This is a genomic window from Nocardioides sp. YIM B13467 (genome assembly GCF_042788075.1).
Lineage (GTDB): Bacteria > Actinomycetota > Actinomycetes > Propionibacteriales > Nocardioidaceae > Nocardioides.
On record NZ_JBHZPJ010000046.1, the window covers coordinates 1,869,763 to 1,983,097 of the forward strand.

A 113,335-nucleotide genomic window follows, 5' to 3' on the forward strand; every position below is an offset into this window, starting at 1 on the left:
GGTCATGAAGTGGTTGGTGCCGAGGATTCCCTCGCCACCGTCGTCGTTGACCGGAGCCAGGCCCGGGGAGCCGGGCACCGCCTCGGTCAGCTCGGCTCCGACGAACCGGGCCCAGGTGTCCGTGCCACCACCCTCGGCCAGCGGGATCATCATCTCGACGGTCTCACCCGAGTAGTCGCCGTCGGCCGTCGAGGCGGCCGGGTTCAGGAAGTCCCCACCCAGGACGGAGACGCCCACCGCCAACGCGGTGAAGCCGGCGAGGACAGCGCCGGCGAGCCGCGGGGACGGCGCGGGCCGTTCCGGCGGATCCTGGGAAGGACCGACGTCCTCTTTCGCTTTCGTCGTCAGGTCCTCTTCGTCGAGGTGCTGGGTCATGAGTTCCTCCAAATGAAGCGAGCCCCACACGGATGTCCCGTGTCAAGGGGGCGAACGGTTAAGCCGAGACCGAGGGCAGGAGCGGAGGCTCCGGCAACACCACGGACCCTTGGGCGAGACGGCGGTAGGTGCGTACGACACCGACGACAGGGACCCCGTCGTGCTGCTCCACGAAAGTGCTGACCGGTCCCGCCGGGGTGCCGAGCCGCAGACCCGTGGCGGGCCGGTCCGAGACGACGAGGTCGTTGACGATCGTCCCCGGGGCATCGGCGGCCAGGGTCAGCGCGACCGATCCGGTCACCGGCACTGCCGGATGGAAGCGCCCCATCGACAGCATGCGCACGGTCAGGGCGGTGCCCTCCTCGCTCGCCGGATCGGGAGCGGAGACGAGCGCGAGCTTCGGTACGGCCCGAGCAACAGCCTCCGGGCTCTCCGCGAGCCCCATCAGGACGCCGGCCTCACGACGGACCGCGTCGAGGCGGTCGAGCAGACCGGGGACGCGGTCGAGGTCAGCGATGTCCTCGTTGCCCCGCACCCCGAAGTCCGCGGCGCGGGCCGCGACGACCGGAGCACCCGCGTCGACGAGCGTGACCGTCACGCCACCCACGGCGTCCGACAGGACGTCGCGCTGGCGGCCGGTCGGAAAGAGGCGTCCGGTGCTCCGGCCCGCCGGGTCGACGAAACCCATCCGCACCGGCGCACCCAGGAAGGGAACGCCCGGGATGGACTCGGACGCAGCCTCGTCGAGCACGCCCCCAGGAGTGGGCACGCGCTGAACGATGAGCTGGTCGGTGTTGGTGTTGAGGACCCGGACAGCCGTCTCCGGCGCCTCGGTCCGCACCCATCCTTCGCGAATCGCGAACGACGCGACCACCGCCGAGCAGTTGCCACAGTTGCTCCCCCAGTCGACCTTGGCCTCCTCGATGCCGACCTGGGCGAACGTGTACTCCACATCCACCCCGGACGTCGCCGAGGGCGCGAGGATGACCGCCTTGCTCGTGGTGGACGTACCGCCACCGACGCCATCGACCTGGCGATGGTCAGGGCTGCCGTAGATCCGCAGCAGCACCTCGTCGACGGACAAGTCCGGGACCTGCAGGTCGTCGCGACGGAAGACCCAGCACTTGCTGGTGCCACCCCGCATCCAAGTCGCGGCGATCTCGCGCATATTGCCTCCTGGGCCGAGTCGTCCGGGCGTTCCGGACGCACTCAGACTGGAGCCGGGTGACGTGTAGCACAATCACGAATCTGAACACGACCATGAAGCAGAACTGCACGCTCAATGGACGCGTCCGCTTCGATCTCCGGATGACGGGCTCCTGAAGCACTGCTGCACGCCCCTTCATGGCCATGTAGCACGACTTCATGCAGACTGGGGCCGTGCTCGACATCAAACGGCTCCAGATCCTGTTGGCGATCGTGGAGGAAGGGTCAGTGACCAGCGCGGCCGCCGCGCTGGGCTACACACCGTCGGCGATCTCGCAGCAGCTGCTGAGGCTCGAGCGCGAGGCCGGGCAGCCGCTCCTCGACCGCCATGCCCGGGGCATGACGCCGACGGACGCCGGCCTCGTGCTCGCCACACATGCACGCAAGGTCCTGCGCCAGCTGGCTGCCGCCGAGTCGGACCTCGCCGACATCGCCGGCGTACGCCGCGGCAGCGTCACCCTGGGAACCTTCCCCACCATCGGCAGCTCGTTCCTGCCCCTGGCCGTCCGCCGATACCGCGAGCTCTACCCCAACATCGCGCTGACCATCCACAGCGGCCGCGAGGACGATCTCGTGCGGATGCTCGAGGAGGGCAAGGTCGCCATGTCGCTGCTGTGGGACTACGCATGGGAGCGGGTCGACAACGACGAGCTGGTGCTGACCGAGCTCTTCACCGACCCCACCGTGCTCCTCGTCGGCGCCACCCACCGCCTCGCCCGGCGGCGTACGGTCCGGATGGCCGAGCTCGCCGACGAGCCCTGGATCATCCGCGCGGGTGGACACCCGGTGGTCGAGGTGCTGCAGCGGAGCGCCGTCGCAGCCGGGTTCACGCCGGCCATCGCCTTCCAGGCCAACGACTACCAGGAGGCCCAGGCCATGGTCAGCGTCGGACTGGGCATCGCGCTCGCCCCCAGAACGGCAACCGTCAACCAGCATCCCGACGTACGGGTCATCTCCCTGGGCGACTCCGCACCGCCTCGCCGCGTGCTCGTCGCACACCGGACAGGCCGAGTCCGGAGCGCGGCCGAGCTCGCCCTGCACGACGTGCTCGTGGAGACCTCGTCGACCTACTCCTGATCAGCCACCCAGGGGCCGCAGACCGATCTCGGTCAGTCGCCGACCCCGGCGGCGCAGCAGATCCTGGAAGGCGGCGGCGAGGGTCGACGGACGGCGGTCGAGCCAGCAGGCACCGATGTGCCGCACCGCCTCGGGGTTCGTCAACGGCACCTCGACGCAGCCCGCGGCACCGTGCGGGTCGCGGGCTCCAGCCTCTTCGGTTGGCTCGGCGGCCTCGCCTTCGCGGCCGGCTGGACCGGCACCGCGAGCATGGTCATCGCGATCACCCTCATCGCGTTCGCCGCCGCCCGCACGCTCCTGCCCCAGAGGCAGGGTCCAGATTCAGAAAGAGCCGTGGTGGACGCAGAGGGACTCGAACCCCCGACATCCTCCTTGTAAGTCAGATGCCGGAAGCGGTGCCCTTCTCCCCCACCCTTACACCCACTGACTTTTCGTCATGGATGTTCATGGCCTATCGGGGCCGTTTCGAGTGCTCTGGGGACACCACGGGGGCATCGCTGGAGTCCGTATCGCGGGGGCGGAGCGTCACCCATTCCGGCACCTGGCCCCCTCGGCGGGGGTTCGGGGGCTTGCCCCTGACGTACAAGACGCTACCCCGGTTCGACTCGTCGAGGGCTGGAGAGCGTACGCCGCTACGGCTGCCCCCGCCCTCGTCATCAGCCGAAGAACTGGCCTGGGATGGAGGTGCGCTCGCCTACTTGACTCGTCGGAGCTGGTGGCGGATGAGAACCAGGATCAGGACGAGTGCGACCGCCAGGCCAGCAAGGAGGGTGGCTGCGACGACGAGGCCGAGCAGCCATTCGGCCACGGGTGGCAACAATGGCGATGTCTCGTTCATGGGCGGAACGGTAGCGGCTCGGTGAGGTCGAGGTTGCGGTAACGGATGATCGTGTCGGGCAGCTGGTCCGGCTGGAGAGTGAGCGCTTGGTCTACGGACTGGGCGCTCTTCTTCATTTGCGCGGCACGTAGGGGGACCGGCCGCCAGGCCGCACGCCCCCGGAGGCCGCGCTCGCGGCCGGAGGCCGCCTTGAGTCAGCAGAGAAAGTTCTCACGAAACCGGTCGGATGAGTCTGGGATCCGTCTGGCGATGGCGCGACAGGCCTCCGTCACCTGATCTGCCGCCCTTGGACCGCTCTCTGCGCGGCATTTGCGGGCGCGTCCTGCTCGACTACTCGTCGACGCACGAGTCTGGATCGTCGAATTGGTTCGTCTCCCGCTCACGGTGCGGTCCCACGTACGTGCGGTAGCCGACGAGCCAATCGGTGGACTTCCATTCGATGGTGCGGTGCGCGGACTCGAGATTGCCCACGCAGAAGTGGAGTCGGCCGCCCAACAGAACCAGGCCTCGCCGCCAAAGCAAGACCGGCAGAAAGTCGGGGAGGTGACTACGAGTCACCCATCGTGGTGCGACCCTGCGACCGTTTTCGGTCCTCACGACGCGCCACCAGCCCATATGCACAGTTTGGCACGGAGGAACGATCCGCAGGGTGGTTCCTCGCGGAGTGGTTAGGGGCGTCGCAGATCAGTTGTCCAGAGGTCGGTGAAGTCACTTTATGAGCTGGACCTGACGCTCGCACGCGTCATGAACTTCAACCTCGATCTCCGCCAGGCGCCGACCCCACCCACCCGCCACCTCGTCCTCGAGGCCGTAGAGCGCACCGAGCGGTTCGTTACGGAACTCGCGCCCGTAGTCGTTCTGCTCGAACACACCGGTAACTGCTGTAAGAACCCATCGCCAGCCTGCCTTGCCGTCGAGGTGCAGGCGTGCAATGTGGTCGAACGCAAGGCGCGCCGCCGCGCCGGCCTTGCTGATGGGTTCGACGCCCGCATCAGCCAGGGCGTCCAGGAGGAGGTCATGCACCTCTCGAATGTCACTGGAGTCCAGAGAAGCGAGCGCGACGATCCCTTCTCCGTCCTGGCCTTGCGCCAGCCAGTACGCCGCCCACATCGGAACGAGCTCTGTCCGTAGCGTCCCGAGGGCTTCCCAAGCACCGACCAGCGCTGGCGATGGGACGTCCTCTGGATTGGTGGCCACGCGTCCAGACTGGCTGATTCACCGCGCCCACGCCATCGGATTTGGCGGCGTCCGCGGACTCCAGGCGGTATCCACTCAAACCACGTGGAGTGCGTGGCTACCTGTCGCGGATCACGTGTCGGAGATCTGTCGGGTCATCACCTGACGGGTCAGACGACAGCACAGATGCGGACGACTGCGCTCTCACGACGCCGCAGTCTCGCGCTCCAACGGATGGGCTCTCGACTCATACGGAGGCGACGACGGGTCGCCCTACAGCCGAGATCGGCGGGAAGACGTCTGGCGCTTCTTCTGTCACCCACCAGTACTCCAGCACTGACAGCCGGCCGTCGTCCACGAACAGGAGGACACCACCGTCGTATCCATCACCGTCGACCACCGCCTGCACTGGCGTCCGGCCGACCACCTGAGCTCTAGGCAGGCTTTCGTCGATGACCAAACCGACGACCGTGTGCTCGCCCTCAGCGCTCGCAGACAGCGCCTGCTTCCTCAGCACGTCAACACCAGGGAAGTCGACGGACAAAAGCAGATCCAGGATGGCACGCTCGCGAGCGGCAAGAGGTCGAGGCACAGCAGGCATGGTTGCACGGACCGCACACAGCCGGGAGGTCGCCAACCGTGTCCTACAACCTCTGGGACTCGGCCAAGCGACTCGGGGGCATCCTGGGGCATCTGAGCCCGATGAGGAGACCGGAGAGGATCAGGGCGATGACGAAACAGGGTCCTGACCTGGCGAAACAAGGTGGTGGACGCAGAGGGACTCGAACCCCCGACATCCTCCTTGTAAGGGAGGCGCTCTACCAACTGAGCTATGCGTCCGAAGCGCCCCAAGAGTACGCGATCAGGGGCGGGCCCGACGAACCGGGCCGTAAATGGAAGTTGAGCCGCTGACGTCTCGGGTCATCAGCGGCTCAACAACTCAAGGTTAGATCCCACCCAGGGCATAGGAAAAGCGATGTAACCAGCCTGTTAACGGACCTTTGATGACCCGTAAACTACTTCGTCACACCGCCGCGTGGAGCTGCCGGAGGTGCTTGTCGAGGTCGCGGCCGTCGGCGTTGTCGTTGTGCACGGCCCACCGCACCATGCCCGACTTGTCGATGATGTAGGAGGAGCGGAGCGGGGCGCCGGTGCGCTCGTTGAAGACGTCGTAGGCCTTGGTGACCTCGCCGTGGGGCCAGAAGTCGGAGAGCACCGGGAAGTTGAGCCGGTCGGTGTCGGCGAACTGCCGAATCGCGTAGACCGGGTCGCACGAGATCGCCAGGACCTCGGTGTCGAAGGTGACGAATTCGTCGAGCCGGTCACGCAGGCCGCTCATCTCACCTGTGCACACGCCGGAGAAGGCGAAAGGGAAGAAGAAGATCGCCACCGCCTTCTTGCCGTGGAAGTCCGAGAGGGTGACGTCGGCACCGAACTGGTCGCGCAACGTGAAGTCCGGAGCCGGACCACCGATCTCAAGTCCACTCACTGCCCTGCCGCCCTCTCGCCGTTCGATCCCGCCGCCTCGATGTCCCAGTTGGCCAGCTCGCGCCGAAGCACCTTGCCGGTCGCGTTGCGCGGCAGAGCGTCGGTCACGACGATCTCGCGCGGCACCTTGAAGCGAGCCAGATTCTCCTTGACCCAGTCCTTCAACGCCGCATCGACGTCGCCCTCGGCGCCAGGAGCCAGGACCACGAACCCGCGCAGCCGCTTGCCGAAGTCGGCGTCGTCGACCCCGACACAGGCAGCGTCGGCGACGAGCGGGTGGCGGATGAGGCAGTCCTCGACCTCCTGCGGGAAGACGTTCTCGCCGCCGGAGACGATCATGTCGTCGTCGCGGCCCTCGACGTAGAGCCGGCCGTCGGGCCCGAACCGCCCGACGTCGCCGGTCGCCATCAGGCCGTCGACGACCTCCTTGCCGCCGCCGCTGGTGTAGCCCTCGAAGAGGAGCCCGTTGCCGACGAAGATCCGGCCGGCCTCACCATCGGGCACCGGGACGCCGTCGCCATCGAGGATCTTCATCTGTGTGCCCCATGGAATCTTGCCGGCCGACGTCGGCGCCTCCCGCAGGTCGACGGGGTCGGCGATCGAGGCGTAGGAGACCTCGGTCGAGCCGTAGATGTTGTAGAGGCTGTCGCCGAACCGGTCCATCCACTCCAGCGCGAGATCGCCGGGCAGCGCCGAGCCGGAGGACGCGACGGCCTTCAGCCGGGAGGCGATCCCCTCCAGGTCGTACGCAGCCAGCGTCTCCTCCGGCAGCGACAGGATCCGCTGCATCATGACCGGGATGACCACGAACGAGTCGGCTCGGGTCTCCGCGAGGGTCGCCAGCGCATCCTCCGGGTCGAACCGGCGGCGCAGGATCATCGTGGTGCCGAGCAGCTCGGCGAAGAGCAGGTGGGCGATCCCCCAGGTGTGGAAGAGCGGCGCGGCGATGAAGCAGCGCCAGCCGTCCTTCATCGGCATCCGCGACATCAGCGCGATCGCCGCGTCGACCCCGGCCTCCTGACGCGGCGCCGACTTGGGCGCTCCCGTCGTGCCGGAGGTGAGGATCACGATCCGCCCGTGCCGCTTCGGCGGCTGCACCGGCCGGGCGTCTCCGGAGACCAACGACTCGAGCGTCTCGCCAGGATCCGAGGAGTCGACCCACGCGACCAGCCTCGCGGCCGAGGTCGTCGAGGACAGCAGCCCGGTGAACTCCTCGTCGTGGATGATCAGGGCGGGCTTGTCCCGCTCCAGCACCCCGACCAGCTGCGGACCGGCGAAGGCGGTGTTGAGGTAGAGCGCGTCGGCGCCCAGCTTCGCGACCGCCAAGGTGGCGTCGACGAACCCGCGGTGGTTGCGGCACATGATCGCGACCCCGTCGCCCTCACCGACCCCCCGGGCCGCCAGGGCCCGGGCGATCGCGTTGGAGCGGCGGTCGAGGTCGGCGTACGTCAGCGACCCCAGCTCGTCGATGAGCGCGGTGCGCCGCGGGTAGCGGTGGGCGAGGCCGATGAAACCTCCGGCCGGCCCGGTGCCCCAGCGCGCCAGCGCCAGACCGGTCCGCGCGAGCCCGAGAGGGTTGACCGGCCGGACGATGCCGGAGCCGGCCAGGATCTTCGCCGCGGATCCGGCGGTGCGTGCCTTGGCAGCCGTAGTCGAGAACACCGTTGGGAGTCTAGCCACGCCCACGCTAGGTCTCCTGCGGGTGTCCAGCGATCCCGAGAGTCGCGGCCATCAGACAGGAGTCTTCGGCGCCAGCAGACGCGTCGCGGCCCAGTCCTTGCTCACAGATGCGGTGGTGGTCTGGGACAGTCCGGCGATCGGCGCGGCCTCGGCGATGTCGGCCGGGTCGACCGCACCAGGGCGACCAACCTTCGGCGTCAGCAACCAGATGACCCCACCCCCGACGAGGTCGGTCAGCGCATCGACGAGACCGTCGACGAGGTCACCGTCGTCATCTCGCCACCACAGCAGCACGGCGTCCACCACGTTGCCGTAGTCGCTGTCGACCAGGTCCGCGTCGACGGAATCTTCGATGGCGACCCGCAGCTCGTCATCAGTATCGTTGTCCCAGCCCAGTTCCTGGATGACCATGCCGGACTTGAGGCCCAGCCGGTCCGCAGGCCCTGTGGCTGCGGTCGAGCTCACGTGTCTTTCCTCCAAAGGCTTGATGTCCACGCCGCTTGCATGAACTTGGTTGGTGGTAGTCCAGCGGAGAACGCTGGTCCACGCAACCCCACCCGCCTGTCATTCGCTAGATAACGGCGTGTCGGAGGCCTTTCAGGCCCTCGGATCGAGCAGATGGAGCAGTACGTTGCGATCCTGCGCCGTCCCTGCCGACGGGTGCTCGGCGAGGCGCACCTTCGGTCCCTGCCAGTCGTTGGCGGACAGCTCACGAGACAGTGAGGCGAGGTGGCCGACCTCCTCGATCGAGCCGCTCCAGCGGGCGGGACCGGCGTGGTCGAGCATCGTGGTCGCGATCGTGAGCACGTCCCCGTCGGAGATGAGCTCGACGATCCGGCCCTGCTGCGGCCAGTCGATCAGGGACGGAGCGGTGACCTCCCACCACGAGCCGCGAGGCCTCACCGACGTACGATGCGTGTGCCCGTTGAGCCAGAGCACAGCGCTCTCATGGCGTGAGACGGTCTGCTCGATCTCGTCGCTGAGCACCCGGCGGTTGCCGCCGGCGCCGCTCATGTCGTTGACCAGCGAGGCCACGTCGTGGTGGCTGGCGATCACCGCGAGCCGCTCGTCGTAATCCGTGGAGGCGAGCACGGCGTCGAGCCACTCCAGCTGCTCGGCGTCGATCGATCCCTGGAAGCCGCCGGCCGGGTTGACCGTGTCGAGGACGACGAAGGTGACCTCGTCGTTGACGTCGTAGCGGTAGTAGGGCTTGCCGCCTGCCTTGAAGCCGTGGCCCGGGGGCTTCGCCTCGTCGTGCACGTGGGAGTCGACGAACTCCTGCAGCGTCGTCTGCCGGCGACGCCGGTCGGGGGTCACCTCGTACGGCTCGAGCTCGGCCAGCATCCCGAGCGCCACCGGGTCACCGGAGATCAGCCCGGCGATGAGCTTCGCCTTGGCCTCATCGGTCCAGTGCTCGGGCATGGCGATCGCCTTCAGGTCGCCGACCGCGATCTCGCCGATGGCGGAGCTGTCAGGCACGGTGCCCTGCAGCAGCCCGTCGTGGTTGCCGTTGACGGCCAGCCAGGGCACCTCCAGCCCGGGTGAGTCGATTGCGCGGCGCACAGCCTTCAGCAATCCGGGGACGAGCGGGAAGCCGTGGTCGCCCCGGCGCATGTCGTACGTCTCGCCCTGGGGGTGCCAGAAGCGCTTGTCCGGCAGAGTGGCGACGCCTTCGTAGTGCAGCATGTCGCCGGAGTCGGGGGTCAGCCGGCCGCCGTCGAGCAGGGTCAGATACCAGTCGAGCTCGTTGTACTGCCCGTTGTCGGTGTTGTCGCCGGTCGCGATCGCCAGGTCGAGCGGGCCACCGCCGATGGGACCCTCGGTGATCTCGTTGACCGCCTCGACCATCGCCGCGCCGACCTGGGCGGTCAGCAGCTCCTGGGCCCGGTACGTCCCGATCTCGTCGATCAGCTCACGGGTCGCGGTGTCGGGGTCCATGAGCCGGTCCAGGACCTCGACCCGAGCCGGCGACTGGTGGTCGCAGATGTGCATGTCGGACAGGTGCGCGACCGTCAGCACCGGGTCACCCAGATCCTCGGGCCTCCGCGCCAGATCGGTGCGCGAGATGTGGCGCTCCTGCGGTCCTTCGGCCAGACGTACGTAGTTGCCCTTCCGGCCGCCCGCGACAATCCGCCCGCTCTCGCTCGTGACACCCATCTAAGCCGCCTCTTCTCCCTCACGACCGGCCGCCGCGGTTCGTGGGCGAACGATACTCCCAGGCGCCAGGTCTCCGCGGTCCCGACCGGGTAGAGAATGGCCGCGTGATCGACCGGGCGGAACTAGATCGAGTGGAACAGCTGCGATCCCAGATGCTCCGTGCCTTTCCTTCGGTTGCGCCTTTGGCCGCTCATCACGCCGTCGACCTGGTTCCACCAGCCGAGTTCTCGTCCCCTGGCCTGATCCAAGAGACCAACAACGCCGAGTGGCCTGAGGTCACGTTTCACGGCGAGCATCTCGAGATTCCGAACCGGATCTACAACGCCTTTCCTGCAGGCACTCTCGAGCGCCTCACACCGCCGAGTCGAGCGGCTGCGGGCTGCATCTACACCCGGCACCACGACGGACGAACTCGACAGCGCGCGCTCGGCCTCGCATTGAGCGCGGATATGGACTGGTGCGCGCCCTTCGTCGTGCAACTGCTCGGCGAGTACGTCGTCGAGATCTGCATCGACGTCGAGGAGTTTTTGACTGACGGCGCGATGACCTATCCGAACGTGGCTCGCGGGCTCCAGCACTTCGCTGAGTCCAACCCGGCTTTCATGGCGCTCACACGAGCGCGCGCGACGAGCTACTGGTCGGAGTATTACCGGGCCGACTTCCCCCACATCAACACGTATCCCGCGATCCGTGCGCTCGACCAGATCAGGCGGCGAGCGTGAGTGGTGGGTCGATGTCGCTGCTGACGTCGATGGTGCCGGTTGGGCTGACGACGTACTCGTAACCGTGGGGCTGCGCCATCGGTAGGTGCCTTGTCGGATCCGGTGGTAGCGCCAGCCGTGGTGGGTCTTCATCCGATGGTGTTGTCGGCACAGCGGGGTGAGGTTGTGGCTGCTGGTCGGACCGCCGTCGGCGTACGCGGCGCGATGGTCGAGGTCGCAGCGCTCGGCGCGGGCTTGGCAGAAGGGGAAGGAGCACTTCTGGTGGATCAGCGCGGCCTGACGCCGCTGCCGGACGGTCGGGACATAGCCGGCTGCCTCGATGTCTTCGGCCAGGTCGACCACGATGATCGGCCTGACGACCGTGCCGGGGGTCGTGGCCCACTGCTCGAGGCGTTCGATGCTGACCAGGCCACGCGTGTTTCCGAGGCTCACCAGGCCGGTCCCGGCGAGTTCCCGCGTGTCGGTGTGGATGACCAGCTCGACGACCCGAGCAGCTCCGGGGACGCCGTCGAGGGAACCTGAGTTGTAGGTCCGCCCCAACACCCCGAGCGCCGCGGCCCGCCGTACGTCCAGGCTTGCATCGGCGTAGCCGTCCTGGCCGAGGAGACCGTGCGCGATCGCGGCAATGGCCTGCTCCAGATCCAGCGCGTCCGCAGCGTCGAGGACCCCATCGACATAACCCAGCGCCAGGACCGCTTGCCCTTGTTCGGCACCTGTGCCGACGAACGGGACGGTCTCGTTGATGGTGATGGTGACCGAGCGATGTTCAACCGCGTCGGCTTCGGCGATCGCAGCGGCGAGGTCGGGTTCGAACAGCGCGGCCGCCTGAGTGACCGCACGCTCCAGCTGGACCGGGCCCATCTTGTGGGCATGAGGACCGACCTGCTTGTCCACCCAAGCTGCGACCTCGGCATCGAGGTTCCGGGTCAGGTCCGCGATCCGTCGGGCGCGCCACGCCAACAGCGAACCGTCCAGGATCCGCGCCCAGACATGCTTGAGCCGGTAGCGCAGCTCGACCGCGTCCCCGAGGAACCTCTTGCCCGCTTGGCTCGACCGACCCAACGCAGCCGCGAGCTCCACCGCCGCAGCCTCTGACACCAGCGGCGCCCCGGGGCCGGCCAGGGGCAGCATCCGGTCCCCGAACGTGTCGCCATCCAGCCGCGCAGACTCCTCCACAGAGTCGACGGAATGCAGCGCCGCGAACCTGGCGGCAGCGATCAACACATTCCGATCAGCCTGCTCCGCGACCGCACGAGACGTACGCACTGCATCCAGCAGACTGCTGGCCGTGTCGCCCGGGTCGAGGAGTGCTTCCATGACCCAGATTTTACCAGAACGCAGCACCCCTGAGAACCATATTTCCGCAGGTCAGATGGCATATTGACGCCACATTCAGACTCTGGATTGGCGCGGATACGCCAGCCGACACGAAGAGGTCCGGCCCAAGCCGACGAACGCCGGCACCCAACCCAGACCCACGCCCGACAGGGCCTGCCGCCGACCCGATAGTCAGCCATCTTTTCGACCCTCCCGAAAGGGTCGGCGGCCAAGAATGCGGCAGCGAAGACACGCCAACCCCTGCAGGAACTCAGCCGGTATAGACGGTCGCCTTGCCGTACAGGTTGCGGGTGACGGTCGAGAGGTAGGCACTCGCGTCGGCAGAGCCCAGGTTGTAGGTGTTGAAGACGCCGTAGCCCTGGGAGACGGTGCGGGAGGCGAGGCTGGCGGCGGTCGAGGAGGAGGTGCCCTGGATGTTGATGGCCGCGGGCGCCAGCGAAGGCTTGCCGAGGCCGGGGACGTCGGGGACGCCCCAGGTGCCGTAGTAGGGGTTCCAGGCGTAGTCGAGCAGGTCACCGGCGTTGACCCCGCCGTAGGAGAGCCGCTCGGCGGTGGGGCCGATGAAGTAGAGCGTGATCAGCTTGTCGGGAATCCGCGAGCGCAGTGCCTCGAGGAGGTAGACGAAGGAGAAGTCGTTGGGCTGGCCGGTACCGTTGGCGCCGTAGTTGGACCACTCGTCGTCGAAGTCGATCCCGTCGAGCCCGTAGCGGTTGACCACGTCGGCGAGCTGGTCGGCGAACGCCTCGGCGGCGGCGCGGTCGGGGAAGTTGGCGAACCCGGCGCCCTGGTGGTTGCCGAGCACCGAGAGCAGGATCTTGATGCCCTTGGCCTGGGCCGGGCGGATGTGCACGTCGGCGGCGTCGAGCTGCGCCTGCACCTGCGGGTTGTTGTAGAGGTAGGCCCGCTGGCCGTCGTAGTTGATGTTGGCGGCGAAGATCAGGCCGATGTCGAAGACGTTGCCGCCTCCGGCGAGCTCGTACTTGGCGACGTTGCCGATGCTGTAGTTGTTGACCTCGACATAACCGGTCATCAGGGTCGGCGACGCGAGCGGCCGTGCCGCGCCGGCCGACGAAGCCACGCCGAGGCCGGTGGCAGCGAGGCCGGCCGCTCCGGCACCCAGGAGCATGCGTCTGCGTGAGATGTGGGGAACTGACATGGTCGATCTCTCCTTTAGTTGCGGTGGAACCTCAGGGTGCGGACCTCGAAGGCACCGAGACTGAGCGCGACGACACCGCCGTCAGCGCTCACCTCCGCGATCGGGTCCTCCACGAGCGAGATCTCTTCGACCCGCCCGAACCTCTCTCCGACGCGCAGCTCCCCCTGCGTACGCGCGCCGGTGGACTCATAGACACGCACGACCAGGTCGCCGGAGCGGTCGGCGGCGAGCTTCACGCTCGAGACCACCAGACCCTCGCCGGAGACGGTCACCAGCGGCTCGACCGCCCGTGCTCCGCTGACGTGGCGCGCGGGCGTGTTGAGCGCGGCGCCCGCCTCGGTCGCGGACACCACGTCGGCACCGATGACCAGGCCGTAGCGGTGGGTCTGCACGCCCTGGTCGGTCTCCGGGTCGGGGAAGCGTGGCGCCCGCAGCAGCGAGAGCCGCACCTCCGTGGTCATCGCCGAAGGACGCGTGACGTCGAAGCCGTACGTCGAGTCGTTGACCAGCGCGACCCCGAAGCCGGGCTCCTCGGCCAGCACCCAGCGGTGCATCGAGGTCTCGAACTTCGCCGCCTCCCAGGAGGTGTTGGTGTGCGTCGGGCGGCGGTGGTAGCCGAACTGGGTCTCGGCGAGCGTCTGCTCTGCCTTGACGTCGAGCGGGAAGGCGACCTTGAGGAACTTCTCGGTCTCGTGCCACTCGGTGCTCTGCGAGATGTCGAGCACACGCGAGCCGGGAGCGAGCGAGAGCACCTGCGTGGTCGAGGAGTCGGCAGAGATGGGCCGCTCGATGACCAGCCCATCGGCCGTCACCGAGATCGAGGTGACCTCGCGCAGGTCGGTGACCCGGTTGCGGTAGAACCGGTCCACGTCCCAGGCGTCCCACATGTTCGGGAAGTCCTGGTGGAGCTGGAGCAGGTTGGCCTCGGCCCCGGCCGGGATCGCCTCGCGCCCGGTCGCCAGATCGAGCGCCGAGGTGATCAGCCCCTCGGCGGAGACGGTGACCTGGACGATGCCGTTGTCCAAGACGTACGTCCCGTCCTGCTCGACCACGGAGACTGCCGCCACGGGGTCGGCCGCCGTGACCGCACCCGAGCGCCCATCGGCACGCAGGGCGACCGTGCCCTCGCCGGCGAGCGCGGTGAGGGCACGATCGACCAGGGCCGTGGCGGCCTCGGCGACCCGGGCATATTGGGCAGCAGCCTCGCGGTGGACCCAGGCGATCGAGGTGCCGGGCAGGATGTCGTGGAACTGTTGCAGCAGGATCTGCTGCCACAGCGCGTCCAGCTCGTCGTAGGGGTAGTCCGCGAGACCGCGTACAGCGGCGGTGGCCGACCACAGCTCGGCCTCGACCAGCAGGTGCTCGCAGCGCCGATTGCCCTGCTTGGTGAGGTGCTGGGAGGTGAGGGTGGCGCGGTGGAGCTCGAGGTAGAGCTCGCCGACCCACACCGGCGGCTCGGCGAGCTCCTCACGAGCCTCGGCGAAGAAGTCGTCGGGGTGACGCCACGACACCTGGGCAGACCCCTCCAGATCACGGAGCCGGCGGGCCTTGCCGGCCATCTCGCGGGTGGTTCCGCCACCACCGTCGCCCCAGCCGACCGGGGCGATCGACCCGGTGGCGAGCCGGTTCTCGCGGAACTGGCGCGAGGCCTTGGCGACCTCCTCGCCGGAGAGCCGGGAGTTGTAGGTGTCCATCGGCGGGAAGTGGCTCAGGATGCGGGATCCGTCGATGCCCTCCCACTCGAAGGTGTGGTGGGGGAACTTGTTGACCTGGTTCCAGGAGATCTTCTGGGTGAAGAACCACTCGAAGCCGGCCCGCTTCATCAGCTGCGGCAGGGCCGGCGAGTAGCCGAAGGAGTCCGGCAGCCAGACGCCACGGCAGCGGATCCCGAACTCGGACTCGAAGAAGCGCTGGCCGTAGAGGAACTGCCGCACCAGCGACTCCCCCGACGGCATCGTGGTGTCGGACTCGACCCACATGCCGCCGAGCGGGATGAACCGCCCCTCGGCGACCGCGGCCTTGACCTTGGCGTAGACCTCGGGGCGGTGCTCCTTGAGCCAGGCGTACTGCTGGGCGCTCGACATCCCGTAGCGGAAGTCGGGGTCCTCGCCGAGCAGCTCGGTCATCGAGGAGGTGGTGCGGGCGACCTTGCGGATCGTCTCGCGCACCGGCCACAGCCAGGCCGAGTCGATGTGGGCGTGGCCGATCGCGGCGATCTGATGGGCCGAGTCGTGCGAGGTCGCCTCGAGGACCCCAGTGAGAGCCGAGCGGGCCGTTGCCGCCGTCTCCGCGATGCGCTGCAGGTCGACCCGGTCGAGGGCGTGGTCGATGGCCTGCAGGATGCGGAACTTGCGCGGCCCCTCGGGCAGCTCGACCTGCAGCTCGTGGAGCGTCTCCAGGTCGAGGCAGAGCTCGAAGACGTCCTTCTCGAAGACGGCCAGCTCGATCCGTCGCGTCGTGTAGAGCCTCTTGGGCGAGGAGGTCTGGATGTCGCCTTCCTGGGTGGGCAGGAAGGGGTGGTAGTCGAGCAGCACCGGGTTGGCCGCGGCCTCCAGGAAGAGCTCGATCTCCTCGCCGCCGGTCGCCTCCTCGGCCACCAGCACCCACTGGTTGCGCGGGTTGAGGCTCTTGACCGGCTCGCCGGCGGGTGTGTAGACCAGCCCCTCGCACTGGAAGCCGGGCATGTTGACGTCGAAGCCGAGGTCGCAGACCAGTTCCACCCGCCTGCCGGCCCACTCCGCGGGCACGGTCCCGGTGATCCGGAACCAGGTCGTCCCCCACGCGGGACCCCAGTCGGTGCCGACCTCCACCGTCTCGTACGCCAGGGCCAGCCCTTCCGCTGGAGCGATCGGCTCCCCCGGCAGCTCGTGCCACTCGACGCTCACGGGCGCCGCAGTGGTGTGGACCGCCGGCCACAGGCGCTCCTTGAGAACCCGGCTCACCCGGCCTTCGGTGAGGTGTACGTCGTCGTGCATCAGTGCTCGTCCTGTCTGTTCTCGAGGTCGTCTTCGATGAGCTCCAGCTGCGTGAGCACGCAGTCGGACAACGCGGTGAACCGTACGGCGCCCGCCACGACCGGGTCGCCGCGCCGGACCCGGAAAACTCGGGTCTGACCAGCCCAGACGTACGTCTCAGAAACCCGCTCCTCGCGGGCCGCAGTGGCGCCGCCAGCGTCGAGGTAGTCCAGCGTCCAGGCCAGGTCGCCCGGCTCGGCGGAGGTCACGGTGTAGAGGGAGAGCCGCCGCTCGCCGACGAGCGGGACCTCCACCTGCTCCCCCGCCCTCAGCGCGATCGTGGTCTCGCCGGTGTCGTCGGTCAGCGAGGCCGGAACCACGACGGTCGCGTCGGTCACCGGCAGTCCGGGCGCGATCCGCGAGGCCGACGGCGGCCGGGAGTCCTGGGCCCAGCCGCACGGCACCTCGGAGAGCTCGATGACCAGGTGTGCACCGCCGACCAGGCGGGCGTGCGGGATCGAGATCTCGTCCCAGGGCTCGCCGTCGAGCGTCACCGAGCGGATGTGACCACCACTCCCGACCGCCTCGATCACGATCTTCTTGCCTGCGGCGGGTCGCAGCACCGTCCGCCGCACCGACGGCGGCACGATCACGTAGGAGCCCGAGCCTGGCACCAGCGGATAGAGGCCGATGGTGGCGAAGACGTACCAGGCCGACATCTCGCCGTTGTCCTCGTCACCGGGATAGCCCTGGCCGAGGTCGGAGCCGACGAAGAGGCGGCCGAGGCACTCGCGGACGATCCGGTGGGCGTCGTCGTGGCGCCCGGCGAACATGTACATGAACGGGATGTGGTGGGCCGGCTGGTTGGAGAGGCCGAGCATCCCCATGCGTACGTCCCGGGCCTCGGTCATCTCGTGGATCGCGAACCCGTAGTGGCCCGACAGCGATGCGGCGCCGGTCTCGGGACGCGCGAAGAAGTCGTCCAGCTTCGCGCCGAGCGCGTCCTCGCCGCCGTGGAGTGCGGCCAGCCCGGCGCCGTCGTGGGGTGCGGTGAACGCGGTCCCCCAGGCGTTGGTCTCGGTGTAGTCGTGACCCCACTCGTCGGGGTCGAAGTGGTCCCGCCAGCCTCCGGAGGGCGTACGCCCGACGAAGAACCCGCGAGAGGTGTCGAAGACGTTGCGGTAGCCCAGCGCCCGGCGCGCGAAGTAGATCTCCTCGGCGGCCAGGTCCTCATCGGCCCGGTCCTCGTTCAGGACACGGGCCAGGCGGGAGATGCCCCAGTCGTTGATCGCGTTGTCGAGCGTCCAGGACATGCCCTCGTGGGTCTCGGTGTCCACGTATCCGCAGAAGATCGCGCGCCGCAGCCCTTTGCGCCCGACCCGTACGTCGTCGGCCGGCACGGTCGCGTTCTTCAGCGCCGAGGCGTAGGCGGCCTCCAGGTCGATCCCGGGCACGCCCCGCAGCGCCAGGTCGGCGAGGACCGTGTCGAAGGTGGTGCCGGTCATGCAGTCCTCGGCGGCCGGAGCGCTCCAGCGCGGCGTCCAGCCGCGGTCGCGGAAGTGCTCCACGAAGCCCTCCGCCAGCTCGCCGGCGCCGGCCGGGTCGAGCAGCGCGAGCAGCGGCCAGGCGGTGCGATAGGTGTCCCAGAAGCCGTGGGTGACCGTCATCGGCGCGTGCCTGACCGTGGTCAGGTCGTAGGGCGAGGTGTGCGCGTGACCAGGCCCCTCGCCGTAGCGGTTCGGGTAGAGGAAGAGCCGGTAGAGGCCGGAGCGGATCGAGACCAGCTGGTCCTCGCTCGCCCCCTCGACCTCGACGGTCGCCAGCGCCTGCTCCCACGCGGCACGGGCAGTCGCAGCCATCTCGTCGAAGCTCCCGGCGGCGTCCAGGTTGGCCGCCGCCTGCTCGTCGCTGACGGTCGAGATCCCGAGACGTACGTCGACGGTCCCCGCCCCGTTCAGCGCGATGTGGCCGCGGAGCCGGCCCCCGCCCAGGCGCAGCTGGGAGGTGCCCTCGACGCGGAGGTGGATGTGCTGGGCGGGCTTGCCCTCGCGGCCGTCGAGGAGGGCGCGGACGCTCAGGCCCTCCCTGCCGTTCTCGCAGGTCAGCGAGCGGATCTCGCCATGGTGGTCGAGCACCAGCGAGCGGGCCCCCGTGAACCGCATCCCGAGCGCGAAGTCGCCGGGGACGAGCTCGGCGGTGACGCCACCGTCGAGCGCGACCTCGTAGCGGTGCGGCCCAGCCTCCTCGTCGGCATGGTCGAACCCCAGCGCTCGCGCGCGCCGGTCGTCGTCGGGATCGACGAGCGGGCTCGGCATCACCCCAAAGACCCCGTGGTCACCCATCCACGGGCTCGGGAGGTGCGAGGTCGCGAACGCCTCGATCGCGGGCCGGTTCGGCCCACCCGCCGTCTCGCGGTTGTGCGCGTGCCAGGCGTAGGGCCAGTTGCCCGCGGCAGCGTTCGTCATCGGCAGCCCGAAGACGCCGCCGTGCGGCAGCCCGACCAGTGGCGCGTTGTTCCCGCGCGAGAACCGGTCGCTGGAGTGCGTTCCCCGGCGGATGTCGACCTGATCGAGCGGCTCCGCCGGGAGCGGGCGGACGGGGCGTACGCCGACGTCGTCGACCCACACCCGCAGCGGCACCTCAGCGGCACGGGCAACGATCCGGAGCCGCTCGATCCGGCGCCCGGCCAGCCCGGTCAGCGCCACCCGGCGCAGGTTCCACTGGTCCACCCAAGCCCGCCGCCCCTCCCCCTGTGCGGCCGGGGTCAGCGCCTGCCCGTACTGGTCGACCAGCCCGACCTCGCTGAGCCGCCGCCCGTCGTCGAGCACCCCGTCCACACAGACGCACGTCGAATCCCACCGCCGCTCATCGGTCGATGCCGACTCCGGGAAGACCACGAAGCGCAGCTCGTCCCCGTCGGCCACCTCGATCGGTGCCGCCAGCGGAAACTCAGCCTCGACATCGCTGTCCCCGGGCGCCACCTCGAGAACCCAGGCGTCCTCCGACGAGTAGCCCACCCCGGCTCGGGCGGCAACGGGATCCCGAGGACCCTTCACGCCACTCCCCCACCGCTGGTCGCAAGGGCCGCCCCGGCGAAGCTCGCGCCCGTGGGGAGCAGGGGCAGGATCACCGTCTGATAGGCGTGATAGACGTCCGGCTTGCCCGGCCAGACGGTGGCCGAGGGCTGGTTGTGGGCGTCGAGCTCGTGGTGCCATGAACCACCCTCGCGGTCGACCAGATGCTCCTCGCAGTAGGCCCACCAGCGGCGTACGTTCGCGAGCGCATCGGCGGAGCCGGTGTCGCGGAAGAGGGTCCAGGCCGCGGCGACCGCCTCTGCGGCGACCCAGTGCATCCGCTCGCGCACGACGGGCTTGTCGGCGAAGTCGGTCGTGTAGACGAAACCAGGAGCTCCGTCGACCGACCACCCGCGCGAGGTCGCCGCGGCGAGGAGCGACTGCGCGTCCTCGAGCAGCCATGAAGGAGCCTCCGCCCCGAGCAGGGTGCGCGCGTGCAGCGCCAGCCGCGCCCACTCGAGGAGGTGCCCGATGGTGACGCCGTACGGCCGGAACGGGTGCCCCGGCTCGTCGACGTTGTAGTCCAGCCGCACCGCCCAGGCCGAGTCGAAGTGCTCCGGCAGCCGCCAGTCGTGCTCGCGGGCGAAGCCGTGCACTACCCGCTCCAGGATCCGCAGCGCGCGATCGAGCCAGACCCGGCGCCCGGTGACCTCGGCGACCGCGAGGAACGCCTCGACGGCGTGCATGTTGGCGTTCACGCCGCGGTAGCCGTCCAAGGTGGCCCAGTCGGCGCTCCAGACGTCGAGGATCATGCCGTCGTCCTCGCGCCAGAACCGCTCCTCCATCACGCTCAGCGCGTCGTCGAGCAGCGCCTCCGCGCCGGGGTGGCCGGCGGCGTACGCGGTGGTGGCGGCGAGCACGACGAAGGCGTGGGCGTAACCCTCCTTCACGGTGCTCATCACCTCGCCGGTCTCCGGCGAGACCACGGAGTGCCAGCCGCCGTTGTCGCCGTCGTGGAGCAGCCCGGTCAGCGCGGCGATCCCGTGGTCGACGTACGCAGCGGCCGAGGCGTCACCGCGCAGCCGCGCGAGCCCGAAGACGTGCGTCATCCGGCAGGTGATCCAGGTCTCGACGGGCCGCTCGGGAGAGAGCCGGCCGTGTTCGTCGAGCCACCCGAAGCCGCCGCCGTCATGACGGGAGGCCCGGGCGAATGACAGCAGGCGCGAAGCCTCCTCCTCGAAGCGGGCGATCTCGGCGGTGGTCAGTTGCAGGTCGGTCATCCCTTGATGGCCCCTTCCTCGACCCCGCGGAAGAAGTAGCGCTGCAGCACCGCGAAGACGATCACGATCGGGACGAACGAGATCATCGTGCCTGCCGCGATCAGGCGGGGGTTGTTGGTGAATGTGCCCGACAGATACTGCAGGCCGACGGTCAGCGTGAGGTTCTCCGGGTCGGTCAGCACGATCAGCGGCCACAGGAAGTCGTCCCAGGCCCCGATGAACGCGAAGATCGAGATGACGCTGAGCATGCCGCGTACGCCGGGGAGGTTGACGTGGATCAGCCGCTGCCAGGCGTTGGCGCCGTCCACCTTGGCGGCCATCTCGAGCTCGTCGGGGATCGCGGTGAACGCCGCCCGCATCAGCAGGACGTTGATCATCCCGATCATGCCCGGCAGCGCGACGCCGAGCAGAGTGTCGGTGAGCCCGAGCGAGCGGACGGTGACGTACTGGGCGATGATCGTCGCCTCGCCCGGCAGGATCAGAGTGGCCAGCAGCGCACCGAGCACGAGCCGGCTCCCGCGGAAGCGCAGCTTGGCCAGCGCGTAGCCCGCCATGGTGGCGCCGATGACGTTGCCGCCCACGACCAGGATCGCGACGATGAGCGAGTTCATCGCGTAGTCGACGACCGGGACGACCTCGGCGACCTTGGTGTAGTTGGCGAACGTCGGGTCCTCCGGGATGAACCGCGGGGTCGAGGTGTAGATGTTCTCGTCGATCCCCTTCAGCGACGTCGACAGCTGCCAGAGGAACGGCAGGACCGTGATGACGAGCACCACCGCCAGCAGCACGTAGCGCAGCACGACCTCGCCCGCGGACATCCGGTGGAAGGCGTACGCCTTCTGCTTCTCTTTCCTGGCCATCAGCCGTCCTTCCGGTTGAGACGGACCAGCAGCACCATCGGCACCAGGGTGAGGACGAAGAGCAGCAGGCTCAGCGCGGAGGCGTAGCCGAGGTGGCCCGTGAAGCCGGTGGAGTACATCTGGATCAGCATCACCACCGAGCTGACCCGGCCTCCCGGTCCGCCGGTGCCGCCGGTCATCACGTAGAGCTCGGAGAAGACCCGCAGCGAGGAGACCGTGATCAAGATGGTGATCAGCAGCATCGTGCCGCGTACGCCGGGGACCGTGATGCTCCAGAACCGGCGCACCGGGCCGGCACCGTCGACGGCGGCGGCCTCGTGCAGCTCCTTGCCGACGTTCCCGAGCGCGGAGAGGTAGATGATCATGTAGTAGCCCAGGCCCTTCCAGACCGTCAGGCTGATCGCGCTGAACAGCAGCAGCCAGCGGTCGGTGAGGAACGGCAGCGGCTCCTGGACCACCTTGAGCGCCTGCAGGATCGCGTTGATGGCGCCGCGGTCGTCCAGCATCCAGTTCCAGATCAGCGCGACGACCACCGCCGAGGCGACCACCGGGGTGTAGAACGCCACCCGGAAGAAGGTCAGGCCGGGCAGCTTCTTCTCCACCAGCACCGCCAGCAGCAGCGGCAGCAGGGTGAGCAGAGGTACGCAGACCAGCATGTAGAGGACCGAGTTGGTCAGGGCGTAGACGAGCTGGTCGTCATCGAGCATCCGCTCGAAGTTGGCGAGCCCGACGAAGTCTCCTCCGCCGAGCGGCTTCTTGTTCGTGAAGGCCATGTAGACCGTGTTCAACGCCGGATAGAGGTTGAACACGCACAGCCACAGGGTCGCGGGCGCGACGAGCAACCAGGGCGTGAACCACTTGTGTTCACGCACCCGGCCGCTCATCCCGGTGGAGTCGGTCACTGGGGAGTCCGTCACTGCGCCAGCAGCTTGTTGCACTCCTCGACGGCGTTGTCGAGGGCTTCCTGCGGCGTCGCGTCACCGCTGATGGCGAGGCCGATCTGCTGGTCGATGATGGTCGACATCGCCGGCGAGACCTTCGGGTTGTTCGGGATGGCGGTGGTCAGGGTCTTCAAACCGGTGACCTTCGCCTTGGCGGCGACGGAGCCGTCGTCCTCGGTGAAGTAGGGGTCCTCCTGCGAGGCGACGGTGCTCGGGTAGACACCGGGGGCCAGCTTGGCGAACTCGCGCTGGTTGTCGGGGTTGGTCACGAACTGGGCCAGCGCGTTCGCGGCGGCGAGGTTCTTGCTGTTGGCGTTGACCGAGAGACCCTGGACGTAGAGCGGGCCGTCGCCGAAGGCCGGCGAGATCTCGGTGCCCTTCGCGAGCGCCGGGTTGGCCTCCTCGAGGCCGGAGATGTTGGAGCTGCCGGTCGTCCAGGCGGCCTTCTCCTGGTTGTAGAGCTCCGCGTTGCCCTGGAAGGTGTCGGTCAGGATGTCCTTCGGCAGCAGCCCCTCGGCATAGGCGTCGGCGTACTTCTGGACGAGCTCGACGGCCTCGGGGGTGTTGAAGGTGAGCTCGGTGCCGTCCTCGTTGAAGATCGGTACGTCGGCCTGCTGCAGGTCGTTGAGCCCGGGCTTGCGGGTCATCAGGTAGACCTTGCCGCCGGACTTCTCCTTGAGCGTCCTGGCCTGCTCGATCAGCGAGTCGAGGTCGGTGGGGAGGCTGGCGGGGTCGAGCCCGTTCTCGGCCAACATGTCCTTGTTCCAGTAGTTCACATCGGTGCCGAGGTACCACGGGTAGCCGTAGGTGCCGTCGAGGCCGTCGTACTGGTAGCCCTGCAGGCCACCTTCGACGAACGTCCCCTCCAGGTCGACGTCGGTCTTCTCGAGGTCGAGGAGCTGGTCCTGCTGGGCGAGCGGAAGAGCGAAGTCCGGCGGCAGGTTGGTCACGTCGGGAAGGTCGCCGGAGGACGCCTGGGTGAGCACCTTCTGGTCGTAGCCGTCGCCGGGCTGGTCGAGCCAGGTGACCTCGACACCCGGGTTCTCCTTCTCGAAGTCGGCGATCACGCCTTCGACGTAGTCGGTGAACTTGGGCTTCAGCGCCCAGGTCTGGATCGAGACCTTGCCCTCGATCTTGCCCTCGAGGTCACCGGCGGACGGCTCGTCGCCGGCCCCGCAACCCGTCATCGCAGTGATGCCCATGGCCAACCCAGCGGCGACCCCCACCAACCGGCGTACGCTCATTTCTGGCTCCTTGCTGAAAGCTTTTGATAAAGCGGTTAAGTTCGGGCCGTACTATTCACCGAACGAGGTGTGCCGTCAAGGCATCCGTGTGAGGGGCGCCACAATCGCCTCCGGCCTCGTCCCAGGAAGGACATGTCGATGGCACGACCCACGATCGCGGACATCGCAGAGCGCGCCGGCGTCTCCAAGGGCGCGGTCTCGTTCGCGCTCAACGGACGGCCGGGAGTCAGCGAGGAGACCCGGCGGCGCATCCTCGCCGTCGCCGACGAGATGAACTGGCGCCCCCATCGCGCGGCCAGGTCTCTCGGCAACGCGCGCGCCGGAGCGGTCGGCCTGATCCTGTCCCGCCCCGCACGTACGCTCGGCCTCGAGCCGTTCTTCGGCCAGATCGTCTCCGGCCTGCAGGCCGGCCTGGCCGAGGACGGCACCGCGCTGCAGCTGCTCGTGGTCGAGGACCCGGAGGCCGAGATGTCCGCCTACCGCAGCTGGACCGCCGAGAGGCGGGTCGACGGCTTCCTGCTCCTCGACCCGCTCATCGACGACCCCCGCTTCGCGGCGTTGGAGGCCCTCGAAGTCCCGGTGATGGTGCTCGGCGGGCCGCTCGAAGACACGTCGCTGAGCTTCACCTGGGCCGACGACAGCGAGGCCATGCACGAGGCGGTCGACTACCTCGCCGCGCTCGGCCACCGCCACGTCGTCCACGTCGCCGGCATGCCGCAGTTCCTGCACACCAAGCGCCGGATGGACGTGCTCACCGAGGCCAAGGAACGCCACGAGCTGGCCGAGGTCGTCTCGATCCCCACCGACTACAGCGACTCCGAGGGGGCGGTCATCACCCGCCGGGTGCTGTCGCGGCGGGATCGGCCGACCGCGATCGTCTACGACAGCGATGTGATGGCCGTGGCCGGCCTCGGCGTCGCCCTCGAGATGGGCGTGCGGGTGCCGCAGGACCTCTCCATCCTCTCCTTCGACGACTCGCTGCTGGCGCGGCTCACCCACCCCTCGCTGACCGCGCTGACCCGCGACACCCAGGGATGGGCCACCGAGGCCGCCCGCGGGCTGCTCCGGCTGATCGCCGACCCGACCCTCACCGTCCGCCATCAGTCGAGCACCCCGGTGCTCGTCCCGCGGGAGAGCACGGCTCCGCCCGCCGGACACTGATTGCCCGGTTTACTTAAACGGTTTATATTGCGCGGGTGCCAGCTCTCCCGACGCCCTCAGCCCCTGCCCCGTTGCGCTTCGGCGCCAACCACGTGCCCTCATCCGGCTGGTTCTACTCCTGGCTCGACTTCGACGCCGACGAGATCGCCCGCGACTTCGACGACCTCGCGGGTCTCGGCCTCGACCACGTACGCATCTTCCCGGTCTGGCCCTGGATCCAGCCCAACCGCTCGCTGATCCGGTCCGCGGCGCTCGACGACGTGCTCACCACCATCGACCTGGCCGCCGCCCGCGGGCTCGACGTCTGCGTCGACCTGATCCAGGGCCACCTGTCCAGCTTCGACTTCCTGCCCTCGTGGGTGCTCACCCACCACCAGCGATCGCTCTTCAGCCACCCCGAGGTGCGCGAGGGTCTGCGCACCTACGTCGACGTACTCGCCGGTGCGGTCGCCACCCGGGACAACGTCTTCGCGCTGACCCTCGGCAACGAGGTCAACAACCTGTGGCCGTCGAACCCGACCACCATCGCCGAGTCCCGCTCCTGGGCGCGGGAGCTCCTCGAGACCGCACGCAAGGCCGCTCCCGGCCTGCTCTGTCTCCACTCGCTCTTCGACGACGCCTTCTACGCACCCGACCACCCCTTCGGGCCCGCCGACGTCACCACGCTCGGCGACCTCAGCACCGTGCACTCCTGGGTCTTCAACGGCGTCGGCGCGATCGACGCGCCCCTGGGTCCGGCCACACTCACGCATGCCGACTACCTGGTCGAGCTTGCCGCTGCGTACGCCGCCGAGCCCGGGCGCCCGGTCTGGCTTCAGGAGATCGGCGCTCCCCTGCCGGAGATCGGCCCCGACAGCGTGCGCGAGTTCGTCACCGGCACCGTCGGCCACGTCGTCCAGAACCCGGCCCTGTACGGCATCACCTGGTGGTGCTCCCACGACCTGGACCGATCGCTGGTCGACTTCCCCGAGCGTGAGTACGACCTCGGTCTCTTCACCGTCGACCACCGGCGCAAGCCCGTCGCCGAGGCGCTGGCGGAGGCGATCGCCGAGCACAGCGGCCCTCGCCCCACACCCACGCCACGACGGCAGCTCGAGTGCCCCGTCGACCTGATCCGCGAACCCGAGCGCCGCGCCGAGGTCGCCCCCGGCAGCGACTTCCACCGCGCCTGGGTCGCCGCCCGGGTCGACGGGCCGATCGAGATCGTCGCGCCGACCCGCTCCCGCTGACCTCAGCCACCATCCCCGCGTCGAGCTCGTCGAGACCCCTCGTCCGGCGACGCTCGAGCCCTGGCGCGACCCCTTGACACGACGCGTGATGTTGATCACACTCTAGTCACTTCCAGTGTCGAACCGGTTCGAAAGTCAGGTAGCGAGTTGGCCACCATCCAAGACGTAGCGCGGCACGCGGGCGTCTCGCGGAGCACCGTCTCCTACGCCCTCTCCGGCAAGCGCACGATCTCGACCGAGACGCGGGAGCGGATCGAGCAGGCCATCCGCGAGCTCGGCTTCACGCCGAACGCCGGCGCACGCGCGCTGGCCACCTCGCAGACGATGGTGCTCGGACTGCTGCTGCAGTTCCACGAGGACGAGTTCGCGCCGGCCATGCTGCAGTACGTCCTGCCGATCTCCATGCGGGCCCGCGAGCTCGGCTACGACATCCTGATGGTGACCGACCCCGACGGCCCCTCCGCGATCCACCGGATCGCGGACTCCGGCATGGTCGACGGCATCGTCCTCCTCGACGTCACCGCCGAGGACCCGCGCCTCGAGGCGCTGAGGGCGGTCCGCAAGCCCGGGGTCCTGCTCGGTCTCGCCCGCGACACCGCCGGCCTGGACTTCGTCGACCTCGACTTCGGCGAGGCGGCCAGGATGCTCGTCGACCATCTGCACGAACGCGATCACCGCGAGCTGATCCTGATCGCGCCGCCGCACCACGTGGTCGAGCGCGGCGGGACCTATGCCTGGCGGTTCCGCGACGCGGCCGTCGAGCGCGCGGCGCGACACGGCATCCAGATCCACTGCTACCACGGCGAGTCGCGCCAGCCCGCGATCGGCGAGTCCGTCAACCGCATCCTCGACGCGCACCCGACCGCGACCGGCCTGATCGTGCACAACGACGCGACGGTCGCCGCGTTGCCCTCGATCCTGAGCGAACGCGGGGTGCGAGTCCCGGAGGACCTCAGCGTGGTGAGCCTCTACTCGCGTGACTTCGGCGAGGAGTTCTCGCTCCCCTATACAGCCGTGGACTCGGCCGCGGACGAGCTCGGGCGCCAGGCGGTCTCCCGGCTGATCGGCCGGGTCACCGACCCGGTCGCGGCCGGACCGCCGATCGTCCGGTTCGTCACCCCGGTGCTCCGCGACCGCGGCAGCACCAGCTGACCCACCGCCGGGATCGTACGGAGCGCCTCGTCGCGCCCGCTGTCGAACCGGTTCAACAACCCACGCAATGATGCGAGAGGACACGAGATGAACAGCACCCCCACCCCAGGCCGCCCCCACGGTCGTACGGTCGCCCTCCTCAGCGCGGCCGCGCTCACCATGTCTCTGGCGGCGTGCGGCTCCTCGGAAGAGTCGGGCAAGGTCACCGAGATCGGGTTCTGGGACCCCTACCCGCAGTACGACGACAGCTCGGACTGGGCCCAGTACGTCAAGTCGTGCGCACCGGAGGGCACCACCATCAAGCGCACCGCCGCCCCGAACACCGACCTGATCAACAACCTGACGACGGCCGTCCGCGAGGACAACGCACCCAACGTGGTGTTCCTCGACAACCCGGCGATGCCCGAGGCCTCTGCCTCCGGCCTGCTGGCCCCCATCGACGAGGTCGGCCTCGAGGCGACCGACGCCGATGCCAACCTCGCCGGCCCCGGCACCGTCGACGGCGAGACGTACGGGGTCCCCGTCGGCGCCAACACCCTCGGCCTCTACTACAACGAGAAGGTCCTCGCCGACGCCGGCGTCGACCCGGCGAGCATCACCGACTGGGCGAGCCTGAACGCCGCGCTGGCGAAGGTGACCGGAGCCGGCCACAAGGGCATCACGTTCGCGGGCGTCCCCGGCGAGGAGGGCACCTTCCAGTTCCTGCCCTGGTTCTGGGGATCCGGCGCCGACCTGTCCGACATCGGCTCGGCCGACGCCGTCGAGGCGGGCCAGCTCGTCTCGGACTGGATCGGTAAGGGGTACACCCCCAAGTCAGCCGTCACCGACAACCAGTCCGCGTCCTGGGACCTGTTCCTCACCGGCGAGTACGCGTTCGCCGAGAACGGCTCGTGGTTCGCCCAGGCGGCGACCGAGCAGAAGTTCCCCATCAAGATGATGCCCATCCCGAGCCAGGACGGCGGCGCGGCGCCGGTGCCGACCGGCGGCGAGTTCGGCGTGGTGCCGCTGCACAAGGAGAACAGCGACGCCCACTACGCCGCCGCCAAGGAAGTGCTCGACTGCCTGCTCGGCTCGACGACGCAGGTCGAGACGGACGACATGCTCGGCTACTTCACCGCCGCCGAATCCACTCGCGAGCAGCAGATCGCCGCCACGGAGCACTACCAGCCGTGGGCGGATGCCATCTCCAGCGCCCAGGGCCGGACGACCGACCTCGGCACCGGCTACCTCGCGACCTCGGCCGCGCTGTCGAAGGCCGAGCAGGCCGCGCTCAACGCCGCCGGTGACGCCGACCAGGTCAAGGAAGCGTTCGAGACCGCGGCTCAGGAAGCCAAGGGCAACTGAGCCGCGACCGGACCCTGGAGAACGGATGAAACAGTGACCAGGAATCCCACAGTCTCGACGCTGGAGCGCCGGACGGCACCGGAGACGGTGCCGGCCTCGGCGCCCCCTCCCCGGCGCCGACACCACCGGCGCCGTTGGGCCGGGGTGGCGTTCGTCGCGCCGCTGGTGACGTACCTCGTGGTCTTCTACGCCTATCCGCTGGCCGAGAACGTGTCGATGAGCCTGCACCGCTTCACCCGGGCGACGTACGTCACCGGCGAGGCGCCCTTCGCCGGGACCGACATCTACCGTGAGGTGCTCACCGCGCCACAGTTCTGGCCGATCGTGCAGCAGACCGCGATCTTCGTGGTCGGCTCGCTGGTCTTCCAGTACGTCATCGGGCTGGCGCTCGCGACGTACTTCCACCGCCACTTCCCGCTGTCGGTGCTCCTGCGTGGGCTCTTCCTGGTCCCGTGGCTGCTCCCGATCATCGTCTCGGCGACGACGTGGCAGTGGATGATGGACGCGGACTCGGGCATCGTCAACCGGTTCCTCGGAGCTTTCGGCATCGACTCCATCTGGTGGCTGAGCGCCGACAACTCGCTGTGGGCCGTGATGATCGCGAACATCTGGCTCGGGATCCCGTTCAACCTGGTCATCCTCTACTCCGGGCTGCAGAACATCTCGGCCGAGCTCTACGAGGCGGCCGCTCTCGACGGCGCCGGCCCGTGGCGCCGGTTCTGGTCGATCACGTTCCCGCTGCTGCGGCCCGTCAGCGCGATCACCTTGCTGCTCGGCTTCGTCTACACCCTCAAGGTCGTCGACATCATCTGGATCATGACCGCCGGCGCCGGTTCGTCCCAGACGCTGGCGACCTGGGCGTACGGGATGGCCTTCGGGAAGGGCACCTCGGCAGTCATCGAGTACTCCCAGGCGTCCGTCGTCGGCACGATCCTGCTGCTCGTCGCCCTGGTCATGGGCCTCGTCTATCTCGCCGTGCAGCGCAAGGAGGAGGCCTGACATGCGCACCTCGACACCGGCCACGCCGTCCACACGGACCGCCTCGGCCTGGGTGAAGACCGGCATCGGCCTCGTCCTCACCGCACTGATGCTGTTCCCGCTCTACTGGATGGTCAACGTCTCGCTGACCCAGCGCGACGCCATCCGCAGCGGCGGTCTGTTCCCGAAGGCGTTCACCCTCGACCACTACCAGGTGGTGCTCCAGGACCAGCTGCCCTATCTCGGCACGAGCCTGATCATCGGTATCGGGACGGTCGCGCTCACGCTGCTGGTCTCGGCCCCGGCCGGCTACGCGATGTCGTCGCTGTTCGTCCCGGGCCGACGAGTGCTCAACTTCTGCCTCATCGTGGCGCAGATGGTCCCGGGCGTCGTGATGGCGCTGGGCTTCTACACCGTCTACACCGACCTCGGGATCCTCGACACCGTCCCAGGCCTGATCGTCGCCGACTCCACGATCGCGATCCCGTTCGGAGTCATGCTGTTCTCCGCGTTCATGGCGGGCATCCCGCGGGACCTCCTCCACGCCGCGGCCATCGACGGCGCGAGCCACTGGAAGACCTTCACCCAGGTCGTCCTGCCGATCTCGCGCAACTCGGCGGTGACCGTCTCGCTGTTCGCCTTCCTGTGGGCGTGGTCGGACTTCATCTTCGCCTCCACCCTCAACCGCGAGGGCGGTTCGCTGCGCCCGATCACGATGGGGCTCTACGACTACATCGGCTCCCAGAACCAGGAGTGGGGCCCGCTGATGGCGACCGCCGTCGTCGCCTCGATCCCCACCGCCATCCTGCTCGTCGTCGCCCAGCGGTACGTCGCCGCCGGGGTGACGGCGGGCGCCGTCAAGGACTGAAGGACACCACGCATGCCGCTGCACGACACCTCGACCGAGGCCGCCTTCGACGTTCGGGAGATCCCGTTCTCCCGGCGCGGCTCCTGGCTCGACCTCTCCCCCGTGGTCGCCCTGCACACCCGCACCGACGCGATCCACCTCGTCTCCCACCGCAACGGGTTCCACGGCGTGCTCGCGCTGCGACCGGAGCGCGACGGCCGGCCGGTCGAGACGACCTGGTCCGCGGACCCTGCGGTCCTGACCTGGTCGCGGGAGGACGGCCGGATCGAGGCGGCCTTCGCCGGCCCGGACGCCGTACGCCTCCGCGGCTCCGGCCTCGCGCTGCGGCTCGGCGATGCCGCTGCCGGGCTCACCCCGTTCACCGGGACCTATCTGTTCACCGACCCGAGCGACGGTGCCGTCGTCTTCACCAGCTACGAGACCGGCCACCGCTACCGCGTCATCATGCTCCGCGGGGCGAACTCGGTCGAAGGCTCCGAGGCCCTCGGCCAGGCGACGAGGTCGATCCTGCTCGGAAGCGACGGCGGCGACTGGGAGGCCGAGGTTCGCGAGGCGACCTCGCAGCAGACGGTGCCAGCCGAGACAGCGACCTTCGAGGAGGTCGTCGCGGACTCGGCAGCAGACTTCGCCAGCTACCTAGACGACCTCGCCCCGTGGCGTGACGAGCGCACCCCGGCGGCGGCGCTGGCGGCGTACGTCCTGTGGTCGGCGACCGTCGCCCCGAGCGGTCTGCTGGGCCGGGAGTCGGTGCTGATGTCCAAGCACTGGATGGACAAGCTGTGGAGCTGGGACCACTGCTTCAACGCGATGGCGCTCGCACCCGGCCGTCCGGACGCCGCGCTCGACCAGTTCCTCGCGCCGTTCGACCACCAGGACGACCGCGGCGCGCTGCCCGACTCCGTGACGCACACCGAGGTCCTCTACAACTACGTGAAGCCGCCGATCCACGGCTGGGCTCTGGGCCGGCTGCGCGCGACCTCGGCCCGGGCCTTCGACACCGACGAGCTCGAGCGCATCCACGACGGCCTGGTCCGATGGAGCCGGTTCTGGATCGACTCCAGGCGACGGCCGGGCCACGACCTGCCCTACTACCAGCACGGCAACGACAGCGGGTGGGACAACTCCACCACGTTCGACCTCGACCGGGTCATCGAGTCACCAGACCTCGCCGCGTTCCTCGCGGTCCAGCTAGAGGTCCTCGCCGACCTCGCCGACGAGCTCGGCCACCCTTCGGCCGGCTGGCGCAAGGTCGGCGACGAGCTCGTCCGTACGCTGATCGACGAGCTCTGGACGGGAACCGAGTTCGTCGCCGTGGGCGCGCTCTCGGGGCGCCGTAGCACCGGAACCAGCCTGCTCAACCTGCTGCCGCTGGTGCTCGGCGACCGGCTCCCGTCCGACATCCGTACGACGATGGCGGACCGGCTCGGCGATCACCTGACCGACTACGGACCTGCCACCGAGCCGGTCTCCTCGCCCCACTACCAGGACGACGGCTACTGGCGGGGCCCGATCTGGGCGCCGTCGACCGCGCTCATCGAGGACGGCCTGCGCCGAAGCGGGTTCACGGCCGTCGCCGACGTCGTCAGCGAGCGGTTCAGGGCGCTGTGCGAGAAGTCCGGCTTCGCCGAGAACTTCGACGCCCGCACCGGCGCGGGGCTGCGTGACCGCGCCTACACCTGGACCGCCGCGGTCTACCTCCTCTTCGCCGCCGATCACGTTCGGCGGTCATGACCCCACAACAGAAGGAGCTACCGATGAGATCACCCTTCACGTCCACACCACCCAGGACGGCCACCGCCGCCGCGGCAGCCGCGGTCGCCGCCGTTGCGCTGGCCGCACCCGGGGTGGTCCCACGCGCCGGTGCCGCCGAGGTCACCGTGCCCGACCCCGTCGTCCACTACGCCTTCGACGACGACCCGGCCACCGGAACGGTCGCCGACGACTCCGGCAACGGGCTCGACGGCACCTTGGTGAACGGCGGCACCGCCGATACCGTCCCCGGAGACGGCGGCGGCCAGGCGCTGCACCTGCCCGGCGGGCCGTCCTCGTCGGACGGCGCCTACGTCACCCTCCCCAAGGGCGTCCTGGAGGGACGCACCGACCTCACCGTCACCGCGCGGGTGAGCTGGGACGGCGGTGGCGGCTCCTGGCAGCGGATCCTCGACCTGGGCAAGGACACCAGCCGCTATCTGTTCCTGACGCCGTCGAACGGGTCGGTGCTGCGTACGGCGACCGTGGCGGGGACCGGCGCCGAGGCGACCAACTCGGGCTATGCCCCGCTCCCCGAGAAGTCCTGGCACACCGTCGCCGTCACCCTGGACACCGAGACGGACCTGCTCACCACCTACCTCGATGGCGCAGCCGTCGCGGCTGCCACCACGAAGATCACCGCCTCCGACCTCGTCGAGGGCGCGTCCACGAGCGGGTTCCTCGGCAGGTCGATGTTCCCCGCCGACAACCTGTTCGGCGGCTCGCTCGATGACGTGACTTTCTACGGGGCCGCACTCACCCCGGAGCAGCTCGTCCAAGCCACCGGAGCCACCCCTCCCACGATCGTCGAGCCGGCACAGACTTCCTTCGACGTCTACACCCACGTCGGAACGGAGCCGGACCTGCCGGCCTCGGTGCGGGCCTCGTTCAGTGACGGCTACGACCGCGACGTACCGATCACCTGGGACGAGGTGGATCCGGCGAAGTACGCGGACCGGGGCAGGTTCACGGTGAGCGGCACCGCCTCCGGGCGATCGGTCTCGGCCGAGGTGACCGTTCGCTACGAGAACCAGGTCGACATCGACCTGGCCAAGCCCACCGGCGACGTCATGGGAGGCGCGTCCGGGACGCTCTACGGGGTCTACGGCAAGGACCTCCCCTCGAGCAACCTGATCGACGGGATCAACCTGCGTACGGTGTCGACCAAGGCCCAGGACGGTCCGCAGCACCCGGGTGCGGACGCCCTCGAGGTGCTCGAGCCGCTTGTCGACGGCTCCGGCGGCGACGTCTACATCTACATGACCGACATCTACCGCGGGTTCCCCTACCAGTGGCCGGGCGACACCCCGCAGGCCAAGCTGGACGACTTCAAGGCCAAGATCAGGACCCAGGTCGAGCAGGTCAAGGCACTGCCGGAGAAGTACCGCAGCCACGTCGTCTTCGTGCCGTTCAACGAGCCCGAGGGCAACATGTTCGGCACCGGCGCGTGGAGCTACAACAAGGTCAGCTGGCTCGACGACCCGCAGCACTACTTCAAGGCCTGGGACGAGGTCCACGCCCTCATCAGGAGCGAGCTCCCCGACGCCCGGATCGCCGGCCCGAACACGAGCATCCTCTATGGCCAGGTGCAGGGCTTCATGAAGCACGCGCTCGCCAACGACACGATGCCGGACGTGATCACCTGGCACGAGCTCAGCAACCCGGCCTCGATCCGGACCAACGTGGCCAGGTTCCGCGGCTGGGAGGACACGATCTACCAGGGCACCCCGTACGCGGGGAAGCATCTGCCGATCAACATCAACGAGTACGCCTTCAACTACCACACGTCCGTTCCGGGCCAGATGATCCAGTGGGTCTCGGCGCTCGAGGACAGCAAGGTCGACGGCGACATCGCCTACTGGAACATCGATGGGAACCTGTCCGACTCCGCCGTCGAGGCCAACAAGGCCAACGGGCAGTGGTGGCTGCTGAACGCCTACAGCCAGATGACCGGGCAGACGGTCAAGCTCACCCCGCCCCGTCCGAACGAAAGCTACACGCTGCAGGGCGTCGCGACCCTCGATCGCGATCGGCGACGGGCAGAGGCGATCATCGGGGGCGCCGACGGGGAGTCGTACGTCGGCTTCGAAGGGGTCGACCCGACGACGTTCGGGTCCAGCGTTCATGTCGCCATCAAGGAGATCGGCTGGTCGGGTCAGCTCGGCGACAACACCGGGCCGGCCGAGGTCGCGGAGATGAAGGTCCCGGTCAGTGACGGCGGTGTCGGGTTCTGGTTCGGCAAGGACGGCGTCCCCGCCCTCTCGGCAGAGTCCGCCTACCAGATCATCGTGACCCCCGGCGCCAACGCGACCGCGGAGGCAGTGCCGCCGCAGCAGTGGCGGGCGACGTACGAGGCCGAGGACGCCGCTCACTCGGGCTCGGGCTACTCCCGCAACGGCCCCGAGGGCAGCCCGTCCAACCTGGGCGGCTTCTACACCTCCGGCTCCTACAACGTCGGCGGCATCCGCACCGACTCGAACGTGAAGCTCGACTTCGCCGTGGACGTGCCGAAAGACGGGACCTACGACCTGAGCGTGTTCGCGAACTCTCTGAACACCTACAGCCTGGTCAAGGACCAGGGTCCGACCAACGCCTTCATCACGGTCGACGGCAAGCAGGAGCAGGAGATCCACCTGCCGCTCGGCTACAAGTGGGTGGTGTGGGACCACGCCGACACCACGGTCGACCTGACCGCCGGGAAGCACACGATCTCGATCGCGGCCCGGAGCCTCGATGGCACCGAGGGCACTCGCGGCGACGCGATCATCGACAAGATCGACCTCTCCTTGTCGAACCCGGCCGCTACGCAACGCACCTACGAGGGTGAGGACGCGACGCTCACCGGCGGGGCTCGGGCCGACTACTCGAAGGCCGGGGTGTCCGGGTCCGGCGCCGCAGACCTCGCCCGGGGTACCGCGACGTTCTGGGTCTACTCCCCCGACGACGGCGAGCACCGCCTCCGGTTCGACGCCCTCGGGTCCGGGCGCGTCCGGCTGGCGCTGAACGGACAGAACCTCGGGGTCGTAGCTCGGTCGGTGTCGCGTGACGTGTTCCTCTCCGGTGGCATCAACAAGATCACCCTGACCGCGGAGCAGGGCAGGCTGCTGGTCGACCGGCTCCGTGTCGGTCCGTCGGCGGGCGCGCTGAAATCGGTGACCACCCAGGCCGAGGACGGGGCCCTCGAGGGCTCGGCGAAGGTCGCGTCCTACCCGCTCGCCGACGGCGGCAAGGCGGTCACCGGTGTCGGTGGCGACCCGGGCAACGGCAACGCGCTGACGCTGGCGACCACGGCACCTCGGGCCGGGACGTACGCGATCACGGTGCGCTACTCCAACGGGGAGCAGTCGCCGGCGTCGCACTACAACCCGGACCCGCTGGCCCGGCACGCCGACGTCAGCGTCAACGGCGGCGAGGCCCGCCGGGTCTGGTTCCCGCACAGCTTCCACGACAACGGCTTCTGGACGTTGACGTTCTACGCAGAGCTGAAGGCAGGCGAGAACACGCTGTCCTTCCGCTCCGAGGAGCTGCCGGACTGGAACGGTGAGACCTACATCTCCGACCGCTACCCGGAGCTGGGCCTTCGGTCACCGTGGGCCCCGAACCTCGACCGGATGACGGTGACGCCGCTGGCCGCGGACTGAGTACGCCGCGGCCGCCCTCGCCGGGCGGCCGCGGCTCCGTCTCAGTGAGCTGCGTGCGCGACCTGGCGGTCGGCAGCCTGGCTGCGCTTCCACGTACGGAAGCTGTCCTCGTTGTTCCCGCGGCGCCAGTAGCCGGAGATCGACAGGTCGCCGCGCGGCACCCCACGATCGCGCAGCAGGTAGGGACGGATCCGCTGCATCGTGACCTCGGCCTCGCCGTGCACGAAGGCGTGCACCCGACCGAGCAGCCAGGGCAGTTCGCGGACGACGACCTCCAGGGGCGGGTCGACGGTGGCGTCCAGCCAGCGCACCTCGACCCCGGCCGGCGCGTCGACCTGCTGGAGGTGCTCCGCGGAGGGCACCTCGATCACCGCATAGCCGACCGCGTCGGCCGGCAGCGCAGCCAGCGCCGCCCGGATCGCAGGCAGACCGGACTCGTCACCGACGAGCAGGTGCCAGTCCGCGGCCGGGTCCGGAGCGTACGTCCCACCCGGCCCACGCACGGTGAGCACGTCACCAGGACCGGCCGTCGCCGCCCACCGGCCGGCGACGCCCTCGTCGCCGTGGTGCACGAAGTCGATGGCCAGGGTGCCCTCGGCGACCGAGGGGTCCAGCGCCGTGTAGGTGCGGCATACGGTCGAGCCGTCGCCGACCGGGATCTCCAGACGCACGAACCGGTCGGTGCACACGCTGCCCTCGAACGCGGAGAGGTCCTCGGCGCGGAGATGGACGCGGGTCATCCCAGCACTGAGACGCCGGGTCGAGGTGACCACGACCCTCGTCTCCGGCTTTGTCTCCGGCTTCACCGCGCGAAACATGAGGGGAGCCTAACCTAAATTCCGAGAAATGCGGATGATGGCCCGCGCACTGCCCTAGAGTTGCGCCGTGCTCTACTCCGCCGGGTTCGAGTTCGAGTATGCCCTGGTGACGGAGTCACCCGACGTAGGCGCGGGCTCGTTTCGCGACATGGGCATCTTCCATGACTTCGTGGATCTCGACTTCGACACCCTCCAACGCGCGCTTGCCGACGGCTCCGGCACCACCGACGAGGACCTCGTCCGCGGTGACCTGGGGATCAAGAGCGGCTACTGGTACCTCGAGGGCGACGAGCGGTTCGACGCCGACGGCACCTTCACGACGATGCTGGTCAAGGGGGTGGAGATCCGCACCCCGGTCTGCTCGAGCACCACCGAGGCCGCCGACCGACTGATCGATCTGCAGGACGACATCTCCAAGCGCCTCGCTCCCATCGGCCTGCACCTGGGCGTCGTCGGCTTCAACCCGGTCCGTGAGGCGTACGTCCTCGACCCCCCGCTCAACGAGTGGGAGCAGACGATGCGGGCCGAGCATCGTGAGTACGACCACGCCGAGGTCTCCAACCTGAGCTACGGCCCCGACATCAACCTCTCCTTCCCCGGGTTCTCCGCGGAACAGGTCGTCGAGGTGACCCGCCGGCTGACCCACTACAGCCCCTTCATGGTGCCGTTCAGCTTCAGCTCGCCCTTCCACGCCGGCCGGGCGTGGCACGGCCCCAGCAAGCGCACCTACGAGCGCACCTGGCGACGCGTGGCGGCGCGCTGCTTCGTCGAACCGCCCGTCGGCGCCGAGCCCACCATGGTCCACCCGCCGCGGATCCCGCGCGAGGAGGGACGCATCGAGTTCAAGGCCTACGACGCCTTCCTCTCCCGGGACCTTCTGCTCGCCGGCGCGGCGCTGACGCTCGGTGTCTGCCTCGCCGACGACCTGCCTGGACTTGCCGACCAACCCAGCCGTGACCTGCACCAACGCTCCGCGACCGACGCGTTCGCCGACCCCGAGATCGCCGCCGGTGCCGGCGAGGTGCTCGCGTCCGCCCGCCGAGCGCTCGCCGACATGCCGGAGGCGGGCCATCTCGACTGTCTGGACCAGTTGCTGAGCGCGGGGCGCACCCCAGCCGATAGCCTTCTGGACGAATATTCGCGCACAGGCCTGATGTACCTCCCGGAAGGACTTCGTTGACTGATCTCCCCGCCGACCTGACCGCTGACCAACTCATGACTCAGCCCGCAGAGGCCGACGTGGCGATCTGTGGAGCAGGCCCGATCGGCGCTGCGACAGCCACCTTCCTGGCCCGGCCCGGCCTGCGCGTGGTCCTCATCGACCACGACCCCGCCGACGACCCCGCCCATGTCGCGACCTACCGCTATTCGGGCGGCAGCATCCGGTGGACGTGGCCCGATCCGGTCAAGCGCGAGATGACGACCCAGACCGAGCAGTTCATCCGCGGCGCGGCCGGCGCGGAGCTGGACATGATCGAGAACACCTACCACCTGCTGCACACCGGCGAGCACATCCCCGCGCTCAACGTCTCCGCGACCGGGCTCGTCGGGCTGCTCCGCGACCAGGCGCAGGAAGCGGGAGCGACGTTGGTCGACGCGCTCGTCACCGGCGTACGCCCTGACGGCAGCGGTCATGTGGTCGAGACCTCGCGCGGCGCGATCCGCGCCCGCCGGGTCCTGGGCGCTATGGGCGCGGCGAACGCCTCGGTGTTCCCGCAGACCAGCGCCGAGGCCGAGAAGCGCCAGCTGTTCGTGCTGGACCTCCCGGTTCCCCCCGAACGGGAGCAGCTTCCCCACACGATCGTGCCGATCGGCGACGGCTTCGGCTACGTCTTCGTGAAGCTCATCGACGGCCAGCTGCGCGTCGTCGTCGGGCAGGAGGACATCGTCGAGGACGAGGACACCTCGGGCCCCGTCGACCACTGGAAGGAGATCCTCGACAGCGGGCTCGCCACGACGCTCCCCTGGCTCAGTGATGCCCGCGTCGACGACATCCTCTGGGGCGTCGACACCGCACAGAAGACGCTGGTGATCGACGAGCCCAGCCCAGGCGTCCTCGTCGCCAACTGCGGCAGCGCCATCCGCTCCGCGGCCTGGCTGGGACGTACGCTCGCCGAGCGCCTGGCCGCGTAGGGCGTCTCCACGACCGCCGTCAGGAGCGTTGCCACGGGATGGCCTCTATCCGCTCCATATGCGCCTCGCCCCACTCGCCGAGCGAGAACAGGATCAGCCGTCGGTCGCAGCGGCCTGGGACATGTTCGGCCGACTTCCCGAGCTCGAGGCGCTGCTCGTGTGACGCGGTCTTCCCCTCAGCGTCGGATTCGGCGATCCACGGCGATCCAGTTCGTCTCCCAGGTCGTCCCGCCGTCGGCCGAGAACGCCTGCTCGAACCTCGCTTCGTCCTGGCCCACGCGGACGATGAGGAACCGCACCTTGATCGGACGCCCGCCGAGCTGGTCGTCGCCGTAGAACTCGCCGACGCCGTCGCGGAAGCTGCCGTACACCGCTGGGGTGAGCAGACCGTCGCGCATATTCACGAAGGTCAGGCTCCACCGCTGCGCCTGCGGTTCGTACAGTCTCAGATTGAGCCCGTCGATCCGGCCGGCCGGCCCCGACGCCGCGAGCTCGACGACATTGGCCCGCCGATCCGAGAGCGGACGCACGGTGCTGGTCCCGGTGAACTGGAGCCATTCGTCCGGGGACTCCGAGAGCGGGTCGGCGAGTACTTGCACGGTGGAGCGCCAGGTACCGATCTCCCAGTCGAAGTCCCGTTGGCCGTCGGCGATCGTCGATGACGCGAGAGATGGTGAGGCGTCGCGCGATGCCGCCGTCGCGAACAGCAGGGCGGCAGAAAGGGCTACCGTCAGGATTCGTCGGTATGGAATGGTCATACTTCGACTATCGGGCGGAGCAGAACCATGAACAAGAAGGCACCTACAGGTAACCCCTCTCGTCCCAACCCACTGCCGGGGTGCCCGATGGCTGCAGCGTTCACCGCGATCGGCGGCAAGTGGAAGCTCACCCTGATCTACTGGCTCGCCCACGGAGAGTCCCACTTCGCCGGCCTCCGCCGCCGAGCGGCGCCCATCACTCCCAAGGTGCTGGCCGAACAGCTACGCGAGCTCGAAGCCGACGGGCTCGTCGAACGTGTGGCGACCGGACCGGTTCCTGCGCCCGTCATCTACCGGCTCACTCCCTACGGGGCTACGGTCCTCCCCGTCGTCGAAGGGGTCAGGGTATGGGGTGAGGCTCACCTGCGTCGCACCGAGAGCACTGTCGCACCGGACACGGCGATGAGCTGCGCCGACATGATCGGGTAGTCACCGTCACGGCACGATCACTCGCGGCTCAGCTCCTGCACTAGCCGTCCAGCTCGGCGCGGGTGGGCGGGTTGGCACCAGCACGCGAGACGGTGACCGCCGCCGCCCGGACGCCATGGGCGAGCACCTCTCGACGGTCGCGCCCGAAGTCGTCCCAGAGCGCGTCGACAAGGCCCGCGGAGAAGGTGTCGCCGGCACCGATGGTGTCCACGACCGTCACCTTCTCGGCCTCGACGTCGATCCGCTCGGACGCGGTGATCCAGCTGGCGCCGTCGCCGCCGCGGGTCACCGCGACCGCACCGGCACCGAGCTCGAGCAGCCGCGCGGCCGCCTTGTCGAGCCCGGCCCCGGGGTAGAGCGTCTCCAGGTCCTCGTCGCTCGCCTTGACCACATCGGCGTACGCCGCCGCCCGCTCGATCCGCGAGACGACCTCCTGGCCGGTTCCGGTCAGCGTGGGCCGCATGTTGATGTCGTAGAGGACCCGGACGGAGTCGGGGAGCCCGTCGAGCAGCGCGAAGACCGTCTCGGCACCGGGCGAGAGCACCGGCGCGAGCGAGCCGACATGGACGAACCGCGGCGTCCCCACCGCGATCTCGCCGAGCTTCCACTCCAGGTCGAAGACGTACGTCGCCGACCCGTCGGCCGTGATGGTGGCCTGCGCGGTCGAGGTGCGGGCCAGCACGTGCGGGTCGCATGCCATCCGGACCCCGGAGTCGGCCAGGTGGGCGGCCAACGCCTGCCCCCGGGCGTCATCGGCGAAGGAGGCCGCGTAGCGCACCGGACGGCCGAGCCGGCCCAGCGCGACCGCGACGTTGGCGCCGCTCCCACCGGGATGGTCCTGGGTCACGCCGTCGGCGGTCGTGACCACGTCGACCAGTGCTTCACCTACCACCAAAACGTCAGCAGCGGCATTGTCACGATCCAGGCTAGTCACGGGCGGCAGATTAGCAACTCGGCGTACGAACGAATTTTCGGGGTTGACCAGCAGAAACCTCCTACTGTCCAGTAACCCACCGCGGATGGGCACCCGCTCTCGACCGCGTGCGACCATTGAGGATGTGACCGAAGAATCCACCGAGACGACTGGTGGTCCGCAGGGCCCGACCCCCGCCCAGCCGACCGTAATCCACGAGGGTCTACCGACCCAGCTTCCGGACATCGATCCCGAAGAGACCAGTGAGTGGCTCGGCTCGTTCGACGCGATGCTCGAGTCGAGCGGACGCGAGCGAGCCCGCTACATGATGCTGCGTCTGCTGGAGCGAGCCCGAGAGAAGTCCGTCGGCGTCCCCGCACTGCGCAGCACCGACTACATCAACACCATCCCCTCCGACCGCGAGCCGTGGTTCCCGGGCGATGAGGACATCGAGCGACGCATCCGGGCCTTCATCCGCTGGAACGCCGCCGTCATGGTCTCCTCCGCCAACCGCAAGGGCCTCGAGGTGGGCGGCCACATCGCCACCTACCAGTCCTCCGCGAGCCTCTACGAGGTCGGCTTCAACCACTTCTTCCGCGGCAAGGACCACCCCGGTGGCGGCGACCAGGTCTTCATCCAGGGCCACGCCTCCCCCGGCATCTACGCGCGTGCGTTCCTCGAGGGCCGGCTCAACGAGGAGCAGCTCTTCCGCTTCCGCCAGGAGGTTCAGCACGGCGTCGGCCAGGGCATCTCGTCCTACCCGCACCCGCGTCTCATGCCCGACTTCTGGGAGTTCCCGACGGTCTCGATGGGCCTGACCGGGATCAACTCGATCTACCAGGCGCGGTTCAACCGCTACCTGCAGAACCGCGGCGTCAAGGACACCTCCGACCAGCGCGTTTGGGCCTTCCTCGGCGACGGCGAGATGGGTGAGCCCGAATCGCTCGGCGCCATCCGGGTCGCCGCCCGCGAGGAGCTCGACAACCTGGTCTGGGTGATCAACTGCAACCTGCAGCAGCTCGACGGCCCGGTGACCGGCAACGGCAAGGTCATCCAGGAGCTGGAGTCCAACTTCCGCGGCGCCGGCTGGAACGTCATCAAGGTCATCTGGGGCCGCGAGTGGGACCAGCTGCTCGCCAAGGACGTCGACGGCGCCCTGGTCAACAAGATGAACTCCACCCCCGACGGCCAGTTCCAGACCTACTCGGTCGAGACCGGTGCCTACGTCCGGGAGAACTTCTTCGGCTCCGACCCGCGCCTGCGCAAGATGGTCGAGCAGATGAGCGACGAGCAGATCCGCAAGCTCCCCCGCGGCGGCCACGACTACCGGAAGGTCTACGCGGCCTTCGACGCGGCCACCAAGACCGTCGGGCAGCCGACCGTCATCCTCGCCCACACCATCAAGGGCTGGACGATCGACGCTCTGGAGGGCAAGAACGCCACCCACCAGATGAAGAAGCTGACCATGGCGGACCTGAAGAAGTTCCGCGACCGTCTGCTCCTGCCGATCTCCGACAAGGAGCTCGAGGCGACCTACGAGCAGACCGGTGCGGCGCCGTTCTTCAACCCGGGTCCGGAGTCGGCCGAGATCGAATACATGATGGAACGCCGCAAGCAGCTCGGCGGTCCGCTCCCCCAGCGCCGGGTCGAGTTCAAGCCGCTCACCCTGCCGGGCGAGAAGGTCTACGCCGAGCTCAAGCAGGGCTCCGGCAAGAACAAGATCGCCTCCACCATGGCCACCGTCCGACTCCTCAAGGACTGGATGCGCGATCCGGAGATCGGCAAGCGCATCGTCCCGATCGCACCCGACGAGTACCGCACCTTCGGCATGGACGCGATGTTCCCGAGTGCGAAGGTCTACAACCCGGGTGGCCAGCAGTACGAGAGTGTCGACCGGAAGTTGTTGCTCTCCTACAAGGAGTCCGCGCAGGGCCAGATGCTGCACGAGGGCATCTCGGAGGCGGGGGCGATGGCCTCGGCGACCGCTGCCGGCACGGCGTACGCCACCCACGGCGAGCCGATGATCCCGTTCTACATCTTCTACTCGATGTTCGGGTTCCAGCGCACCGGCGACTCGATCTGGGCGATGGCCGACATGATGGGCCGCGGCTTCCTCGTCGGCGCCACCGCCGGTCGCACCACGCTGACCGGTGAGGGTCTCCAGCACGCCGACGGTCACTCCCCGCTGCTGGCGGCGACGAACCCGGCGGTCGTCCACTACGACCCCGCGTTCGCCTACGAGGTCTCGCACATCATGCAGAGCGGCCTCGAGCGGATGTACGGCTCGACCGAGGAGCACCCGAACGGCGAGGACGTCATCTTCTACCTGACCGTCTACAACGAGCCGGTCAGCCAGCCCAAGGAGCCCGACAACGTCGACCTCGAGGGCATCCTGAAGGGCATCCACCAGGTCTCGACCGCCGAGGGAGACGGCCCCAAGGTCCGCCTGCTGGCCTCCGGCGTCGGCTTCCCGTGGGTCGAGGAGGCTGCCCGCATCCTCGAGGAGGACTGGGGTGTCAAGGCCGACACCTGGTCGGTCACCTCGTGGAACGAGCTCGCCCGCGACGCCATCGAGGCCGAGCAGTGGAGCCTCAACAACCCCGGTGAGACCCCGCGCACGCCGTACGTCACCGAGAAGCTCTCGGCGTCCAACGGCCCCGTCGTCGCGGTCTCCGACTACATGCGGGCCGTCCCGCTGCAGATCGCCCGCTGGGTGCCTGACGACTACCGCGTCCTCGGTGCTGACGGGTTCGGCTTCGCCGACACCCGCCCGGCCGCGCGTCGCTTCTTCCAGATCGACGCCCAGTCCGTCGTCGTCCAGGCCCTCCAGGCGCTGGCCGAGGCCGGCGAGATCGACGCCGCGTTGGTGAAGAAGGCCTTCGACACCTACCGCATCGACGACCCGACGTCGACGAAGGGCATCATGCAGGAGGGCGGAGACGCCTGAGCGTCTGTCCGTCAGGTCGGGGGCTCGGAGCGACTGTTCCGGGCCCCCAGCCGCATCTCCAGGTGGAAGGATCAGCAGTGTGACCAATCAGGCGACCCTCGATACGCGACGGCGGACGGCAACGGCGCTGCGGCGCGCGACCGGCCGGCTGGCGACGGCCGCCACGTCGCGGATGGACGACGCGATGCCGTGGTTCAAGGACCTCTCCGCGAAGAACCGCTCCCTCGTCGGCCTGATCGTCCAGGCAGGCATCAAGGAGTTCGTCGGCTGGTACGGCGGTGGCGCCTCCGCCGACACCGCCAAGCCCGACCTGGCCGCGTCGATGTTCGGCGTGGCGCCTCGCGCGCNTCAGCGCACGCCAGTTGTTGTCCTCGAAGCAGGTCGCCGCCTCCGGGCGGGTGTGCTCGTGGCGGAACCCGAGGGCGTGACCGAGCTCGTGCGCGAGGATGTCACCCGGCTCCCAGTTGCCCGACGAGAAGATCGAGTCGTCGATGAGCACGTTGCGCGAGCGCTTCGAGGTCGAGGGGAAGAACGCCCGCGCGATGTACTGCGAGGTGCTGACCGGCTCGACCGAGAAGAGCACGTTGGAGTTGCGGGTGTTGCACGAGCCGTCCTGGGCGGGGACGTAGGTGAACTCGACCGCCGAGCTCGCCGCCTCCCACAGGCCCGCGCCCTGCTCCATCGCGGTGACGATGCCGGCCTTGTTGGTGCCGAACTTGTTCGAGACGCAGTAGGTCAGGTTGAGCGCCTGCGAGGCCGACCACTTGTCGTCCCTGCCGCTGACGGTGTTGACGATGAGGCCGTCCTCGGGGACGTGCTTCGGCGCCGAGACCATCGACTCGTAGAACTTGTGCAGGTCACCCTGGTTGGAAACGACCTCGTCGCCGTTGACGACGTACTGACCGTCGAAGTCGACGTACGTGGACGCCTCGAACTCCTTGTAGCTCGGTGCCTCTTGGGCGAATGCGGGAACCATCGACGCAGTCAGCGCCGCGGCACCCGCAGCCGCGGCGATCATCATGGGAATACGAACTCGCATAGCTCTTCCTCCTGAGATTTGTGAACGGCCGCCGGCGATAGACGCCGGCGGCCACAGGAGATTCAAGCGTTGGGCCTAGTGATGGGCTATAGAAACTTCGGTCAAATTCCCGTTGAACAGGCAAAACTTTCGAGACGATTTCCTGTGTTTGCCATCGGGAGCGTCACGGAGCGGGCCAGATCACCTTGTCGTCGTCGTCGACGACGGCCTCGGCGAAGGACGTGTCGAACCAGGAGGCTGCCTGCTCGGGCGTGACCTTCTGACCTGCGTACGCCGTCACGACCCCGGCCAGCGCGGCGACGTTGTCGGGGTCGACCGAGCCGAACCTGCCCGGGAGCGGGTTGTCGGCCGCGACCTTCACCTCGGTGCGCCAGATGGCGGTCTCGTGCTTCTCGTCGGACTCGGCGCCGGCCAGGTCGTGCTGGTAGCCGATGCACTCCTCGACGTGGTCGGCGGCGGCGCAGTAGGTGTAGGCCTTGAAGACGGCCCGCAGGAAGTCCTCGACGGCCGTGGGGTGCTTCTCGGCCCAGGCGGGGTTGACGGAGTAGGCGCCGAGAGAACCGGGCACGTCGAAGTCGGTCGGCTCCCAGACCGTCACGTCCTCACCCGCCTCCTTCAGCTGGTTGGGCTCGTTGGAGACGAACCCGACCAGCGCGTCGACCTGACCTCGCGGCAGCACGCCGGGGTCGTAGCCGACCTTGACCTGCTTCACCAACGCCTGGTCGACGCCGGCCTCGGCGAGCATCGCCTGCACGCCGACCGGCACCCAGCCCTTGTGGCCGAGGGTCTTGCCCTCGAGCTGCTTCAGGTCGGTGATCTTGGTGCCGGTCATCAGCACGTCGAGACCCGCGTTGGAGTAGGACGAGACGCCGAGCACCTTCAGGCCGCTCGCGTTGGAGGTCATGATGTCCTGCTCGGAGAGCGGCCCGACCTGCACCTTCCCGGCGGCGATCAGCTTGGCGTTCTGGGAGACGTCGCCCGAGCCCGGCTGGAGCTCGACGTCGAGGCAGAGGTCGTCGAAGTAGCCGAGCTGATCTGCGGCGATGGCCTCCATGATCGAGGCCGACGCCTGCCAGTAGTAGCCCGACATGTAGGTGATCTTGCCGGCCTTCTCGTTCTGCTCGCAGCGCTCGGCCGAGACCGCGCTCCCCTGCTCGCCGGCGGAGTTCTGTGCGGACCCGCAGGCGGTCAGCGCACCGAGCAGGACGACCGCCGACGTGAGGGCAGCGGCGATCGGACGTACGCGAGACATGAAGGGCTCCTTCAACTCAGTCAGGACTCGTGCCAGTGGAGCACTCGACGCTCGGCGAGCGTCACGAGCCAGAACAGCAACGACCCGAGCGCCGCGAGGACGAAGATCGCTGCCCACACCGTAGCCAGTCTGTTCTGCGAGCTGGCCACCTGTATCACGCTGCCGAGGCCGTCCGCCGACCCCGCGGCGGAGAGCTCCGCCACGACGGCGCCGATCATCGACAGCGGGAAGACGATCCGCAGGGACGCGAAGACGTACGGCAGCGAGGCCGGCACCCGCAGGTGGCGTAGCACCTCCAGCCGGCTCGCGGCCACGGTGCGGTAGACCTGCAGCACCGGCGAGGGCACCGCCCGCAGCCCGGTCGCCACGTTGATCAGGATCGGGAAGAAGCAGACCAGCGCGGTCAGGACGACCTTCGGCCCCATCCCGAACCCGAGCGCGACCACGAGCAGCGGCGCGATCGCCACCAGCGGCGTCACCGAGAGCACGACGGCCACCGGCATCACCGCGCGCCGCACCACCGCGATCTCGCTCACGACTACGGCGAGAGCGAAGGCGGCGACGAAGCCGATTCCGAGCCCCACCAGCGCCTCGCTGAGCGTGACCAGGGTGTTGGTCAGGAAGTAGCCGGGGTCCTCGCTCAGCACGCTCGCGATGTCGCCGAGCGGCGCGAACAGGTAGGGCATCCGCCGCGCACCCAGCTCCCAGGCGAGCCCGAGCACCACGACGAGGAGGACGAACGGGAGCCAGTAGCGCGGGCGGAGCAGCCGCGTACGGCGGCGCAGGCGGCGCGCGGCGAGCTGCTCGGGGGTGGGAACGACCAGATGTGGCCGCTGCCGAGGGGCCGGCTGCGTACCTGAGTCCAGGGTCACGAGACGACCTCTCCGTGGCTGAAGGCGTCCCTCAGGCTGCCCCGGAGGGCGAGCTCGTAGGCGTGGAACTCCGGCGAGGTGAGGAGCTCCTGGTGGCGCGGGCGGGGCAGGTCGATGTCGATGACGTCGGTGATCCGGCCCGGTCGCGGGGCCATCACCACGACCTTGTCGGACAACCTGACCGCCTCGGAGATCGAGTGGGTGACGAAGACGACCGTCGCGCGGGTCTGCTCCCACAGCTCCAGCAGCTGCTCCTGGAGTGCCTCCCGGGTGAACTCGTCGAGCGCACCGAAGGGCTCGTCGAGAAGGAGTACGTCGGGGCGCAGCCCGAAGGCGCGTACGATCGCGGTCCGCTGCTTCATGCCGCCCGACAGCTCGGCGGGGAGCTTGTGGAGCGACTCCCCCAGGCCGACCTCGCGCAGCATCGCCTCGAGGTCGGGGCGGCCACGGTCGCTACGGCGGTTGACCTTGTGGGGCAGGGTGACGTTGCCGAGCACGCTCAGCCAGGGCAGCAGCGCCGGAGACTGCGGCACGAACCCGAAGGCCTTCGCCTCGGCCGCCTCCTTCGGGGTCAGACCGCACACGGTGATCTTCCCGGCGTCGGCCGACTCCTGCCCGCTGATCAGCCGCAACAGCGTCGACTTGCCGCAGCCCGAGGGCCCGATGATGCTCACGAACGTGCCGGGCTCGATGGTCAGGTCGATGTCGTCGAGGGCGATCAGCTCGGCGAGATCTGCCTGCTCGTAGAGACGACGGACCCCGTGCATCTCGATCGTCGCGCTGCCCACGCCTCAAACGGTAGTCCAATACGTCTTCTGGATAGTCTGACGGGCGTGCGTATCGCCACCTGGAACATCAACTCCATCCGCTCCCGCATCGACCGCGTCGAGGCCTTCGTCGAGCGACACTCGATCGACGTGCTCGCCCTGCAGGAGACCAAGGCCAAGCCCGACCAGATCCCGACGATGGGTCTGGAGGCCCGCGGCTACGAGGTCGCCTCGGTCGGCTACGACCAGTGGAACGGCGTCGCGCTGATCTCCCGGGTCGGGCTCAGCGACATCCAGGTCGGGTTCGAGGGGATGCCGTCGTTCAAGGACGTCGCCGAGGCGCGTGCGCTCACCGCGACCTGTGGCGGCGTGCGGGTGACCTCGGTCTACGTCCCCAACGGCCGCAAGCCGGACGATCCCCACTACGCCTACAAGCTGGAGTGGCTCGCGGCCCTGCAGAAGGCCTCGCAGGCCTGGCACGACGGACCCTCGGCGATGGTCGGCGACTGGAACGTCTGCCCCTTCGACGAGGACTGCTTCGACCCCAAGCAGTTCGTCGGCAAGACCCACCTCACCCCCGCCGAGCGCGACGCCTTCTTCGCCATCGAGAAGGACTTCAAGGACGTCGTACGCCCCTTCGTGCCCGGTCCCGAGGCCTACACCTACTTCGACTACTACCGGCAGCGCTTCGAGCGCAACCGCGGCCTGCGCATCGACTTCGTCCTCGGCTCCCCGTCGTTCGCCTCGCGGGTGACGGGCGCGTTCGTCGATCTCGACGAGCGCAACCCCGCCATCGGCACCGGCTCCCCCTCCGACCACGCTCCGGTGATCGTCGATCTCGCCGACTGACGACGATGCCGTGAAACGGGAGCGCCGGGGAACGGCCTGGTCCCGCGGCACGGTGTGCGCGGTCCTCCTTCTCGTCACCGCCGGCGCGATCCTCTTCCGCGCCCACCTCCCATCGGCGTTCGGGATCGGCAGCCTCGTGGAGACGTTCCTGCCGTGGCTCGGTGCGGTCGCGGTGCTGCTCCTGCTCGTCGGGCTGGCGCGACGCTCGGCCACCGCGGTCGTCGCGTTCATCGTGCCCGCCGTTGCCTGGGGCTGGACGTTTCATCCGAAGCTCTCCGACGTTCCCGTTTCGCGCCGCGACCTGGTCGTCGTCCAGCACAACGTGAGCGACACCAACACGGACATCACCGGCACCGTCCGCGAGATACTCGCTGCCTCGCCCGACATCGTGACGCTGAACGAGGTGGTTCCCGAGCGGGTCGACGACTACAGCCGGGCGTTCGGAGATGTCCTCCCGCACCACGAGACGTACGGCACCGTCGGGGTCTGGTCGGCGCAACCCCTGGAGAACGCGACGCCTCTCGATCTGCGTCCGGCGGGCGTGGACGCGTCGTGGAGACGTGGGCTGCGTGTCGAGACCAGGCCGGCCGACGACGCCCCCGTCATCGCGGTCTATGCGGTGCACCTGCCCTCGATCCGGCTGGGCGTCCGCGGCCTGGATGTCACGGCGCGCAACGGAAGCATCGCGCTTCTCGCCGAGGCCTTGCGGGCCGACGACGCCGATGTCGTGATCGTCTCCGGCGACTTCAACGCAGACGCGGGTGACCGCGCGCTACGTCCGGTCATCTCCCAGGTCAGCGAACCGCAGCACCGCTTCGGGTTCACCTTCCCGGCAGCTCTCCCGGCCATCCGCATCGACCACGTCTTCGCGCGTGGCGCCGAGGTCGAGGACGTACGACCGTTGGACCGGACCGGGAGCGATCACCTTCCCGTGGTCGCGCTACTTCGGTGGCAGTGACTCGGCAGTGGCGACGCTGCGCTCGACCCAGGCGGCGAGCGCGTCGCCGCTGAGCAGGTCGGCGGCGACGTTGACGTAGCCGGACATCGTCCGAGCACCCATGATCATCGGCTCGGCGCCTGCCTCGAGGGCGGCCTCGTAGGCCGACTTGCCGGTGCGCACGAGCAGGTCGTCGGCGCCGACCGCGCACGCCATGTTGCCGTTCACCATGAACGCCAGCCCACCGAACATCTTCACCTCGGTGGTGCCGGCGGGCATCAGGTCCCGGACGCGTTCGGCCAGCTCGACGTTGTGGGCCATGCCTCCATGGAACCACGAACGACCGGCCGTGCCCATCCGAACAAATTGTCGGTGGTCCCTGCGAGGATCGATGTCATGGAGATCTGGATCCTCGTGCTCGGACTGATGATCGGTCTTGCCCTGGGCGTCGTGCTCGGGGTGCTGTGGGCACGCGCCCGGAGCGTGGGGACCGTCGCGGCGGGGATGGTGGACCAGGCCGAGGTGATGCAGGGGCTCGACCGGCTCAGCGACCAGATGCAGCATCTCGACCGGGAGCGGGCCCGCTGGCAGGGGCAGTTCGAGACGGAGGTCGGGCGGCTCCAGACCGAGACTCGGTCGCTGTCGACCGCGCTGCGGAAGCCCCAGGTCAGAGGGCGCTGGGGCGAGATGCACCTGCGCCGCGCGGTGGAGCTCGCCGGCCTGGTGGACAAGTGCGACTTCTCCGAGCAGGTCCATCTCGAGGACGGGCGGCTGCGACCCGACCTGGTGGTGCACCTGTCCGGCAACAAGGAGCTGGTCGTCGACTCCAAGGTCCCCCTGGACGCCTACCTCGACGCCGCGGCGGCGGACAACGAGGACGACTACCGAGCTCACCTGCGCAGACACACCGCCCAGCTGCGTACGCATGTGGACCAGCTGGCCTCGAAGTCCTACTGGCGCTTCCTGGAGGAGTCGCCCGAGTTCGTCGTGCTCTTCGTCCCGGCGGAGTCGTTCCTCTCGGCGGCGCTGGAGACCGAGCCCGGCCTGATCGAGTACGCCGCGGAGCGCCGGGTCGTGCTGGCCTCACCGACGACGCTGATCGCGCTGCTGCGCACGGTGGCGCACGGATGGTCCCACGAGGCACTCGCCGAACAGGCCCGGGAGATCCACCGGCTCGGCCGTGACCTGCACCAGCGCCTGTCCACGATGTCCGGCCACTTGGACGGGATCGGGCGCTCCCTCAACACTGCGGTGACCCGCTACAACCAGGCGATCGGATCTCTCGACAACCGGGTCCTGGTGGCCGCCCGTCGTTTCAATGAATTATCGGTAACCGATGATGAACTCGAGACGCCGCGTCCGGTGGAGATACGCGCTGTGGAGCGGCTCAGCAGCGTAAGGGAGGATGATCGGCGCGCCGCCGAGAATGACGGTGTGCCGGGCCCTACCGTGGGTTCGGATACACAGGCTGCATACGAGAGATCGTGACCCCATGAGTCAGCGCACCATCTGGGAGGAAGGACGCGAGTCCGGCCGCCATGTTGTCGCGCTCGGATCCGCCACTTCGCTGACGGTCACCTTCGTCGATCTGCTCATCGACGACCAGATCGGCCTGCTCTTCGACTTCACCTTCGTGGCGATCGCGCTGACGCTCGCGCTGATCGTCAGACCCAGCGACTTCTTCGTGGTCGGCGTGCTCCCGCCGCTGATCATGCTCGGCATCTTCATCCTGCTCGCCGCGACCCAGCCGGGGTCGATCGCCGACGCCGGGGACGGCTTCGTCCAAGCCGTGGTCAGCGGCCTCGGACACCACGCGATCAGCCTTTTCATCGGCTACGCCCTGTGCCTGGGCTGCCTGGTGATGCGCCGCCGGGTTCTGAAACAGCGCACCGAGACCCGCGACGAGGTCGAGCGCGAACGCGCCCTGGCCTCCTGATCAGTCCAGCGCCAGGAACCCGGAGACGTCGCCGGCACCCTCACGGATGACCTCGGGCTCGCCGTCGGACCAGTCGATGACCGTGGTCGGCTCGGCCGGGGTCTCTCCGGCCTCGATCACGATGTCGACCTGGTGGTCGAGCGCCTCCTTGACGTTCCATCCGAAGACCTCCGGCTCGGTCTCGCCGGGCAGGATCAGCGTGGAGGACAGCAGCGGCTCACCGAGCTCCTCGAGCAGCGCCTGCACGACGGCGTGCTCGGGGATGCGTACGCCGACGGTCTTCTTCTTCGGGTGCATCAGCCGTCGCGGCACCTCAGGGGTCGCCGGGAGGATGAACGTGTAGGGCCCCGGCGTCGCGTGCTTGATCGCCCGGAAGGCGCTGTTGTCGACGTGAACCATCGTGCCGAGCTGCGCGAAGTCCTTGCAGATCAACGTGAAGTGGTGGCGGTCGTCGAGACCACGGATCCGCAGGATCCGGTCGCGGCCCTCCTTGTTGCCGATCCGCGAACCGAGCGCGTAGCCGGAGTCGGTCGGATACGCGATCAGCTGGTCGTCACGCAGGGCATCGACGACCTGGCTGATCAGACGGGGCTGCGGGTTGTCAGGGTGTACGTCGAGAAATCGGGCCACCCCTCGACCCTAACGCCCATCACCAGGAAGGGATCAACCCCTCGCGGCAGCCGCTTTCAGGTCCTTGCGGAGTTCCGTGGGCAGCGCGAAGATCAGCGACTCCTCGGCGCTCTTGTGGGCCTTGGCATCGGGGAAGCCACGGTCCTTGAGGAACTCGACGACACCCTCGACCAGCTTCTCGGGCACGCTGGCCCCGGAGGTGACCGAGACGCTGCGTACGCCGTCGAGCCAGGACTCGTCGATCTCGCTGGCGTCGTCGACGCGGTAGGCGGCCTTGGCGCCGGCCTCGAGAGCGACCTCGACCAGGCGAACCGAGTTGGAGGAGTTGCCGGAGCCGACGACGATGACCAGGTCGCTGGACCCGCCGATCTCCTTGACCGCCTGCTGGCGGTTCTGGGTGGCGTAGCAGATGTCGTCGCTGGGCGGGTCGAGCAGCTCGGGGAACTTCGCCCGGAGCGCGGCGACCGTCTCCATGGTCTCGTCGACCGAGAGGGTGGTCTGGGAGAGCCAGACGACCTTGGAGGGGTCGGCCACCTCGAGGCCGGGTACGTCACCGGGCCCCTCGACGAGCGTGGTCGCCTCCGGCGCCTCGCCCATGGTGCCCTCGACCTCCTCGTGACCGGCGTGGCCGATCAGCAGGATGCTGTAGCCCTCGCGCGCGAACCGCTTGGCCTCCAGGTGGACCTTGGTGACCAGCGGGCAGGTCGCGTCGATCGTCTTCAGCTCACGCACGGCGGCGTCGGCGTGGACCGCCGGGGAGACGCCGTGGGCGGAGAAGACGACGGTCGCGCCCGAGGGCACCTCGTCGAGCTCGTTGACGAAGATCGCGCCGCGGTTGCGCAGGTCGTCGACGACGTGCTTGTTGTGCACGATCTCCTTGCGCACGTAGACCGGTGCGCCGTAGAGGTCCAGCGCCTCCTCGACGGTGATCACGGCCCGGTCCACCCCGGCGCAATAGCCGCGCGGCTCCGCGAGGAGGACAGCCTTCTCGTCGTCGGAGATCAGGCGTGGGGTGCCGAGGTCGATGCTCATGGGACCAGTCTAGAGACCGTGGCGTGACACCTCTAATGTCGGTGGCCCGCTCTAGGGTTGGCGGCATGGCCCTCGACACCTCCCCCGAGTCGCCCGCCCCGGTGCGGCAGATCGCGAACGCGATCGGCGGCTGGATCGACAAGCTCGGTGCGGTCTGGGTGGAGGGGCAGGTGGCCCAGCTGAGCCGGCGGCCGGGGATGCAGACCGTCTTCCTGACCCTGCGCGACTCGGTGGCCGACATCTCGGTGCCGGTGACGTGCACGCGGTTCCTCCTCGACAGCCTGAATCCGCCGCTGGTCGAGGGCGCCTCGGTGATCATCCATGCGAAGCCGTCCTACTACGCCAACCGCGGCACCCTGTCGCTGCAGGCCCGCGACATCCGTCCGGTCGGGCTCGGTGAGCTGCTCGCCCGGCTCGAGCAACGCCGGCAGCTGCTGGCCGCGGAGGGGCTGTTCGCTGCCGAGCTGAAGCGCCCGCTCCCCTTCCTCCCGACCAAGGTCGGGCTGCTCACCGCGGCGAACTCCGCGGCCGAGCGCGATGTGCTCGAGAACGCGAGGCGACGGTGGCCGCAGGTGCGGTTCGAGGTGGCGTACGCCGCGATGCAGGGTGCGCGCAGCGCTGCCGACGTCGTCGAGAAGCTGCAGCGACTCGACCGCGACCCCGAGGTCGACGTGATCGTCATCGCCCGCGGGGGCGGCTCGGTCGAGGACCTGCTGCCGTTCTCCGACGAGCACCTGATCCGTGCGGTGCACGCCGCGCGCACCCCGGTCGTCTCCGCGATCGGCCACGAGCCCGACTCGCCGCTGCTGGACCTTGCTGCTGACGTACGTGCCTCGACGCCGACCGACGCTGCCAAGCTCGTCGTACCCGACGTGGTCGAGGAGCAGCGGATCGTCGCGACCGGACGCGACCGGCTCCGCGGCGGGATCGCCGCACTGATCCACCGCGAGCAGACGCTCCTGGACGCGTTGCGCTCGCGGCCGGTGCTTGCCGACCCGCGCTCCCTGATCGACGCCCGGCGCGACGAGGTCACCTCGTTGCGCGACCGTGCCCGCCGCACCGTCGGGCACGCCCTCGATCGGGCCGCCGACGACATCGGCCACCATCGCGCCCGCGCTCGCGCGCTCTCTCCCCTGGAGACGCTGAGACGGGGGTACGCCGTCGCCCAGGGTTCCGACGGACACGTCCTCACCAGCGTCGCCGACGCCGCCGAGGGCGCCGCAGTCAGCATCCGCCTCGCCGACGGCCGCCTGACAACCACCATCACCTCGATCGAGAAGACTGACAGCAAGGATGGCACCGATGACTGACGACAACAGCGACCTGTCCTACGAGCAGGCCCGCGAGGAGCTGGTCGAGGTCGTCCGCAAGCTCGAGGCCGGCGGCATCACGCTCGAGGAGTCCCTGGCCCTGTGGGAGCGCGGCGAGAAGCTGGCCACGCTGTGCCAGGAGTGGCTCGACGGTGCCCGGAAGAAGATCGACGCCGCCATCGCCGAAGACTGACGAGACGTCGCTCCCGTCGCCCGAGACGTCACTCCCGCTGGCCGAGTTGTCACGGCGCTGCCACCTCGGCCGACGTATGTGACGCCTCGGCCGACGCGGGTGACGTCTCGCTACTTCAGGGGCTCGGTGGTGATGAGGGCGAGGTAGTCGCGTACGTCGCCGTCCTTGGGGCCCCAGAGCATCAGGGTCTGGCCGTCGACCTCTGCGGAGTAGCCGGTGTCGCCGCCGGAGTCGGACCATTCGGTCCAGGTGTCGGCGACGTCGGTGTCGATGCTGACCTCGTCGCCCTTCTTGGCCTGGGTGTCGACGTTCTTCTGAGCCAGCGCCTGCGCCGAGCGGGTCGAGAGCTCCAGGCCGACGTAGGAGGTCTCCCCCTTGACGAACGACATGGTCCACGCCGGCTCGCCACCGCCCTGGTAGGACGGGTCGGTGTTGGCGTACCAGCCCGAGGGCAGCTCGCGCGGGTAGACGACGTCGAGGTCGGCGACCTGGGCGCTGCGTACGGCCTCGGCCCAGTCGGCCTTGTAGGTCTCGTTGGCACCGCTGACCTCGCGTTCGAGGTTGCCGCGCCACTGCACGATCAGCACGATCGGGACGACGAGGACGAGCAGGAAGATCATCGACCCGATCAGGGCACCGAAGGTGCGTGGGTAGCTGCGCGCCGGGGTCTCCGGCTGCTCGCTCGCCGGCTCATTCGACGGCTGGGCGGGCTGCTGCTGATCGGTGTCGCTCACGCCCTCCATGGTCCCACTCGGTCGATGTTCCCTCGAATCGTGGTCGCGACAAGCTCGACCACCGCGTCCGAGCGTCCCGCAGATGAGGACATTTCGCGCATGATCACGCCGCAGATGCGATACTCCCCCCGTGACCGCCTACCGCATCGCCGAAGCTGCCGGCCTCCTCGGCGTCAGCGACGACACCCTGCGCCGCTGGATCGACGCGGGACGGATCGAGGCGAGCACGGAGAACGGCCGGGCGGTCATCGACGGCGTCGCCCTGGCCGAGCTGGCCTCGGAGCTGGCTGATGCCCCCGATCCGGACCGGGCGAAGGCGGTCAGCGCCCGCAACCGGATGCTCGGGATCGTCACCAAGACCACCCTGGACACCGTGATGGCCCAGGTGGAGATGGTCTGCGGGCCCTACCGGATCGTCTCGCTGATGAGCGCCGAGGCCGCCGTCGAGCTGGGTCTCGAGCCCGGCGTCAGCGCGGTCGCATCCATCAAGTCAACCAACGTCGTCGTGGAGCGCCCATGATCATGAACCGTGGAATCGGTGCCGCCGTCGCGGTGGCGACCGCCCTCGCGCTCGCCGGCTGCGGGAGCTCGAGCGAGGGGTCGGAGGACCGCGAGCTGACCGTCTTCGCGGCGGCCTCGCTGACCGACACGTTCACCGACCTGGCCGAGCAGTTCGAGAAGGACCACCCCGGCGTGAAGGTGACCACCAGCTTCGGCGGCTCCTCCGACCTGGTGGCCCAGATCGAGGACGGCGCTCCGGCGGACGTCTTCGCCTCGGCCGACACCAAGAACATGGACAAGCTCGGAGACCTGGCCGCCGATCCGCAGGACTTCGCCGCCAACACGCTGGAGATCGCCACGCCACCGGGCAACCCGGCCGAGATCACCGGCTTCCAGGATCTCGCCAAGGCCGGGACCAAGGTCGTCGTCTGCGCGGCCCAGGTCCCCTGCGGCAACGCGACCGCTCAGATGGAGGCGGAGACCGGCGTCGACATCGAGCCGGTCAGCGAGGAGCAGTCGGTCAGCGACGTACTCGCCAAGGTCACCTCCGGTGACGCCGATGCCGGGGTCGTGTACGTCACCGACGTGACCGCCGCCGGCGACACCGTGACGGGCGTCGAGTTCGAGGAGTCCGACCAGGTCGTGAACACCTATCCGATCAGCACCATCGACGGCTCCGACGACGCCGACCTCGCGCAGGAGTTCGTCGACCTGGTGCTGAGCGAGACCGGACAGAAGGTCCTGACCGATGCCGGCTTCAGCCAGCCCTGATCTTCTCGGGACCGCCAGGCGGACGGACCGGCAGAGGGGGGCCGGTCCGTCCGTCGGTATGCCACGCTGGCTGTGGTTCCCGGCGGCCTTGGCGGCGGCGTTCATCATCGTTCCGCTCGCCGCGATCATCCTCCGCGTCGATCTGGCGAGCTTCCCGGCGCTGATCACCTCGCCGTCCGCGCTGGAGGCGCTCTGGCTCAGCCTGCGCACCGCGGTGGCGAGCACCGCGCTGTGCATCCTCCTCGGCGTACCTCTGTCCACCGTCCTCGCCCGCACCAGCTTCCGAGGTCAGGGGCTGGTGCGTTCGCTGGTGCTCCTTCCGCTCGTGCTGCCCCCGGTCGTCAGCGGGCTGGCGCTGCTCTACACCTTTGGCCGCCGCGGGCTGCTGGGACAGTCGCTGGACCTGGTCGGCATCCAGATCCCGTTCACCACGCTCGCCGTGGTGATGGCACAGACGTTCGTCGCACTGCCGTTCCTGGTGATCAGCCTCGAGGGCGCCCTGCGCACCAGCGGCACCCGCTACGAGGCGGTGGCGGCCACGCTGGGGGCCCGCCCGACCACGGTCTTCCGGCGCGTCACCCTCCCGCTTGTCGGCCCCGGCCTGCTCTCCGGATCGGTCCTGGCCTTCGCTCGCTGCCTGGGCGAGTTCGGCGCCACGATCACCTTCGCCGGCAACCTCCCCGGCGTGACCAGCACGATGCCGCTGCAGGTCTACCTGCTCCGCGTCGACGACCCCGACGCGGCGGTCGCGCTCTCGCTGGTGCTGGTCGTCGTCGCGGTCGCCGTGATCGGCTTCGCCCGTCACGGGAGGGCCGTATGAGCGAGCTCCACCTCCGGGCGGTGATCGCCCAGCGCGGCATCGACGTCACCCTCGACGTGGCCGCCGGCGAGACGGTCGCGCTCACCGGACCCAACGGCGCCGGGAAGTCGAGCATCCTCGGCGTGATCGCCGGACTCCTGCGTCCCGACGAAGGAGAGGTACGCCTCGGCGACCGCATCCTCGACAGCACTCCCCCGCACGCCCGCGGGATCGCGCTCCTCGCTCAGGACCCGTTGCTCTTCCCACACCTGTCGGTGCTGGCCAACGTCGCCTTCGCGCCCCGGGCCCGTGGCGTACGCCGCCGCCAGGCCAACGAGCTCGCCACCCGCCACCTCACCGAGGTCGGCGCCGAGATGCTCGCCGGGCGCAGACCGATGGAGATCTCCGGCGGTCAGGCCCAACGCGTAGCGGTGGCCCGAGCCCTCGCGGCCGACCCCGAGCTGCTCCTGCTCGACGAGCCGATGGCCTCGCTCGACGTCGACGTACGTCCTGCGCTGCGACAGACACTGCGTACCGCCCTCGAGGACAGGACCGCGATCATCGTCACCCACGACGCTGCTGACGCCCGCGTGCTCGCCGACCGGGTGGTGGTGATCGAGCACGGTCACATCGTCGAGGACGGCCCCACCGAGCAGGTTCTGAACGACCCGCAGTCGGGTTTTGCTGTGAGGCTTGTCTCTGGATCGATCAAGTGACACCGTGGCCCCTCCACCGCGCCCGGCGGATAGATTGACCCCTATGAACGACACCCAGCCGCTCGGCGTCGCCCCCACCGCTCCTGACCGCAACCTGGCCCTGGAGCTCGTGCGCGTGACGGAGGCGGCTGCGATGGCCGCGGCCCGCTGGGTGGGGCGTGGTGACAAGAACGGCGCCGACGGTGTCGCGGTCAACGCCATGCGCACGATGATCTCCACGGTCGCCATGAACGGCACCGTCGTGATCGGCGAGGGCGAGAAGGACAACGCCCCGATGCTCTACAACGGCGAGAGCGTCGGCGACGGCACCGGCCCCGACTGCGACGTCGCGGTCGACCCGATCGACGGCACCACCCTGACCGCCAAGGGCATGAGCAACGCCGTCGCGGTGATGGCGGTCGCCCCGCGCGGCAGCATGTACGACCCCAGCGCCGTCTTCTACATGGAGAAGCTGGTCACCGGCCCCGAGGCCGCCGACGTCGTCGACATCCGCCTGCCCGTCGCCGAGAACATCGCCGCGGTGGCCAAGGCGAAGGACACCAAGGCCTCCGACATCACCGTGATCGTGCTCGACCGGCCGCGCCACGACAAGCTGGTCGACGAGATCCGCGAGACCGGCGCCCGGATCAAGTTCATCGTCGACGGCGACGTCGCCGGTGCGATCTCGGCCGCCCGCGCCGGCTCCGGCGCCGATCTGCTGATGGGCATCGGCGGCACTCCCGAGGGCATCGTCGCCGCGTGCGCGATGAAGGCGCTCGGCGGCACCATCCAGGGCCGGCTGTGGCCCAAGGACGACGAGGAGCGCCAGCGCGCCCTCGACGCCGGCCACAACCTCGACCCCGACTTCGTGCTCCACACCGACGACCTGGTCACCGGCGACGACTGCTTCTTCGTCGCCACCGGCATCACCGACGGCGACCTGATGCGGGGCGTGCAGTACCTCCCCCACGGCGCCATCGTCACCGACTCCCTGGTGATGCGCAGCCGCTCGGGCACGATCCGCAAGGTCACCTCGGAGCACCAGCTCGCCAAGCTCCAGGCTTACAGCGCGATCGACTTCTGATCCTCGCCCGGCGCTTGCGCCGGACCACATGCGCGGCAAGGACCTCCTGGTCCTTGCCGCGCTTCTCGTTGTGCTGCTCATCGCCGAAGCGACCGTCCGCGGCGCCATTTTGTTGCTATCTTGTGGTTCGACACGAGCATCAATGAGCGTCTCAGGTGTATGTCACTCGGGGAGGCATCAACGTGACGGACCCATTCTTCGCCGCGCTGCGCGAGCGTCGTCCGGACGTCGACATCGTCATCCTGCCTCCGGCAGACCCTCCCGAGCCCTTACCCGATGCAACGGCTGCTGAGCTGAGCCGGTCGGCGCAGATGGTGGACGCCACCGTCACAGCCATCGCAGCACGCATGCCAGAGCAGACCTCGGACGGACCGAGGTGGGAGGCGTACAACAGCGAGAACGTACGCCGCTGGGCCCAGCTCGAGGCTCGAGCAGCGGACGGCGACGCGATCCTGGCCGGCCTCGATCAGGCGTTCCGAGACGCGAGGTGGCACTCGACGGTCGCGGTGAAGGCGTTCCATCGATGGACCGCTTCACGAGCGGATGTCCAGATCGTCGGCACCTGGTCCGAAAGCCATCACGGACTCGTCGTGACCGTGACCGGCCGGACCCTCCGGCCCCCTGCGAACGTGCGGGAGGCGCTGGTATGACGCTGCACGTCGAACCCGCCAAGGTCCAGTCCACGGCTGCCGCGTGGGATACGGAGAATCTCCATCTCACCGCTGCGGCGAAGCAGATCCACGATGTCGGCGCAGGTGGTTTCACACCGAGCGTGGCCAGCCTGGTCGGTCAGTTCATCGAGGCGTGGCAGGCGATCGCGACGAAGTCAGCCCGCTCCGCCGAGTCCCAGGCCGACGGGCTGAGGAGCACCGCGATCGGCATCCTCGAGGCCGACGCGGAGACCGACATCAACGCGTCCTTGGTGCTGAGCAGCATCAGGGAGATCCGGTGAGCATCACCGTCTCCCTGCCCCCGAGACCGAGCGAGACGCCCGAGTTCACCGCGGACGGCCAGAAGGTGCAGGAGATCGGGTCCACGCTGCGTACCTCATCATCGATCTTCGACGACCACGGCTCGTTCGTCGGCGGAAAGGCCAAGGACTCCGGCCTTCTCGACGGCCAGGCGGCCGCCGCGTACGCGCAGGCGCTCAGCCCCATCGGCACGCACGCCGATGCCTGCTCGCTGGCGCTGCGCGCCGCGGCCAACGCCGTCCTGGGCCATGGCAACGACCTGGTCGACCTCAAGCGGCGTCATCAGGATCTGAAGGGCGAACGAGAGCGCCTGGCCCGCCAGGTCGACGAGCTCACCGCCCGAGCGAACCCGCTGCCCACCGACGAGGCCGAGCTGCGGATCCTCAAGTCGGACTGCGACCGCTGCACCGACCAGGTCGAGACGTACGAGTCCGACCTGGTGAAGTGGGCCGAGGACCTCGAGGCCAGCGAGGAGAAGGTCGCGGCCGCGCTCCGCGGTGCGATGACCGAGCGGCAGGTCGATCAGAAGTACGCCGGCGTCGCCGATCCCGCTGACACCGCCAGGGACTCGATGCCGTCCGGCAAGGACCCCGAGGCGGTCAAGGCGTGGTGGGACGGCCTCACCGAGGAGCAACGAGCGGGCATGACTGCCGCGTACCCCGAGATCGTGGGGAACACCGACGGCATCCCGGCGGCCGACCGCAATGACGCGAACACGATCTCGCTCGACCGCGACCTTGCCGAGCTCGGCGCCATCCCGGAGGACCACCGCACCGAGGACGAGCAGACCCGCTACGACAACGCGAAGGCCGCAGATGTCGCGCGTGACAAGATCGAGAGGTCCAAGGACCCGATGACGAACGAGAGCTACGACGCCCAGGTCTACATCTATGACCCGATGGCGTTTGGCGGCGACGGGCGTGTCGCGATGGCGGTCGGCGACCTCGACACGGCGAGCAATGTATCGGTCAGTGTGCCGGGCTTGACCACCGACATGGAGTCGTCCCAGTCGAATGCCGAGGATGTGATCAACCTCCATCAGGCAGCTTCGTTCGAAGGTGGCACCAGCACAGCCACCATGTTCTGGATCGGCTATGACGCGCCCAGCGGAGCCGACTCGGCAGGCGTCGCAGCCGAGGGCATGGCTACCGCCGGCGGAGAACGTCTCGCCGACACCCTCGACGGCCTCAACGCCATGCGTTCCGACGACTTCCACCTCACCGCGATCGGCCACAGCTACGCCTCCACCACCGTTGCCCACGCCATGACCGACGGCCGCCCTGACGTCGACGACGTCGTCCTGCTGGGCAGCCCCGGAGCCGGTGACGACGCCGACTCCGCCGACGACCTGGGCGTCGGCTCGGGACATGTCTTCGTCGGCACGAACAGCGAAGACCTCGTCGGCCGGCTGGGGCAGACGGGATGGGTCAGCCCCGCTGCTCTGGGCGCGGGTGTGCTCACCGGCCCCCTCGGTGGCGCCGTCGCCCAGCTGGCCGGCGCCGGCCTCGGCCACAACCCGGCCGAGGACGACTTCGGTGCCGTACGCTTTCAGGCCGAGAGCACCAGCAGGGGGTCGATCCCCAACATCGACGACCACGTCAAGTACTACGACCACGACTCGGAGTCACTCGCCAACATGGCCCACATCGTCAACGGCCAGTACGACGACGTGGTGCGCGCCGGACAGGTGCACGACCCGTGGTACCGCGACCCGGTCGACCCCGAGAGCGACCGCAGCCCGACCAGCCCGGACACGGACGGCCAATGACGGCTCGGGCCCTCGCCGCCGTGATGGCGACACTGACGATCCTGCTTACCGGAGGGTGTGGCGGAGTGAGCGACAAGACCTACGCCGAGCTCGAACAACAGCGAGACGACGTACTCACGTGGGCACGCGAGCTGTCGGCCGCTGCCTCGACGACACTTGCCACGTCCCCCAAGGACGCAACGGAGGCGTACGACGGCGTGGATCAGAAGGGGCTTTCGGACAAGTACAAGTCGTACAAGTACGACGTCCAAGCCGACTTCGTCACGGAGCAACAGGACCCGCTCAACGCGCTGCGCGACGAGCTCGAGGAGTTCAGCCCAACGTTCAGTGGGAACTCGCTGCGGCTTTCGCACGGTGACCTGACCGCCCACTTCCAGACCTACCCGAATGCCCCCGGGGCGGTCGGCCTCGTCGTTCAGGGGCCACCGATCGAGATCGATCAGGAAGACATGAGCGACTGGGAAGGCTTCGTCGTCGGTGAACCGGTCGACCTGCAATGACGACCCGGTAAAGTTTGCGCATGACCACCGCCGCCGAGCCGACCGAGTCCACCGCTTTCCTCCCCGGAGGGGTCGAGCTGGCGTACGACACGTTCGGCAGTCCCAGCGCTGATCCGCTGCTGCTGATCATGGGTCTCGGCGGCCCGATGACCTGGTGGAACACCGAGCTGTGCGAGCAGCTGGCTCAGGCCGGGTTCTACGTGGTGCGTTACGACAACCGCGACATCGGCCACTCCTCGCCGCATCCGTCCGACGAGCGGATCACGCTCGCGCGGCTGGCGCGGGCGTTCGCGGGGCTACCGACGCCGGCGCCGTACGCGATGGACGACCTCGCCGACGACGCCGCCGCGCTGCTGACCCATCTCGGCATCGACTCCGCGCACGTGTGGGGCGTGTCGATGGGCGGGATGATCGCCCAGACCCTCGCCATCCGCCACCCCGACCGGGTGCGCTCGGTCTGCTCGACGATGTCCACCACCGGCCGCCGCGGCGTCGGCTTCCAGCACCCGACCCTGCTGCCCGCGCTGGTCATCAAGAAGCCCGGCCTGGAGGGCTACATCGAACGCCAGATCAAGGGCGGCCTCCAGATCGGCTCCCCCGGCTTTCCCGAGCCCGAGGACGAGGTACGCCGGCGGGCGATCGACACCTGGAACCGCGGCGTCAGCGGGCCGGCCGTCGCACGGCAGATGCTCGCCGTCCTCACCCAGCCCGACCGCACCGAGGACCTCGGGCGCGTCAGGGTCCCGTTCAGCGTGATCCACGGCCTGACCGACAAGATGGTCCACGTCTCCGGCGGCCGGGCGACCGCCGCGGCCGTCCCCGGCTCGGAGATCACCCTGTTCAAGGGCATGGGCCACGACCTGCCCCGACCACTGTGGCCGGCCTTCATCAAGGTCGTACGCCGCACCGCTGACCGAGCCTCCGACCGCACCGTCACCGCGTAGCGGATGCGCGCCACGGTCCCCGAGGGCGAGTCTGGCTCGATGCTGGCGAGGGCGCTCGCGGACGTCGCCGAGCCCATCGAGGACGAGGCGGTGACCGCGAAGCTCCTCGACGCCGCCGCGGAGCAGTTCCGCCAGATCGGGATCAGGCGGACCACCATGGAGGAGGTCGCGAACCGCGCCGGGGTCGCCCGGATCACGGTCTACCGCCGCTTCGCCAACAAGGACGCGCTCGTCGAGCAGGTCGTACGCCGCGAGTTCCGGCGCTACTTCGACCAGTTCGTCCTCGACATCGCCGATGCCGCCGACGCCGCCGAACGCGTGGAGATCGGCTTCGCCAGCGCGATGCGGGCGATCCGCGGCAACCCGCTGATCGGTGGCCTGCTCACCGTCGAGACCGACTCGCTGGTGCACTCGATCGTCGGCGACGGCGGCCGCACCGTGGCCACGATCGCGCGCTTCGTCGCCGGCCAGCTGCGCCGCGAGCAGCGGGCCGGCAACGTACCTGCCGAGGTCGAGGTCGACCTCGTCGCCGAGCTGATGGTCCGCACCTCGACCTCGTTCCTGGTCACCCCGAGCGAGGTCGTCGACATCGACGACGAGGCGCAGCTGCGCGCGCTCGCGCGGCTGTTCCTGGTGCCGCTGATCGACCCCCGGCAGCCGCCCGAAATAACCTTCGGCCTGGCCCCGGAGATACCGTGAGACCATGCACGACCACGGCTCCCTGCCCCCGCTCGGTTGGTCCGAGTTCTTCACCACCTGGAGTCTCCAGCCCGGCTGGCTGCTCGCCGTGGTCATCCTCGCCGCGGGCTATCTCACGCTCCGCAACGCCGCCGGCCCGGCCTCCACGGTCAAGGGCTGGCGGGTGGCGTCTTTCCTGACCGGGCTCGGTCTGATGTACGTCGTCGTCGCCTCGGCCATCAACGGCTACGCGATGGCGCTGGCCTGGATGCACATGGTGCTCCACCTGACGCTGATCATGATCGTGCCCACGCTCCTGGTGCTCGGGCACCCGCTCACCGTCATCGCCGAGACCGGCCCCCGGGCCGAGCGGGCGATGCGCTCGCTCCCGGTCACCATCCTGGTCCACCCGATCACCGGCACCCTGCTCTACTCGGTGGTCATCATCGGCACTCACCTGTCCGGGTTCATGGACTCGATGGCGCAGAGCAGGCCGCTGATGGTCGGCGAGCAGGTGCTCTATGTCGTCGCCGGCTTCCTCTTCCTCACCGGCGCGATCGGCGAGGAGAAGGTACGCCCCGACCTGCCCTACCTGGGCCGGATCGCGCTCCTCGTCGTCGGCATGGTGCCCGACACGATCGTCGGGATCGTGATGCTGCAGACCGAGCGCGACCTCTACCCGGTCTACTCCGGCGCCCGGCCCGAGTGGGCGCTCGACGCGGTCAAGGACATCCAGACCGCCGGGGGCCTGATGTGGGCCGGCGGCGACGGCGGCATGATGCTGCTCGCCATCGGCCTGGTCATCGCCGTCGTCTCCTCACCCCAGCGCCGGGTCAAGATGACCGGCCGCTTCCTCGATGGCGTACGCAGCAGCCGGCTCGCCGAGGAGAGCGCCCGGGGCCTTGCCATCAATGGGGCGGAGGGCCCCGCCGAGCCGGGATCCGTGGATCCCGACAGCGACGAGGCCCTCGATGCCTACAACGCGATGCTGGCTCGGATGAACCAGCAGCACTGAGTGCGTCGGTTGGCGGTCAGTTGACGCGCAGGCCCGACTCGGTGTCGAAGACGTGGACGTCCTCGGGGTCGGTGGTGACGTAGATCGTGTCGCCCTTGCTGACGTGGTCCTTGGAGGAGACCCGGACGATCAGGGTCGAGGGAACACCCTCGACGTCGCTGGTGCCGTAGACGTAGGAGTCGGAGCCGAGCTCCTCGACCACGGTCACCTGCACCGGCAGCCCGCCCTGGCCCTCGCCGATGACCCGGAAGCTCTCCGGGCGCACGCCGATGGTGATCTGCGTGGGCATGTCGGTGGCGCCGACGGGGACGACGTACTCCCCGATCTTGGCGCCGCCGTCGGCGGCGGTGGCCTTGATGAGGTTCATCTGCGGCGAGCCGATGAAGCCGGCGACGAAGAGGTTGACCGGCTTGCGGTAGAGCTCGAGCGGGGTGGCGACCTGCTGCAGCTCACCGTTGTTCATCACCGCGACGCGGTCGCCCATCGTCATCGCCTCGACCTGGTCGTGGGTGACGTAGACCGTGGTGATGCCGAGGTCGGCCTGGAGCTTGGCGATGTCGGTGCGGGTCTGCACGCGCATCTTGGCGTCGAGGTTGGAGAGCGGCTCGTCCATGCAGAAGACCTGCGGCTGGCGGACGATCGCACGGCCCATGGCGACGCGCTGGCGCTGACCACCGGAGAGCGCCTTCGGCTTGCGGTCGAGGTAGTCGGTCAGGCCCAGGGTCTTGGCGGCGTCGGCGACGAGCTTGTCACGCTCGGCCTTCGGGACCTTGGCCATCTTCAGCGAGAACGCCATGTTCTCGGCGACGCTCATGTGCGGGTAGAGCGCGTAGTTCTGGAAGACCATCGCGATGTCGCGGTCCTTGGGCGCCACGTTGGTGACCTCGCGGTCGCCGATCTTGATGGCGCCCGAGTTGACCTCCTCCAGCCCGGCGAGCATGCGCAGGGTAGTGGTCTTGCCGCATCCGGACGGACCGACGAGCACCATGAACTCGCCGTCCTGGATCTCGAGGTCGATGCCCTTGACCGCGGGCTCGTTCGCGCCCGCGTACCAACGCTGCGCCTTCTCGAAGGTAACTGTTGCCATGATTCCGTTGTCTCCTTCACCGGCAGGTACGTGCCGGACGATCCGTTGTGAAGTGACCGAGGACACATTTCCTCGGCGGAGACACCATAGCCCAGATCAGTTATCAGCGCGTCAAAGCCCGGCACACAGCTGGTGCGCAACCCTCGTAGGCGTTCAATCTGCGCATCAGGTCACGGGCGTACGGCTTCGCGTGGTCCTCGGCGAAGACGTTGCGGTCCTCCCACGGTCGGTCGTAGCGGTAGAGCTCGTAGGCGTAGTCGGTGCCCTTCCAGGACTTGTCCAGGTCGAACCGGACCAGCAGCCCCTGCGAGCCACGCACCGCGATATAGGACGGGATGATGTCGATCGTGCCACCCGAGCCCTTGTCGAGGTCGACCTCGCCGGGATGCGACTTGGCGTAGGTGTGCTCGAAGAAGGCGTATCGCCCGCCCGGCAGTCGCGGCCGGCTCAAGGTCTCCGCGAACGAGCTCCCGGAGACGTAGGACGGGGTCGGAGCGCCGGCGATGTCGAGGAACGTCGGCGCGAGGTCGATGTTGTTGACGAACTGGCTGCGCTTGCCGGGCACCACGTCAGGGCCGACGACGACCAGGGGGACGCGGGTGTCGGAGTCGTACGGAGCACCCTTGCCCCCGTTGAGCTGGTGCTGGCCCAGGTGGAAGCCGTTGTCGGAGGTCAGCACGGTGTAGGTGTCCTCGCCGGCGGCCTCACGGACCTGGGCGATCATCCGGTCGATCGACTGCACCATCCGGGCGCGGTCGCGGTACTGGCTCAGCGCGGTCTGGTCACTCAGCGAGACCTTGTTGGTGCGCCAGGCAGGGGCCTGCGACGTACGTCCCCCGCGGCCGAGGTAGGTGGGCGCGTTGTCCCAGCGGTCGTCGCCGTAGCCGACCAGGTCCTTCAGCGTCAGGTCGGCGCACTCGACCCGGCCGCAGTTGCCGCCCGCGGGGTCGCCGGAGGGCGCCTGATCGGCGAACGCGGGCGGGAACCAGGTGTCCAGGCCCGGGTAGTGGTGGCCGAGGCGGGAGTGGGGCCCGTAGGCGGCGATCTCGAGGAAGTAGGGCTCCTCGTCGTCGCGGTGCTCCCGGATGAAGTCCAGGGCGTAGTCACGGGTGACGTTGGTGGCGTACCCGGCGTCCTTGACGGCCGGTCCGGCGGAGGTCGGCGGCCGCGGGTGGTTGCGCAGCTGCACCGCGCCGTTGCCGTCGAGGAAGGTGCTCTGGTAGCCCCAGCCGCCGTAGGCGCCGCCGAGGAGTGCGTTCCAGGAGTCCCAGCCGGGCACCTTGGGCGGCGGGACGCGCTTGCCGTCGGAGCCGATGGTGGCCTCGTAGGCGTTGATGTACTTCCCCACGAACCCGGTCGTGTAGCCGGCCTCCTGGAGCCCGATGCTGAACTGCTTCTCGACGTTGCCGTAGCGCTGGAACGCCGACCATCCGCCGACCGGGTGCTCCGGGTCGTTCTGGGTGTTGGTGAGCACCTTGGTGTGGTGCGGGGTCTGCCCGGTCAGCAGCGCCGCGCGCGAGGGGCAGCAGAGCGAGTCGATGACGAATGAGTTCTGGTACGTCGCGCCCTCGGCCGCCATCCTGGTCGCCTCCGGCATCGTGCGGAGCAGCTCCAGGGAGAAGTCGTCCATCAGGATCAGGACCATGTTGGGACGCTCGTCGGTCGTCGCGGCCAGCGCCGCCGCGTCCTCGACCGGCGCGGCCGACGGGTCGGCGGCGGCAGAGCCGGCGGCCACCGTCTTCGGGCCGAGGACCAGGAGTCCGGCGATCAGGGCCACGACGGCCAGGAGTGCGGCGCCCAGCAGTGCGCTCCACTTCGACTTCATCCCGAGACTCCTTTGTCTAGTATTTGACTGCACTATATCTGGTTCAAGCGAGGTTAGTGCCCGTTTCCAGGCACGACAAAACGGGTCCGCAGAGCGGACCCGAAGGGGCGTGCACAGCCCCGAGGTGTTGCTCAGTGCAGCTCGTGCGGCGGCGGCATCTTCAGATGCCTGGAGCCCTTCGCTTCCTTCAGCGGCTTGCGGATGACGGTGACGCCACCCATCAGCGCCAGGCCCTTGACCCGCAGCACCGGACCGCCGGTCGGCTCGATCCCGCGCGGACCGACGTAGCCGCCCATGATCCCGACTCCCTGCATCACGACCTGGACATCGGGGCCGACGGTGATGTTGACCCCGCCCATGATCGCGTTGGCGTAGATCACGGTCTCCTGCGCTGAGAACTGCGCCTGGCGCATGTCGAGCTCGGCGCCGCCCATCAGGGCGATCACGTTGCCGGTCGCCGGCACCGTCCACACGCCGCGCCGGTCGACGCCGCTCATGATCGCGACGTAGAGCTGGCTCTCGATCGGATTGGCTGCGAAGACGGCGGTGCTGTTCGCGGCGGCAGGCTTGGACACCGAAACCGGCGGCGCCGGGGTGCCCGCGGCCGGGAGGTCGACGGTGATCGGGATCAGGTCGGCGTACGTCTTGGCCTTGAAGGTCGCCTCGAGGCGGTCGTCGAGCTCGTCGATCTCCAGGCGGCCCTCGCCTGCGGCCTCGCGCAGGATGTCGGCCACCTTGTGGCGGTCGGCATCGCTGATCCGCAGATTCGGATCAGGATTCTGGCCGCGAAATGGCTCGGGGGTCGTTCCCATGGGGCGAATGGTAGTGGGGGTCTCGCAGGCGTGCCTCAACAATCCCCCCGATGGCATTCACTCGAGACCGAGGTGTTGCCTCAGTGTGCGCTTCGGGCCGCGCGGACCACGGCGCTTGACGGTCACGTCGCCGAGCACCGCGAGGCCCCGCACCCGCACGACCGGGGAGTCCGCGGTGAGCGCCTCGGGCACCTTCGCGGACGGCTCGTTGAACTCCCCCAGCACGCCGTTGCCCTCTACGATCACGTGCACGTTCGGTGGGACGGTGACCTTCACGCTGCCCAGGACGGAGGTCGCGTTGATGACCACCTCACGGGCTGAGTAGTGCGCCTCACGCAGGTCGATGTTGGCGTCGCCCAGCACCGCGTTGACCGAGAACTGCTCGGGAACCACCCACACGCCCTTGCGCTCGACGTTGCTCAGGAACGCGCTGGCGCTGTCGCTCGCCGCGCCCTCGCCGTAGACGACGGGCACCGGGCGGGCGGCCGGCGCCGCGGGCATCACCGGCGCCTGCCCCGCAACCGGCAGGTCCTGCGTGATCGGCTCCAGGTCGGCGTACGTCTTGGCCTTGTAGGTCTCCTCGAGCCGCTCCTCGAGCTCGTCGATGTCCAGGCGGCCCTCGCCGGCAGCCTCGCGCAGGATGTCGGCAACCGCGTGGCGGTCGGCATCGCTGACGCGCAGGTCGGCTCGGCGGGGCTGGCCGGGGTGCGGTTCAGGGAGTCCCATGGTCCTGAATGCTATCGGCGTACGTGTCGCCCGTCTCTCAGGTTCAACCCTGAGGCTGGGTACTGACCGATTGGTGCGTACCCCAGTAAATAGTGGGTACTCCCGCAGCCCGGCGACGTCCTCCAGCATGGATGACGTGTCAGAAACCAATCGAAACTCGATCCCCTCGACCGACGTCAGCGTGCTCGGCCTCGGCGCGATGGGCACCGCGCTGGCCACCGCGTTGCTCGACGCCGGCCGCTCCGTGACCGTCTGGAACCGCACCCCTGGCCGCGCCAAGGACCTGGTGGCCCGCGGCGCCGGTGCCGCGGACTCGGTCCCCGCGGCGGTGCTGGCGAGCCCCGTGGTCATCGCCTGCCTGCTCGATCACTCCTCCGTCGAGGAGACCCTCGGCCTGGCCGCCGGCGAGCTGCGCGGCCGCACCCTGGTCAACGTCACGACCACGACACCCAACGAGGCCCGTGCGCTCGCCTCCTGGGCGGTCGAGCACGGCATCGACTACCTCGACGGCGCCATCATGGCCGTGCCCGCGATGATCGGGTCCCGCGCGGGTCAGATCTTCTACAGCGGCTCGCGGGCGGCGTACGACGCCCTCCTGCCGACGCTCGACGTCTGGGCCACGAGCGAGTTCCACGGCGAGGACGCCGGCCGGGCGTCGCTGGTGGACCTGGCGATGCTGTCGGGGATGTACCAGATGTTCACGGGCTTCTTCCACGGTGCCGCGATGGCCGCCACCATCGGGATGAGCGCAGCGGACTTCGCCGCTCGGCAGGCTCCCTTCCTCGCCGCCATGACCGAGGAGCTCGCCGGCTACGCGAAGGTCATCGACGGCGGCGACTACACCGTCGCGGGCCAGCAGAGCCTGGAGTTCTCCGACCTCTCGCACATCGTGCGTGCCAGCGAGGAGCAAGGGATCGATCCCGCCCCGATCGCCGCCGTCCAGGCGCTGATCAGCAGACAGATCGAAGCGGGGTACGGCTCGGAGGGGCTCCCCAGGGTCGTCGAGAGCCTGCGCGCCGACGGGTAGCTGCCGCGACAGTGCCCGGGCCCGGCGACGGAGCCAGGGCACTGTCGCGTCGGGTCAGTCGGCGAGCGGGAGGTAGACACGGCTCCCTGCGGCCGCGAACTCCTTCGACTTCTCCAGCATCCCCGCCTCGATCTCCTCGGGGGACGCGCCGTTCTCGCCACCGAAGCGGTCGCGTACGTCCTGGCTGATCTTCATCGAGCAGAACTTCGGGCCACACATGGAGCAGAAGTGGGCGGTCTTGGCGTTCTCGGCCGGCAGGGTCTCGTCGTGGAAGCTCTCCGCGGTGACCGGGTCGAGCGAGAGCGCGAACTGGTCGCGCCAGCGGAACTCGAAGCGAGCCTTGGAGAGCGCATCGTCGTGATCGCGGGCGCCGGGGTGGCCCTTGGCGATGTCGGCGGCGTGAGCGGCGAGCTTGTAGGTGATCACGCCCGTCTTCACGTCGTCCCTGTCCGGCAGGCCGAGGTGCTCCTTGGGGGTGACGTAGCAGAGCATCGCGGTGCCGTGCATGGCGATCGTGGCCGCGCCGATGGCGCTGGTGATGTGGTCGTAGCCGGGCGCGATGTCGGTGGCGAGCGGACCGAGCGTGTAGAACGGCGCGCCGTGGCACCACTCCTGCTGCAGGTCGACGTTCTCCTTCACCAGGTTGAGCGGGACGTGGCCGGGGCCCTCGACCATGACCTGTACGTCGTGCTCCCAGGCCCTCTCGGTCAGCTCGGCCAGCGTCCGCAGCTCGCTGAGCTGGGCCTCGTCGTTGGCGTCGGCCGTGGAGCCAGGGCGGAGGCCGTCGCCGAGGGAGAAGGCGACGTCGTACTGCTTGAAGATCTCGCAGAGCTCGTCGAAGTGGGTGTAGAGGAAGCTCTCCTGGTGGTGCGCGAGACACCAGCCGGCCATGATCGAGCCGCCTCGGGACACGATGCCGGTGACGCGGTTCGCGGTGAGCGGGACGTATCTCAACAGGACCCCCGCATGGATCGTCATGTAGTCGACGCCCTGCTCGGCCTGCTCGATGACGGTGTCCCGGAACACCTCCCAGGTCAGCTTGTCGGCCTCGCCGTTGACCTTCTCCAGGGCCTGGTAGATCGGGACGGTGCCGATCGGGACAGGTGAGTTGCGCAGGATCCACTCGCGGGTGGTGTGGATGTCGTCGCCGGTGCTCAGGTCCATCACCGTGTCCGCGCCCCAGGTGATCGCGTGGGTGAGCTTGTCGACCTCCTCCGCGATGCTGCTGGTGACCGCGGAGTTGCCGATGTTGGCGTTGATCTTCACCAGGAAGCGCTTCCCGATGATCATCGGCTCGGACTCGGGGTGGTTGACGTTGTTCGGGATGATCGCCCGGCCCGCCGCCACCTCCTCGCGGACCAGCTCGGGGTCGCAGCTCTCGCGCACCGCTACGTAGGCCATCTCCTTGGTGATGATGCCCTGGCGCGCGTAGTGCATCTGGGTGACGTTCTTGCCTCTGCGCGGCGGCCGGCGCTCGCCCTGCCACTCCTGGGTGGCTTCGCCACGGCGTACCGCGGTCTTGCCGTTGTCCCGAAGGTCCGTCGGGCGTCCTTCGTACTGCTCGGTGTCGCCGCGCTCCTCGATCCATTCGAGGCGGCGGGGCGGAAGGCCCTGCTCCGGCTGCGAGCCGGGGCCCTCGGTGCAGTAACGGTCGAAGGTCTCGCCGTTGGTGAGCGCGACCCGGGTCACCGGGACCTTCAGGTCGCCGATCTCGAGGCGGGTGTGGGCGGGGTGGACGGTCATCGGATCTCCTTGGTGATCAGGTGGGCGATCGGTCCTCGGCCGCGGCCGAGGGTCCAGTGCTGGCTTCTGGTGAGCTGTCGGGTGACGTACGCCGCGGCCCGCTCGGCCGCGTCTCGCAGCGACGCTCCGTGGGCGAGGTGGGCGGCCAGGGCCGAGCTGTAGGTGCAGCCGGTGCCGTGGTCGTTCTTGGTCGGGACGGCGGGGTGAGTGAGCGGGATCGGCGGTCTCCCCGGCTCGGCGAGCCAGTCCGTGCACGTCCCGATTGCCTCCGGGTCGCCGCCGGTGACGATCACGGCCGGCCTCAACCCGGCCAGCTCCCTGGCCAGCTCCTCGGGCGATCCGTCGTGCCCGGCCAGGGCCCGGGCCTCGTCCAGGTTGGGGGTGACGACGGTGGAGACGGGGAGCAGGTGGTCGAGATAGGCGCGGCGTACGTCCTCCCCGCCGAGCACCGCGCCGGAGGTGGCGACCAGGACGGGGTCGACGACGAGCGGCCGGCCGGCGCAGAGGCGCGCGACGAGCTCGACCACCTCGGCGCTGCCGAGCATGCCGGTCTTGACCGCCGCGACCGGGAGGTCGTCGAAGACGGCGTGGAGCTGTGCCTCGACGGTGGCGACCGGGACCGCGTGGATATCGCTGACCCCGGTGGTGTCCTGGGCGGTGACGGCAGTGATCACGCAGGCTCCGTGGACCCCGATCGCGGCGAAGGTGGCCAGATCGGCCGCCGTGCCCGCCGCTCCCCCGGAGTCGGTGCCCGCGACGGTGAGCGCAACTGGCGGATTCAAGACGTCACCGCCGTCGTGCCGACGGCGGCCAGCAGGTCTCGTACGACCTCGGCCGGCTCCTCCGCGCGCATCACCGCACCCATCACGGCCACCCCGTGGGCCCCGGCCGCAACCGCCTCAGCGGCGTTGTCCGGGGTGATCCCACCCAGGGCGTACGTCGGGAGCGGCAGGTCAGCGAACGCCCCCGGCCCGAGCGGCGGTCCGTAGCCCGGCTTGGACTCGGTCAGCGCGTAGGGGCTGAGCATCGCGTAGTCGAACCCCTCCTCGGCGGCGGTGGCGACATCGGTGGGGCTGTGGCAGCTCCGGCCGAGGTGTAACACGCTGTTCGTAGGTCTATCCGGTCGTTCCGATAGGGCGAGTAGTCCTACGAACGACGTGTTACAGCTCGCGGAGGCGGGCAGATGCAAGCCGACTGAGGCGGGGAGAGGGGTGTGGGCGGCGATGACGTTCAGGCCGAGTCCAGCGAGGAGCTCGGCCAGCTTTGCTCGATGCTCCAGGGGCTCATCGAGCTCACGGAGTACGACGTGGGTCAGGCCGGCCTCGGCGCACGCTGCCATCGTCGCGACCAGGCTGCGGCCGAGCGGCAGCTGAGAGCGGTCGGTGAGGACGAGCAGTCGCGGCAGCCCGGTCATGCGATCCGGCCTTCCATCGGAGACGACGCCCGCGCGACCGCTTGGCGCGGGATCCGGCCGGCGGCGCGGGCAGCGTGCCCGGCCTCGACGGCCAGGCGCAGCGCGCGAGCCATCCCGACCGGGTCGTCGGCGCGGGTCACCGCGGTGGCGGCGAGGACCGCGGAGCAGCCGAGCTCCATCGCCAGGGCCGCGTCCGAGGCCGTCCCGACGCCGGCGTCGAGCACGACCGGCACGGACACGGCGGCGACGACCGCCTCGATCGCGTACGGGTTCAGCAGTCCCAGCCCCGAACCGATCGGCGAGCCGAGCGGCATCACCGCCGCGCAGCCGGCGTCCTCGAGCCGGCGGGCGAGGACGGGGTCGTCGGTGGCGTACGGAAGGACCGTGAAGCCCTTGCGCACCAGCTGCTCGGCGGCCTCGACGAGCTCGACGGCGTCTGGCATCAGCGAGGTCTCGTCGCCGATCACCTCCAGCTTGACCCAGTCCGTGTCCAGCGCCTCGCGGGCGAGCTCGGCGGTCAGCACCGCCTCGCGTGCCGAGAGGCAGCCCGCGGTGTTGGGCAGGATCGGCACCTTCGCTGCGCGCAGCGTCTCGAGCAGCCCACCGGAGGCCGTCGAGGACGTACGCCGCATCGAGACCGTCACCAGACCGGGCTCGGCCGCGTCGATCACGTCGGGGAGCAGGGCCAGGTTGGGCAAGCCACCGGTGCCGAGGAAGAGGCGTGAGGACAGCTCGCGCCCGGCGATCTTCAAGATGCTGCTCATCCGCCCTGCACCGCCGTCACGATCTCGACGACGTGACCGTCCTGGAGCTGCCATCGCGCCCAGTCGTCGCGCGGCACGATCTCCTCGTCGACGGCGACGGCGATGCCGCTCGGCCGCCGGTCACCGGTCCTGGCCTCGAGCAGGTCGGCAACGGTGCCACTGACCTCCATCGGCTCGCTGTTCACGATGATCTTCATCCGTCCTCCTTCATCCGGAACCGGCGCGGATCGACCGCGGGCTCCACTGACCCTGTCTCGATGTGATCGGCCACCAGCTGCGCGATGAGCGGCGCGAGCAGGACACCGTTGCGGTAGGCACCCGCGGCGAGCACGACGCCCGGCTCGTGGGTCGGGCCGACCAGGGGGAGGTTGTCGGCGGTCCCCGGGCGGTCCCGCGAGGTCACCTCCACCACGCTCGCGCGGTCGAGCGCCGGCACGACCCGGCGGGCGGAGTCGAGCAGCCGCCACACGCCCTCGACGGTCGGCTGCAGCGGACCGTCGCGCTCCTCGGTGGTGGCCCCGATGACCACCTCGTCGCTGTCGATCCGCGGCACCACGTAGATCTGCTCGCCGTGCGCCCAGGCCCGCACCGTCCGCTCCACCGGTTCCTGCGTCCGCACCCGCACGACATCTCCGCGCACCGGGCGGATGAGGGAGGAGTACGGAGCGGGGAGGTTCACCCCCGTGGCGATGACGGTGACGTCAGCGACTGTGTCGGTCTCGACACGGTCGCCGACCCGATCGAGCAACGCCGCGACAACGGCACGCGGGTCGACCGAATGGTCCTCGGCGAGGAAAGCCCCACCGGCGACCCGGCCGAGTCCGGGTTCGCGGGCGAGCAGCTCGCGGCGTACGAGTCTCTCGTAGGAGACCCCGGCGAGATCGAGCACCGAGAGCTGCCGCTCGACCTGCTGGACGTCCCCGGCATCGACACCGACCAGCAGCGTCCCGCGGGTGTGCACGGGCACCCCGAGCCGGGCGGCGAAGTCGGGCCAGAGCGCGAGGGAGGACAGGCAGAGCCGGGTCAGCTCCTCCTCGCCGTACCAAGCCTCACCGGCTGGGCTGAGCATGCCGGCCGCGGCGTACGACGCTCCCGAGCCCGGCGCCGGATCGACCACCGTGACCTCGTGCCCACGGCGGATCAGCTCGTCGGCAACGGACAGCCCGACGATCCCGGCACCGAGGATCCGCACGCGCATCAGCCGACCGCTTCCACGAGCTCCTTCGCGGCCTGGAGTGGGTCGGGTTGTCGCCAGAGCCCGCCGATCACGGCGACCCCGTGGGCACCGGCGGCACGTACGGCACCGGCGGACTCTCCCGAGATCCCGCCGATCGCGATCAGCGGCAGGAGACCCGCTGCGGCCGAGACGGCGTCGACGCCCAGCGGATCGGGAAGCCCGGCCTTGGAGGTGGTGGCGAAGACCGGTCCGAAGCCGGCGTAGTCAGCGCCCGCGGCGGCAGCCGCCTCGACCGCGGCACGGTCGCGGCAGGTCGCGCCGACGAGAAGACCCGGAGCGACCGCGTCGGCCATCCGCCGAGCCTCGGCCAGCGGCAGGTCGGAGGCACCGAGGTGGACGCCGTGCGCACCGGCAGCGAGCGCCACGTCGAGACGGTCGTCGACGACCACACAGGCGTCGTACGTCCCGACCCGCTCGATCACGGCCGCGGTCAGAGCGAGCAGCTCGCGGGTCGTCGCTGCCTTGTCGCGCACCTGGAAGCCGGCGACGCCGAGCTCCGCGAAGGCAGGCAGCAGCGCGAGATCTTCGCTCGAGGAGACCAGGCAGAAAATACGTGGAAGAGGCACAACCAATCACTTCCTTCGCCGGCATGATCCGGATCAGGTGTAACGGTCGGAGCGGCCTTAGCTCCCTCTCAGCCCGCTGCCGCGGACTCCCGTGTGGACGTCTCCGACCATAGCGCGCACCACCGAGAACCCCCAGCCCTAGGCCCATCCAGCGGGATACCTCTGGTAGGCCGAGATCCGCGGCGCCGTCGCCCCTGACCCCCGCGACGAGCCGATCGTGTCGATCGACGATCGCGGCGCGCGAAGGTCTGGCGCCGCGATGTGACGTGCCCTACAGTCTTCCCTGAGCGATTGATTCTGCCGATACAAGTGTTGATTCGATCAAAAACGATCACTCAGGCCGTGTCGGCCCGACCTCGACTTCGGAGCGAAGACATGCAGACGACGTCCATCACCACGCCCGACACCAAGCTCGCAACCGGGTTCTCCCGGCGCAGCGTCCTGGGCTCCGCCGCCGCAGTGGGCGGGGCAGCCCTGGGCATCGGCGCCCTCACCGCCGGCGCCACCCCGGCGCGGGCAGCCGGCCAGCGCACCATGGTCAACCAAGCCTTCGAGGCGCACGAGATCGTCCGCATCGGGCTGATCGGCCTCGGGAACCGCGGCTTCGGCATGGCCCGTGGCTGGGCCGACATCCCCGGCGCGCAGGTGGTCGCGGTGTGCGACATCCGCGCCGACCGCGCCACGCGGGTGGCCGACGACCTCGTCGCGCGCGGCAAGACCCGCCCCAAGGAGTACGGCGGCAAGCGTGGCTCCTTCAAGCAGATGCTCGACCGCGAGGAGCTCGACCTCATCTACATCGCCACCCCCTGGGAGTTCCACTACGACCAGGCGCGGACCTCGATGCTGGCCGGCGCGCACGTCGCCGTCGAGCTGCCGATCGCCACGCAGCTCAACGAGCTGTGGGACCTCGTCAACACCTCCGAGATGACCCGGAAGCACCTGCTGCTCGCCGAGAACTGCAGCTACGGCCGCAACGAGCTGGCGATGCTCAAGATGGCGCACGAGGGGGTCTTCGGCGACATCACCCACGGCGCCGGCGGCTACCTGCACGATCTGCGAGCCCTGCTGTTCAACGACGGCTACTACACCGACGACTGGCGGCGCCTGTGGCACACCCGCAGCACCGCCAGCTTCTACCCGATGCACGGCCTGGCGCCGATCGCTGCCGCGATGGACGTCAACCGCGGCGACCGAGCCGTCACGCTGGCCGCCACCGCGACCGCGCCGCGGGGCCTGGCCGACTACCGCGAGCGCTTCGTCCCCCGCGACCACCGGTCGTGGAAGGAGGAGTACATCAACGGCGACCGCATCAGCTGCGAGATCACCACTTCCGGGGGTCGCACCATCAGCGCCGAGCACAACGTGAGCCAGCCCCGGCCCTACAGCCGCATCAACAGCATCGAGGGCAGCCGCGGCCTGTTCGAGGACTACGTCGGCGGCGACTCGACCGGCGCCCGCGTCTACGCCGAGCCGCTGCACAGCGGCGACACCTGGCGCGGCTTCAAGGCGCTGCGCCAAGAGTTCGACCACTGGCTGTGGAAGGAGCTCGAGGACGACGCCTCCGGGAGCGGTCACGGCGGCATGGACTACATCCTGCAGTGGCGTCTCATCCAGACGATGCGCGCCGGGCTGGTCCCCGACATCGACGTCTACGACTCGGCCATGTGGTGCTCACCGGTCCCGCTGAGCGTCGAGTCGCTGGCCAAGAAGGGCAAGCCGGTGGAGATCCCCGACTTCACCCGGGGCAATTGGCGCAAGCCGAGGGTCGGCCTCGACTCGCACCAGACCGAGATGCCCCCCGTCCCCTGATCCCTACCGACCTCACCTTCCGAAAGGCACCTACCATGGTCGCTCCGTCGTTCATCGCCCGCGCGGCTCTCGCGCTCACGATCGCCCTCGGCGGTCTTCTGGTGGCCCCCGCCGCCACCACAGCGGCACCGGCAGCGGCTGCGGCGACCACGGACACGGTCGGCGTCACCATCGGAGCGGTCGACCTCGACGGGCCGGCCATCGTCGAGGTGCCGGTCACCGTCCGCAACCAATCGACGGCGGCGCTGCGCAAGCTCACGGTCTCGCTCCGGGGACCGGTGGGCTGGCAGGTCGCCCCGGCTTCGCGGTCGGTCTCGGGAGCCGTGAAGCCGGGCGCCAGCGCCACCGTCACCTTCTCGGTGCGGGTGCCTGCGCGGCGTCCGGGCTTCCATCTGCGCACCTTCACCGCCACGGCCGCCTACCGCGGCGGTGACGGCGCGGGTGCCGCGGTCGGCACGCGGGTGGAGCGCTCCGGCGAGCCGATGGCCAATCTGGCGGCGGCCTTCAACAACACCGGGGTCACCGACGAGAGCGCCACCACCACCGGGAACTTCGACGGTGCCGGCAACAGCTTCTCGGCCCAGAAGCTGGCCGACGTGGGCCTGGGCCGGGGGGCCGAGGTCGAGGCGCTGGGCGCCACCCTGACGATGCCCGACGTCGCGCCCGGCACGGCCGACAACGTCGCCAGCGGCGGCCAAGCCGTGAAGGTGAGCGGCAGCGGCGACGCGCTGGTCCTGCTCGGCTCGGGCAGCAGCTTCGGTGCCACGGGCACGGTCACCGTCTTCTACACCGACGGCACGTCGTCGACGGACGAGACCGGTCTGCCCAACTGGTCGTTCCAGGAGGCCGACGCGCACGGCGCGACGTTGGTCGCCTCGAGCGTCGGTCGCAACCGACCCGACGGGTACGGCGACGCGGCCTACCAGTACCGGGTCTTCGCCAACTCGGTGCCGCTGACCGCCGGCAAGACCGTCGACTTCGTGGTCCTGCCCGCCAACAGTGCCCTGCATGTGTTCGCGATGGGCCTCGCCGGCTGACCCGCTCGGGTAGGTTGCCGAAGTCAGGAGAGCACCCGAGCGAGTTCGAGGATCACATGTCCAGGCACACCCGGCTCGTGGCGGTGCTCACCGATGCCTGAGCGCGTCCTGCGCGTGGGGCTGGTGGGCTCCGGGCCCTGGGCCCGGCTGACCGTGGCGCCGGCGCTCGCCGCCGCACCCGAGGTGCGGCTGACCCACGGCTGGTCGCGCAACGACGCCGACCTCGCCGACCTGGCCCGCCGACACGGCTTCGAGCCGGCGAGCACCTACGTCGACCTGCTGGACCGGGTCGACGTCGTCGCGTTCTGTGTGCCGCCCGACGTCCAGGCCGGGCTGACGCCGGCGGCGTTGGACGCCGGCAAGGCGCTGCTGCTCGAGAAGCCGGTGGCCCGTCGGGTCGAGCAGGCCGAGCGGCTGCACGGACATCCCGAGCCGGTGCTCGTCCACTACTCCCGGCTGCTCGACAGCACCGTCGCCCCGTGGTTGGACGCCGCGGCTGAACGCACGTGGTCATCGGCGAGAGCGGTGCTCACGAATACGGCCACGGTCGGCGACGACCCCTTCGGCCGATCTGCGTGGCGGCGCGAGACCGACGGCGCCCTGTGGGATCTCGGACCCCACGTGCTCGCCGCCCTGCAGGTCGCGCTCGGTGACGTGACGACCGTCTCGGCCCGCCGTACCGACGAGGGCATCGTGCTCGAGACCACCCATGCGCGAGGGGCGAGCGCGCGGTCGCTGGTGTCGGTCTCGGCGTCCACGAAGCAGGACGTCCTCGAGCTGGTCGGCGCCGACGACTGCGTGCACCGCCTGCCCCGGGACCCACGGCAGGGCGGGGTCCAGACCTACCGCGCGCTCGTCTCCGGCCTGGTGCCGCCGTCCGGCCCGTCCCGCGGCCCGTGCGCCGCGGCGGTGATGGATCCCGCCTTCAGTACCTCCGTGGTGGCGACGCTGGTCGCGGCATCGGCGGCCCTGCGAGCCGGGCCCGCCGCCTGACGGCCGGCTCCCAGCCCCCGCCCCGCGCGTAACAGCCACGACTCCACGCCGCTCTCGAGCAGGCTGGCGCCAACATCCTCTGCCCTCGATGTCGGCCCCGGAGCCGAGGCCGGGACCGAGGCCGGGGGCGAGGCCGGGGGCGGCGTACGATTCTCTTCCGTGGCTGACGTTGAGTTCCGATACTCCGACCTCCTCCCGACCGGCAAGGACGACACTCCTTACCGCTTGATCACGAGCGAGGGGGTGGAAGAGATCGAGGTCGACGGGCGCAAGTTCCTCAAGGTCGACCCCGAGGCGATCCGGCGGCTGACCGCCGAGGCGATGAAGGACATCAACCAGTACCTCCGCCCGGCCCACCTCCAGCAGCTCCGCAAGATCATCGACGACCCCGAGGCCTCCGGCAACGACCGCTTCGTCGCCCTCGACCTGCTCAAGAACGTCAACATCTCCGCCGGCGGGATCCTGCCGATGTGCCAGGACACCGGCACCGCGATCGTGATGGGCAAGAAGTCCGAGGGGGTGCTGACCGGCGCCGACGACGCCGAGACCGTCAGCCGCGGTGTCTTCGACGCCTACACCAAGCTCAACCTGCGCTACTCCCAGCTGGCGCCGCTGACGACGTACGAAGAGAAGAACACCGGCTCAAACCTGCCCGCGCAGGTCGAGATCTACTCGACCACCGAGGGCGAGAACGGTCCGGAGTACAAGTTCCTCTTCATGGCCAAGGGCGGCGGCTCGGCCAACAAGTCGTTCCTGTTCCAGGAGACCAAGGCGATCCTCAACCCCGATCGGATCCTGACCTTCCTCGACGAGAAGATCCGCTCGCTCGGCACGGCCGCCTGTCCGCCGTACCACCTCGCCGTCGTCATCGGCGGCACCTCCGCGGAGTTCGCGCTGAAGACGGCCAAGTACGCCTCGGCCCACTACCTCGACAACCTCCCGACCGAGGGCTCGATGTCGGCCCACGGCTTCCGCGACACGGAGCTGGAGGAGAAGGTCTTCGAGCTCACCCAGTCCTTCGGGATCGGTGCCCAGTTCGGCGGTAAGTACTTCTGCCATGACGTACGCGTCGTCCGGCTCCCCCGCCACGGCGCGAGCTGTCCGGTGGCGATCGCGGTCTCCTGCTCCGCCGACCGCCAGGCGCTGGGCAAGATCACCCGCGACGGAGTGTTCCTCGAGCAGCTCGAGACCGACCCGGCGCAGTACATGCCCGACGCCGGCATGGCCGAGGAGATCTCGGCCGGCGAGGTCGTGGACATCGACCTGAACCAGCCGATGTCGGAGATCCTGGCGACGCTGTCGCAGCACCCGGTCAAGACCCGCCTCTCCCTGTCCGGCCCGATGGTCGTGGCCCGCGACATCGCGCACGCCAAGATCAAGGAGCGCCTCGACGCCGGCGAGGAGATGCCGGACTACCTGAAGAACCACCCGGTCTACTACGCCGGGCCCGCCAAGACGCCCGAGGGGATGGCCTCCGGCTCCTTCGGGCCGACCACCGCCGGCCGGATGGACTCCTACGTCGAGCAGTTCCAGGCCGCGGGCGGCTCGATGGTCATGCTCGCCAAGGGCAACCGCTCCAAGGTGGTGGCCGAGGCCTGCGGGACCTACGGCGGCTTCTATCTCGGCTCCATCGGTGGCCCCGCCGCCCGGCTGGCGCAGGACTGCATCAAGTCGGTCGAAGTGCTCGAGTACCCCGAGCTCGGCATGGAGGCGGTCTGGAAGATCGAGGTCGAGAACTTCCCGGCCTTCATCGTCGTCGACGGCGAGGGCAACGACTTCTTCACCGACCCGAGCGGGACGACCACCGTCCCCCTCACCGGGATCCGGGTCCGCTCCAAGGAGCGCTGAGCCGGGGTCCACCCAATTCGCTGTCGCACTTCGTCTATCGGTCGTAGTATTCCTGCTATGTCCGATAGCGAGAGCACAACAGCGCTCACCGACCTGGCGCTCGACGTGCGCGACCTGCGGGTGCGCTACGGCAGCAACGAGGTGCTCAAGGGCGTGACCTTCTCCGCTCGTCGCGGCGAGGTCGTCGCCCTGCTCGGGCCCAACGGCGCCGGCAAGACCACGACCATCGAGGTCCTTGAAGGATTCCGGATGCCGACGTCAGGCGACGTCTGCGTGCTGGGATCCGACCCGGCACGGGGGGACGAGCGGTGGCGTGCGCGGGTCGGCGTGGTGCTCCAGTCATGGCGGGACCACAGCCGCTGGCGGGTTCGCGACCTGCTCGACTACCACGCGCGGTTCTACGCGCCGTACGCCACCGCTGAGGTCCCTCGCCCGTGGGACGTCGACGAGCTCCTCGCCGTCGTGGGCCTCACCGCCCACGCCGAGCAGAGGGTGATGCGGCTCTCCGGCGGTCAGCGCCGCCGGGTCGATGTCGCGATCGGCATCGTCGGCCGTCCTGAGCTGGTGTTCCTCGACGAGCCGACGGCCGGCTTCGACCCGCACGCGCGACGAGAGTTCCACGAACTGGTGCACCGGCTCTCCGACTTCGAGAACACGACCGTGCTGCTGACCACCCACGACCTGGCCGAGGCGGAGAAGCTCGCCGACCGGATCCTCGTGCTCGACCGCGGCACGATCATCGCCGACGGCAGTCCCGACAAGCTGGCCCTCGACCTCGCGACCAAGGCGGAGGTCCGCTGGACCGCCGGAGGCGAGCGGCACGTGCACGCGGTCGAGGACCGCGACCCGACCGAGTTCGTACGCCGCCTGCTCGCGACCGACCCCGACGTGACTGAGCTCGAGGTGAAACGGGCCAACCTCGAGGACACCTACCTGGCGCTCGTCCAGCGGGTCGAGAGCGGCCAGGCCGAGGAGCACGAGCAGTTGGAGGCGCAGTCATGATCACCACCGGGACGAATGGTACGCGCGCCGTCGCCGTGCGCGCCGGGCTGCACCGCGGCTGGCTGGAGACCAAGTATTCGCTGACCGACGTCGGCGACATCTTCTGGATGCTTCTCTTCCCGATCAGCTTCACGGTGACGCTGCTGTTCATGCGCGGCAACACCGTGCCCGGCACCGACCTCGCACTGGGTGCGATGGTGCTGCCGAGCCTGATCGGGATGTCGATCGCCTTCGGCGGCCTCGCGGGCCCGGCGATGCAGATCGCCACCGACCGCGAGGACGGCACGCTGCTGCGGGCCAAAGCGACGCCCGACGGGATGCTCGGCTACCTGATCGGCAAGATCTGGTTCTTCGGGCTGACCACGCTGGCCAGCCTGGTGCTGCTCGCGATTCCCGCGGTGACGGTGATCGGCGACCTTCGGATCGACGGCCGCACGGCGCTGCTGCTCCCGGTCATCTTCGTCGTCGGCATGGTCGCGACCGTTCCGATCGGGTCGGCGCTCGGCTCGATCTTCAAGTCGAGCGCCCAGTCGATGCTGATCATGCTGGCCTCGATGCTGTTGATCGCGATCTCCGGCATCTTCTACCCGATCACCGCGATGCCCACCTGGCTGCAGTGGGTCGGGCAGGTCTTCCCCTTCTACTGGCTCGGGCTCGGCACCCGGTCCGCGATGATGCCCGCTGGGGCGGAGGCGGCCGAGATCGGAGACTCCTGGCGCACTGTCGAGATGTTCGCCGTCCTCGGTGTCTGGGCCGTCATCGGACTCGTGCTCGCACCGATCGTGCTCCGCCGGATGGCTCGCCGCCAGACCGGCTCCGCGATCGCGGCCGCGCGCGACAAGGTCATGACCAGGGGCTACTGACCTGTGGCCAACGAATCGGACACCGTCTACAACCGGATCGCGATGCTACGCGCCGAGCGCGGCATCTCCCGTCGGGAGCTCGCCGACGCCCTCGGCGTCCACTACCAGACCGTGGGCTACCTGGAGCGGGGCGAATACAGCCCCTCGTTGCATCTTGCTCTGCGGATCGCCGCCTACTTCGACGTCGCCGTCGACGTCGTCTTCGCCATCGAGCCGTTCAAGCGTCTCGGCGACTGATCCCATTCCTTCCGGAGCAGCCGAAGACCCACGATTCGACGGCACGAGGTTCGTCACCGAGCCCTCCGGCACCACCACGGTGCCGCTGACCGGACGTCCGCCTGCGCCGGGCCCTCGGCGATGCGGGGCGACCGGCTAGGTTATGGGCGCCGATCCCCGAAGACGAGGAGACCCCCATGCAGTGCCCCATCGACGGTGCCACCCTGGTGATGAGCGAGCGCCAAGGCATCGAGATCGACTATTGCCCGCAGTGCCGTGGCGTGTGGCTGGACCGCGGCGAGATCGACAAGATCATCGAGCGGTCCGTCGGCGCCCCGCAGCCCGGCAGCTACCAGCAGCCCCGCCAGGAGCAGAAGCGCGACGAGCGACGCTATGAGAAGCGGGAGTACGAGCGGCGCGACTATGACGACGACCGCCGCCACGACAACCGCCGCGGCCACCACCGCGAGTCCTGGTTGGGTGACCTCTTCGGCTGATCCTGCTGGTTACGGTCGCTGGCTCATGTCCTGTGCGGTACCCCGTTACTGGGAGAACCACTCCCGGCGCAGCAGCCCGAACACCCACGAGTCCGAGACGTCGCCGTTCACCACGCAGTCCTCGCGCAGCGTCCCCTCCAGCGTGAAGCCGAGCTTCTCCAGCACCCGGGCGGAGGCGGCGTTGCGGGTGTCGGCCTCGGCCTGGACCCTGTTCAGGTCCAGGGTGTCGAAGGCCCAATCCAGGAGCGCGCCCGCAGCCTCGGTCGCGACGCCCTGACCCCACCCTGCCCTGGCGAGGCAGTAGCCCAGCGAGGCGCTGCGGAAGTCGGGATTCCAAGAGTTCAGGGTGCACCAGCCGGCGAAGGTGGAGTCGCGTTCGATGACCATCCGCGCCCCGCTCCCCTCCTCGGCCATCGCATGGCTTCGGGCGATGAACTGCTCAGCACGCGCCCGCTCGGTCCAGGGTGGCGAGTCCCAGTAGCGCAGGACGTACGCGTCGCTCTGGAGGGCGAACAGCGGCTCGGCATCGGTGACGGCGAACGGCCGCAGCCGCAACCGCTCGGTCGTCAGCGTCGGGGTGGGCAGCGGCACTCGGCCATCTTGTCAGCGACCGAGTGCCCTCAGGAAACGGTTTTCTGCAACCCTCCGCGGCGTCACCCGATGATGCGATCCGCCCGGGCCGACTCCTCGTGGGCCGCCTCGACCGCCTTGGCAGCCTCGTGCTCGGCCTGTTCGATGGCGTCGCGAGGCGAGGGAACCGGCGGCGTACGTCGGGCGTCGTCGTCGCCGTTGTCCGAGACCTTCGCCGACCGCATAGAGGAGGCGTTGTCGGCGAAGGCGCCAGTCACCGTACGCATCGCCTCGGTGAGCTCGCCGGGGATGACCCAGAACGAGTTGCCGTGCGAGGCGAGCGAGGGCAGCATCTCGAGGTACTTGTAGGCCAGGACCTTGGCGTCGGCGTCGTTGGCGTGGACCGCCTGGAAGACCCGCTCGAGCGCCGTGGCCTCACCCTCGGCCTCGAGGATCCGGGCCTGCTGGTTGCCCTCCGCCTCCAGGATGGACTTCTGCCGGGTGCCCTCGGCCTCGAGGATCAGCGAGGCCCGCTTGCCCTCCGCGTGCAGGATGGCGGCACGCTTGTCACGCTCGGCGCGCATCTGCTTCTCCATCGCCTCCTTGATCGAGGCCGGCGGGTCGATCGCCTTGATCTCGACCCGGTTGACCCGGATCCCCCACTTCCCGGTGGCGTCGTCGAGCACCTCACGCAGCCGCGCGTTGATCGTCTCGCGCGAGGTCAGCGTGCTCTCGAGGTCCATCGAGCCGATCAGGTTTCGCAGCGTGGTGACGGTGAGCTGGTCGATCGCCTGCAGGTAGTTGGCGACCTCGTAGGCGGCCGACCGCGGGTCGGTGATCTGGTAGTAGAGCACCGTGTCGATGTTGACCACCAGGTTGTCCTCGGTGATCACCGGCCGGGGGTTGGAGGAGTAGACCGTCTCGCGTACGTCCAGCTTGGTGTTGACCCGGTCCACCAGTGGGATCACGAAGTTGAGCCCCGGCTGCAGGGTGATCCGGTAGCGCCCGAAGCGCTCGATGTTGTAGCGCCGGGCCTGCGGCACGATCCGCACCGTCGAGGCGACCGCCCCCACCACCAGCGCGACCATGACCAGAACGATCAGCAGAAGTTCCATCTCGTACGCCCTCCTCTATGGGGACAGCGACAGCGGGTCGCGCGGGTGCACGAGCGCCGTCGCGCCTTCGATCTCGAGCACGTCGACCCGGCATCCGACCGGGATGACCAGGTCCTCGTCATAGGGGCGGGCGGTCCATTCCTCACCCGCGAGCCGGACCAGCCCGTGCGCGTAGCTCACCTCGGCGAGGACGACCGCCTGACGGCCGACCAGCGCGTCGGTGCCGTCACGTGACGGCGGCGGCACGGCCAGGTGTCGACGCGCCACCGGCCGGACCAGCAGCACGCTGCCACCGCCCGCGAGGACGAAGACGAGCAGTTGCACCAGCACGGGCGCGCCGAGGGCGGCGCTGCCCGCGGCAAGGAGCGCCCCGCCGGCGACGAAAGCGAACGCCAGCGTCATCGTGAACGCCTCGGCAACTCCGAGCAGTACCGCGACGAGGATCCAGAAGAACGACCACATAAGCCCACCAGACTCGGTTTCCGACCAGCGTACTCCCGGTGTGGTGGTGATCACATGGGGTCAGCGAGAGTTGTTTCGCCCATTCAGCATCGGCAGGCCGGCCCACAGCGAGACGAACAGGACCAGGACACCCACCGCGGCGACGACCCCGGCTCCGAAGGAGAGGACGACGTCGAAGACGAGCAGCACCACCAGCGCCGAGGTGACCGCGAATCCTGCCAGTCCGGCGCGGGCACAGGCGTGCGAGGCCGTGACCAGCCACGGCCGCTGGCGACGCCGGAACAGGATCCGGTGGAAGGAGACCGGGGCGATGATGAGGGAGGTGGTGATGACCGAGCCGACCAGCACGACGAGGTAGATCGTCTGCTGATGGTCGGCCAGGTCCGGGAAGCGGGGCGAGAACGGGACCGTCAGCAGGAACCCGGTGAGGATCTGCACACCCGTCTGCAGCACCCGCAACTCCTGAAGGAGCTCGTTCCAGTTACGGGTGATCCGTTCCTCCGGCCCCTCGTCCGGACCGCCGCCCTCGACCTCCTCGCCGTGCAAGCTGCTCGCAGCCATCAGAACACCGGCCGTCCCCCAGTCACCCCGAGGACGGTGCCGGAGACGTAGGACGCCTCGGCCGGAGAGGCCAGGAACACGAACGCGGGCGCGACCTCGGCCGGCTGACCGGCGCGCCCCAGCGGTGTGTTGGCCCCGAACTTCTGCACCTTCTCCGGCGCTTGCGTCGCCGGCTGCAGCGGGGTCCAGATCGGCCCCGGCGCCACCGCGTTCACCCGGACTCCGTCGGGCCCGAGCTCTGCGGCGAGGGTGACGGTGAAGTTGTTGATGGCCGCCTTGGTCGCGGCGTAGTCGAGCAGGCTGGTCGAGGGTTCGTACGCCTGGATCGAGGCGTTGTTGATGACGCAGCCGTTGCTCTTCCGCAGGTGCGGGACGGCGGCCCTGGTCAGCCAGAGCAGGGCGTACAGGTTCGTCTTGAACGTCCGGTCGATCCGCTCGTCGTCCATGTCCGTCAGACCCTTGTCGCGGGCGAACTGGTAGCCGGCGTTGTTGACCAGGATGTCGAGGCCGCCGAGCTCCTGCACGGTGCGTTCGACGACCTCGTCGCACGCCTCGCGCTCGCGCAGGTCGATCGGGATGGCCAGCGGCGTACGTCCGGCCTCCTCGACGAGCTTCGAGGTCTCCTGCGCGTCCGGCTCCTCCTCCGGGAGGTAGGTGAAGGCCACGTCGGCCCCCTCACGGGCGTACGCGATGGCGACCGCGCGGCCGATGCCGGAGTCGGCACCGGTGATGAGCGCGACCTTGCCATCGAGGCGGCCGTGGCCCTGGTAGCTGGACTCGCCGTGGTCGGGCAGCGGGTCCATCTCGCCGGTGAGCCCGGGAGGCTCCTGCTGCTGGGCTGGGAACTGGGTGTCGTCATCGCTCATGACCTGTCCGGTACCCATATCGGACACAATGGAACCGTGAGCGGGAGTGAATCGGTGATCGTCGACGGTGGCTTGGCCCTACGGCACCGAGCGGACGGCCACCTGGAGCTGCGGGCCAACGGGATCTTCGTGATGGACACCCGGGAGACCTCGACCGAGAAGGCGCTGGCCACCCATGCCCTCGAGCTGCACCCGGCGCCGAAGCAGGTGCTCATTGGTGGCCTCGGGCTCGGGTTCACCCTCGAGGCCGTGCTGACCGACCCGCGGGTCGAGGCGGTCACGGTCGTCGAGATCGAGCCGCGCCTGGTCGAGTGGATGCGGACCGGCCGGATCCCCCACGGCCCCGACCTGCTGAAGGACGAGCGCGTCCACATCGAGGTGGCCGACGTGGCCGTGGTCCTGCGGGAGAGCCGGGCCGAGGCGTACGACGTCGTGCTGCTGGACGTCGACAACGGCCCCGGCTACCTGGTCCACGACGCCAACGGAGCGCTCTACGAGGCGCCCGCGCTGGCGGATGCGCGGCGAGCGACGGGCCCGGGTGGCACCGTGGTGGTGTGGTCGGCGGCGAAGGCTCCGGCGCTGCTGGAGGTGATGGCGCAGGTCTTCGACGACGCCGAGGCGCTCTCCTACCCGGTCGACCTGCAGGGGCACTCGGAGACCTACTGGCTCTATGTGGGCCGGCTCTCTGCCGGCGGGGTCTCGCGAGGGAATGGCACCAACTAGTCAAAGGTTGAATCAGACATGGACGACATGAGCTTTCGCATCGAGCACGACTCCATGGGAGAGGTCCGGGTCCCGAAGGACGCGCTGTGGCGCGCCCAGACCCAGCGGGCCGTGGAGAACTTCCCCATCTCGGGTACGCCCATCGAGCCGGCGCTGATCCATGCGATCGGTCATGTGAAGGCGGCCGCCGCCAAGGCCAACTTCGACCTCGGCGTCCTGCCCGGCGACAAGGCCGAGGCGATCATCGCCGCCGCGGGCGAGGTCTCCGAGGGCCGCCACGACGACGCGTTCCCGATCGACGTCTTCCAGACCGGGTCCGGCACCTCCTCCAACATGAACGCCAACGAGGTGATCGCGTCGCTGGCGGCTCGGGCCGGTTCCCCAGAAAATGGGCAGAGCGTACATCCCAACGACCACGTCAACGCCTCCCAGTCCTCCAACGACACCTTCCCGACCGCGATCCACGTCGCGGCCGCCGTCGCCGTCACCGAGCAGCTGCTGCCCGCGATCGACGTGCTGGCCGGCTCGCTCGAGGCGAAGGCCGAGGAGTTCTCCGGGCTGGTGAAGTCGGGACGTACGCACCTGATGGACGCGACCCCGGTCACCCTGGGCCAGGAGTTCGGCGGGTACGCAGCCACCGTCCGCTACGCGGCCGAGCGGCTCGAGTCGGTGCTCCCCAGAGTGCGCGAGCTGGCACTGGGCGGCACCGCGGTCGGGACCGGCATCAACACGCCCGCCGGGTTCCCGCAGGCCGTGATCGCCGACCTCTCCAACCGCACCGGCCAGCCGTTCACCGAGGCACGCAACCACTTCGAGGCCCAGGGCACCCGCGACTCGCTGGTCGAGCTCTCCGGCGTCCTGAAGACGCTCGCGGTCGGCCTGATCAAGATCAACAACGACCTGCGCTGGATGTCGTCCGGCCCCACCACCGGCCTGGCCGAGATCCACCTGCCCGACCTCCAGCCGGGCTCCTCGATCATGCCCGGCAAGGTCAACCCGGTCGTGCCTGAGGCGACCTTGATGGTGGCCTTCCAGGTGATCGGCAACGACGCCGCGGTGACCGCCGCCGGCGCCTCGGGCGCCTTCGAGCTCAACGTCGCGATGCCGGTGATGGCCCGCAACATCCTGGAGTCGATCCGCCTGCTCTCCACCTCGATGACCGTCCTGGCCGAGCGCACCGTCGACGGGATCGTCCCCGTCCCCGAGCGTCTCCGCGCCTACGCCGAGTCCTCCCCCTCGATCGTCACGCCGCTCAACAAGTACATCGGCTACGAGGCCGCCGCCAAGGTCGCCAAGCTGGCCCTGGCCGAGGGCGCCACGATCAAGGACACCGTCATCAAGCTCGGCTACGTCGCCGACGGCACCCTCACCGAAGCGCAGCTGGACGAAGCCCTCGACGTCGAGTCGATGACCCACCCCTGAAACGCCGAGTCGGCTCATCCTGACCAAGAACCACGTCGAGTCGGCGCGTCNCTCGCCGGCACCCAGGCCTACGAGGCCGACCCCGACCCCGCCGTCCGCTCCCGCTACGCCGAGGTCCGCGATCTGACCGAAGGAACCTAGCCGAGACGTCAGTCACGTCGCCCGAGACGTCAGTTGTACCGATCGAGTTTGCAGTTCGGTCGACCGAGTTGTCGGCGGAATCCGATAGCGTGGCCGCGCCATGTTGGATCACATCAAAGGCTTCGTTCAGGGAGTCGTCCTCGCACCCATCGTCCGGCTGTTCGTGGCGCTGAAGATCAGCCCCGATGTCGTGACGCTCGTCGGCACCATCGGAGTAGCGGTCGGAGCGCTGGCGTTCTACCCGCGCGGCGAGCTGCTGGCCGGCACGATCTTCATCACCTGCTTCGTCTTCAGCGACCTGATCGACGGGGCGATGGCGCGTGCCGTCGGTCGTACGTCGAAGTTCGGTGCTTTCTGGGACTCCACCCTCGACCGGTTCGGCGACGGCGCGGTCTTCGGTGGCCTGGCTCTCTACTTCGCCGGTCCGGGTGACTCCGACCTCTATCTCGCACTGTCCCTGTGGTGCCTCGTCGTAGGTGCGGTCACCTCCTACGCCCGCGCCCGCGCCGAGTCGCTGGGCTTCACCGCCAACGTCGGCATCGCCGAGCGAGCCGACCGTCTGGTCCTTGTCCTCGTGATGACCGGCTTCGCCGGCATCTTCTCCCTCGACCTGCTCATCTACATCGCGCTGTGGATCCTCGCCGTCGCCTCGACCGTCACCGTCGGCCAGCGCGTCTGGACCGTCCGCAAGCAGGCACTCGCCGAGGAAGCGGCCTCGTGACCGCGCCGACCGAGGCAGACGTACGCCTGGCCGCGGAGCTCGTCCGCGGCGCCGGCTCGCTCGCCGCGAAGATGCGCATCGAGGGAGTCGGTGACTCGATCGAGACCAAGACCTCGGTCTCCGACGTGGTCACCGCCGCCGACAAGGCCGCCGAGAAGGCGATCGTCGAACGGCTGACGGTCGAGCACCCCGGCGACGGCATCCTCGGAGAAGAGGGATCGGCCCGCGAGTCGACCACCGGCCGGGTGTGGACCATCGACCCGGTCGACGGCACCTACAACTTCGTACGCGGCCTCGACTGGTGGTGCTCCGCGCTGGCGCTGACCGACGGCGACGGCATCATCCTGGGTGCGATCTACTCACCGGCGGAGGACGCGGTCTACGTCGGCGGCCCCGAGCTGCCCACGACCCGCAACGGTGTCCGGCTCGACGCGATGCCCGACACGCCGCTCGCCCTCGCCTGCCTCACCACCTACCTCCACCCCTCGAAGCTGAAGCACCCGGTCGGCGAGGCGTACGTCCGCGTCGCCAGCGGCGCCGCCTCCATCCGGATCCTCGGCTCCGGCTCGATGGACCTCACCGCCATCGCCCAGGGAAAGCTCCACCTCTTCTGCCAGCACTCCGTCCCCGACTGGGACCGCCTCCCCGGCGCCGCCCTCGTCCTGGGGGCCGGCGGAGCCACGACCCAGGTGGAGGCCGGTGGCGTCACCTGGTCGCTGGCCGGCGCCCCCACCGCGGTGGCCGAGGCCGCCGAGGCGTTGGCCGGGTAGCAGTCCACTTGGAGCAGTCCACTTTGGGAACAGTGGCCTGACCAGGGCTTTCCGAGGGTGGCGTACGCCTTGTCCCGACCTACGATCGCCCCATGGCAACAAGCATGAATGAGACGGGAACCTCGCGGGTCAAGCGCGGGATGGCGGAGATGCTCAAGGGCGGCGTGATCATGGACGTGGTCACCGCCGAGCAGGCGAAGATCGCCGAGGACGCCGGGGCGGTGGCGGTGATGGCGCTCGAGCGCGTTCCCGCCGACATCCGCGCCCAGGGCGGCGTGAGCCGCATGTCCGACCCCGACATGATCGACGGCATCATCGAGGCCGTCTCCATCCCGGTCATGGCCAAGGCCCGGATCGGCCACTTCGCCGAGGCCCAGGTGCTGCAGAGCCTCGGGGTGGACTACATCGACGAGTCCGAGGTGCTGACCCCGGCCGACTACGAGAACCACATCGACAAGTGGGCCTTCACCGTGCCGTTCGTGTGCGGTGCGACCAACCTCGGCGAGGCTCTGCGCCGTATCACCGAGGGCGCGGCGATGATCCGCTCCAAGGGCGAGGCCGGCACCGGCGACGTGTCCAACGCGGTCACCCACATGCGTACGATCCGCCACGAGATCCGCCGCCTCGGCGCCCTCGCCGAGGACGAGCTCTACGTGGCCGCCAAGGAGCTCCAGGCTCCCTACGAGCTGGTCAAGGAGGTCGCCGCGAACGGAAAGCTCCCGGTCGTCCTGTTCACCGCCGGCGGCATCGCGACCCCTGCCGACGCCGCGATGATGATGCAGCTCGGCGCCGAGGGCGTCTTCGTCGGCTCCGGCATCTTCAAGTCCGGTAACCCGGTCCAGCGCGCCGAGGCGATCGTCAAGGCGACCACCTTCCACGACGACCCCGACGTCGTCGCCAAGGTCTCCCGCGGCCTCGGCGAGGCCATGGTCGGCATCAACGTCGACGAGCCCGCCAGGTCGATCCAGTTCGCGGAGCGCGGCTGGTGACCACCCTCGGCGTACTCGCCCTCCAGGGCGACGTCCGCGAGCACCTCGCCGCTCTCGACCGACTGGGGGTGAAGGGAACGTCCGTACGCCGCCGGGAGGAGCTCGACGCGTGCGACGCGCTCGTCATCCCCGGCGGTGAGTCGACGACGATGTGGCGCCTGGCGCGTACGTTCGAGCTCCTCGACCCGCTCCGCGAGCGGGTCCGTGGCGGGATGCCGGCGCTCGGCACCTGCGCCGGGATGGTGCTCCTGGCCGACCGGCTGCTCGACGCGGCCCAGGGCCAGGAGACCATCGGCGGGCTCGACATCACCGTCCGGCGCAACGCCTTCGGGCGGCAGACGGAGTCGTTCGAGACCGACCTGGAGGTCACCGGCCTCGACGACACGGTCCACGGTGTCTTCATCCGGGCGCCCTGGGTCGAGCAGATCGGCCCGGGCGTGGAGGTGCTGGCGAGCGTGGGGGAGCACCCCGTCGCCGTATGTCAGAACCAGCTCATGGCGACCTCGTTCCATCCCGAGGTCAACGCCGACGACCGCCTGCATCGGCTCTTCCTCGACACCTGCTGCTGACGGTGACGTACGGCACGTAGTTAGAATGGGCATCTGCTGCCCTGTGACGACTCCGGTGGCGGCTCGACAAGCATCAGCGACGACGCGGGGCAAAGGACGGTTTCCAGATGAGCGGCCACTCCAAGTGGGCAACGACGAAGCACAAGAAGGCGGCGATCGACGCCAAGCGCGGCAAGCTCTTCGCCAAGCTCATCAAGACGATCGAGATCGCGGCCAAGACCGGCGGTCCCGACCCGTCGGGCAACCCGACCCTCTACGACGCGATCCAGAAGGCCAAGAAGCAGTCAGTCCCCAACGACAACATCGACCGTGCGGTCAAGCGCGGTGGTGGGCTCGACGGCGGCGGGGTCAGCTACGACACGATCATGTACGAGGTCTACGGCCCCCAGGGCGTGGCGCTCCTCATCGAGTGTCTGACCGACAACCGCAACCGGGCGGCCATGGAGGTGCGCACCGCGGTCACCCGCAACGGCGGCACCATGGCCGACCCGGGCTCGGTCTCGCGACTCTTCGACCGCAAGGGCGTCGTCGTCGTGGCCAAGGCGCAGGAGGGCAAGGAGATCTCCGAGGACGACCTCCTCGAGGCCACCCTCGACGCCGGTGCCGAGGACGTCAACGACCTCGGTGAGTCCTTCGAGATCGTCTCCGACCCGTCCGACGTCGTCGCGGTCCGCACCGCGCTGCAGGACGCCGGCATCGACTACGACTCCGCCGAGGTCCAGTTCGTCGCGAGCATGGACATCCCGGTCGCCGACGCCCCGTCCGCCGAGAAGGTCTTCAAGCTCATCGACGCCGTCGACGACCTCGACGACGTACAGAACGTCTTCTCCAACGCAGACATCCCCGACGAGGTCATGGAGACCGTCGACGCCTGAGCACCACCGGCCGAATCGGTAGTTTCGGCGGGTCGAATCGTTGGTTGTGGGCGACGAAACTCCACTTTCGTCGCCCACAACTGCATTCTCGGCGGGGCGTGTCAGGGGCTGGAGAGACAAGCCCTAGTCTGTACGCTACGAACAGGCGTTCGATCGGACGAAGGAGTGGGCGTGCGGGTGCTTGGGATCGACCCCGGCCTGACCCGGTGCGGGATGGGCGTGGTCGACGGGTCGCTCGGCCGGCCGCTGTCGATGGTGGACGTCGGAGTGATCCGTACGTCCTCCGACCTTCCCGTCTGGGAGCGGCTGGTGAGCATCGAGAAGGGGATCGACGCCTGGATCGAGGAGCACCAGCCCGACGCGGTCGCGATCGAGCGGATCTTCGCGCGCTCGAACGTCTCCACGATCATGGGTACGGCCCAGGCCAGCGGCCTCGCCATGGTCTGCGCCGCCCGGCGCGGTCTGCCCGTCGCCCTGCACACGCCCTCGGAGGTCAAGGCCGCCGTCTCCGGCAACGGCCGGGCCGACAAGCAGCAGGTGACCGCGATGGTGACCCGCATCCTGCGGCTCTCGACTCCGCCGAAGCCTGCCGACGCCGCCGACGCGCTCGCGCTGGCCATCACCCACCAGTGGCGCGGAGGCGCCCAGAACCGCATCGAAGCCGCGGTCGCCGCGGCCGGAAGGGTCCGTAGATGATCGCGTCCGTACGCGGCAAGGTCGCCGCAGTCAGTCTCTCCACCGCCGTCGTCGAGGTCGGCGGCATCGGCATCGAGCTGCTCTGCACCCCCAACACGCTGGCCACCCTCCGCACCGGTGAGGAGGCGCACCTGCCGACCAGCCTGGTCGTGCGCGAGGACTCGCTGACCCTCTTCGGCTTCACCGACACCGACGAGCGCACCCTCTTCGAGCTCCTCCAGACCGCCTCCGGCGTCGGCCCGAAGCTCGCCCAGGCGATGCTCGCCGTCCTCTCGCCCGACGGCATCCGCCTGGCCATCGCGGGCGAGGACGCCAAGACCCTCACCAAGGTCCCCGGCATCGGCCAGAAGGGCGCCCAGCGGATCATCCTTGAGCTCAAGGACAGGATCGGCGCACCGACCGGCACCGCCTCCGTCCCAGCGCGCGCCGCCGCAGCGGCGCCGTGGCGCGACCAGGTCACCGAAGCCCTCGTCGGCCTGGGCTACAACGCCCGGGACGCCGACAAGGCGGTGACCGCGATCGAGCCCGAGGCCGGCGACCAGGCCAACATCTCGTTGCTGCTCCGGGCAGCTCTACGCACCCTTTCGAAGGCATAAGCACCCATGCATGAGGACGACCTGGACCGAGCCGAGGAAGACTACTTCTCCTCGCTCACCATCGCCGAGGCCGACGGCGACGACCGGGCCGTCGAGGCTGCGCTGCGCCCCAAGACCCTCGACGAGCTGATCGGCCAGCAACGCGTCCGCGAGCAGCTCGGTCTCGTCCTGGAGGCGGCGCGGCAGCGTGAGCGGGCCCCCGACCACGTACTCCTGTCCGGGCCGCCGGGCCTCGGCAAGACCACCCTCGCGATGATCATCGCGGCCGAGATGTCGGCGCCGCTTCGGATCACGAGCGGCCCGGCGATCACCCATGCCGGCGACCTGGCCGCGATCCTGAGCGGGCTCAACGAGGGCGAGGTGCTCTTCGTCGACGAGATCCACCGGATGAGCCGACCCGCCGAGGAGATGCTCTACCTGGCGATGGAGGACTTCCGGGTCGACGTGGTCATCGGCAAGGGCCCGGGCGCGACCGCGATCCCGATCGACCTGCCGCCGTTCACGCTGGTCGGCGCGACCACACGCGCCGGCCTCCTTCCCGGCCCGCTCCGGGACAGGTTCGGCTTCACCGGCCATCTCGAGCTCTACGACCCGCCCGACCTCGAGCTGATCGTGCGCCGCTCCGCGGGGCTGCTCGACGTCACCCTCAAGGACGACGGCGCCGCCGAGATCGCCGGCCGCTCCCGCGGCACCCCGCGGATCGCCAACCGGCTGTTGCGCCGCGTGCGCGACTATGCCCAGGTCAAGGCCGACGGCACGGTCACCCAGCAGATCGCCGAGAAGGCGCTCGATCTCTATGAGGTCGACCCGCTCGGCCTGGACCGCCTCGACCTGGCCGTGCTCGATGCCCTGTGCCGGAGGTTCGGCGGGGGCCCGGTCGGCATCTCCACCCTCGCCGTCGCGGTGGGGGAGGAGCGCGAGACCGTCGAGGAGGTGGCCGAGCCGTTCCTGGTGCGTACCGGCTTCCTGGCTCGTACGCCGCGTGGCCGGGTGGCGACCCCGGCAGCATGGGAGCACCTCGGGCTGCCGGTACCGGCCAACGCCGAGGCTGCGGCCTGGTCCAGGGACACGCTCTGGGATGAGGCCTGATTCACAGTCCCAACCAGGTGCCTGGTTAGACTTGCACGTCGCCGTGCGCCTGCCGGTGACCACTCAGACTGTCGGAGCCGAACCCCCGTGGAATTCCTTCCTTTTATCGTCATCATCGTCCTGTTCTACTTCCTGTTGATCAGGCCGCAGCAGAAGCGTGCGAAGCAGGCTCGTGAGCTCCAGCTCAACCTCCAGCCGGGTGACCGGGTGATGCTGACTGCCGGGCTCTTCGGCACGGTGACGGAGGTCGAGGAGACCACGACGAACATCAAGGTCGAGATCGCCGACGGCGTCGTCATCCAGGTCGTGCGCCAGGCCGTGGCCCAGAAGGTCACCGAGGCGCCTGCGGAGGAGTCTGACGAGGAGACCGGCGAGGAGCGCGAGGTCGAGGCTGCGGCCGACGAGACCTCCGCCGACGCCGAGAACGTCATCGTGGACCTCGACAAGAAGGACTGACCAACACATGGCACGCAAGACAGCGCGCCCCGGCCGGACACTCGCACTGCTCTTCTTGGCCATTGCGATCATGTTCGGCGGCATCGCGTTCGCCGGCACCTGGAAGCCCGAGCTGGGCCTCGACCTGCGCGGCGGCACCGAGATCTCGATGACCGCGGAGAACTCCGAGGGCGGATCGGTCCCGAGGGAGAGCCTCGACGAGGCCAAGTCGATCATCGACCAGCGCGTCAACGGCTCCGGCATCACCGGCGGCCGGGTGACCACCGAGGGCAACGACGTCATCAAGGTCTCCATCCCCGGCACCGGTAAGGTGCAGCAGGAGACCGCCGAGCGCGTCCGTCAGACCGCGAAGCTCCGCTTCCGCCTGGTCGCCTGCAGCCCGCAGAAGACGTGTGGCGCCGCGGACCCCAGCGGCTCGATGGTCGAGGACCCCTCGGCCGGCACCGTGCCGGGCACCTCGCCGCGCGCGGCGTTCGGTGGCGAGACCGCCAGCGCCTCCGAGAAGGCGACCGCCTCGGACAAGGCTTCCGAGAAGGCCTCCGAGAGCGCCGACCCGAGCGCCAGCCCCTCGGCGAGCGCCAAGCCGGAGAAGCAGAACGAGAACAAGGTCGTCAAGGTCGACGACGCGGTCGAATTCATGCGCAACGTGCCGCAGGAGTGGGCGACCGCCTACAACTCCTTCACCTGCCCCGCCCCGGGCGCCGAGCCGGCCGAGGACATCCCCGGAAAGCCGCTGCTGACCTGTGACGAGGACGGCGTCCCCTACCTGCTGACGCCTGCCGTCATCGAGGGCACGGAGATCAGCGAGGCCTCCTACGGCATCCCGCAGCAGCAGGCCAACTACGTGGTGACCCTGGACTTCAAGTCCGAGGGCAACAAGGTCTTCGCCGACACCACCGGCGCCATCGCCGGCACCGGCGAGCAGTTCGCGATCGTCCTGGACGCCAAGGTGATCTCGGCCCCGACCGCCGACTCGCGGATCAGCGGAGGTGCCCAGATCAGCGGCGACTTCACTCAGGAGTCCGCCGCCGCGCTGGCCAACAACCTGAAGTACGGCTCGCTGCCGCTCGACTTCCCCGAGGACGGCATCCAGACCCGGGTCATCGGCCCGACCCTGGCCGGAAACCAGCTCACCGCCGGACTCTGGGCCGGTCTGGTCGGCCTGATCCTGGTGGTGATCTTCTCGATCCTCTACTACCGCGCGATGAGCATCGTGGTGATCGGGTCTCTGCTCGTGGCAGGTGCTCTGACCTACGGGATGATCCTGCTGCTCAGCGAGACCGCCGGCGTCACCCTGGACCTTCCGGGCGTGGCCGGTCTGATCGTCGGTATCGGCATCACCGCCGACTCCTTCATCATCCTCTACGAGAGGATGCGTGACGACATGCGTGATGGCCGCTCGATGCGGGTGGCCGTCGACACCGCCTGGGTCCGGGCCCGCAACACCTGCCTGGCCTCCGACGGCGTCTCGTTCCTGGCCGCCTTCGTGCTCTACGTCTTCGCGACCAACGAGGTCAAGGGCTTCGCCTTCATGCTCGGCCTGACCACGATCATCGACGTGCTGGTGTTCTTCTGGTTCACCCACCCGATGACGAAGCTGATGGCCGGTTGGGGCTTCTTCAACAAGGGCCACGTGCTCTCCGGCATGGACAAGCGCGCTATCGGCACCGTCGACGCCCCTACGGGCACCACTCTGGTCGGAGGCAAGGCCTGATGAGCAAGTTCTCCTTCTCCCAGCTCGGCAAGGAGCTCTACACCGGCGAGAAGTCCTTCGACTTCGTCGGTCGCCGGATGGTCTGGTACGCCGCCTCCGCGGTCGTGCTCGTCGCGGTCGTCCTCGGTGTCTGGCTCCAGGGCATCAACCTCGGCATCGACTTCACCGGCGGCACGCGCTACACCGTGACCGTCGCGCAGGCCGACCAGGAGCTCGCCGACGACCTGCGCACGGCGGTCGGTGACACGGCGGTCGAGGCCGCCGACGGAGCCACGGTGCGCACGGCCGGCCCCAAGTCGATCGTCATCGAGACCAAGGCGATCCCCGACGGCTCCGAGGCTGACAACTCGCTCATGGAGGCGATCACCAAGACCGCCGACGTGGCCGAGGACGACATCAGCCGCACCGGCATCGGCCCCAGCTGGGGCCAGCGGGTCGCCTCGAAGGCGGCACTCGCGCTGGGCATCTTCCTCGTCGGCGTGGTCCTGTTCATCTGGATCTACTTCCGCGAGTGGAAGATGTCGGTCGCGGCCGTCGTCGCGCTGCTCCACGACGTGGTGATCACGGTCGGCGTCTACGCGATCGTCGGTTTCGAGGTGACCCCGGCAACGGTCACCGGCTTCCTGACGATTCTCGGCTACTCGCTCTACGACACCGTGGTGGTCTTCGACAAGGTCAAGGAGAACACCCGCAACCTGTCGCAGAAGAAGCAGACCTACGCCGCCGCGGCCAACCTGGCGATCAACCAGACCCTGGTCCGTTCGGTGAACACCTCGATCATCGGTCTGCTGCCGGTCGTCGCGATCCTCTACGTCAGCACCGTCCAGCTCGGCACCTCCTCGCTGAAGGACATCTCCCTGGTCCTCTTCGTCGGTATGGCCGTCGGCACCTACTCCTCGATCTTCATCGCCACCCCGCTCCTGGTGCACCTGAAGTCGAAGGAGAAGGACGTCGTCGATGCCGACAAGCGTGCCGCCGCGCGGATGAAGGAAGCCGACAAGTACGCCGCGGTGCCGGTCTTCGACGAGGGCATGCCGGTCGCGGAGGGTGACGAGCCGGACGAGCTCCGCGACGCTCCCTCCGAGGACCTTCACGAGGCCGGTGTGAGCCGGGGCACCAGCCCCAACCGCTCCGCGACCGGCCGGGGCCGCAACGTACCCGACAACCGTCGTGAGGTCTCCGACAGCGGTGCCGCCGGGCGTCCGCAGCCCAAGCGCGAGTCGAGGTCGAAGCGGAAGTGACTGTCTCCGAGACGGCCGCTGGTGGCCGGTCGCTCGAGGAAACCCTCGAGCGGCTGGTCGCCGACGTTCCCGACTTCCCGGAGCCGGGCGTCGGGTTCAAGGACATCACCCCGTTGCTGGCCGACCACGCGGGCTTCAGCCAGGTGGTGGAGGCGCTCGCCGCTCCGGCGCGCGACGCCGACGGCAACGTGACCGTCACCAAGGTGCTCGGCATGGAGTCGCGGGGCTTCATCCTCGGCGCCCCGGCGGCGCTCCACCTCGGCGTCGGCTTCGTGCCCGTCCGCAAGGCCGGCAAGCTGCCCCGCGAGACCCACGCGGTCTCCTACTCGCTGGAGTACGGCGAGGCCACCCTGGAGATCCACACCGACGCGGTCGCGCCGGGGGAGCGGGTGCTGGTCATCGACGACGTGCTCGCGACCGGCGGCACCGCGGCGGCCACGATCGAGCTCGTCGAGCGCTGCGGCGGTGTCGTCGCGGGCGTCTCGGTTCTGCTCGAGCTCGGCTTCCTCGACCCGCGCAGCAAGCTGCCGGACACGCCGGTGCACACACTGCTCACCAGCTAGCAGGTGGCCCGCAAGTGTCCAACCCGCAAGTGTCGTCCTAGCCAACGCTCCGGGTCGGGCCGGTAGACTCTGGCTATGGCAGAGGATCGCATCGTCGCGCAGCCTCGTGCGCACAACATCGAGGCGCGGGAGAGCAGTGGCCCGGCCCCGTCGGGCCGCAGTGTCCGTGCGCGCCTGGCCCGGATCGGCGGACGTGGCACGCCGGGCAATCCTGTGCTGGAGCCGCTGTTCCGGGCGGTGAGGTCCAACCACCCGAAGGCCGACCTGGCGCTGCTGGAGCGGGCGTACGTCACCGCCGAGCGCCTCCACGGCACGCAGATGCGCAAGAGCGGCGATCCCTACATCACCCACCCGCTCGCGGTGACCACGATCCTCGCCGAGCTCGGCATGACCGAGCCGACCCTGGTGGCGGCGCTGCTGCACGACACCGTCGAGGACACGCCCTACACGCTCAAGGAGCTCACCCGGGACTTCGGCGAGGAGGTCGCCCACCTCGTCGACGGCGTCACCAAGCTCGACAAGGTCACCTACGGCGACTCCGCGCAGGCCGAGACGATCCGCAAGATGGTCGTGGCGATGTCCCGCGACATCCGGGTGCTGGTGATCAAGCTGGCCGACCGCCTGCACAACATGCGTACGCTGCGCTACGTCCCGCAGAAGAGCCAGGAGCGCAGCGCTCGCGAGACCCTCGACATCTACGCGCCGCTGGCCCACCGGCTCGGCATGAACACCATCAAGTTCGAGCTCGAGGACCTCGCCTTCGCGACCCTCTACCCGAAGATGTACGACGAGCTCGTCCGCCTCGTCGCCGACCGCAACCCGTCACGGGAGAAGTTCCTGGCCCAGGTCATCGATCAGGTCGAGCGCGACCTGCACGAGGCCCGGATCAAGGCGACGGTCACCGGTCGACCCAAGCACTACTACTCGATCTACCAGAAGATGATCGTCGGCGGTAAGGACTTCTCCGACATCAACGACCTGGTCGGCATCCGGATCCTGGTCGAGGACGAGCGCGACTGCTACTCCGTCCTCGGCATCCTTCACTCGCGGTGGAACCCCGTCCTGGGGCGCTTCAAGGACTACATCGCGATGCCGAAGTTCAACATGTACCAGTCGCTGCACACGACCGTGATCGGCCCGCAGGGCAAGCCGGTCGAGCTGCAGATCCGCACCTTCGCGATGCACCGCCGTGCCGAGTTCGGTGTGGCTGCCCACTGGAAGTACAAGGAGGACGGCCGCGCCGGTGTCGACACCGACCGGCCGATGGACAACGACATGAGCTGGGTCAAGCAGCTCATGGACTGGCAGTCGGAGGTCAACGACCCCGGCGAGTTCCTGGAGTCGCTGCGCTTCGAGATGAAGCGCACCGAGGTCTACGTCTTCACGCCCAAGGGCGACGTGATCGCGCTGCCGGCCGACGCGACCCCCGTCGACTTCGCCTACGCCGTCCACACCGAGGTCGGCAACAAGACCATCGGCGCCCGGGTCAACGGCCGTCTGGTGCCGTTGGAGTCGACCCTGGAGAGCGGCGACGTCGTCGAGGTCTTCACCTCCAAGTCGCCCAACGCCGGTCCGTCGCGGGACTGGACCTCCTTCGTCAAGTCCAACCGGGCCAAGGCGAAGATCCGGCAGTGGCACACCCGTGAGCGCCGCGACGAGGCCATCGAGAAGGGCCAGGACGCGATCGCCCGGCTGATGCGCAAGGAGGGCCTGCCCCTCAAGCGGCTGATGTCGCGCGAGTCGCTCATGCTCGCCGCAGACCACTTCGACCTCGCCGACGTCGACGCGCTCTACGCCGCGGTCGGCGAGAGCCACCTCTCCGCCCAGGCGGTCGTACGCCGCGTCATCGAGGACCACGGCGGCGATGACGGTGCCGCCGAGGACCTCGCCGAGGCCATCAACGTCGGCCGCAGGCGCCACGGCAAGGTCTCCACCGCCAACTCCGACGCCGGCGTGATCGTCAAGGGTTCCCCGGACGTCTGGGTCAAGCTCGCCAAGTGCTGCACACCGGTGCCCGGCGACGACATCCTCGGCTTCGTCACCAAGGGCGGGGGAGTCTCCGTCCACCGCACCGACTGCACCAACGCCGCCGAGCTCCGCTCCCACCCCGAGCGTCTGCTCGAGGTCGAGTGGGGCTCCACGTCCAACTCGGTCTTCCTGGTCAACATCCAGGTCGAGGCGCTCGACCGCGCCCGGCTCCTGTCCGACATCACGATGGCGCTCTCCGACGCCCACGTGAACATCCTCTCGGCCCAGCTGACCACCACTCGCGACCGCGTCGCGAAGTCCCGCTTCTCCTTCGAGATGGCCGACTCCAAGCACCTGGACACCGTCTTGAAGCAGGTACGCACCGTTCCCGGCGTCTTCGACGCCTACCGCGTCACCCAATGAGAAAGTGAGCATCTCGTGGATCCGTTCACCTGGTTTCTGATCGCCGCAGGCGTCGTCTTCATCGGCGCGATCGTGTGGCTGGTGCTGAGAAAGCCGTCGGGAGGCATCGATGAGTCCGTCGCGAGCCGGAACCGGGGCCAGGCCCTGGGAGAGGCCGAGTATCAAGGGCGCCCGCACCACGGCGGTTCGGACGGTGGGATCTCCGGCGTCTTGTGACCATCGCCGAGCCGGCGCGTCGTCGCTACTGATACCCCAGGCAACGGGACGTTCGTGCCGACTGGATCGTTGTCCTGGAAAGATGCGTCGACTCGGGCGCACGACAGAGGGAGGCACGACATGTTCACCTGGATCCTCATCATCGGCGGCGTACTTCTCCTCGCAGGCATCGTCTGGACCGCCCTGGGCAAGGGAGGGAAGGCCGTCGACCACAACGACGTGCGCCAAGCGAAGATCCGCAACTCCGCGAAGGGCGACTACTACGGCGGCGCCGGCCTGTGACCCCATGCCGAGTCGGCGCGTCATGACGAGCCGACTCGGCGGATATTTCCGTCAGGACGAGCCGGCTCGGCCGGATTCTGCGTCAGAACGCGCCGACTCGGCGCGCCTGAGTGGGACAGACGCGCCGAGTCGGGGTTGGGTCGTCAGCTGAAGTCGGCGCTGGCGCGCTTGGCCATCTCGAGGAACTGGCGACGCGACTCGAGGTTCTCCTCGAGGCTCTTGATCTTGCGGGCGTCACCCGAGGCCTGGGCCTTGGCGAGGTCGCTCTCGACCTGGGCGATGGCCTCCTCGAGCTTGGCGATCATGTCGTCAGCTCGAGCGGACTTCTCCGGGTCGGACTTGCGCCACTGGTCGTCCTCGGCGGACTTGATGGCCTGCTCGACCTTGCGCATCGCGCCCTCGAGCTCCTTGATGCGGTCGCGCGGGACCTTGCCGGCCTCGTCCCAACGGTCGGCGATGTCGCGGAAGGACCGCTTCACCGCGTCGAGGTCGTCGCCCTTCTCCAGCAGCGGGAGAAGCTCCTGCGCCTCGGCGAGCAGACCTTCCTTGACCACGGCGTTCTGCGCGAACTCGGCGTCGAGCGCCGCGTTGGCGGAGTCACGGGCACCGAAGAAGACGTCCTGGGCGGCCCGGAACTGCTTCCAGAGCTTGTCGTCGACGTCCTTCGGGGCCGGCCCGGCGGCCTTCCAGTCGCGCATCAGATCGCGGTAGCGCCCGGCGGTGGGGCCCCAGTCGGTGGAGGTGGAGAGCTGCTCGGCCTCGACGATGATCCGCTCCTTGATCACCTTGGCGTCCTCGCGCCGGGCGTTGAGCTCGGCGAAGTGGGCCTTGCGGCGACGCGTGTAGGCGGTGCGCGCCGTCGAGAAGCGTCGCCACAGCGCGTCGTCGGACCCGCGGTCGATGCGGGGGAGCGCCTTCCACTGGTCGAGCAGCTCGCGCAGCCGGTTGGCACCGTTGCGCCAGTCGTTGCTCTGGGCCAGCTTCTCGGCCTCGTCGACGAGAGCCTCCTTGGCGACCTTCGCCTCGGCCGCCTTCGCGGCCCGCTCGGCCTTACGGGCCTCGCGCTGCGTGGCGATGACCGGAGCGAGTGCCTCCAGCCGTGCCACCAGCGAGGCCAGATCACCGACGGCGTTGGCGTCGGTCACCTTCTCCACGACGGTCTTGACCGCCGCGGTCGCCTCGTCGGGCGACGTCTTGCCCGCATGCACGCGCCGCTCGAGCTGCTCGACCTCGAAGGCGAGCTGGTCGAACCGGTTGGTGAAGAAGGCAAGTGCCTCCTCCGGCGTGCCTTCCGGGTATTGCCCCACGGAACGCTCGCCCTCAGCGGTCTTCACGTAGACCGTTCCGTCTTCCTCGACCCGACCCCACTGCTCGCTGGTCACAATGTCCCTACTCTTCGCATGAGGCGCTAACCTCTTATGAAATCTCCCCCGCCGGACACCGTGCTCGTCACAGTCCCGGTCGGCTCAACTTGCAGGTCCCCGTGGTGTCCCGGCACACCTCGGGATGCCCATCGTAGTCAGACGCCACGATGCGGCGCTGCACTGTACCGCTGGATAGGGTGTTTCTCGTGTTGATCGCAGGCTTTCCCGCCGGTCCGTGGGGCACCAACTGCTACGTCGCCGCCACCGGTCCGGGCACCGAGTGTGTCGTGATCGACCCCGGGAAGGACGCCGCCAAGGGCATCGAGGAGATCGTCCGGGAGCAGCGCCTCAAGCCGGTCGCCGTGCTCCTCACCCACGGCCACGTCGACCACATGTGGTCCGTGACCCCGGTGAGCAAGACGTACGACTCGACGGCGTGGATCCACCCCAACGACCGTCACCTCCTGGCCGATCCGCTCCAGGGCATCTCGCCGGAGTCGGCGCAGATGCTGCTCGGTATGCCGCAGGGGACCTACGACTTCGTGGAGCCCGACGACGTCCGCGAGCTCACCGACGGCCAGGCCATCGACCTGGCCGGGATGAGCTTCCTGATCGACCATACGCCCGGGCATACCGAGGGGTCGGTCACCTTCCGGACTCCCTACCCCGACCACGCCGAGGTCAGTGACGTGATGTTCTCCGGCGACCTGCTCTTCGCGGGCAGCATCGGGCGTACGGACCTCCCCGGCGGTGACCACGCCACGATGCTGCAGTCCCTGACCACCAAGGTGCTGCCCCTCGCCGACGACATCGTGGTGCTCCCCGGCCATGGCGAACAGACCTCGATCGGGCGCGAGCGCGCCACCAACCCGTTTCTTCAGGACCTGATCACCACACCATGAACAAGCCAACACCGCTCTCCGGCTTCCCGGAGTTCCTGCCGAGCCAGCGCACCGTCGAGCGCGAGGTCATCGCGACCCTGAGCCGCACCTTCGAGCTGCACGGCTTCGGCAACATCGAGACCCGTGCCGTCGAGCCGATGGACCAGCTGCTGCGCAAGGGTGACACCTCCAAGGAGGTCTACGTCCTGCGCCGCCTGCAGGAGGAGGACAACGCCAGGGACAAGGGGATGGGGCTCCACTTCGACCTCACCGTCCCCTTCGCCCGCTACGTGCTCGAGAACGCCGGCAAGCTGGAGTTCCCCTTCCGCCGCTACCAGATCCAGAAGGTCTGGCGAGGTGAGCGCCCGCAGGAAGGCCGCTTCCGCGAGTTCGCGCAGGCCGACATCGACATCGTCGGACGCGACACGCTCCCGTTCCACCACGACGTCGAGGTCGCCCGGGTCATGCTCGAGGCCCTCGGCAAGCTGACGTTCCTGCCCGGGTTCACGCTCCAGGTCAACAACCGCAAGCTGATCCAGGGCTTCTACGCCGGTCTCGGCGCTCCGGACGTCGAGGAGACCATGCGGCTCATCGACAAGCTCGACAAGATGCCTGCCGACGAGGTCGGCAAGCTGCTGGTCTCCGAGGCGGGGCTGAGCGACGAGCAGGCCGCCAAGTGCCTCGAGCTCGCCACGATCACCGCAACCGACGACTCCTTCGTGGAGAAGGTCCGTGCCCTCGGGGTCGAGAGCGAGCTGCTCGAGGAGGGCCTGACCGAGCTGGCCACGCTGATCACCGCCACCGCGCCCCTCAACACCGATTCCGTACGTGTCGTGGCCGACCTGAGCATCGCCCGCGGTTTGGACTACTACACCGGCACCGTCTTCGAGACCCGCCTCGACGGCTATGAGTCGCTGGGCAGCATCTGCTCCGGTGGCCGCTACGACGCGCTCGCCAGCGACGGGAAGACCACCTACCCGGGCGTCGGGATCTCGCTCGGCGTCAGCCGCGTCCTGGTGCCGCTGGTGCAGAAGGGCGTGCTCGACGGGGACCGCAAGGTCCCGAGCACCGTCCTGGTCGCCGTCTCCGACGAGGAGAGCAGGGCCGAGGCCGATTCGGCGGCCCAGCAGCTGCGCGCTCACAATGTTGCCTGCGAGGTCTCGCCCAACGCCGCCAAGTTCGGCAAGCAGATCCGCTTCGCGGAGCGCCGCGGCATCCCGTACGTCCTCTTCACCACCGAAGGCGGCTACGAGATCAAGGACATCCGCACCGGCGACCAGGTCCCGGCCGACCCGGCCACCTGGACGCCGCAGAACGAGAGCGACCTGAAGCCTCAGGTCGTCGCGAACAACGAGGAGAAGAAGTGATCCGCACCCACGACGCCGGCACCCTGCGTGCCGAGCACGTCGGCCAGACCGTGACCCTCGCCGGCTGGGTAGGCCGCCGACGCGATCACGGCGGGGTCGCGTTCCTCGATCTGCGTGAGTCCAGCGGGGTGGTCCAGGTCGTCGTCCGCGACGAGGAGATCGCTCACCACCTGCGCAACGAATACTGCATCAAGGTCACCGGCGAGGTCGTCGCGCGCACCGAGGAGAACCTCAACCCGAACCTCGCCACCGGCGAGATCGAGATCGTCGCCAAGGACCTCGAGGTACTCAGCGCGGCCGCGGCCCTCCCGTTCCCGATCGACGACCATGTAGAGGTCGGCGAGGACGTACGTTTCAAGCACCGCTACCTCGACCTGCGCCGCACCGCCCCCGGCAACGCCATCCGACTGCGCTCGAAGGCCAACAAGGCCGCCCGTGACGTGCTGGCCGGTCACGACTTCGTCGAGATCGAGACCCCGACGCTGACCCGCAGCACCCCCGAGGGCGCCCGTGACTTCCTGGTCCCGGCCCGCCTGCAGCCAGGCTCGTGGTACGCGCTGCCGCAGTCCCCGCAGCTGTTCAAGCAGCTGCTCATGGTCGGCGGCATGGAGCGCTACTACCAGCTCGCCCGCGCCTACCGTGACGAGGACTTCCGCGCCGACCGGCAGCCGGAGTTCACCCAGCTCGACATCGAGATGAGCTTCGTCGAGCAGGACGACGTGATCGCCCTCGGCGAGGAGATCGTCGCGGCGCTGTGGAAGCTGATCGGCTACGACGTCCCGCTCCCGCTGCCGCGGATGACCTACGCCGACGCGATGGCCAAGTACGGCTCCGACAAGCCCGACCTGCGCTTCGGCATCGAGATCACCGAGTGCACCGACTACTTCTCCGAGACGACGTTCCGCGTCTTCCAGGCGCCCTACGTCGGCGCCGTGGTGATGCCGGGCGGCGCGAGCCAGCCGCGGCGTCAGCTCGACGGCTGGCAGGACTGGGCCAAGCAGCGTGGAGCCAAGGGCCTGGCGTACGTCCTGGTCCAGGAGGACGGCTCGCTGACCGGTCCGGTCGCCAAGAACCTCTCCGAGACCGAGGCCGCCGGACTGGCGGCCCATGTCGGCGCGAACCCCGGCGACTGCATCTTCTTCGCCGCCGGCGCGCCCAAGTCGAGCCGCTCCCTGCTGGGTGCCGCCCGGCTGGAGATCGGCAACCGTCTCGACCTCCGCAAGGACGGCGAGTGGAGCTTCCTGTGGGTCGTCGACGCGCCGCTGCTCGAGCCGGCATCCGAGGCGGTCGAGTCCGGTGACGTCGCGGTCGGTGCGGGGGAGTGGACCGCGGTCCACCACGCCTTCACCAGCCCGCAGGACGTCGAGGCCTTCGACAAGGACCCCGGTAACGCGATCGCGTGGGCGTACGACATCGTCTGCAACGGCAACGAGATCGGCGGCGGATCGATCCGTATCCACCGCGAGGACGTCCAGAAGCGGGTCTTCGACCTGATGGGGATCGGCGAGGAGGCGGCCGAGGAGAAGTTCGGCTTCCTGCTCGAGGCGTTCAAGTTCGGTGCCCCGCCGCACGGCGGCATCGCCTTCGGCTGGGACCGCGTCGTCGCCCTCCTCGCCGGCACCGACTCCATCCGCGACGTGATCGCCTTCCCGAAGACAGGTGCCGGCTACGACCCGCTCACCGCAGCTCCTGCGCCGATCACCCCCGAGCAGCGCAAGGAGGCGGGCGTCGACGCACGGCCGGCTCCTCAGGCTGCCGCCGAGGGCGAATCGGCGAACTGAGCGCGCTTCGAGCAAAGCCAACAGAGTCTCCGGGACCGGTCCGCCGGTCCCGGAGACTCTTGGCATTCTCTAAGGAATTGCGAGAAGGCATCCCGATCTGCCGTATCACTGGTTGAAATCGGATCGTTACCGGTCCGGGCTCCATAGGGGCAAAGGGATCACATAGAGTTCCATCCGTCGACCTCGTGGGTCGGACGCTGCCGTGCGACGGCGGCACCCAGGATTACGACTAGACAGAGGAACCATGAGCGAATCGGCCACCGTGTTCGAAGGTGAAGAACTCTCGGGTGGATCGACACCTTCTGCTTCGCCTGAAGAGGCGAAGAAGATCGCCGGCAAGTCGCCGATGAAGCTGGCATGGATGCGGCTTCGCAAGGACAAGCTGACGATGGTGTCGCTGACGGTTGTCGTCCTGGTGGTCCTGGCCGCGGTGCTGGCCCCCCTGCTCGTCAAGATGGGCGTGCTGGACCCGTTCAGCTACAACCAGGATCTGCTCGACGCCAACACCATCCCCGAGGGCAGGTTCAGCGGTGCGAGCGCCGCACACCCGCTCGGCGTGGAGCCCGGCACCGGCCGCGACGCGATGTCCCGGTTCTGGTACGGGATCACCTTCTCGCTGGCCATCGCTCTGACCGCGGCGATCCTCTCGGTCGTCATTGGCGCGATCATCGGAATCATCGCCGGCTTCAGCGGTGGCTGGATGGACGCGATCCTGAGCCGCTTCACCGACCTGACCCTCTCCTTCCCCTCGACGCTGATGCTGCTGGCGCTCTCGGCCCTCGGTCTCGAGCTCGTGCAACAGGTGACCGGGCTGCCCAACGGTCCACTCGCGCAGGGCATCTACTGCACTGTGGTGCTCGCGATCTTCGGCTGGACCAGCACGGCCCGTGTGGTCCGAGGGCAGGTGCTCTCGATCAAACAGCGAGAGTTCGTCGAGGCCGCGATCGTGCTGGGCGCCTCCAAGCCGCGGATCTACTTCAAGGAGATCCTGCCGAACCTCTGGGCTCCGCTGCTGGTCCTGGTCACCTTGATGATGCCGGCCTACATCTCGGCCGAGGCCGCCCTGAGCTACCTTCAGGTCAGCGTGAAGCCGCCGACGCCGACGCTCGGCAACGTCCTCGCGGACTCGCTGAAATACGCTCAGGTGGATCCGTTCTACTTCTTCATGCCCGCGATCATCATCGCGACGATCGTGATCTCGTTCAACCTTCTCGGGGACGGGTTGCGAGACGCCCTTGACCCCAAGGGTGACAGGTGAGCCTCGGGGCTCCGTACACACACAGGTGACCCGCCCGGGACACCGTTACGGCGTCAGTTGTCAGAGGCTGACGGCGACCACACCAAGGAGAAACGAATGCTCAAGAAGCGAGCTAAGTACGTAGCGGTGAGTGCCGCCGGCGTGCTCGGTCTTTCGCTGGGCCTGGCTGCCTGTGGCGGCGGGGACGGCGGCGGTGACTCGAGCGCCAAGGGCCTGACCATCGTCACCGAGGACCCGTGGGACCACCTGGACCCGCAGCGGATCTACGTGGGCGAGACGATCTCCCACACCACGCGTCTGGTCTACCGCAAGCTGCTCTCGAACCCGGCGTCGACCGACCCTGAGGTCTCGCAGAAGCCGATCCCGGACCTGGCGACCGACGAGGGCACCTCGACCGAGGGCGCGAAGACCTGGTCGTTCACCATCAAGGACGGCGTGAAGTGGCAGGACGGCTCCGAGATCACGTGTGAGGACTTCGCCTACGGCGCCTCGCGCAACTTCGCCGCCGACGAGCTCACCGGTGGTCCGGGCTTCTACCTGACCGCGAAGCTCGCGCTCAAGGGTGAGTACCCGGGCCCGTACACCGCGACCCCGGAGCAGCAGGCCGACTTCGACCAGGCGGTGACTTGCGATGGCAAGACCATCACCTACAAGTTCAAGTCGCCGTGGCCGGACTTCCCGCTGGCGATCTCGTCGCTGCACATGATGGACCCGTACAAGAAGTCCGAGGACAAGGGCGCCAAGAACGACGACGTCATCTTCTCCAACGGCCCGTACAAGGTCGACACCTGGAACGCCCAGAAGGGCGGCACCCTGGTGCGCAACGACGAGTACGACCCGGAGACCGACGACAAGTCGCTCCGTGAGGCGAAGCCGGACACCATCACCGTCGAGTTCGGTGAGAAGGCCGCGACGACCTACGAGAAGCTGTTCTCCGACAGCCCCGACTCGCAGACGACCATCGTCAGCGGCTCGCGCGTCCCGCCGGAGTTCTTCCCCCGCCTCACCGAGGCCGGTGTCAAGGACCGCTACGTCCAGGTCCAGTCGCCCTACGTCGACTACCTGGTTCCGAACCAGAACCAGATGAAGGACCCGAAGGTTCGTAAGGCCCTGGCCCTCGCGACCAACGTCGAGTCGTGGATCGCCGCCGGCGGTGGCGAGAAGGCCTACACCCCGGCCGACTCCATCGTGAACCCGGCCGTTCCGGGCTACGTGGCCAACCCGGCCTACAAGGACCGCAACCTCAAGGGTGACCCGGCCGCAGCCAAGAAGCTCCTCACCGAGGCCGGCGCCGAGATGCCGTACCCGATCACCTTCACCTACCCGCAGAGCGACACCGCTGACAAGCAGGCCTCTGCGCTGGTCGAAGGCTGGGAGGCTGCGGGCTTCAAGGTCACGCTCGACCCGCTGGGTGACGTCTACTACTCCAACATCCAGAAGCCGTCCAACAAGGCTGACGTGATGTGGGGCGGTTGGGGCGCCGACTGGGGCTCCGCGATGACCGTCACCGCGGCGCTGTTCGACAGCCGTCAGATCGAGAAGACCACCAACGGTCAGAACTACGGTAACTACAAGAACCCGGCCGTCGACAAGCTGTTCGACAACGCCGCCAACTCGGCCACCATCGAGGAGCAGAACAAGTTCCTCCAGGAGGCCGACGCGACCCTGGGCGAGGACGTCGCCTACATCCCGCTGGAGATCGCGACCTTCAACTGGGTCCACGGCTCCAAGGTGAAGGACTTCATCACCACCGATGCCTCCTCGTCCTACCCGGACCTGGCGACCATCGACGTCGAGGACTGATCCTTCAGCTCCGCAACACCGTTCGGACGGCCCTGAGCCGATCCGAACATGGAGGCGGGGCTCGCCAGAGCCCCGCCTCTCCCATGTACCTGGACACGATTCCCCCCGGACGACACCCCACGACGGTGGTGGTCCGGCCGATCCCAATGAAGGTGAGACCCACCGATGGTCGCCTACATCATCCGGCGCGTGATCGTCGGCTTGCTCATGCTGGTGGCGATGAGCTTCATCGTCTTCGCACTGTTCCTGAAGAACCCGGTCGACCCTGCGCAGTTCTCCTGCGGCAAGAACTGCCCGCCTGAGCGCATCGAGGAGACCCGTCAGGCCCTCGGCTACGACCAGCCGCTGTTGGTCCAGTGGGGCAACTTCGCGAAGGGCGTCGTCGTCGGCCGCGAGTACCCCGCCGACGAGGCGATGCGCGAGGCGAACCCCGAGCTGGTGACCGAGTGCCCGGCGCCCTGCCTGGGCTACTCCCAGCAGCTGCAGATGACGGTCAACGATGAGATCGCGGAGGCAGCGCCGATCTCGATCTCGATCGCCCTGGTCGCGGTCACCATCTGGGTCGTCTTCGGAGTTCTGTTCGGAGTGCTCGCGGCGGTCTTCAAGGGAACCCTCGTTGACCGCGGGGTCGTCGGAGCCACACTGTCCCTCTATGCCTTCCCGACCTTCTTCGTGGGTGCTTTGCTGATCAACTTCGTAGCCATCAAATGGGGGATCTTCCCGGCGCCGGGATACGTACCGATAGCCGAGGGTGGTGTCGGGCAGTGGCTGGTCCAGCTCATGCTCCCCGGGTTCACTCTCGCGGCGGTCTACATGGCGGGCTACGTACGCATGACCCGGGCGTTCGTGCTCGAGTCGATGAGCGAGGACTACATCCGCACCGCGAAGTCGAAGGGCGTCAAGAGCAACAAGGTGCTCTTCAAGCACGCGCTGCGCGCGGCGCTGACCCCGCTGGTGACGATGTTCGGTCTCGACTTCGCTGCCGTCCTCGGCGGCGCGATCATCACCGAGGACGTCTTCAACTACTACGGTCTCGGAAAGCTCGCGGTGACCGCGAACGAGACCTACGACCTTCCGACCATCGTGGGCCTGGTGTTGCTCCTCGGGGCTCTGGTGATCCTCGCCAACATCGTCGTCGACGTCCTGTACGCCTTCATCGACCCGCGCGTGCGCCTCGCCTGAGGAGGATCTGATCCATGACTGACCTTTCCACGACGCCCGAGACGAGGCCCGCCAACGATGGCGCGTTCCTCTCGGTGCGTGACCTGAAGGTTCACTTCTCCACCTCCGACGGCATCGTCAAGGCGACCGACGGCCTCTCCTTCGAGCTCGAGCGCGGCAAGACGCTCGGCATCGTGGGCGAGTCCGGCTCCGGCAAGTCGGTCTCCAGCTCGGCGATCATGGGGCTGCACCGCGGCACCAACGCCATCCTCAGCGGCGAGATCATGCTCGACGGGGTCGACCTGCTCAAGGTGAGCAACGAG

General features: G+C 69.0%; 110 protein-coding genes, 1 tRNA gene and 1 riboswitch (2 of these 112 running past the window's edge). Of the genes, 64 read left to right on the forward strand and 47 right to left on the reverse strand.

Features of this window, described 5'->3' with window-relative positions; genetic code table 11:
* Together ACFX43_RS16020 and ACFX43_RS16025 are read right to left on the reverse strand one after the other, a co-directional pair.
* Positions 1 to 375: the start of a Bug family tripartite tricarboxylate transporter substrate binding protein gene (locus ACFX43_RS16020; protein WP_378828860.1), read on the reverse strand. The gene continues 825 nt to the left of window position 1, outside the view; the window shows 375 of its 1,200 coding nt (coding positions 1–375); it begins with the start codon at positions 373 to 375; the stop codon falls past the left edge of the window.
* Positions 376 to 433: 58 nt separating this feature from the next.
* Positions 434 to 1,543, reverse strand: a complete 1,110-nt coding sequence (locus tag ACFX43_RS16025; protein ID WP_378828869.1) for a PrpF domain-containing protein — start codon at positions 1,541 to 1,543, stop codon at positions 434 to 436.
* Between the two features lie 197 nt (positions 1,544 to 1,740).
* On the opposite strand from ACFX43_RS16025, the gene ACFX43_RS16030 reads away from it, so the two are divergent.
* A complete protein-coding gene (locus tag ACFX43_RS16030) occupies positions 1,741 to 2,658 on the forward strand; it encodes a LysR family transcriptional regulator (protein WP_378828882.1) in 918 nt (305 codons plus the stop codon).
* Here ACFX43_RS16030 and ACFX43_RS16035 read toward each other — a convergent pair whose 3' ends face one another.
* The 17 genes from ACFX43_RS16035 to ACFX43_RS16115 form a co-directional block, all read right to left on the reverse strand.
* Positions 2,659 to 2,802 (reverse strand): hypothetical protein, encoded by a 144-nt coding sequence (locus ACFX43_RS16035; protein ID WP_378828887.1) that lies wholly within the window; start codon positions 2,800 to 2,802, stop codon positions 2,659 to 2,661.
* 550 nt (positions 2,803 to 3,352) lie between these two features.
* The gene (locus ACFX43_RS16040; RefSeq protein ID WP_378828892.1) at positions 3,353 to 3,496 is read right to left on the reverse strand and encodes a hypothetical protein; all 144 of its coding nucleotides are present in this window, start codon (positions 3,494 to 3,496) and stop codon (positions 3,353 to 3,355) included.
* A gap of 708 nt (positions 3,497 to 4,204) precedes the next feature.
* Positions 4,205 to 4,693, reverse strand: a complete 489-nt coding sequence (locus ACFX43_RS16045) for a hypothetical protein (RefSeq protein WP_378828897.1) — start codon at positions 4,691 to 4,693, stop codon at positions 4,205 to 4,207.
* A 226-nt stretch (positions 4,694 to 4,919) separates the two neighbouring features.
* The gene (locus ACFX43_RS16050; protein ID WP_378828901.1) at positions 4,920 to 5,216 is read right to left on the reverse strand and encodes a hypothetical protein; all 297 of its coding nucleotides are present in this window, start codon (positions 5,214 to 5,216) and stop codon (positions 4,920 to 4,922) included.
* A gap of 220 nt (positions 5,217 to 5,436) precedes the next feature.
* A tRNA-Val gene (locus ACFX43_RS16055) sits at positions 5,437 to 5,512 on the reverse strand.
* 184 nt (positions 5,513 to 5,696) lie between these two features.
* The gene (locus ACFX43_RS16060) at positions 5,697 to 6,161 is read right to left on the reverse strand and encodes a peroxiredoxin (protein ID WP_378828906.1); all 465 of its coding nucleotides are present in this window, start codon (positions 6,159 to 6,161) and stop codon (positions 5,697 to 5,699) included.
* Positions 6,158 to 7,822, reverse strand: a complete 1,665-nt coding sequence (locus ACFX43_RS16065; RefSeq protein ID WP_378828914.1) for an AMP-binding protein — start codon at positions 7,820 to 7,822, stop codon at positions 6,158 to 6,160. The genes ACFX43_RS16060 and ACFX43_RS16065 overlap by 4 nt, the downstream gene beginning before the upstream one ends.
* A gap of 69 nt (positions 7,823 to 7,891) precedes the next feature.
* Complete coding sequence (locus ACFX43_RS16070) at positions 7,892 to 8,305, reverse strand: DUF3052 domain-containing protein (protein WP_355019161.1); 414 nt, start codon at positions 8,303 to 8,305, stop codon at positions 7,892 to 7,894.
* 132 nt (positions 8,306 to 8,437) lie between these two features.
* A complete protein-coding gene (locus ACFX43_RS16075; protein WP_378828923.1) occupies positions 8,438 to 9,997 on the reverse strand; it encodes a TIGR03767 family metallophosphoesterase in 1,560 nt (519 codons plus the stop codon).
* A gap of 122 nt (positions 9,998 to 10,119) precedes the next feature.
* Positions 10,120 to 12,036 (reverse strand): hypothetical protein, encoded by a 1,917-nt coding sequence (locus ACFX43_RS16080; protein WP_378828929.1) that lies wholly within the window; start codon positions 12,034 to 12,036, stop codon positions 10,120 to 10,122.
* 271 nt (positions 12,037 to 12,307) lie between these two features.
* On the reverse strand, positions 12,308 to 13,213 hold the full coding sequence (locus ACFX43_RS16085) for an endo-beta-N-acetylglucosaminidase H (RefSeq protein ID WP_378828938.1): 906 nt from the start codon (positions 13,211 to 13,213) through the stop codon (positions 12,308 to 12,310).
* Between the two features lie 14 nt (positions 13,214 to 13,227).
* On the reverse strand, positions 13,228 to 16,188 hold the full coding sequence (locus ACFX43_RS16090) for an alpha-mannosidase (protein ID WP_378828947.1): 2,961 nt from the start codon (positions 16,186 to 16,188) through the stop codon (positions 13,228 to 13,230).
* Positions 16,188 to 19,223 (reverse strand): GH92 family glycosyl hydrolase, encoded by a 3,036-nt coding sequence (locus ACFX43_RS16095; protein ID WP_378828952.1) that lies wholly within the window; start codon positions 19,221 to 19,223, stop codon positions 16,188 to 16,190. The genes ACFX43_RS16090 and ACFX43_RS16095 overlap by 1 nt, the downstream gene beginning before the upstream one ends.
* Positions 19,220 to 20,461: an AGE family epimerase/isomerase gene (locus ACFX43_RS16100; RefSeq protein ID WP_378828960.1), complete on the reverse strand. Its 1,242-nt coding sequence runs from the start codon at positions 20,459 to 20,461 to the stop codon at positions 19,220 to 19,222. Before ACFX43_RS16100 ends, ACFX43_RS16095 begins: the two co-directional genes overlap by 4 nt.
* Positions 20,458 to 21,321 (reverse strand): carbohydrate ABC transporter permease, encoded by an 864-nt coding sequence (locus ACFX43_RS16105; protein ID WP_378828971.1) that lies wholly within the window; start codon positions 21,319 to 21,321, stop codon positions 20,458 to 20,460. The genes ACFX43_RS16100 and ACFX43_RS16105 overlap by 4 nt, the downstream gene beginning before the upstream one ends.
* The gene (locus ACFX43_RS16110; protein ID WP_378840932.1) at positions 21,321 to 22,205 is read right to left on the reverse strand and encodes a carbohydrate ABC transporter permease; all 885 of its coding nucleotides are present in this window, start codon (positions 22,203 to 22,205) and stop codon (positions 21,321 to 21,323) included. Before ACFX43_RS16110 ends, ACFX43_RS16105 begins: the two co-directional genes overlap by 1 nt.
* 29 nt (positions 22,206 to 22,234) lie before the next feature.
* Complete coding sequence (locus tag ACFX43_RS16115; protein ID WP_378828979.1) at positions 22,235 to 23,506, reverse strand: ABC transporter substrate-binding protein; 1,272 nt, start codon at positions 23,504 to 23,506, stop codon at positions 22,235 to 22,237.
* A gap of 138 nt (positions 23,507 to 23,644) precedes the next feature.
* Between ACFX43_RS16115 and ACFX43_RS16120 the strand changes: the two genes are divergently transcribed.
* The 8 genes from ACFX43_RS16120 to ACFX43_RS16155 all read left to right on the forward strand — a co-directional run bounded on the left by ACFX43_RS16120 (position 23,645) and on the right by ACFX43_RS16155 (position 35,628).
* Positions 23,645 to 24,667 carry a LacI family DNA-binding transcriptional regulator gene (locus ACFX43_RS16120; RefSeq protein ID WP_378828996.1) on the forward strand — a complete coding sequence of 341 codons (1,023 nt, stop codon included), beginning with the start codon at positions 23,645 to 23,647 and terminating at the stop codon, positions 24,665 to 24,667.
* A gap of 35 nt (positions 24,668 to 24,702) precedes the next feature.
* Positions 24,703 to 25,896, forward strand: coding sequence for a glycosyl hydrolase (locus ACFX43_RS16125; RefSeq protein ID WP_378829017.1), 1,194 nt, complete (start codon positions 24,703 to 24,705; stop codon positions 25,894 to 25,896).
* Positions 25,897 to 26,043: 147 nt separating this feature from the next.
* The gene (locus ACFX43_RS16130) at positions 26,044 to 27,048 is read left to right on the forward strand and encodes a LacI family DNA-binding transcriptional regulator (RefSeq protein WP_378829031.1); all 1,005 of its coding nucleotides are present in this window, start codon (positions 26,044 to 26,046) and stop codon (positions 27,046 to 27,048) included.
* A gap of 87 nt (positions 27,049 to 27,135) precedes the next feature.
* Positions 27,136 to 28,392, forward strand: coding sequence for an ABC transporter substrate-binding protein (locus tag ACFX43_RS16135; RefSeq protein ID WP_378829047.1), 1,257 nt, complete (start codon positions 27,136 to 27,138; stop codon positions 28,390 to 28,392).
* Between the two features lie 33 nt (positions 28,393 to 28,425).
* Positions 28,426 to 29,391: a carbohydrate ABC transporter permease gene (locus ACFX43_RS16140; protein ID WP_378829058.1), complete on the forward strand. Its 966-nt coding sequence runs from the start codon at positions 28,426 to 28,428 to the stop codon at positions 29,389 to 29,391.
* Position 29,392: 1 nt separating this feature from the next.
* Positions 29,393 to 30,238, forward strand: coding sequence for a carbohydrate ABC transporter permease (locus tag ACFX43_RS16145; RefSeq protein ID WP_378829070.1), 846 nt, complete (start codon positions 29,393 to 29,395; stop codon positions 30,236 to 30,238).
* Positions 30,239 to 30,250: 12 nt separating this feature from the next.
* On the forward strand, positions 30,251 to 31,969 hold the full coding sequence (locus tag ACFX43_RS16150) for an amylo-alpha-1,6-glucosidase (RefSeq protein ID WP_378829080.1): 1,719 nt from the start codon (positions 30,251 to 30,253) through the stop codon (positions 31,967 to 31,969).
* A gap of 23 nt (positions 31,970 to 31,992) precedes the next feature.
* Positions 31,993 to 35,628, forward strand: a complete 3,636-nt coding sequence (locus ACFX43_RS16155) for a LamG-like jellyroll fold domain-containing protein (protein WP_378829092.1) — start codon at positions 31,993 to 31,995, stop codon at positions 35,626 to 35,628.
* A gap of 41 nt (positions 35,629 to 35,669) precedes the next feature.
* On the opposite strand, the gene ACFX43_RS16160 is transcribed toward ACFX43_RS16155, so the two are convergent.
* On the reverse strand, positions 35,670 to 36,434 hold the full coding sequence (locus ACFX43_RS16160) for a siderophore-interacting protein (protein WP_378829101.1): 765 nt from the start codon (positions 36,432 to 36,434) through the stop codon (positions 35,670 to 35,672).
* A 79-nt stretch (positions 36,435 to 36,513) separates the two neighbouring features.
* Between ACFX43_RS16160 and ACFX43_RS16165 the strand changes: the two genes are divergently transcribed.
* Together ACFX43_RS16165 and ACFX43_RS16170 are read left to right on the forward strand one after the other, a co-directional pair.
* On the forward strand, positions 36,514 to 37,626 hold the full coding sequence (locus ACFX43_RS16165; RefSeq protein WP_378829109.1) for a glutamate-cysteine ligase family protein: 1,113 nt from the start codon (positions 36,514 to 36,516) through the stop codon (positions 37,624 to 37,626).
* Complete coding sequence (locus ACFX43_RS16170; RefSeq protein WP_378829116.1) at positions 37,623 to 38,579, forward strand: NAD(P)/FAD-dependent oxidoreductase; 957 nt, start codon at positions 37,623 to 37,625, stop codon at positions 38,577 to 38,579. Before ACFX43_RS16165 ends, ACFX43_RS16170 begins: the two co-directional genes overlap by 4 nt.
* 176 nt (positions 38,580 to 38,755) lie before the next feature.
* Here the strand turns inward: ACFX43_RS16170 and ACFX43_RS16175 are convergent, their stop codons facing one another.
* A complete protein-coding gene (locus ACFX43_RS16175; RefSeq protein WP_378829122.1) occupies positions 38,756 to 39,337 on the reverse strand; it encodes a hypothetical protein in 582 nt (193 codons plus the stop codon).
* Positions 39,338 to 39,424: 87 nt separating this feature from the next.
* Between ACFX43_RS16175 and ACFX43_RS16180 the strand changes: the two genes are divergently transcribed.
* Positions 39,425 to 39,766 (forward strand): winged helix-turn-helix transcriptional regulator, encoded by a 342-nt coding sequence (locus tag ACFX43_RS16180; protein WP_378829132.1) that lies wholly within the window; start codon positions 39,425 to 39,427, stop codon positions 39,764 to 39,766.
* Between the two features lie 40 nt (positions 39,767 to 39,806).
* On the opposite strand, the gene ACFX43_RS16185 is transcribed toward ACFX43_RS16180, so the two are convergent.
* Positions 39,807 to 40,700: a carbohydrate kinase gene (locus ACFX43_RS16185; protein ID WP_378829139.1), complete on the reverse strand. Its 894-nt coding sequence runs from the start codon at positions 40,698 to 40,700 to the stop codon at positions 39,807 to 39,809.
* Positions 40,701 to 40,785: 85 nt separating this feature from the next.
* On the opposite strand from ACFX43_RS16185, the gene aceE reads away from it, so the two are divergent.
* Entirely contained in the window at positions 40,786 to 43,626 is a 2,841-nt protein-coding gene (gene aceE / locus ACFX43_RS16190) for a pyruvate dehydrogenase (acetyl-transferring), homodimeric type (RefSeq protein WP_378829160.1), read from the forward strand.
* Here the strand turns inward: aceE and ACFX43_RS16195 are convergent.
* The 4 genes from ACFX43_RS16195 to ACFX43_RS16210 all read right to left on the reverse strand — a co-directional run bounded on the left by ACFX43_RS16195 (position 43,601) and on the right by ACFX43_RS16210 (position 47,577).
* The gene (locus ACFX43_RS16195) at positions 43,601 to 44,665 is read right to left on the reverse strand and encodes a M57 family metalloprotease (protein WP_378829171.1); all 1,065 of its coding nucleotides are present in this window, start codon (positions 44,663 to 44,665) and stop codon (positions 43,601 to 43,603) included. The two genes, aceE and ACFX43_RS16195, sit on opposite strands and share 26 nt — an antisense overlap.
* A gap of 163 nt (positions 44,666 to 44,828) precedes the next feature.
* Positions 44,829 to 45,917: an ABC transporter substrate-binding protein gene (locus ACFX43_RS16200; protein ID WP_378829178.1), complete on the reverse strand. Its 1,089-nt coding sequence runs from the start codon at positions 45,915 to 45,917 to the stop codon at positions 44,829 to 44,831.
* A 20-nt stretch (positions 45,918 to 45,937) separates the two neighbouring features.
* Complete coding sequence (locus tag ACFX43_RS16205) at positions 45,938 to 46,789, reverse strand: ABC transporter permease (RefSeq protein ID WP_378829187.1); 852 nt, start codon at positions 46,787 to 46,789, stop codon at positions 45,938 to 45,940.
* On the reverse strand, positions 46,786 to 47,577 hold the full coding sequence (locus tag ACFX43_RS16210; protein WP_378829193.1) for an ABC transporter ATP-binding protein: 792 nt from the start codon (positions 47,575 to 47,577) through the stop codon (positions 46,786 to 46,788). Before ACFX43_RS16210 ends, ACFX43_RS16205 begins: the two co-directional genes overlap by 4 nt.
* A 45-nt stretch (positions 47,578 to 47,622) precedes the next feature.
* On the opposite strand from ACFX43_RS16210, the gene ACFX43_RS16215 reads away from it, so the two are divergent.
* Both ACFX43_RS16215 and ACFX43_RS16220 read left to right on the forward strand, forming a co-directional pair.
* Complete coding sequence (locus ACFX43_RS16215) at positions 47,623 to 48,405, forward strand: exodeoxyribonuclease III (protein ID WP_378829205.1); 783 nt, start codon at positions 47,623 to 47,625, stop codon at positions 48,403 to 48,405.
* A 10-nt stretch (positions 48,406 to 48,415) separates the two neighbouring features.
* Positions 48,416 to 49,363 carry an endonuclease/exonuclease/phosphatase family protein gene (locus ACFX43_RS16220; protein ID WP_378829215.1) on the forward strand — a complete coding sequence of 316 codons (948 nt, stop codon included), beginning with the start codon at positions 48,416 to 48,418 and terminating at the stop codon, positions 49,361 to 49,363.
* Here the strand turns inward: ACFX43_RS16220 and ACFX43_RS16225 are convergent.
* Complete coding sequence (locus tag ACFX43_RS16225; RefSeq protein ID WP_378829229.1) at positions 49,346 to 49,663, reverse strand: TfoX/Sxy family protein; 318 nt, start codon at positions 49,661 to 49,663, stop codon at positions 49,346 to 49,348. The two genes, ACFX43_RS16220 and ACFX43_RS16225, sit on opposite strands and share 18 nt — an antisense overlap.
* Before the next feature lie 75 nt (positions 49,664 to 49,738).
* Here ACFX43_RS16225 and ACFX43_RS16230 point away from each other — a divergent pair, with 75 nt between their 5' ends.
* Both ACFX43_RS16230 and ACFX43_RS16235 read left to right on the forward strand, forming a co-directional pair.
* On the forward strand, positions 49,739 to 50,830 hold the full coding sequence (locus ACFX43_RS16230) for a DNA recombination protein RmuC (RefSeq protein WP_378829241.1): 1,092 nt from the start codon (positions 49,739 to 49,741) through the stop codon (positions 50,828 to 50,830).
* Between the two features lie 4 nt (positions 50,831 to 50,834).
* Entirely contained in the window at positions 50,835 to 51,278 is a 444-nt protein-coding gene (locus ACFX43_RS16235; protein ID WP_350720373.1) for a DUF6542 domain-containing protein, read from the forward strand.
* Here ACFX43_RS16235 and ACFX43_RS16240 read toward each other — a convergent pair whose 3' ends face one another.
* Complete coding sequence (locus ACFX43_RS16240) at positions 51,279 to 51,908, reverse strand: L-threonylcarbamoyladenylate synthase (RefSeq protein ID WP_378829260.1); 630 nt, start codon at positions 51,906 to 51,908, stop codon at positions 51,279 to 51,281.
* A gap of 33 nt (positions 51,909 to 51,941) precedes the next feature.
* Positions 51,942 to 52,940, reverse strand: a complete 999-nt coding sequence (locus ACFX43_RS16245) for a 4-hydroxy-3-methylbut-2-enyl diphosphate reductase (protein WP_378829276.1) — start codon at positions 52,938 to 52,940, stop codon at positions 51,942 to 51,944.
* A gap of 65 nt (positions 52,941 to 53,005) precedes the next feature.
* On the opposite strand from ACFX43_RS16245, the gene xseA reads away from it, so the two are divergent.
* Both xseA and ACFX43_RS16255 read left to right on the forward strand, forming a co-directional pair.
* Positions 53,006 to 54,250 carry an exodeoxyribonuclease VII large subunit gene (gene xseA, locus ACFX43_RS16250; RefSeq protein ID WP_378829284.1) on the forward strand — a complete coding sequence of 415 codons (1,245 nt, stop codon included), beginning with the start codon at positions 53,006 to 53,008 and terminating at the stop codon, positions 54,248 to 54,250.
* A complete protein-coding gene (locus tag ACFX43_RS16255) occupies positions 54,243 to 54,443 on the forward strand; it encodes an exodeoxyribonuclease VII small subunit (RefSeq protein WP_378829296.1) in 201 nt (66 codons plus the stop codon). Before xseA ends, ACFX43_RS16255 begins: the two co-directional genes overlap by 8 nt.
* A 110-nt stretch (positions 54,444 to 54,553) precedes the next feature.
* Here ACFX43_RS16255 and ACFX43_RS16260 read toward each other — a convergent pair whose 3' ends face one another.
* On the reverse strand, positions 54,554 to 55,177 hold the full coding sequence (locus tag ACFX43_RS16260) for a DUF4245 family protein (protein WP_378829305.1): 624 nt from the start codon (positions 55,175 to 55,177) through the stop codon (positions 54,554 to 54,556).
* A gap of 130 nt (positions 55,178 to 55,307) precedes the next feature.
* Here ACFX43_RS16260 and ACFX43_RS16265 point away from each other — a divergent pair, with 130 nt between their 5' ends.
* The 12 genes from ACFX43_RS16265 to ACFX43_RS16320 all read left to right on the forward strand — a co-directional run bounded on the left by ACFX43_RS16265 (position 55,308) and on the right by ACFX43_RS16320 (position 64,903).
* Positions 55,308 to 55,697, forward strand: a complete 390-nt coding sequence (locus ACFX43_RS16265; protein WP_378829310.1) for a molybdopterin-binding protein — start codon at positions 55,308 to 55,310, stop codon at positions 55,695 to 55,697.
* 2 nt (positions 55,698 to 55,699) lie between these two features.
* Positions 55,700 to 56,449 (forward strand): molybdate ABC transporter substrate-binding protein, encoded by a 750-nt coding sequence (modA, locus tag ACFX43_RS16270; protein ID WP_378829321.1) that lies wholly within the window; start codon positions 55,700 to 55,702, stop codon positions 56,447 to 56,449.
* Between the two features lie 58 nt (positions 56,450 to 56,507).
* Entirely contained in the window at positions 56,508 to 57,269 is a 762-nt protein-coding gene (locus tag ACFX43_RS16275) for an ABC transporter permease (protein WP_378829330.1), read from the forward strand.
* Positions 57,266 to 57,964 (forward strand): sulfate/molybdate ABC transporter ATP-binding protein, encoded by a 699-nt coding sequence (locus ACFX43_RS16280; protein WP_378829337.1) that lies wholly within the window; start codon positions 57,266 to 57,268, stop codon positions 57,962 to 57,964. The genes ACFX43_RS16275 and ACFX43_RS16280 overlap by 4 nt, the downstream gene beginning before the upstream one ends.
* 43 nt (positions 57,965 to 58,007) lie before the next feature.
* On the forward strand, positions 58,008 to 59,027 hold the full coding sequence (glpX, locus tag ACFX43_RS16285) for a class II fructose-bisphosphatase (RefSeq protein WP_378829343.1): 1,020 nt from the start codon (positions 58,008 to 58,010) through the stop codon (positions 59,025 to 59,027).
* A gap of 182 nt (positions 59,028 to 59,209) precedes the next feature.
* Positions 59,210 to 59,677, forward strand: a complete 468-nt coding sequence (locus ACFX43_RS16290) for a hypothetical protein (RefSeq protein WP_378829353.1) — start codon at positions 59,210 to 59,212, stop codon at positions 59,675 to 59,677.
* Positions 59,674 to 59,979 carry a hypothetical protein gene (locus ACFX43_RS16295; protein ID WP_378829359.1) on the forward strand — a complete coding sequence of 102 codons (306 nt, stop codon included), beginning with the start codon at positions 59,674 to 59,676 and terminating at the stop codon, positions 59,977 to 59,979. Before ACFX43_RS16290 ends, ACFX43_RS16295 begins: the two co-directional genes overlap by 4 nt.
* The gene (locus tag ACFX43_RS16300; RefSeq protein WP_378829369.1) at positions 59,976 to 61,766 is read left to right on the forward strand and encodes an alpha/beta hydrolase; all 1,791 of its coding nucleotides are present in this window, start codon (positions 59,976 to 59,978) and stop codon (positions 61,764 to 61,766) included. Before ACFX43_RS16295 ends, ACFX43_RS16300 begins: the two co-directional genes overlap by 4 nt.
* 23 nt (positions 61,767 to 61,789) lie before the next feature.
* Complete coding sequence (locus tag ACFX43_RS16305; protein WP_378829376.1) at positions 61,790 to 62,266, forward strand: hypothetical protein; 477 nt, start codon at positions 61,790 to 61,792, stop codon at positions 62,264 to 62,266.
* Between the two features lie 20 nt (positions 62,267 to 62,286).
* A complete protein-coding gene (locus ACFX43_RS16310) occupies positions 62,287 to 63,210 on the forward strand; it encodes an alpha/beta fold hydrolase (RefSeq protein ID WP_378829383.1) in 924 nt (307 codons plus the stop codon).
* Between the two features lie 3 nt (positions 63,211 to 63,213).
* Positions 63,214 to 63,909, forward strand: a complete 696-nt coding sequence (locus ACFX43_RS16315) for a TetR/AcrR family transcriptional regulator (protein ID WP_378829390.1) — start codon at positions 63,214 to 63,216, stop codon at positions 63,907 to 63,909.
* 4 nt (positions 63,910 to 63,913) lie between these two features.
* On the forward strand, positions 63,914 to 64,903 hold the full coding sequence (locus ACFX43_RS16320; RefSeq protein ID WP_378829398.1) for a cytochrome c oxidase assembly protein: 990 nt from the start codon (positions 63,914 to 63,916) through the stop codon (positions 64,901 to 64,903).
* Between the two features lie 16 nt (positions 64,904 to 64,919).
* Here ACFX43_RS16320 and ACFX43_RS16325 read toward each other — a convergent pair whose 3' ends face one another.
* From ACFX43_RS16325 to ACFX43_RS16340, 4 genes are all read right to left on the reverse strand, one after another.
* Positions 64,920 to 65,990 (reverse strand): ABC transporter ATP-binding protein, encoded by a 1,071-nt coding sequence (locus tag ACFX43_RS16325; protein ID WP_378829406.1) that lies wholly within the window; start codon positions 65,988 to 65,990, stop codon positions 64,920 to 64,922.
* Positions 65,991 to 66,093: 103 nt separating this feature from the next.
* Entirely contained in the window at positions 66,094 to 67,815 is a 1,722-nt protein-coding gene (locus tag ACFX43_RS16330) for a sulfatase-like hydrolase/transferase (protein WP_378829419.1), read from the reverse strand.
* A 131-nt stretch (positions 67,816 to 67,946) separates the two neighbouring features.
* Entirely contained in the window at positions 67,947 to 68,627 is a 681-nt protein-coding gene (locus tag ACFX43_RS16335; protein ID WP_378829427.1) for a DUF1707 domain-containing protein, read from the reverse strand.
* Between the two features lie 57 nt (positions 68,628 to 68,684).
* A complete protein-coding gene (locus tag ACFX43_RS16340; protein WP_378829432.1) occupies positions 68,685 to 69,353 on the reverse strand; it encodes a DUF1707 domain-containing protein in 669 nt (222 codons plus the stop codon).
* Positions 69,354 to 69,480: 127 nt separating this feature from the next.
* Here ACFX43_RS16340 and ACFX43_RS16345 point away from each other — a divergent pair, with 127 nt between their 5' ends.
* Positions 69,481 to 70,380 carry an NAD(P)-dependent oxidoreductase gene (locus tag ACFX43_RS16345; RefSeq protein ID WP_378829436.1) on the forward strand — a complete coding sequence of 300 codons (900 nt, stop codon included), beginning with the start codon at positions 69,481 to 69,483 and terminating at the stop codon, positions 70,378 to 70,380.
* A gap of 54 nt (positions 70,381 to 70,434) precedes the next feature.
* Here ACFX43_RS16345 and thiC read toward each other — a convergent pair whose 3' ends face one another.
* The 7 genes from thiC to ACFX43_RS16380 form a co-directional block, all read right to left on the reverse strand.
* Positions 70,435 to 72,123: a phosphomethylpyrimidine synthase ThiC gene (thiC, locus tag ACFX43_RS16350; protein WP_378829444.1), complete on the reverse strand. Its 1,689-nt coding sequence runs from the start codon at positions 72,121 to 72,123 to the stop codon at positions 70,435 to 70,437.
* Positions 72,120 to 72,905: a bifunctional hydroxymethylpyrimidine kinase/phosphomethylpyrimidine kinase gene (gene thiD / locus ACFX43_RS16355; protein ID WP_378829448.1), complete on the reverse strand. Its 786-nt coding sequence runs from the start codon at positions 72,903 to 72,905 to the stop codon at positions 72,120 to 72,122. Before thiD ends, thiC begins: the two co-directional genes overlap by 4 nt.
* The gene (locus ACFX43_RS16360) at positions 72,902 to 73,537 is read right to left on the reverse strand and encodes a thiamine phosphate synthase (RefSeq protein WP_378829453.1); all 636 of its coding nucleotides are present in this window, start codon (positions 73,535 to 73,537) and stop codon (positions 72,902 to 72,904) included. Before ACFX43_RS16360 ends, thiD begins: the two co-directional genes overlap by 4 nt.
* Positions 73,534 to 74,301, reverse strand: a complete 768-nt coding sequence (locus ACFX43_RS16365; protein WP_378829458.1) for a thiazole synthase — start codon at positions 74,299 to 74,301, stop codon at positions 73,534 to 73,536. The genes ACFX43_RS16360 and ACFX43_RS16365 overlap by 4 nt, the downstream gene beginning before the upstream one ends.
* Entirely contained in the window at positions 74,298 to 74,498 is a 201-nt protein-coding gene (gene thiS / locus ACFX43_RS16370; RefSeq protein WP_378829463.1) for a sulfur carrier protein ThiS, read from the reverse strand. The genes ACFX43_RS16365 and thiS overlap by 4 nt, the downstream gene beginning before the upstream one ends.
* Complete coding sequence (locus ACFX43_RS16375; RefSeq protein ID WP_378829471.1) at positions 74,495 to 75,499, reverse strand: FAD-dependent oxidoreductase; 1,005 nt, start codon at positions 75,497 to 75,499, stop codon at positions 74,495 to 74,497. Before ACFX43_RS16375 ends, thiS begins: the two co-directional genes overlap by 4 nt.
* Positions 75,499 to 76,104, reverse strand: coding sequence for a thiamine phosphate synthase (locus ACFX43_RS16380; RefSeq protein ID WP_378829479.1), 606 nt, complete (start codon positions 76,102 to 76,104; stop codon positions 75,499 to 75,501). The genes ACFX43_RS16375 and ACFX43_RS16380 overlap by 1 nt, the downstream gene beginning before the upstream one ends.
* Positions 76,098 to 76,207: riboswitch (TPP riboswitch) on the reverse strand. Its footprint overlaps the gene before it by 7 nt.
* A gap of 272 nt (positions 76,208 to 76,479) precedes the next feature.
* Between ACFX43_RS16380 and ACFX43_RS16385 the strand changes: the two genes are divergently transcribed.
* The 8 genes from ACFX43_RS16385 (at position 76,480) to ACFX43_RS16420 (ending at position 84,369) form a co-directional block, all read left to right on the forward strand.
* Complete coding sequence (locus ACFX43_RS16385) at positions 76,480 to 77,913, forward strand: Gfo/Idh/MocA family protein (RefSeq protein ID WP_378829487.1); 1,434 nt, start codon at positions 76,480 to 76,482, stop codon at positions 77,911 to 77,913.
* Between the two features lie 35 nt (positions 77,914 to 77,948).
* Positions 77,949 to 78,950 carry an NEW3 domain-containing protein gene (locus ACFX43_RS16390; RefSeq protein ID WP_378829493.1) on the forward strand — a complete coding sequence of 334 codons (1,002 nt, stop codon included), beginning with the start codon at positions 77,949 to 77,951 and terminating at the stop codon, positions 78,948 to 78,950.
* Positions 78,951 to 79,043: 93 nt separating this feature from the next.
* Positions 79,044 to 79,943, forward strand: a complete 900-nt coding sequence (locus ACFX43_RS16395; protein WP_355021897.1) for a Gfo/Idh/MocA family oxidoreductase — start codon at positions 79,044 to 79,046, stop codon at positions 79,941 to 79,943.
* Between the two features lie 159 nt (positions 79,944 to 80,102).
* Complete coding sequence (locus ACFX43_RS16400) at positions 80,103 to 81,791, forward strand: fumarate hydratase (RefSeq protein ID WP_378829507.1); 1,689 nt, start codon at positions 80,103 to 80,105, stop codon at positions 81,789 to 81,791.
* Positions 81,792 to 81,848: 57 nt separating this feature from the next.
* Positions 81,849 to 82,793 carry an ABC transporter ATP-binding protein gene (locus tag ACFX43_RS16405; RefSeq protein ID WP_378829514.1) on the forward strand — a complete coding sequence of 315 codons (945 nt, stop codon included), beginning with the start codon at positions 81,849 to 81,851 and terminating at the stop codon, positions 82,791 to 82,793.
* Positions 82,790 to 83,656 carry an ABC transporter permease gene (locus tag ACFX43_RS16410; RefSeq protein ID WP_378829521.1) on the forward strand — a complete coding sequence of 289 codons (867 nt, stop codon included), beginning with the start codon at positions 82,790 to 82,792 and terminating at the stop codon, positions 83,654 to 83,656. The genes ACFX43_RS16405 and ACFX43_RS16410 overlap by 4 nt, the downstream gene beginning before the upstream one ends.
* Positions 83,657 to 83,659: 3 nt before the next feature.
* The gene (locus ACFX43_RS16415; protein ID WP_292648302.1) at positions 83,660 to 83,893 is read left to right on the forward strand and encodes a helix-turn-helix transcriptional regulator; all 234 of its coding nucleotides are present in this window, start codon (positions 83,660 to 83,662) and stop codon (positions 83,891 to 83,893) included.
* 176 nt (positions 83,894 to 84,069) lie between these two features.
* Complete coding sequence (locus ACFX43_RS16420; RefSeq protein WP_378829536.1) at positions 84,070 to 84,369, forward strand: zf-TFIIB domain-containing protein; 300 nt, start codon at positions 84,070 to 84,072, stop codon at positions 84,367 to 84,369.
* Positions 84,370 to 84,414: 45 nt separating this feature from the next.
* Here ACFX43_RS16420 and ACFX43_RS16425 read toward each other — a convergent pair whose 3' ends face one another.
* From ACFX43_RS16425 to ACFX43_RS16445, 5 genes are all read right to left on the reverse strand, one after another.
* Entirely contained in the window at positions 84,415 to 84,960 is a 546-nt protein-coding gene (locus tag ACFX43_RS16425; RefSeq protein WP_378829548.1) for a GNAT family N-acetyltransferase, read from the reverse strand.
* A gap of 62 nt (positions 84,961 to 85,022) precedes the next feature.
* A complete protein-coding gene (locus ACFX43_RS16430) occupies positions 85,023 to 86,054 on the reverse strand; it encodes an SPFH domain-containing protein (RefSeq protein ID WP_378829556.1) in 1,032 nt (343 codons plus the stop codon).
* A 15-nt stretch (positions 86,055 to 86,069) separates the two neighbouring features.
* Entirely contained in the window at positions 86,070 to 86,516 is a 447-nt protein-coding gene (locus ACFX43_RS16435) for an NfeD family protein (RefSeq protein WP_378829563.1), read from the reverse strand.
* Between the two features lie 60 nt (positions 86,517 to 86,576).
* Complete coding sequence (locus tag ACFX43_RS16440) at positions 86,577 to 87,077, reverse strand: DUF6328 family protein (protein WP_378829570.1); 501 nt, start codon at positions 87,075 to 87,077, stop codon at positions 86,577 to 86,579.
* The gene (locus ACFX43_RS16445) at positions 87,077 to 87,943 is read right to left on the reverse strand and encodes a glucose 1-dehydrogenase (protein WP_378829575.1); all 867 of its coding nucleotides are present in this window, start codon (positions 87,941 to 87,943) and stop codon (positions 87,077 to 87,079) included. Before ACFX43_RS16445 ends, ACFX43_RS16440 begins: the two co-directional genes overlap by 1 nt.
* Before the next feature lie 36 nt (positions 87,944 to 87,979).
* Here ACFX43_RS16445 and ACFX43_RS16450 point away from each other — a divergent pair, with 36 nt between their 5' ends.
* The 17 genes from ACFX43_RS16450 to ACFX43_RS16530 all read left to right on the forward strand — a co-directional run bounded on the left by ACFX43_RS16450 (position 87,980) and on the right by ACFX43_RS16530 (position 103,397).
* The gene (locus ACFX43_RS16450; protein WP_378829578.1) at positions 87,980 to 88,666 is read left to right on the forward strand and encodes a spermidine synthase; all 687 of its coding nucleotides are present in this window, start codon (positions 87,980 to 87,982) and stop codon (positions 88,664 to 88,666) included.
* 18 nt (positions 88,667 to 88,684) lie between these two features.
* Positions 88,685 to 90,088, forward strand: coding sequence for a class II fumarate hydratase (locus tag ACFX43_RS16455; RefSeq protein ID WP_378829587.1), 1,404 nt, complete (start codon positions 88,685 to 88,687; stop codon positions 90,086 to 90,088).
* A 241-nt stretch (positions 90,089 to 90,329) separates the two neighbouring features.
* A complete protein-coding gene (gene pgsA, locus ACFX43_RS16460; RefSeq protein WP_378829597.1) occupies positions 90,330 to 90,950 on the forward strand; it encodes a phosphatidylinositol phosphate synthase in 621 nt (206 codons plus the stop codon).
* On the forward strand, positions 90,947 to 91,720 hold the full coding sequence (locus ACFX43_RS16465) for an inositol monophosphatase family protein (protein ID WP_378829608.1): 774 nt from the start codon (positions 90,947 to 90,949) through the stop codon (positions 91,718 to 91,720). Before pgsA ends, ACFX43_RS16465 begins: the two co-directional genes overlap by 4 nt.
* 92 nt (positions 91,721 to 91,812) lie before the next feature.
* Positions 91,813 to 92,709 (forward strand): pyridoxal 5'-phosphate synthase lyase subunit PdxS, encoded by an 897-nt coding sequence (gene pdxS / locus ACFX43_RS16470; RefSeq protein ID WP_378829613.1) that lies wholly within the window; start codon positions 91,813 to 91,815, stop codon positions 92,707 to 92,709.
* Positions 92,706 to 93,278 (forward strand): pyridoxal 5'-phosphate synthase glutaminase subunit PdxT, encoded by a 573-nt coding sequence (gene pdxT / locus ACFX43_RS16475; RefSeq protein WP_378829619.1) that lies wholly within the window; start codon positions 92,706 to 92,708, stop codon positions 93,276 to 93,278. Before pdxS ends, pdxT begins: the two co-directional genes overlap by 4 nt.
* Positions 93,279 to 93,385: 107 nt before the next feature.
* The gene (locus ACFX43_RS16480) at positions 93,386 to 94,153 is read left to right on the forward strand and encodes a YebC/PmpR family DNA-binding transcriptional regulator (protein WP_378829627.1); all 768 of its coding nucleotides are present in this window, start codon (positions 93,386 to 93,388) and stop codon (positions 94,151 to 94,153) included.
* A gap of 171 nt (positions 94,154 to 94,324) precedes the next feature.
* On the forward strand, positions 94,325 to 94,849 hold the full coding sequence (gene ruvC / locus ACFX43_RS16485) for a crossover junction endodeoxyribonuclease RuvC (RefSeq protein WP_378829634.1): 525 nt from the start codon (positions 94,325 to 94,327) through the stop codon (positions 94,847 to 94,849).
* Positions 94,846 to 95,445 (forward strand): Holliday junction branch migration protein RuvA, encoded by a 600-nt coding sequence (ruvA, locus tag ACFX43_RS16490; protein ID WP_378829638.1) that lies wholly within the window; start codon positions 94,846 to 94,848, stop codon positions 95,443 to 95,445. The genes ruvC and ruvA overlap by 4 nt, the downstream gene beginning before the upstream one ends.
* A gap of 6 nt (positions 95,446 to 95,451) precedes the next feature.
* Positions 95,452 to 96,534, forward strand: a complete 1,083-nt coding sequence (gene ruvB, locus ACFX43_RS16495) for a Holliday junction branch migration DNA helicase RuvB (protein ID WP_378829644.1) — start codon at positions 95,452 to 95,454, stop codon at positions 96,532 to 96,534.
* Positions 96,535 to 96,621: 87 nt separating this feature from the next.
* On the forward strand, positions 96,622 to 96,990 hold the full coding sequence (gene yajC / locus ACFX43_RS16500) for a preprotein translocase subunit YajC (RefSeq protein WP_350714983.1): 369 nt from the start codon (positions 96,622 to 96,624) through the stop codon (positions 96,988 to 96,990).
* Between the two features lie 7 nt (positions 96,991 to 96,997).
* Positions 96,998 to 98,704, forward strand: coding sequence for a protein translocase subunit SecD (secD, locus tag ACFX43_RS16505; protein WP_378829662.1), 1,707 nt, complete (start codon positions 96,998 to 97,000; stop codon positions 98,702 to 98,704).
* Positions 98,704 to 99,945, forward strand: coding sequence for a protein translocase subunit SecF (gene secF, locus ACFX43_RS16510; protein WP_378829667.1), 1,242 nt, complete (start codon positions 98,704 to 98,706; stop codon positions 99,943 to 99,945). Before secD ends, secF begins: the two co-directional genes overlap by 1 nt.
* On the forward strand, positions 99,942 to 100,508 hold the full coding sequence (locus ACFX43_RS16515) for an adenine phosphoribosyltransferase (protein WP_378829673.1): 567 nt from the start codon (positions 99,942 to 99,944) through the stop codon (positions 100,506 to 100,508). Before secF ends, ACFX43_RS16515 begins: the two co-directional genes overlap by 4 nt.
* 75 nt (positions 100,509 to 100,583) lie before the next feature.
* On the forward strand, positions 100,584 to 102,899 hold the full coding sequence (locus tag ACFX43_RS16520; RefSeq protein WP_355020150.1) for a bifunctional (p)ppGpp synthetase/guanosine-3',5'-bis(diphosphate) 3'-pyrophosphohydrolase: 2,316 nt from the start codon (positions 100,584 to 100,586) through the stop codon (positions 102,897 to 102,899).
* A gap of 15 nt (positions 102,900 to 102,914) precedes the next feature.
* Positions 102,915 to 103,115, forward strand: coding sequence for a hypothetical protein (locus ACFX43_RS16525; protein WP_378829680.1), 201 nt, complete (start codon positions 102,915 to 102,917; stop codon positions 103,113 to 103,115).
* A gap of 120 nt (positions 103,116 to 103,235) precedes the next feature.
* A complete protein-coding gene (locus ACFX43_RS16530) occupies positions 103,236 to 103,397 on the forward strand; it encodes a hypothetical protein (protein ID WP_378829682.1) in 162 nt (53 codons plus the stop codon).
* 143 nt (positions 103,398 to 103,540) lie between these two features.
* Here ACFX43_RS16530 and ACFX43_RS16535 read toward each other — a convergent pair whose 3' ends face one another.
* Positions 103,541 to 104,779: a DUF349 domain-containing protein gene (locus ACFX43_RS16535; protein ID WP_378829689.1), complete on the reverse strand. Its 1,239-nt coding sequence runs from the start codon at positions 104,777 to 104,779 to the stop codon at positions 103,541 to 103,543.
* A 188-nt stretch (positions 104,780 to 104,967) separates the two neighbouring features.
* Between ACFX43_RS16535 and ACFX43_RS16540 the strand changes: the two genes are divergently transcribed.
* The 7 genes from ACFX43_RS16540 to ACFX43_RS16570 all read left to right on the forward strand — a co-directional run.
* The gene (locus ACFX43_RS16540; RefSeq protein ID WP_357354043.1) at positions 104,968 to 105,663 is read left to right on the forward strand and encodes an MBL fold metallo-hydrolase; all 696 of its coding nucleotides are present in this window, start codon (positions 104,968 to 104,970) and stop codon (positions 105,661 to 105,663) included.
* A complete protein-coding gene (gene hisS, locus ACFX43_RS16545; protein ID WP_378829704.1) occupies positions 105,660 to 107,009 on the forward strand; it encodes a histidine--tRNA ligase in 1,350 nt (449 codons plus the stop codon). The genes ACFX43_RS16540 and hisS overlap by 4 nt, the downstream gene beginning before the upstream one ends.
* Positions 107,006 to 108,790: an aspartate--tRNA ligase gene (gene aspS, locus ACFX43_RS16550; protein WP_378829712.1), complete on the forward strand. Its 1,785-nt coding sequence runs from the start codon at positions 107,006 to 107,008 to the stop codon at positions 108,788 to 108,790. Before hisS ends, aspS begins: the two co-directional genes overlap by 4 nt.
* Before the next feature lie 244 nt (positions 108,791 to 109,034).
* Positions 109,035 to 110,048: an ABC transporter permease gene (locus ACFX43_RS16555; RefSeq protein WP_378829721.1), complete on the forward strand. Its 1,014-nt coding sequence runs from the start codon at positions 109,035 to 109,037 to the stop codon at positions 110,046 to 110,048.
* Positions 110,049 to 110,144: 96 nt separating this feature from the next.
* Positions 110,145 to 111,851: an ABC transporter substrate-binding protein gene (locus ACFX43_RS16560; protein ID WP_378829728.1), complete on the forward strand. Its 1,707-nt coding sequence runs from the start codon at positions 110,145 to 110,147 to the stop codon at positions 111,849 to 111,851.
* A 165-nt stretch (positions 111,852 to 112,016) separates the two neighbouring features.
* Entirely contained in the window at positions 112,017 to 113,033 is a 1,017-nt protein-coding gene (locus tag ACFX43_RS16565; RefSeq protein WP_378829739.1) for an ABC transporter permease, read from the forward strand.
* A gap of 14 nt (positions 113,034 to 113,047) precedes the next feature.
* Positions 113,048 to 113,335: the beginning of an ABC transporter ATP-binding protein gene (locus ACFX43_RS16570; RefSeq protein WP_378829749.1), read on the forward strand. The gene runs 798 nt beyond the window's last position; 288 of the gene's 1,086 nt are visible here — the first part of the coding sequence; the start codon lies at positions 113,048 to 113,050; its stop codon lies beyond the right edge, outside the window.

What these genes read in the sequence shown, in the direction of transcription:
- ACFX43_RS16025 (WP_378828869.1), bottom strand. Translation starts at nt 1,543, where the DNA reads ATGCGCGAGATCGCCGCGACTTGGATGCGGGGTGGCACCAGCAAGTGC.
- ACFX43_RS16030 (WP_378828882.1), top strand. Translation starts at nt 1,741, where the DNA reads ATGCAGACTGGGGCCGTGCTCGACATCAAACGGCTCCAGATCCTGTTG.
- ACFX43_RS16040 (WP_378828892.1), bottom strand. Translation starts at nt 3,496, where the DNA reads ATGAACGAGACATCGCCATTGTTGCCACCCGTGGCCGAATGGCTGCTC.
- ACFX43_RS16075 (WP_378828923.1), bottom strand. Translation starts at nt 9,997, where the DNA reads ATGGGTGTCACGAGCGAGAGCGGGCGGATTGTCGCGGGCGGCCGGAAG.
- ACFX43_RS16080 (WP_378828929.1), bottom strand. Translation starts at nt 12,036, where the DNA reads ATGGAAGCACTCCTCGACCCGGGCGACACGGCCAGCAGTCTGCTGGAT.
- ACFX43_RS16085 (WP_378828938.1), bottom strand. Translation starts at nt 13,213, where the DNA reads ATGTCAGTTCCCCACATCTCACGCAGACGCATGCTCCTGGGTGCCGGA.
- ACFX43_RS16090 (WP_378828947.1), bottom strand. Translation starts at nt 16,188, where the DNA reads ATGCACGACGACGTACACCTCACCGAAGGCCGGGTGAGCCGGGTTCTC.
- ACFX43_RS16100 (WP_378828960.1), bottom strand. Translation starts at nt 20,461, where the DNA reads ATGACCGACCTGCAACTGACCACCGCCGAGATCGCCCGCTTCGAGGAG.
- ACFX43_RS16105 (WP_378828971.1), bottom strand. Translation starts at nt 21,321, where the DNA reads ATGGCCAGGAAAGAGAAGCAGAAGGCGTACGCCTTCCACCGGATGTCC.
- ACFX43_RS16110 (WP_378840932.1), bottom strand. Translation starts at nt 22,205, where the DNA reads ATGAGCGGCCGGGTGCGTGAACACAAGTGGTTCACGCCCTGGTTGCTC.
- ACFX43_RS16115 (WP_378828979.1), bottom strand. Translation starts at nt 23,506, where the DNA reads ATGAGCGTACGCCGGTTGGTGGGGGTCGCCGCTGGGTTGGCCATGGGC.
- ACFX43_RS16120 (WP_378828996.1), top strand. Translation starts at nt 23,645, where the DNA reads ATGGCACGACCCACGATCGCGGACATCGCAGAGCGCGCCGGCGTCTCC.
- ACFX43_RS16135 (WP_378829047.1), top strand. Translation starts at nt 27,136, where the DNA reads ATGAACAGCACCCCCACCCCAGGCCGCCCCCACGGTCGTACGGTCGCC.
- ACFX43_RS16145 (WP_378829070.1), top strand. Translation starts at nt 29,393, where the DNA reads ATGCGCACCTCGACACCGGCCACGCCGTCCACACGGACCGCCTCGGCC.
- ACFX43_RS16150 (WP_378829080.1), top strand. Translation starts at nt 30,251, where the DNA reads ATGCCGCTGCACGACACCTCGACCGAGGCCGCCTTCGACGTTCGGGAG.
- ACFX43_RS16155 (WP_378829092.1), top strand. Translation starts at nt 31,993, where the DNA reads ATGAGATCACCCTTCACGTCCACACCACCCAGGACGGCCACCGCCGCC.
- ACFX43_RS16175 (WP_378829122.1), bottom strand. Translation starts at nt 39,337, where the DNA reads ATGACCATTCCATACCGACGAATCCTGACGGTAGCCCTTTCTGCCGCC.
- ACFX43_RS16180 (WP_378829132.1), top strand. Translation starts at nt 39,425, where the DNA reads ATGGCTGCAGCGTTCACCGCGATCGGCGGCAAGTGGAAGCTCACCCTG.
- aceE (WP_378829160.1), top strand. Translation starts at nt 40,786, where the DNA reads ATGGGCACCCGCTCTCGACCGCGTGCGACCATTGAGGATGTGACCGAA.
- ACFX43_RS16200 (WP_378829178.1), bottom strand. Translation starts at nt 45,917, where the DNA reads ATGTCTCGCGTACGTCCGATCGCCGCTGCCCTCACGTCGGCGGTCGTC.
- ACFX43_RS16225 (WP_378829229.1), bottom strand. Translation starts at nt 49,663, where the DNA reads ATGGCCCACAACGTCGAGCTGGCCGAACGCGTCCGGGACCTGATGCCC.
- ACFX43_RS16230 (WP_378829241.1), top strand. Translation starts at nt 49,739, where the DNA reads ATGGAGATCTGGATCCTCGTGCTCGGACTGATGATCGGTCTTGCCCTG.
- ACFX43_RS16235 (WP_350720373.1), top strand. Translation starts at nt 50,835, where the DNA reads ATGAGTCAGCGCACCATCTGGGAGGAAGGACGCGAGTCCGGCCGCCAT.
- ACFX43_RS16245 (WP_378829276.1), bottom strand. Translation starts at nt 52,940, where the DNA reads ATGAGCATCGACCTCGGCACCCCACGCCTGATCTCCGACGACGAGAAG.
- xseA (WP_378829284.1), top strand. Translation starts at nt 53,006, where the DNA reads ATGGCCCTCGACACCTCCCCCGAGTCGCCCGCCCCGGTGCGGCAGATC.
- ACFX43_RS16255 (WP_378829296.1), top strand. Translation starts at nt 54,243, where the DNA reads ATGACTGACGACAACAGCGACCTGTCCTACGAGCAGGCCCGCGAGGAG.
- modA (WP_378829321.1), top strand. Translation starts at nt 55,700, where the DNA reads ATGAACCGTGGAATCGGTGCCGCCGTCGCGGTGGCGACCGCCCTCGCG.
- ACFX43_RS16275 (WP_378829330.1), top strand. Translation starts at nt 56,508, where the DNA reads ATGCCACGCTGGCTGTGGTTCCCGGCGGCCTTGGCGGCGGCGTTCATC.
- ACFX43_RS16280 (WP_378829337.1), top strand. Translation starts at nt 57,266, where the DNA reads ATGAGCGAGCTCCACCTCCGGGCGGTGATCGCCCAGCGCGGCATCGAC.
- glpX (WP_378829343.1), top strand. Translation starts at nt 58,008, where the DNA reads ATGAACGACACCCAGCCGCTCGGCGTCGCCCCCACCGCTCCTGACCGC.
- ACFX43_RS16295 (WP_378829359.1), top strand. Translation starts at nt 59,674, where the DNA reads ATGACGCTGCACGTCGAACCCGCCAAGGTCCAGTCCACGGCTGCCGCG.
- ACFX43_RS16305 (WP_378829376.1), top strand. Translation starts at nt 61,790, where the DNA reads ATGGCGACACTGACGATCCTGCTTACCGGAGGGTGTGGCGGAGTGAGC.
- ACFX43_RS16310 (WP_378829383.1), top strand. Translation starts at nt 62,287, where the DNA reads ATGACCACCGCCGCCGAGCCGACCGAGTCCACCGCTTTCCTCCCCGGA.
- ACFX43_RS16315 (WP_378829390.1), top strand. Translation starts at nt 63,214, where the DNA reads ATGCGCGCCACGGTCCCCGAGGGCGAGTCTGGCTCGATGCTGGCGAGG.
- ACFX43_RS16320 (WP_378829398.1), top strand. Translation starts at nt 63,914, where the DNA reads ATGCACGACCACGGCTCCCTGCCCCCGCTCGGTTGGTCCGAGTTCTTC.
- ACFX43_RS16325 (WP_378829406.1), bottom strand. Translation starts at nt 65,990, where the DNA reads ATGGCAACAGTTACCTTCGAGAAGGCGCAGCGTTGGTACGCGGGCGCG.
- ACFX43_RS16330 (WP_378829419.1), bottom strand. Translation starts at nt 67,815, where the DNA reads ATGAAGTCGAAGTGGAGCGCACTGCTGGGCGCCGCACTCCTGGCCGTC.
- ACFX43_RS16335 (WP_378829427.1), bottom strand. Translation starts at nt 68,627, where the DNA reads ATGGGAACGACCCCCGAGCCATTTCGCGGCCAGAATCCTGATCCGAAT.
- ACFX43_RS16340 (WP_378829432.1), bottom strand. Translation starts at nt 69,353, where the DNA reads ATGGGACTCCCTGAACCGCACCCCGGCCAGCCCCGCCGAGCCGACCTG.
- ACFX43_RS16345 (WP_378829436.1), top strand. Translation starts at nt 69,481, where the DNA reads ATGGATGACGTGTCAGAAACCAATCGAAACTCGATCCCCTCGACCGAC.
- thiC (WP_378829444.1), bottom strand. Translation starts at nt 72,123, where the DNA reads ATGACCGTCCACCCCGCCCACACCCGCCTCGAGATCGGCGACCTGAAG.
- ACFX43_RS16360 (WP_378829453.1), bottom strand. Translation starts at nt 73,537, where the DNA reads ATGACCGGGCTGCCGCGACTGCTCGTCCTCACCGACCGCTCTCAGCTG.
- ACFX43_RS16365 (WP_378829458.1), bottom strand. Translation starts at nt 74,301, where the DNA reads ATGAGCAGCATCTTGAAGATCGCCGGGCGCGAGCTGTCCTCACGCCTC.
- thiS (WP_378829463.1), bottom strand. Translation starts at nt 74,498, where the DNA reads ATGAAGATCATCGTGAACAGCGAGCCGATGGAGGTCAGTGGCACCGTT.
- ACFX43_RS16375 (WP_378829471.1), bottom strand. Translation starts at nt 75,499, where the DNA reads ATGCGCGTGCGGATCCTCGGTGCCGGGATCGTCGGGCTGTCCGTTGCC.
- ACFX43_RS16385 (WP_378829487.1), top strand. Translation starts at nt 76,480, where the DNA reads ATGCAGACGACGTCCATCACCACGCCCGACACCAAGCTCGCAACCGGG.
- ACFX43_RS16390 (WP_378829493.1), top strand. Translation starts at nt 77,949, where the DNA reads ATGGTCGCTCCGTCGTTCATCGCCCGCGCGGCTCTCGCGCTCACGATC.
- ACFX43_RS16395 (WP_355021897.1), top strand. Translation starts at nt 79,044, where the DNA reads ATGCCTGAGCGCGTCCTGCGCGTGGGGCTGGTGGGCTCCGGGCCCTGG.
- ACFX43_RS16405 (WP_378829514.1), top strand. Translation starts at nt 81,849, where the DNA reads ATGTCCGATAGCGAGAGCACAACAGCGCTCACCGACCTGGCGCTCGAC.
- ACFX43_RS16410 (WP_378829521.1), top strand. Translation starts at nt 82,790, where the DNA reads ATGATCACCACCGGGACGAATGGTACGCGCGCCGTCGCCGTGCGCGCC.
- ACFX43_RS16420 (WP_378829536.1), top strand. Translation starts at nt 84,070, where the DNA reads ATGCAGTGCCCCATCGACGGTGCCACCCTGGTGATGAGCGAGCGCCAA.
- ACFX43_RS16430 (WP_378829556.1), bottom strand. Translation starts at nt 86,054, where the DNA reads ATGGAACTTCTGCTGATCGTTCTGGTCATGGTCGCGCTGGTGGTGGGG.
- ACFX43_RS16435 (WP_378829563.1), bottom strand. Translation starts at nt 86,516, where the DNA reads ATGTGGTCGTTCTTCTGGATCCTCGTCGCGGTACTGCTCGGAGTTGCC.
- ACFX43_RS16440 (WP_378829570.1), bottom strand. Translation starts at nt 87,077, where the DNA reads ATGGCTGCGAGCAGCTTGCACGGCGAGGAGGTCGAGGGCGGCGGTCCG.
- ACFX43_RS16445 (WP_378829575.1), bottom strand. Translation starts at nt 87,943, where the DNA reads ATGAGCGATGACGACACCCAGTTCCCAGCCCAGCAGCAGGAGCCTCCC.
- ACFX43_RS16455 (WP_378829587.1), top strand. Translation starts at nt 88,685, where the DNA reads ATGGACGACATGAGCTTTCGCATCGAGCACGACTCCATGGGAGAGGTC.
- pgsA (WP_378829597.1), top strand. Translation starts at nt 90,330, where the DNA reads ATGTTGGATCACATCAAAGGCTTCGTTCAGGGAGTCGTCCTCGCACCC.
- pdxS (WP_378829613.1), top strand. Translation starts at nt 91,813, where the DNA reads ATGGCAACAAGCATGAATGAGACGGGAACCTCGCGGGTCAAGCGCGGG.
- ACFX43_RS16480 (WP_378829627.1), top strand. Translation starts at nt 93,386, where the DNA reads ATGAGCGGCCACTCCAAGTGGGCAACGACGAAGCACAAGAAGGCGGCG.
- ruvA (WP_378829638.1), top strand. Translation starts at nt 94,846, where the DNA reads ATGATCGCGTCCGTACGCGGCAAGGTCGCCGCAGTCAGTCTCTCCACC.
- ruvB (WP_378829644.1), top strand. Translation starts at nt 95,452, where the DNA reads ATGCATGAGGACGACCTGGACCGAGCCGAGGAAGACTACTTCTCCTCG.
- secD (WP_378829662.1), top strand. Translation starts at nt 96,998, where the DNA reads ATGGCACGCAAGACAGCGCGCCCCGGCCGGACACTCGCACTGCTCTTC.
- secF (WP_378829667.1), top strand. Translation starts at nt 98,704, where the DNA reads ATGAGCAAGTTCTCCTTCTCCCAGCTCGGCAAGGAGCTCTACACCGGC.
- ACFX43_RS16520 (WP_355020150.1), top strand. Translation starts at nt 100,584, where the DNA reads ATGGCAGAGGATCGCATCGTCGCGCAGCCTCGTGCGCACAACATCGAG.
- ACFX43_RS16530 (WP_378829682.1), top strand. Translation starts at nt 103,236, where the DNA reads ATGTTCACCTGGATCCTCATCATCGGCGGCGTACTTCTCCTCGCAGGC.
- hisS (WP_378829704.1), top strand. Translation starts at nt 105,660, where the DNA reads ATGAACAAGCCAACACCGCTCTCCGGCTTCCCGGAGTTCCTGCCGAGC.
- ACFX43_RS16555 (WP_378829721.1), top strand. Translation starts at nt 109,035, where the DNA reads ATGAGCGAATCGGCCACCGTGTTCGAAGGTGAAGAACTCTCGGGTGGA.
- ACFX43_RS16560 (WP_378829728.1), top strand. Translation starts at nt 110,145, where the DNA reads ATGCTCAAGAAGCGAGCTAAGTACGTAGCGGTGAGTGCCGCCGGCGTG.
- ACFX43_RS16565 (WP_378829739.1), top strand. Translation starts at nt 112,017, where the DNA reads ATGGTCGCCTACATCATCCGGCGCGTGATCGTCGGCTTGCTCATGCTG.